This is a genomic window from Polynucleobacter sp. AP-Elch-400A-B2, assembly GCF_018688355.1.
GTDB lineage: Bacteria > Pseudomonadota > Gammaproteobacteria > Burkholderiales > Burkholderiaceae > Polynucleobacter.
The window spans coordinates 57,672-169,197 of sequence record NZ_CP061317.1 but is presented as its reverse complement, the minus strand read 5'-3'; the positions used below and the strand labels follow the sequence as shown (position 1 = coordinate 169,197).

The following is a 111,526-nucleotide window of genomic DNA, read 5'->3' as shown; positions in this document are numbered from 1 at the left end:
TAGAGTCACTCATGAAAATGATTAATTGGTATGCGAGCCGGCCCAGTGCTTAGCAAACTGCCAAGCTACACGACCAGAACGTGAGCCACGCTCTAGAGCCCAAACCAACGCTTCAGCTCTAGCACCCTCAATTTGCGCATCACTTAAACCAAAATGGCGTAACCAATGAGCCACAATTTCTAGATACTCGTCTTGTTTTGGTGGATAAAAAGAGAGCCACAAACCAAAACGCTCTGATAGAGAAATTTTTTCCTCCACAACTTCACCCGGGTGAATTTCTCCATCATCGCTATGAACATAACTCTCGTTGTCTTTCATATATTCAGGCAAGAGATGGCGTCGATTAGAAGTGGCATAGATCAAAATATTGTCTACCTGAGCTGACACAGAGCCATCTAAGGCAGACTTCATCGCCTTATAACCAGACTCACCATCTTCAAATGAGAGGTCATCACAAAAAATAATGAACCGCTCTGATCGATCAGCCAATAAATCGGTGATATCAGCCAAGTCAGCTAGATGCTCTTTTTCAACCTCAACTAAGCGCAAGCCCTGGCTAGCAAACTCATGCAAGCTAGCTTTAATAAGTGATGATTTTCCTGTACCACGTGCACCCGTTAACAAAATATTATTCGCAGGTTTCTTCTGAATAAAATTTTTCGTATTGTCACGAATCGCATCACGTTGACGATCGATATTTTTTAGATCTTCGAAAGAGATATCAGCGACATGTTTTACTGGTTGCAAAAATCCAATACTTCCAAAGATGCTATCGCGACGACGCCATCTAAAAGCAGTTGAAGATTTCCACTGCTCTTCGGTCAATGCTTTAGGCAGAAATGTCTCAAGATGACCTAAGAGTTGCTCTAATTTTTCATTCATTTCACGAATTCCTATGAGCGGTAATCAGCATTAATGGAAACGTAGTCATGTGATAAGTCACAGGTCCACATTGTTTCTTGCGCTGATCCGCGACCTAAATCAATTTTGATGGTAATTTCTGGAGCCTGCATTACCCTCTGACCATCGACCTCTTGGTAATCAGGATTGCGGCCACCATTCTTTGCAACCCACACATCTCCAAGCCACATTTGCACTTGGCTCACGTCAAGATCCGTAATGCCAGCATAGCCAATCGCAGCAAGGATACGGCCTAAGTTAGGATCGCTCGCAAAGAAGGCAGTCTTTACTAAAGGTGAGTGGGCAATTGCCTCTGCTACCAAGCGACACTCTTCTTTAGTCTTGCCACCTTGCACATCAATCGTAATAAATTTTGTTGCGCCCTCACCGTCTCTCACAATCATTTGAGCAAGCTTACGCGCAAGATCAATTAATGCAGTCCTAACTACGCCATAACTAACATCATCCCTTGATTTAATTTGCACGGCTGATTGACCAGTTGCCATGATGATGAATGAGTCATTGGTCGAAGTATCGCCATCAATCGTAATTGCGTTAAATGACTGATCCGCAATCTCTTGAGTCAAGGCAGTAAGTAGGCCCGGTGCAAAACCAACATCAGTTGCGATGAATCCCAGCATGGTCGCCATATTCGGATGAATCATTCCTGCACCCTTGCAGATACCAGTAATAGTCACCGGGCCAGCTTGAGTCTCTACTGTCATCGACGTCGCTTTAGGCTGCGTATCCGTTGTCATGATGGCTTCTGCCGCATCAAACCAATGGTCTTCGCCTAGATTGGCGACTGCTTTAGGTAAAGCAGAAATCAATTTATCAATTGGAAGTGGCTCTAGAATCACGCCGGTTGAAAACGGTAGAATTTGTTCTGGGTTGAGCTTAAGCTCTTTTGCTAACTCGGCACAAGTTCTTGCGGCATCCTGCATACCCCGTTCACCGGTTCCTGCATTGGCATTACCCGTGTTCACCACCAGCGCCCGAATCTCGCCCTTTGCACCATCCAAAGCCAAATGCTCTCGGCAAACCTGAACTGGCGCAGCGCAGAAACGATTTAAGGTAAAAACACCAGCTACTTGTGAACCAGGGGCCAAGGTCATTACTAATAAATCCTTGCGATTGGCTTTTTTAATTCCAGCTTCAGAGATGCCCATCTGAAAACCTTTAACAGGCTTTAGTAGGTCTTTTTGGGGGATTGGTAAGTTAACTGTCATGATTTGACAATTGTAGATGAGGCATTGTAGAGCTGCCGGGTCTGGCAACTCTTTTTAATCCCAATTGATTTAACTTAATGCGCCGCAGCAGTTCTTATACTTCTTACCACTTCCGCAGGTGCAAGGATCATTACGACCCACCTTAGGACCAGCGCGTAATGGCGCTGGAGCTATTGCAATAGCTGCACCACGATCGCCAGTCGACCCAGCTAACTCAAGATCCGCATCAGCATGTTGATACTGTACATCTGAGAGTTTGGCTAAATCCTCATTGATTGACTCTGCGGCCTCATCTAACTCACTGGCACTACGAATCTGTACTGTCATGATGCTCTTCACAACATCATTCTTGATGACATTGAGTAACTCACCATAGAGCTCAAATGCTTCGCGACGGTACTCCTGCTTTGGATCCTTTTGAGCGTAACCACGTAAATGGATGCCTTGGCGCAAATGGTCTAAAGCAGCTAAGTGTTCACGCCAATGGGTATCTAAACTGTAGAGTAAAACTGAGCGTTCAAACCCAGCGAAAGATGTGCGTCCAGAGAGCTCTACTTTTGCATCATAAGTTTCTAATGCGGCCGCCAGTACGCGATCAACAATTTGCTCATCGTCCATGGATGCAGCATTTTCAACCCAATTTTTCAGATCAACCGTTAAGCTCCAGTCGCTAGCCAATGCATTCTCAAGGCCAACTAAGTCCCACTGCTCTTCCATAGACTCCAAAGGAATGTATAGAGCACAAATGCCACGCAATACATCTTCGCGCAAGTTAGCAATCAGCTCACCAACATCGGCGCTTTCGAGGACTTCATTTCTGAGGCGATAAGTTTCTTTACGCTGATCATTAGCAACGTCGTCGTATTCTAGCAATTGCTTACGAATATCAAAGTTGCGACCTTCGACCTTGCGCTGAGCAGACTCAATGGAGCGAGTTACCATGCCTGCTTCAATCGGCTCGCCATCCGGCATCTTGAGGCGATCCATGACTGCACGTAGACGGTCTCCAGCAAAAATGCGCAAAAGCGAATCATCTAAAGAAAGATAAAAACGAGAAGATCCTGGGTCACCCTGACGACCAGCACGACCGCGAAGCTGATTATCGATACGACGACTCTCGTGGCGCTCTGTACCAATAATATGCAAACCGCCAGCAACTAATACTTGATCATGCAAGCTTTGCCATTCGTCCTGCAAAGTCTTAATCTTGGCTGCTTTTTCTACATCAGGTAGACCGGCATCCGCTTCGATCAAAGAAGATTGTTTACCAACGTTTCCACCTAAAACGATATCCGTTCCACGACCCGCCATATTCGTAGCAATAGTAATCATCTTAGGTCTACCAGCTTGCGCAATAATCTCGGCTTCGCGAGCATGCTGTTTCGCATTCAAAACTTGATGGGGTAGTTGACGTTGACCTAACAAGCCCGCAATGAGTTCTGAGTTCTCAATCGAAGTTGTACCCACTAAGACAGGTTGACCACGCTTATAGCAATCCTCAATATCCTTAATCACTGCGTCGTAACGCTCGCGCGATGTCTTATAGATCTGATCTTGGCGATCTTTCCTTTGGCTAATCCGATTTGGAGGAATGACTACAGTCTCAAGACTATAGATTTCCTTGAACTCATAAGCTTCAGTATCGGCAGTACCAGTCATACCGGCCAGCTTGCCGTACATACGGAAGTAGTTCTGGAAAGTGATCGTGGCTAGCGTCTGATTCTCATTCTGAATCTGCACACCTTCTTTTGCCTCTACAGCTTGATGTAAACCATCAGACCAACGACGACCCTGCATTAAGCGTCCCGTGAACTCATCAACAATGATGACTTCATTATTTTGAACAACATATTGCTGATCGCGGTTGTACAAAGTATGAGCACGCAATGCTGCGTAAACGTGATGCATCAAAGTAATATTTTGCGGGGAATATAAAGAGCCACCATCGTTCAAAGCGCCAATCTCAACCAAGACTGTTTCAGCCTTGTCATGGCCGCGCTCTGTTAAATAGACTTGATGGGACTTTTCATCAACCCAGTAGTCGCCTGGCTTTTCAACACCAGTACCATCTGCTTTCTCTTCACCAATTTGGCGCTCTAAATAGGCAGGCAGTGCATTGATCTTGATATACAAATCAGTGTGATCTTCGGCCTGACCCGAAATGATTAATGGGGTACGTGCCTCATCAATCAAAATAGAATCTACTTCGTCAACAATTGCATAAGCTAGGCCACGCTGAACACGCTGACCCAAGTCTTGCACCATATTGTCGCGAAGGTAGTCAAAACCAAATTCGTTGTTAGTTCCGTAAGTAATGTCAGCCGCATAAGCTTCTTGCTTGGTGGTGTGATCCATTTGAGATAGATTCACACCCACTTTCATGCCTAAGAAGTTATAAAGCGTTGACATCCACTCAGCATCACGCTGAGCCAAATAATCATTCACTGTAATGACGTGGACACCCTTGCCAGTGAGAGCATTCAGATATACGGGAAGCGTAGCTGTTAAGGTCTTACCTTCTCCAGTGCCCATTTCAGCAATCTTGCCTTGATGTAATGCGAGACCACCCATCATCTGCGCATCAAAATGGCGCATCTTCATCACGCGTGTACTTGCTTCACGAACTACAGCGAAAGCTTCTGGAGCAATATCATCCAATGATTCACCCGCAGCTAAACGTGACTTGAACTCAGCAGTTTTTGCTTGCAGTGCGGCATCATCCAAAGCTTGCATGCTAGGCTCGAAAGCACTAACTTTGGCAACTACTTTGCGATACTGTTTTAAGAGGCGGTCGTTACGACTGCCAACCAGGGTTTTAAGAAGACCGATTACCATGGGAAATTGAAGTAAATTAAGACCTTGAGTTTATCACCCGCACCCTCTTTTTATATGAACTTTGCTCCCAAACCTATCCGTACGAAAGCCGCCCATGAGTGGTTGGAGTATTTGCGCGAGTCAGAGGGCTTGGGCGGAATTTTGGCCAAAACCGAAGATCTGGCCAAACTCAAAATTGCCCTGAAAGCAGCCTTATTCGAATTAGATTTAGATAACTTAGCGCCGAAAATTGAGGCCGGATGGCGTTCTGGAGCTCAAAATGAGCTTTTTTTAATGGTAAACGGGGCGAGTATTGCAACCCGCCTTCAGCAAGTTTTACCTAGTTTAATCAATGAGTTAGCTAAAAAAGGTGTCGTCTGCGCTAGCATTAAGGTACGCCTTAAGCCAGCGCCACCCACCTGGGAAATCCAGCCCCGGGAGAGACTCCAAACCAATCAAAAACCCAGAGGCTTTAATGCAGTTGCAAGGGCTTCTTGGGAATCATTGTTGGATAGATTGGCACCGGATTCGGAGCTACGCAAGGCGGTTGAACGCCTACTCCAGAGCAAGCCTAAATAAACCTAGAAAAAGAGGGGTTGACTCTCTTTGGAATAGGCTGAGGGAGCCTTATTTTCTTGAAAACTGCTAATTTCATAAGCACTAGGATCTTCCAAAAGCTTACGCAAGAGCGCGTTATTTAAGGCGTGTCCTGATTTTTCAGCAACATAGGAACCCACAATCGGATGTCCAACTAAATACAGGTCGCCAATGGCGTCCAAAATTTTATGGCGCACAAACTCATCTTCATAACGTAACTCTTCATTATTCAGGATGCGATGCTCATCGAGCACAATCGCGTTATCTAAACTTCCGCCACGCGCCAATCCCATCTCTCGCAAGGCCTCAACCTCATGAGCAAAACCAAAAGTGCGAGCACGTCCAATCTCACTTCGATAGGCATGTTCTGCAAAGTCCACAACAAAGCGCTGACCAGTCTTATCTACTGCCGGATGTTTAAAGTCGATTGTGAAATCTAACTTAAAACCAAAGAAAGGCTCTAGGCGCGCAAGCTTATCGCCATCCTTCACTTCTACAGATTTTTTAATCACCACAAACTGTCTTGGTGCTTCTTGCTCTGCAATACCAGCTGACTCCATCAAAAACAGAAATGAAGCTGCACTACCATCCATGATGGGCACTTCTTCACCATCAAGCTCAATTAATAAATTATCAAGTCCTAAACCTGCACAAGCTGAAAGTAAATGCTCCACCGTGGAAATACGCACGCCATCTTTTTGTATTACCGAGGCCAGGCGGGTATCACAAACCGCCAGAGCAGTGGCCGGTACAACCGATTGCTCTGGGGTATCTACACGAACAAATGCAATTCCTGAATTTACCGGCGCAGGCTTAATAGATAAAGTCACCTTACGCCCAGAGTGCAAACCAATACCCACGGTTCTAATCGGGGTGGCGATTGTGCGTTGCTTCATCATGATTTATCTAAATTCAGGAATGATTGATTAAAGTTTTTTCAAGATTGAAGCGGCATCGCTCACTTCAAATTTGCCAGGCGCTTCACGATCCAAGGTTGTAACAACACCATCTTCAACAATCATGGCGTAGCGATCTGAACGAACACCCAAACCGCGAGCAATCAAATCTAGCTCTAGGCCAAGTTTCTTAGTAAATTCAGCGCTACCATCACCTAACATGCGAATCTTTTTACCAACTTTTTGATCTCGTCCCCAAGCACCCATTACAAATGGATCATTTACTGAAATACACCAAATTTCATCAACACCTTTTGCTTTGATTGCATCGAAGTGCTCAACATAGCTTGGAACATGCTTTGCTGAACAAGTTGGTGTGAATGCACCAGGCAAAGCAAAGATCACAATCTTTTTACCGGCAGTGAGTTTTTCAACTTCAAATGCGTTTGGTCCAATAGCGCAACCCTCACTAGCTTCATCTAAAAACTCATAAAGAGTAGCGTTTGGTAACTTTTGTCCGACTGCAATCATAAATTCTCCAATTAAATAGTTGTCATGAGTATGCCAACGCTAGCGCGGGATTCGTCGTCCGGAGGGGCGCCGCGCTGGCATTCTGCACAACCTATTGTATTGAGCAGTGGTTTAGTCTGCTTGCTTACGTAAAAAAGCCGGGATTTCGTAGTAATCAGCACCTTTATCAAGCATGGTTTTAGCCTGTGGCGAGCTATCAGCACCTAATGTAGGAGCTGGTGTAGCTTCCCGTGAACTGCGGAATACACGTGGCAAATCATATTGACTGTAATCAACACCGCTAGCTGTTGGTTGAGTAGCAATCGAAGGAGCGCTTCCCGCACCTGTCATTGCCAAGCCTGCGCTCGTGCTCAAAGCTGAGTCAAGATTGACTTTACTCATTGCTGCTGAAGCACTTGCTGGTGCAAAGCTATTTAAATCAGCCATGGTTGGCATCGCATCATGCGTACCAGTAGCTTGTCTCCAAACTACTTCCGGTTGATGATGCTGGCGTGCTTGTGGATTATTCAGACCAGTAGCGACAACAGTGACGCGCAATGCATCACCCAGGCTTTCGTCATACACAGTACCGAAGATTACAGTAGCGTCATCTGCAGCATAGCCACGAATTGCGGCCATAACTTCGCGAGTCTCAGACAATTTCAATGAACGGCTAGCAGTAATGTTGACCAGCACACCACGTGCACCAGACAAATCAACGCCCTCGAGTAGTGGTGAAGCAACTGCAGCCTCAGCAGCTAAGCGTGCACGATCCATGCCAGAAACTGTTGCAGTTCCCATCATTGCCTTGCCTTGTTCACCCATGACTGTTTTTACGTCCTCAAAGTCGACGTTGATCAAACCTTGCACGTTAATGATTTCTGCAATACCTGAAACAGCGTTATGCAATACATCATCAGCACAGGCGAATGCCTTATCAAACTCTGCATCTTCACCCATGACTTCAAAGAGCTTTTCATTGAGAACTACGATCAATGAATCAACATATGCTTCGAGCTCGATAGCACCATTCTCCGCAACCTTGAGACGCTTAACGCCTTCAAAGTCAAATGGCTTGCTAATTACACCAACAGTCAAAATACCCATCTCTTTAGCAACTTGAGCAACGATTGGCGCTGCACCAGTTCCCGTGCCACCCCCCATACCGGCGGTAATAAACACCATATGTGCGCCTTGCAATGTATCTGCAATACGTGCTCGCGCTTCTTCAGCTGAAGCTGCACCGATTTCAGGTTTTGCGCCAGCACCGAGTCCGCTAGAGCCTAGTTGCAAATTCACAGATGCCTCAGAACGCTGTAAAGCGCCAGCATCGGTGTTCATGCAAATAAACTCTACGCCGTTAACACCGCGACGAATCATGTGCTGAACTGCGTTACCACCTGCACCGCCAACTCCAACCACTTTAATAATGGTTTTGCCGGCTATTTCCTGATCTAACATTTCAAATTCCATATACCCTCCTAGGTAATAAGTACTACATTGACGACGACGAAAAACTTAAAAATTTCCTGCGAACCATTCCTTCATGCGCGCAATTACACTCTGCAACGCGCCTGATTGTGATACTCGACGGCCACGCAATAACTGCGCCTGGCCTTCCATTAATAAACCGATGCTGGTAGCAAAACGGGGGCTACGTAGAACCTCATGCAGGTGGCCACGGTACTCGGGGGTTCCGATACGCGCTGGACGCAAGAACACTTGCTCAGCAAGCTCAACCATTCCCGGCATTAAAGAGGTGCCACCAGTCAGCACGATTCCTGAAGACACCATATCTTCGTAACCAGAGTCACGCACAACGCCTCGAACTAAGGTAAATAACTCTTCTACTCGTGGCTCGATTACGGCAGCTAAAGCTTGCTTTGACATCGGGCGTGGATCACGATCTCCAACACCTGGGACATCAATCATGGTGGCTGGATCGGCCATATCTTGGCGAGCAATACCATATTGAATCTTGAGATCTTCCGCATCAATAGTCGGGGTACGCAATGCCATAGCAATGTCATTGGTAATTTGATCTCCTGCAATCGGGATCACTGCAGTATGTCGAATAGAACCCTGGCAATAAATCGCAATATCAGTTGTACCACCACCAATATCAACTAAAACAACACCTAACTCTTTTTCATCTTCAGTTAATACAGCTAAGCTAGAAGCTAGGGGCTGCAAAATAAGATCATTTACCTCCAAGCCACAACGACGCACACACTTCACAATATTTTGTGCGGCACTAACAGCACCAGTAACAATATGTACTTTTACTTCCAGACGTAAACCACTCATACCAATTGGCTCGCGTACATCTTCCTGTCCATCAATAATGAATTCTTGAACAAGAATATGAAGGATTTGTTGATCCGTTGGAATGTTGATTGCTTTGGCAGTTTCTAAAACACGCTCTACATCGCCAGCGCTAACTTCTTTATCGCGTATTGCCACCATACCGCTAGAGTTAAAGCTCACAATGTGATTTCCAGCAATACCCGTAAAGACCTGTACGATCTGGCGGTCGGCCATGACTTCAGCCTCTTCAAGCGCTTTCTGAATAGACTGAACAGTAGCTTCAATATTGACAACTACACCCTTCTTCAAACCTTTGGATGCAGTTTGGCCAACGCCAACCACATTAAATTGGCCATCTGGCGCTAATTCAGCAACCAAAGCAACCACCTTGGAGGTTCCAATATCTAATCCGACCAATAAATCGCGGTTGTCTTTACTCATTCTCATTCCTCATTGCTTCTGCTCACTTTTTTTGCCATCTGCTTCGTTTTTTTTCAAACTTGCCGAAGCAAGATGTACCGCAAAACCATTTGCATAGCGCAGATCGATTGCATCTACTCGGTTAGCCCACTTCTCCCGAACCTGCGGCCAATACTTGAATAGACGCGCTACCCGATCCTCAGTTAATGTTTTGTCTGAATTCTCTTCATCCCGACCAAACTCCACTTTCATGCCATTGGATAACTTCACGTGCCAGGCATAGCGCTCAGAAAGGGTTAAGCTTTTCACTTCTGTACTCCAAGGCATAAACCAAGCGTTCGCCCTCTCGTACAAACGCATCACTTCTTTGCTTGCATCGTCTGGCCCCGAGAAATCAACCAAAGAAATACCATCCCCCACATCAGAGACTCGCCCAGCAAAGAGTTCCCCATGGGTATTCATTAAAGTTTGACTATCAGCTCCGCCCCAGGTACCAAAAGGTTTTTGCTCCTCAATACTCACAATTAATCCGTTAGGCCAAACTCTGCGAACGTTGGCATGACGCACCCAAGGCATCGACTCAAAGCCACGCTTCACATCTTCTAATTTCACGCTAAAGAAATTACCCTGGACAGTCTCTAAGACCTGCTGTTTAACTACAGGCTTATTAATGTGTTTGAGCGTTTGGCCAGCCACCGGCTCTATTACGACTTGGCGCAATGCAAATACCGGGCGCTGACTCAACCACACCAAAATTCCAAGGAAAATCATGACTGCAAAACAGCGCATCAAGAAACGGCTCAACTTTTGCATCCGCTCTGCATGATTCCAAAGTGGAGATGCCAATGAAGTAAATACTTCACTGAAAGCGTTTATTAAGGAGCTCATCCAACTCATACTTGCGTAGCCCCTTTGCTTTTTAAGGTTTGGCCAATGACCCAGAGAACTAGTTCGGCATATTCAATACCAGCCGCTTTTGCCGCCATTGGAACCAAAGAATGCGATGTCATACCTGGAGAGGTATTCATCTCTAAGAGATAGGGTTTGCCAGTTTTTTGATCGAGCATCACATCAGCTCGACCCCAAGTTTTGCATCCAAGCGCACGATAAGAGGCTAAGGCTAATTCTTGAACTGCTTTATTTACTTCTGGCGAAAGTCCAGTTGGGCATAGGTATTTAGTTTCATCAGAGAAATACTTATTATGAAAATCGTAGTTAGCTTCTGGTGGAATGATTTTGATCACAGGTAATGCCTCGGCATCTACTCCAAATCCAACCAAGGGGCAAGTCAACTCATCACCAACAATACAAGTTTCGGCGATTACCTTCTTATCCATTCCGGCCGCTAACTTATAGGCAGCAGGTAATTCCTCAACAGATTTCACTTTAGTTAAGCCAAGTGAAGAGCCTTCATGTGCGGGCTTCACAATTAATGGCAAGCCTAAATGCTTTACGACAGCATTCCAGTTGCTATCTGCTTTAAGCTCTTCAAATTCTGGAGTTGAAAGACCGCTACTAAGCCAAACAAGCTTGGTCGCAATTTTGTCAATCGCCAATGCAGATGCTAGTACACCGCTACCGGTATAAGGCACACCTAGGAGATCTAGAAGCCCTTGAATCGTCCCGTCCTCACCATAACGTCCATGCAAAGAGATAAACACACGGTCAAATTTTTCTTGGGCTAGCTCAGTTGGACAACGTAATCCTGGATCAAATGGATATGCATCAACCCCTTTCGAGAGCAGGGCTTCCAATACGCCATTACCTGACATCAAAGAAATCTCTCGCTCACCAGAGCGACCGCCAAGCAATACTCCTACCCGTCCAAGAGATTGAACATCTAAGTTTGCGAGCTCTTGCTTGACTCGCTCACCCCAAGAAAGTGATGGTTGGCTTAGCTTAGACATGTTTTGCCTCTGCCAATACATGCGGCAATCCAGAGATCGAGCCAGCACCCATCGTGATTAAAACATCACCATCACGCAATACAACTTTAAGTTTTTCAGGCATCTCAGCAACGCTTGAAGCAAAGGCTACCGCAGCACTGTCTAAAGAACCCTTCAAAATCTTATCGACAGTAAGCGCTGCTTTCATTAGGCTTTGACCATCCGCACCTGGAATCTTTGCCTCACCAGCTGGATAAACTTCGGTTAATACGAGTGCATCAAAGTTTTTAAGAACTTGTACAAATTCACCAAAGCAATCACGTGTTCTTGTAAAGCGATGGGGTTGGAATGCCAATACCAATCGACGGCCTGGGTAAGCGCCACGGGCTGCAGATAAAGTAGCCGCCATTTCAACAGGATGGTGTCCGTAATCATCTATCAATGTGAAGCTTCCGCCAGAGGCCAAAGAAATTTCTCCATACCTTTGGAAGCGACGACCAACGCCACTAAATTCAGATAAAGCCTTCACAATAGCTTCATCGCTAACACCCAATTCCGTTGCAATACCAATTGCTGCCAATGCATTTTGAACATTGTGTATGCCGGGCAAATTTAATTGCACCTCAAGACGGCCAGGCTTATTGCCATGACGGCGCACAGTTTTACGATCAACCGTAAAGTGCATCCGAGTACCTTCAGCACGCACATGACTTGCACGAATATCTGCATCATCAGATAAGCCGTAGCGTAATACTGGCTGTGACACAAATGGAACAATGTCTCGAACGTTTGCATCATCAATACACAGAACAGCAACACCGTAAAAAGGCATGCGCTGAATAAACTGCACAAAAGCCTGCTTTAATCTGGCCATGTCATGCTGATAGGTATCCATATGATCAGCATCGATGTTGGTAACGACCTCCATCGCAGGAAATAATTGCAAGAAAGAGGCATCAGACTCATCTGCCTCCACCACAATAAAGTCACCCTGACCTAAGCGCGAATTAGCACCTGCAGAATTTAACTTACCCCCAATAACAAAGGTTGGATCTAAACCACCTTCAGCTAAGACTGAGGCAACTAAACTGGTCGTTGTTGTTTTGCCATGAGTACCTGCAATTGCAATACCCTGCTTTAAGCGCATAAGCTCGCCGAGCATGACAGCCCGCTGAATCACGGGCACTTTAGCTGCACGAGCAGCTAGCACCTCTGGATTGTTACCCGCAACTGCAGTAGAAATGACCACCGCCTCTGCAGTACCAATATTTTTAGATTCATGGCCAATATGAATAACTGCACCCAAATCTTTTAGGCGCTTCGTTACAGCACCTTCAGCTAAGTCAGATCCAGATACCTGATATCCCAGATTCAGCAAGACTTCGGCAATACCACTCATGCCTGCGCCGCCGATACCAACAAAATGTATTTGCTGCACGATATGTTTCATATACCTACTCCTGCACAGTCCGCACATACTTCAGCCACACGCTGAGTTGCATGGGGCTTAGCTAAAGCATGAGCACGCTTGGCCATCCCTTGTAAATCTTGGCGGCTGAAGTTTTGGATCATAGATGCCAGATCTTGCGGATTGAGATCTTGTTGTGGTAACAAAATTGCCGCATCGGCATCCGATAAAAATCGTGCATTTGCAGTCTGATGATCATCAATCGCATATGGAAATGGAATCAAACAGGATGCAACACCACAAGCTGCGATCTCTGAAACGGTCATTGCACCAGAGCGGCAGATCACCAGATCTGCTTGAGCATATGCGCTTGGCATATCATCAATAAAAGGACGAATGTCAGCAGCAACGCCTAAGTTGGCATAGCGTTGTTGTAGATCTACAAGATGTTTATCGCCCGCCTGGTGAATTACATGTGGACGTGCATCCTTATCCATTAATGCCAAGGCTGCTGGAATGACTTCATTTAAAGCTGCAGCGCCTAAGCTACCACCAACTACCAGAATCGATAAAGGTCCGATACGCACTTCGTAACGTTTTTCTGGCGCGCCTACAGCTTCAAATTCTTCACGGATTGGATTGCCAACCCACTCAGCCTGTGCCATCGTCTCTGGAAAGCCAGTCAAGGTACGCATAGCAATTTTGGATAAGGCGCGATTCGCACTTCCAGCTACGGAATTAGCCTCATGCAGAACCAATGGCGTCTTCAAGAATTTCGTCATCAAGCCACCAGGAAAAGTAATGTATCCACCCATACCTAAAACTACATTTGGCTTGATGCGGCGCATGATCTTCCAACTTTGCATACAGGCTCTAGCAAGATTAAATGGCAGCATCAATGTCGCTTTGATTCCTTTACCACGCAAACCCCCAAAGTTCACCGTCTCAAATGGGAAGTCGCAAGCTTTCACTAAGCGATACTCCATACCACCTTGATTGCCAAGCCAAGATACATTCCAACCACAAATTCGCAGATATTCAGCAACAGCTAAACCCGGGAAAATATGCCCGCCAGTGCCGCCGGCCATAATCAAGATAGATGGCTTGGTCATAGCTTGCCACCCCGCATTAAGATTCGGTTTTCGTAATCAATCCGAAGCAGCATTGCTATGGCAACGGCATTCATCAAGATTCCTGAGCCACCATAACTCACCAGTGGGAGTGTTAAGCCTTTTGTAGGAAGCAAACCTAAGTTCACACCCATATTGATAAATGCTTGCCAACCAATCCATATCGCCACACCCTTAGCAGCAAGACCAGCAAAACTGCGATCTAATTGCAATGCAGTGCGGCCAATGAGGAATGCGCGACGCACGATCCAGTAGAACAAGAAGATCATCACTACCACACCAATAAAACCAAGCTCTTCACCAATCACTGCCATGATGAAATCCGTATGCGCCTCAGGTAGGTAATGTAATTTTTCAACGCTACCACCTAGACCTAAGCCAAACCATTCACCACGACCAAATGCCATTAGGGAATGGGTTAACTGGTAGCCTTTATTTGCGGCGTTATCAACCTGCCAAGGATCAATAAAGGCCATAATTCGCTTTTGACGGAAAGGTGAGAAGGCAATAATTGTCACTGCACTTAAAATGCCGACCGCTAATAATCCACCAAATAATTTAGCGTTAATACCGCCTAAAAATAAAATTCCAAATGCAATAAGCGATATCACTACGAGCGCACCCATATCTGGCTCAGCCATCAGTAAGCCACCAACTAAGGCAACAGCAATACCCATTGGTAGCATGCCCTTAACAAATGAGTGGAGATATTCTTGACGTTGAACTGTATAGCTTGCAGCAAATATCACTGCAGCAAACTTCATTAATTCAGATGGCTGAAAGTTCATGAGACCCAATGGAATCCAGCGTTTCGCTCCATTCACCCCTTTTCCAATGCCAGGAATGAGGACGGCAATCAATAACAAGACAGTGAATCCAAAAATTACCGGAGAATAGCGATCCCATATATGAGTTGGAATCTTAAATACCCAAATAGCAACACCAATCGCGATTGCTAATGAAATGCAATGTCGAATTAAGAAAAAGTTACTACTGTAATTTGCGTACTTAGGGCCATCTGCCAAAGTAATGGAGGCTGAATACACCATGACCAAACCAATCAGAGCTAAAGATAGTACTGCCCAAACCAATAGCTGGTCATAGTCCATCATGCGTGAACGAGTTTGTTCAACGCCAGAAACCGCATCTCTCAAACCACTGCGGAAATTATCTATCCCGCCTCTGGAGAAATTCCAGAAACGGCCAAGGCCTAAACGATTCTCAGGAAAAAGTTTTTCCCTTAAATTCATGCATCAACCCCTTCGAATTGCATTCCCAATTCTTGAACTTCAGCAATAAACGCCTCAGCACGTGCCACGTAATCACTGAACTGATCAAAGCTAGCGCAAGCTGGTGATAACAAAACGATATCGCCTGACTGAGCTTGTTTTGCCGCTTGTGCTACTGCGTTTTGCAGAGTCTCACTCATGACGCATGACACTGAGTCACCCAAAGCTTCAGCAATGATTGGGGCATCTTTGCCAATCAGGAAAACACCCTTTACAAAACGTAATGTAGGGTCACGCAAAAGGCTAAAGTCTTGACCCTTACCCTCACCACCAGCAATCAACCAAATCCGCTTGCCAGACTCATTAGCGCTGAGACCATTCAAAGCAGCTACCGTTGCTCCAACATTAGTGCCTTTACTGTCATCCACATATTCAACATTCGACACAATCGAAACACTTTGAACGCGATGTGGCTCGCCACGGTAATCACGTAAACCATGTAAAAGTATATTCATTGGCAAACCAGCTGTTCGCGCCAAGGCTAATGCAGCTAAAGCATTTAAAGCATTGTGGCGACCACGAATCCGTAAAGCATCAGCCGGAATCAAACGCTTGAGCCTCAATGGCTCATCCTCTACAACAACTGCTTTACGGCGACGCTTCGGTTGTGGCTCAAGATCTTCATCTACTTCAGCCCAGACCAACCAATCAATTCCACCAGCACGCAGATCATGTTCGATTCCAAAGGCACCTTGCTCATCAGGACGGCCGGCACCAAAAGTAATGACTGATTTATTGGATTTCTGCTCCTCAGTAAGCAGATTCATGACCAGCGCATCATCGCGATTCAAGATGCAAATACTTTCTCGCCCAAAGATATTGGCTTTTGCATCAATATAAGCCTGCATATCACCATGCCAATCCAAGTGATCTTGCGTAATGTTTAAAACGGTCGCTGCTGTTGCATTGAAGGTTCTCGTATAAACCAGCTGGAAGCTAGACAGCTCGAGCACCCATATCTCAGGCATGTCGTCAACTTGATCAGACTCATCCAAACACGACATCAACTTATCTAAAGCTGCTGGGCTAATATTGCCAGCTACAGCAACTCTCTTGCCAGCTCGTTCACATAACTGCCCTGTCAACGCGGTTGTGGTTGTCTTTCCATTTGTTCCGGTGATAGCCAATACAGCAGGCTTGTATTGGGATTGCTTAACTTGAGCCATGCGATCTAATGCAGCGATGGCTCTGGCGAAGAATTCCAGCTCTCCCCAGGTATCAATACTCAATTCTTGGGCTTTAGTTAAGAAAGAAGCTACTGGCTCTTGAAATGGCGATAAACCAGGACTCATTCCAATAACTTCAACGCTCTTTAAATTCAGGTCATCTAAAGGGCCAAAGTAAGCTTCTTGAAGTCCCGCAAATTCAAGATCCGCTAACCAGGCTTTTTGTCGCTCATTCAGCTTTTCACGATCACGCGTATCGGCCAGACTGACCTTTGCAGCATTCCGCAAACACCATTTGGCCATAGCGTAGCCAGATTCACCCAACCCTAAGATCAAGAAATGTTTGGGTGCTTGATATTCCTCATCTGCGATGAGAGCTGGGTTAGCGAAGGCTTGGTCTAAGTTATGCATATTCTTTGGCTTACCTTAATTTCAGGCTGGAGAGGCCAATGAGAACTAATAAAATAGTGATGATCCAAAAGCGAACCACCACTTGCGTTTCGCGCCAGCCACCCAATTCGAAGTGATGATGCAGCGGAGCCATCCTAAAAATACGGCGACCCTCACCAAAACGCTTCTTAGTGAATTTGAACCAGAAGACTTGCAGCATCACTGACAGTGTTTCTGCGACGAAGATCCCACCCATGACAAAGAGCACGATTTCCTGACGAACAATTACGGCGATAGTTCCAAGTGCACCGCCCAATGCGAGCGCGCCAACGTCACCCATAAATACTTGTGCGGGATGCGTGTTGTACCAAAGAAAGGCCAATCCCGCACCCCCCATAGCGCCACAGAAAATCATGAGCTCACCTGCGCCAGGAATATAAGGAAACAATAAATACTTTGCGTAAATCGCATTACCCATTACATAAGCAAATGCACCTAGAGCAGCGCCAACTAAGATTACCGGCATGATCACTAGACCATCAAGTCCGTCCGTTAAATTAACGGCGTTACTACTTCCAACAATCACCAAGTAACTCAAAATGATGAAGCCCATAACACCCAATGGGTAGCTTACTTCTTTCATAAAAGGAATGAGTAAGTTTGATTTAGCTGGCAAGTCCAAAGCAAAGCCGCTCTTCAGCCAATCAAAGAACAACTGCAAAACTTTGAGGTTATTTACTTCAGACACAGAAAAAGCCAAATAAATAGCAGCAAATAAGCCGATCAAAGTTTGCCAAAAGAATTTTTCTCTTGAGGCCATTCCTTTAGGATCTTTCCGTGCTACTTTGCGGTAATCATCCACCCAACCAATCAAGCCAAATCCAAAAGTCACAATCATCACAATCCAGATAAAACGATTGCTCAGATCAGCCCACAACATGCAGGAGATAAAGATACCTAACAGAATCAATACGCCACCCATCGTAGGCGTGCCTGATTTCACTAAATGGGTTTCTGGGCCATCCGTTCGAACCGCTTGACCTATCTTCAATGCGGTCAACTTCCGAATAACCCACGGACCAGCTGCTAACCCAATCAACAAAGCAGTCACGGTTGCCATCACCGCTCTAAACGTGATGTAGCCAAAGACTCGGAAAAATCCGAAATCATCTTGTAACCATTGCGCCAACATTAAGAGCATGTTTTAGCCTCCTCTAATAAGGCCTGCACTACACGCTCCATACGCATAAAACGAGATCCTTTAACCAAAATATCTAAATGCATGTGCTTGCTTGACTCTTGATCTACTAGTGCTGCATTGAGCTCTTCAAGCAGCTGATCCAATGTCACGAAATGAGTAGCGCTACTGGTAAGCGAAAACTTTTCTGACTCATTAAACCCTTGCACCACAAATTTGCACTGCTCTCCGAGTGCAAATAACTTACTGACACCCTGCTCAGCAGCATAGGCGCCAACTTCCTCATGGAAGGCAGGTCCTTGATCGCCCACTTCACCCATATCGCCCAATACCAACCAAGAAGTATTTCCAGACTGTTTCAGTGCATCAATAGCAGCTCTTACAGAATCGGGATTGGCGTTATAACTGTCGTCAATCAAAGTACGGCGTGCATTTAAAGGCTTTGATTGCATGCGCCCATTTACTGGGACAAAAGATTCCAGGCCTGCTTGAATTTGCTCCAAACTTAAACCAGCAGCTAAAGCGACTGCGCTAGCTGCTAAAGCATTGCGCACATTGTGATTACCTAAGGTGTTGAGTTGGACCTCAATCTTGCCGAGTGCAGTTGCAATCTCAATTTTTCCGCTAGCCAATAACTTGCCCATAACAGAGGCCTTAGCTAAAGCATCGCTAGTAGATAAAGCAAAATCAATTACCTTGCGTCCTGCAGCAGCTTGATACCAAACATCAGAAAATTCAGAATCCGCCGGAAATACTGCAACACCATCCACGGGGAGTGAACTCAAGGCAGCTGCATGTTCTTTTGCAACCGCCTCCACTGTCGCCATAAATTCTTGATGCTCACGTTGAGCATTATTAATTAGGGCAATATTTGCCTGAGCAATGACCGCTAACTCAGCTGTTTCACCAGGATGATTCATCCCCAACTCAATCACTGCTAGACGATCTGTCGGTCGCATGCGCAGCAAAGTTAAAGGTAAGCCAATATCGTTATTAAGGTTGCCCTTGGTCACTAAGGTACATTCTTCACCGGCAGCTATCTTGAAGATAGCTGCAATCATCTCTTTGACCGTGGTCTTACCATTTGATCCAGTTACCAAAGCCACTGGAATAGAAAACTGCGCACGCCATGCCTTCGCTAATTCACCCAAACCTTGCTTTACATCCTTAACACATACTGCAGCTAAGTTTGTAGGGCACTTTTCTTTTTGACTAATGAGTGCTGCACTTGCGCCTGCTATAGCCACATCACCCAAGAAATCATGTGCATCGAAACGTTCGCCTGCCAAGGTGATGAATAATTCACCCGATTGAATCTGACGACTATCACTACCAATACGAGAAATAGCAATCGCTTGTGCAGACTTTTTGTCAGCGTGAATCAACTGGCTGCCTGGCAACATGGCATGAACTTGAGCAAGAGTAGTCATAGGCGTGCTCATACGCTACCCCCTGCTGCCAAACGAATGTGTTCTTGATCAGAAAAATCAAATTTCTTGCCATTAATTTCTTGAGTAGACTCATGGCCTTTGCCTGCTACCAAGACAATGTCCTTGACATCAGCATGTCGTACCGCAGCCATAATGGCAGCCGCTCTATCAGGCAGCATTTGAACATTCCCCAAATCACCTGACATGCCGGATTGAATCATGGCAATAATAGATGCTGGATCCTCAGATCTAGGGTTATCGCTTGTAATCACAATGTGATCAGCAAACTCTTGTGCCGCACGACCCATTTGGGCACGTTTACCTGAGTCTCGGTCACCGCCGCAACCAAAAACACACCAGACTTTTCCATCCCGTTGATCTGCAATGGGGCGTAATGCGTTTATTGCTTTAGTGAGGGCATCTGGTGTGTGCGCATAATCCACCACAATCAATGGACCTTCAGTTCTTTGTGTTTGATTCAAGTGAATCAGCTCCATACGCCCTGGAACAGCACTTAGCTTACTCAAACGCTTGGAGGCCTCAAGTGAGCTATAACCTTGCGCCAAAAGGATAGTCCACACAGCAAGGCAATTACTGAGATTAAATTCACCCAATACGGCAAGCTGAACAACGCTTGAACCTAGAGCATCGCAATTAAATTGGGATTCATAACTAGCATTTGTAAATACAGTGTTTTCTGTACAGCTACGCTTTAGACGTTCGCCAAATTTTTCAAATCCAGCAAATGCATTGCTACTTAAGGCGTAGCCCCATACTTGAGGACCATCGCTAGCAAGGAGTTTGATCGCCAACTCTCGCCCGAATGCATCATCAAAATTGATGATGGCATTTTCAAGCTGGGGAAACTTAAAGAGTTTTGCCTTAGCTTGTGCGTACTCTCCCATCGTGCCGTGATAATCCAAATGATCTTGCGTCAGATTGGTAAATACCGCACTACGTACATCCAAGCCAGCAACTCGATCTTGATCCAATGCATGAGAAGAAATCTCTATGGCCAGATTTTGAGCGCCTGCATCGAGCAATTCTTTTAATTGGGTTTGCAATTGCGGTGCATCTGGTGTGGTGTAACCAGTTTGAATGAGTGCGCCCGGAAACCCAGTGCCTAATGTTCCTAACACTGCAGTGTGATGATTAGGTTCATCCATAGCCTGAGCTAGCCACTGAGTAATACTGGTTTTTCCATTGGTACCTGTGACACCGATGACATTAAGATTTTTGCTTGGGTAGTCATACCACTCCGCGCAGAGCTCTCCAGCCAAGATTGCTAAATGCTCGACAGCAAAACATTCTGGGTGATCTAAGTATTCATTTGCAACACCATCAGCAGGATCGAATACTACTGCCGCTGCACCATTTGCCAAGGCGGCCGCAATGTAATCGCGGCCATCTCGTAGGGCATTACCATGACCAACAGCGTATGCAAAGAAGATATCGCCAGAATGAATTTGGCGACTGTCCGCAGTCACTTTTGCATTCGCTGAAGTGAGATCACGTAAATGCGAGATTAAGAGATGGGGTTCAATCTTGACCATTGCCATCATCTTTTTAAAACCGCTGCATTTGTTTTGACAGCAGCGATCTGAATCTCTGTAGGATTTTTATCCTGCAGCGTCATCTGCTTCATATTGCTATCCGGCAATACATTCAAGGTACGCAGAGTCTCACTCACGATAGTAGAGAAGACTGGTGCAGCAACATCACCACCATAATGACTACCACCAGTAGGCTCATCAATCATGACGGCGACCACAATGCGAGGGGCACTAATCGGCGCTAGACCTGCAAAGTAAGCGCGGTATTTATTACCATAACCCTTACCCACTAATTTATGGGCTGTACCTGTTTTTCCACCAACTCGATAACCTTCAGCCTGCGCTTTAATGGCAGTACCTCCAGGCTCCGTTACTGACTCCATCATGCTACGCATCTGAATAGCCGTCTTGGCAGAAATAACATGTGTACCAGGCTTAAAGTCTGGACTACGCTCAATTGTGAGAGGCACTAACTCGCCATCACGGGCAAAGATGGTGTATGCGCGAGCTACCTGAAAGAGTGAAGCTGAAATGCCATAACCAAATGCAATCCGCGCTTGATCTGTTGGCATCCATTTTTTATAAGGGTGGACTGTGCCTGCTACAGAGCCAGGGAAACCAATCTTTGGCGCCTGACCCAAGCCAACAGATGTATAGAAATTCCACATCTCTTCTGCAGTTAAATTATTCATTGCAATCTTGGCCGTACCAATATTGCTAGATTTTTGAATAATTTGAGAAACGGTTAAGTTATCGTAAGGGTGGGTATCTGTAATTGGTTTTGGACCTACCAAGTATTTAGCGCCAATCGCCATATTGGTATTGGGAGTGATGACACCCTTCTCCAAAGCAATTGCTACGGTTAACGGTTTTATTGTTGAGCCAGGCTCAAAGGTGTCGGTCAAAACACGATTACGTAACTGCTCACCCGTGAGCTTCTTACGATCGTTTGGGTTATAGCTTGGGTAGTTTGCTAAAGCCAGAATCTCGCCGGTCTGCGTATCCAATACGACAGCACCACCAGCGCTTGCATGGTGCTGCTCAACTGCATTTTTAACAGCGTTATAAGCCAGAAACTGAATCTTGCTATCGATAGAAAGTTGTAAATCCTTACCGTTTTGCGGTAACTGCAAAATGGCAACATCTTCAACAACGCGACCGAGGCGATCAACCACTACTCGACGAGCGCCTGGATGCCCAGCCAATTCTTTTTCTCTTGAGAGCTCCATTCCCTCTTGGCCACGATCTTCCACACTTGTAAAGCCAACAACGTGCGCCATCGCTTCACCCTCTGGGTAAAAGCGACGGTATTCGTTATTCAAGCCAATTCCCGGAATTTCTAATTCCTTAATCTGTTGCGCAACTACTGGATCCACTTGGCGCTTCAAAAAAATCTGTTTACGATCTTCCTTTAACTTTCTACGTAATTCAGCTTCACTTAGCTGCAATAGTTTCGCTAACTTCTGAACCTTATCTGCAGCTAAATCGTCGGGCACGGTATCGTTATAAGCGATCACTGACTTCGCCTCTAAGCTCGTAGCAATCACTTGGCCATTGCGATCCAATATTTTTCCACGGGAAGCGGGTAACTCCAATTCGCGCTGTGTACCGCGTACGCCCTTAGCTTCATAAAAAGCATTTCCTGGGCCTTGAATCCAAAAAGCGCGGATTAACAACAACATGAACACGAAGAACAACATGAACAGCATTAGGCGTGACCGCCACATTGGCAGACGCAACACTAAATTGGGTGTAGTTGAAAAACCTACAGTCCTCATCTAGCCTCCTTTAAGTACAAAGTACGCTCTGGAGATATAGGAGTCATGTGCAACTGATTACGCGCAACATCACGAATTCGTGCGGACTTCGATAGATTACGCTGCTCGTACTCCAAGCGTAACCAGTCCTGGTTGAGTTTGCGCTCCTCGATTTGTGCGCGATCTAAGGAAATAAATAATTTACGCGCACGCTGCTGCGCCGCTACCAAAGATAGTGCGCAAACTAATAACAAGGCCAGTAAGGTAAGCGTTGCGCGATTCAAGATGACGCTCCTGTACGCTTTTCAGCAATACGCATGATGGCGGAACGAGCGCGAGGGTTCTCTCGAACCTCTTCATCGCTTGGCTTAACACGTCCAATGATCTCTAAATCACTTTTTGGTAAATCCCGATCCCGGACAGGCAAGCCGCGAGGCACTTCAACTTTGGCATGCGACTGCAGGAACTGCTTCACAATCCGATCCTCGAGAGAATGAAAGCTAATTACCGCTAAGCGCGCGCCTGGCTTTAATAAATTGAGCGCTGCTTTTAATCCGAGCTCCAAATCTTCTAACTCACGATTAATAAAAATACGGAGTGCTTGGAAAGTACGAGTCGCAGGATCTTGACCAACTTCTCTGGTACGAACAACGCTAGCCACCAGACTTGCTAATTGCAAAGTTGTTTTTGGAGGTGAGCCTTCTTCTCGCTTTGCCACAATGGCTTTAGCAATCTGAAATGCAAAACGTTCCTCACCATAATTCTTAATCACGCGGGTGATGTCCTCTTGCGATGCTTGTTCCAACCATTCTGCTGCCGTCAAGCCTTGGTCCGTATTCATGCGCATATCGAGTGGACCATCTTTGCGAAAAGAAAACCCACGATGTGCTTCGTCTACTTGTGGAGAACTGATGCCGAGATCCAACAAAATTCCATCGACTGATTCTGAGTCCGCGTACTGATCCATCTGCGCAAAACTGTCGTGCACGATGCGTAAACGAGAGTCCTTGATTTTTTCCGCTACTGCGATCGCATCTAAATCCTTGTCGAAAGAAATCATTCGTGCATTTGCAGGTAGTTGCGCTAATAAGGCTTGAGTATGACCACCGCGCCCAAAGGTTCCATCGATCAAGAGTAGATTTTTTGAAGCTGCGAGTGAGGTGATGAGTGGTCCACTGACCAGCGCCGTCACCGCCTCGGCCAGTAATACTGGGCGATGAGTTATGTTCATGGCACCCTGTCATCAAAAATTAAATTGCTTCAGGGCTTCAGGCATACCTTGTGCAATGGCGGCCTGTTCTTTTGCAGCGTAAGTAGCGGCGTCCCACAGCTCTAGATGGCTACCCATACCGAGCAGCATCACTTCTTTTTCAATACCAGCGGCTGATCGCAGCTCCGGGCTCACCAAAATTCTTCCGGCGCTATCCAAGTCCACTTCACCAGCATTGCCAAGGAAAATGCGACGCCACCAATGGGCATCCATTGGCAATTGCGCAACTCGTGAGCGGAAGGTTTCCCACTCAGGTCGGGGGAATAGCAGTAGGCATCCGTCGGGGTGTTTTGTGAGCGTAATCCGGCCCTCACCTTGAACTAACAAGGCGTCACGATGCTTTGCCGGCACAGACATGCGGCCTTTTGCATCTAAATTGAGAGCTGACGCACCTTGAAACACTATTTACCCCACTTTTTCACACTTCCTCCCACTTTAGAGGATCGTATTAAGAGGGTCAAGTGTTTTTGGCTTATTTTTTAGGAAATTTCCTAGTGATTACAAACACTTAGCGTCATATGTTGATAAAATGGTGCTTATAAAAATGCTACTTGAAACAATGGCTTGGAAAATATACTTAAGAATAGATCTTAGCTATTTAGCCTAATAATAGGTAAATATACTGTATTAATGAACAGTACTATAAGGAAAATATCCGAGATAATTAATTGAGAACTAGATTTTGTAAGCAGTGCTTGTCATCACCTTGGACATTGCCTGCATGAGACTCTGAATAGGCTTCGGTAAGACCGCTCCACCAGCCAAAATTGCGGCTTGTCCATGCTCAATTTCATCGATGCGCATTTGCTTAACAATTGCGCGAGAACGCTCATCTTCTACAGGCAATGTTTCGAGATGACTCTCGAGGTGATTCTCTACCTGCTTTTCGGTTTCAGCAACAAATCCCAAGCTCCACTTATCACCCGATAAGCCAGCAGCCATACCGATTGCAAAGGATCCTGCATACCAAATTGGGTTGAGGTAACTGGTGTGTGAACCCAACTCTTGGAGGCGTGTTTCGCACCAAGCCAAATGATCCATTTCTTCTTGGCCAGAGTCATCTAACATCTGCCGAATTTCAGGGTTGCGAGCTACTAATTTTTGAGCTTGGTAAAGCGCTTGGGCGCAGACCTCGCCTACGTGGTTTACACGCATTAATCCAGCCGCATGCTCCCTCTCTTTGGCATCCAATAATCCGCTTGATGGGGTATTGGAACCCGGCATTGGACGATGGGCATGAGCACCCCCGACTACCGAGCGTAGGGCTGTATCAAACTCAATAATGAAGCGATCGATTAGTGCCATAAGCTGGTGAAAATTAGACTAAAACCTCTGTTTTGCTGCTCTGCTTAGTCTTCAGGCCTAACTCAGCCAATAGCTCACGGTCTTGTTCTGCCTCGGGATTACCGGTAGTGAGTAGTTGCTCACCATAGAAAATCGAATTGGCACCAGCCTGGAAACACATGGCCTGAACTGCCCTACCCAGCTCCTGACGTCCAGCTGAGAGGCGTACTCGTGCACGCGGCATAGTGATACGAGCTACCGCAATAGTTCTCACGAATTCCAATGGGTCTAAGGGCTTCTGATCTGCCAAAGGGGTTCCTGCTACAGGAACCAAATGGTTAATGGGAACTGACTCTGGATATGGACTTAAGTTAGCCAAACGCGCCAAGAAGGCTGCACGTTGTTCACGGGACTCACCCATACCCACAATACCGCCACAACACACCGACATGCCTGCAGCACGCACATTAGAAATCGTATCCAAGCGGTCTTGATAGCCCCGAGTAGAGATCACTGAGCGATAGAAGTCCTCGCTGGTATCTAGGTTGTGGTTGTAGAAGTCTAAGCCTGCCTCTTGGAGGGCTTGAGCCTGATTAGGCTCTAGCATCCCCAGGGTCGCACAGGTTTCAAGGCCCAAAGCCTTGACACCTTTAATCATGGCGGCAACTTTTTCAATATCACGGTCTTTGGGCTCCCGCCAAGCGGCGCCCATACAAAAGCGGTTCGATCCAGCAGCTTTGGCTGCTTTGGCGGCCTCAAGCACCTCATCTAAATCCATCAACTTGTTCGCTTTGACATCAGTGTCATAACGAGCCGCCTGAGGGCAATATCCACAATCCTCTGGGCAACCGCCAGTCTTGATTGACAACAGCGTAGCCAATTCCACATCACCATCAGGGAAGTAGGCACGATGCGTCTCTTGTGCCTTGAACATCAGATCGCTCAATGGCAGGGCAAATAGGGCCTCAACCTGGGCAACTGACCAAGCACCCAAAGCATCTACCTCCTTATGCAAATCCTTTTGAGACTTGACTTGGGTGAGGGGTTTTTCAATAGTTTGGGTGGCCTGCATGGTCGAATTCCAGAAAATAGATCAATTCAAGGCATAAACATAACAGATACAGGCTTAAATTAGGAAAAACTAGTGGTCAAATACCAAACATGAAGCTTATTTCTGATCCAAATCAAACCTCTCTGATTGATCGCAGCCTAGAAGCCGTTTGGCATCCCTGCACTCAGATGAAGCATCACGAGTCCTTGCCATTAATTGCCATTACTAAAGGTAAGGGTGCTTGGCTCTTTGACGACCAAGGCAATGCCCTCCTAGATTGCATCAGCTCTTGGTGGACTAATCTGTTTGGGCATTCCAATCCGCGTATCAACCAAGCCATTACAAGTCAGCTTGAAAAAATTGAGCATGTCATGCTCGCCGGATTTACCCACCCTCCTGTTGTGGAGCTATCCGAGAAACTATCTGCTTTAACTCAAGGTCATTTAGGTCACGTATTTTTTGCATCCGATGGTGCGTCTGCAGTAGAGATTGCTTTAAAAATGAGTCATCACTTCTGGCGACTGAATAATCAGCCCCAAAAGAAAAAATTTATCTGCCTAGAAAATGGTTACCACGGTGAAACTTTGGGCGCACTAGCAGTCACTGATGTTGCGATTTTTCGAGAAGCATACGGATCACTATTACAAGATGTTTTTACCGTGCCTTCACCCGATGCACGCAAAGCACAGCCTGGTGAAAGTGCTGACGATGCCGCCATGCGGGCAGCAGAGAAATTGGAAGAGTTACTGAAGGCAGAGCATCACAATATCGCCGCGATCATTGTTGAACCACTCGTTCAATGCGCTGGGCATATGGCAATGTACTCGCCTGAATATTTGCGCTTAGCACGATCGCTCTGTGATCGTTACAACATTCACTTGATCGCTGATGAGATCGCAGTAGGCTGCGGTCGATCAGGAAAATTTTTTGCTTGTGAGCATGCAGGAATTTGGCCAGACTTTCTGACGCTCTCTAAAGGTATTAGTGGAGGATATCTTCCCTTGTCACTCTCCATGACGACTGACAAAATTTATCGTGCTTTTTATGGCGATCAACTGCAACAAGGTTTCTTGCACTCGCATTCCTACACAGGCAACCCATTAGCATGCGCTGCTGCTCTCGCCTGCTTAGAAATCTTCGAAACTGAAGCTGTTCTTGAAAAAAATATCGAACGCAGCCAAGATCTTGCTAGTGCATTTGCTTGGGCAAAAGTAGACCCTCGCATCGAACATTGGCGTCAGCAGGGCATGATCCTGGCATTTGATGTCAAACCTGAATCACTCCAGCGTAAAAATACTTTTTCACGAGAGATGTTTTCAGCAGGGATGGCGGAAGGTATTCTTATTAGACCCATTGCTAATACGATTTACGTTATGCCGCCGTATATTCTCTCTTCAGAAGAGACGATGCAAATGGGTATCTCTATACAGCGCGCTCTCAATCAGGTGATGGCATGAGTACAAACTTTAAAGCTCGAGATATGGCAGAACACCAGATTGCCAATCTAGATGCGCAGTTACTCAGACGTAAATTACGCACCACTGCGTCACCCTGTGATACCAAGGCCCAGGTTGATCAACGAGAACTTAAGGCGTTTTGTAGTAACGACTACTTAGGCCTAGCCAATCACCCTGAGTTAGTTGCTGCGCTTGCGGAAGGTGCAAAGCGATATGGGGTTGGAAGCGGTGCATCACACTTAATCAGCGGCCATAGCGTTGCACATGACTTACTTGAACAAAAATTAGCCGCTTGTGAGAGTAAATATATTCCCAATGTAAGAGCATTGTTCTTTAGTACTGGCTATCTTGCAAATATCACCGCTATTACGGGTCTCAGTAGACTTACCAATCCAGGTGAAGTCAGTATTTATTCGGCCAAACTTAATCATGCCTCTTTAATTGATGGTGTACGTCTAGCAAGTTCACAAACTAAAGCCCAAGTGACTTTGTTTGATCACCAAAATCTCGACTTTCTAGAAGAAGCATTACAGCAAGATACGCACTCGCTCAAATTGATTGTGGTCGATGGTGTCTTCAGCATGGATGGGGATATCGCGCCCGTAAAAAATCTACTTCAACTTGCCGAACAATATGATGCGCTACTGATGGTAGATGATGCGCATGGCTTTGGCATACTTGGCGAACTTGGCCATGGGATTCTAGAGCAATCGGGAGTACATTCAGAAAGAATTATTTACATTGGCACGCTTGGCAAAGCAGCTGGCGTCAGCGGCGCATTTATTTGTGCAGCCGCATCCTTTATTGAATGGCTCATCCAAAAAGGGCGCCCCTATATTTACAGTACTGCTACGCCGCCAGCGATTGCACACACTCTACTTACCAGCCTGGAACTCATCGAGGGCAAGGAAGGTATTGCACGTCGCAAGCAATTAAATCAACTGATTCAGATTTGGCGTGATGAAATGACTTTCCAAGACTGGGAAAAAACACCTTCATCCACCCCAATACAGCCAGTAATCTTAGGAAGCAATGCCAGCGCATTAGCAGCCGCCAAGCTTTTAGATGAGGCGGGTTATTGGATTCCAGCCATTCGACCACCTACCGTGCCCGTTGGCAGCTCTCGTCTACGCATTACTTTTTCTGCAAACCATAGTGCTGATGACTTACGCCAGCTGATCAAGACATTGCAGGCAATTGAGCAAGAAGTAAAAAGTAATTTATGACACTGAGTACATCTACCGGTTTTTTTGTTACGGGCACTGATACTGAAGTTGGTAAAACTTTAGTGAGCGGCGCACTCATTCTTAAACTGAGAGAAGCTGGTAATCGCGCAATAGGTTTCAAACCTGTGGTTGCGGGCACTTATGTTGATACTGGCGGCCGAAAACTCAATGAAGATTTAGAAACATTGCGCATTGCTTCAGGACTCAATCCTGGCGAGCAAAGTCTTTGTCCATTTGTTCTGGATGTTGCGGCAGCCCCTCATCTCGTTGCCCAGCAAAATAATGTGCATTTAGATGCCACTCTGATCTTAGATGAATTCAATATATTGGATTCAGTATTTGATTCGGTAGTGGTTGAAGGTGCCGGTGGGTTTTTAGTCCCATTAAATGAGCAGGAAGATTTGGGGGATGTAGCGCAGGCGATGGATTTACCCGTCATTCTCGTTGTGGGCATGCGCTTGGGTTGCATTAATCATGCCCTACTCACTTGTGAAGCTATTGTGTCACGCCAGCTGACAATTGCGGGTTGGGTAGCCAACACACTTTCAGAGGAAATGCCTCTGTTAGCTGAAAATATTCAAACCCTTAAGGACCGAATTTTTGCGCCTTTTTTAGGTCTTGTTCCGACTCTTCCTCAGCAGCTTCAGAAATTAGAGAATGCCCCCTATGCCATTGAGGCCTTAGGGTTTGCTGCAGAACATATAAAACTGCCAGGGTAAATTCAGATAAGATGGAATTATGCGATTACTTCCAGAAATCATAGGCTCTGCATCAGCTATTCAAGAGATTCGCCGCAATATTCATGCGCATCCAGAATTGCGCTTTGAAGAAAATCGCACTTCCGATCTCGTAGCTGAAGCACTTTCGAGTTGGGGAATTACGGTTTATCGTGGCCTTGGAAAAACTGGAGTTGTCGGAAGACTGAATGGAGACTTAGGTCTAGGCAAGATGGTTGGATTGCGTGCCGACATGGATGCGCTGCCATTACAAGAACACAATAACTTTGAACATACTTCAAAGAACCCCGGCAAGATGCATGCCTGTGGCCATGATGGTCACACTGCCATGCTATTGGGTGCCGCTCAGTACTTATCCAATCATCGAGACTTTACCGGTTCGGTAATTTTCATTTTTCAGCCAGCAGAAGAAGGTGGTGCTGGCGCGCAAGAGATGATTAACGATGGACTCTTTAAACAATTTCCTTGCGATGCTGTCTTTGGTCTGCATAACTGGCCAGGACTTGCCGAAGGTCATTTTGGCGTGACGTCTGGTCCGATGATGGCTTCTAGTAATACTTTTGAAATTACCATCCGTGGTAAAGGCGGGCATGCCGCCTTGCCACACAATAGTGCTGATCCCGTACTTGCTGGTACTCAAGTTGTGCAAGCCCTGCAAAGCATCATTACACGCAATAAGCGCCCAGTAGATGCGGCAGTGTTATCGGTAACGCAGTTCCATGCGGGTGAGACAAGTAACGTCATTCCAGATAGTGCGTTTATTGGTGGAACCGTTCGCACATTTACTATCGAAGTCCTGGATTTAATTGAACAACGTTTGAGAGAGATCTCACACAATGTAGCTAGCGCATTTGACTGTCAGGCAGAAGTCGGCTTTACTCGCAATTATCCTCCGCTCATTAATCATGACAAGGAAGTACATTTTGCAAGCGAGGTCATGAGTGAGTTGGTTGGAGCGCAAAACGTTAATACCTCTATTGATCCAACCATGGGCGCAGAAGACTTTGCGTTCATGCTCCTAGAGAAACCGGGTTGCTATGTGTTTCTAGGTAACGGTGATGGCGATCACCGCTCGGTAGGTCATGGCATGGGTCCATGCCATCTTCATAATCCTTCGTATGACTTTAATGACGCCCTGATCCCAGTAGGCGTCAGCTACTGGGTCAAGCTAGCTCAACGCTACTTAGAAAAATAATTTACTCTGAGTGCTGAAATTTTTACGAGTTCGTAAATTTCGCTGGGCGCTTTTCCATAAAAGCTGCCATACCTTCTTTTTGATCATGAGTTGCAAAACATGAATGGAATAAACGACGCTCAAGGTGCATCCCTTCTGATAGCGTAGTTTCATATGCGGCATTGATTGCCTCTTTCACCATCATCGCAGTCAGCAGTGGCATCTCTGCAATCGTCGCAGCAATTGCCTTCACTTCTTTTAGCAAATCTGCTTGCGGGAAAATACGGGCAACAAGACCAGAGCGCTCGGCTTCAGCCGCATCCATCATCCGTCCGGTCAGCGCCAAATCCATTGCCTTGGCTTTTGAGACTGCGCGGGGCAAACGTTGCGTACCACCAGCGCCAGGAATGATTCCCAACTTCACCTCTGGTTGAGCAAACTTTGCATTATCAGCGGCCATGATGGTGTCGCACATCATCGCCAACTCACACCCACCACCAAGAGCATATCCAGACACTGCTGCAATTACTGGCTTACGTACTTTTTTGATCTCTTCCCAGTTACGAGAAATAAAGCCACTACGATAAACATCGGCAAAACCATACTTGGCCATCGTTGCAATATCCGCGCCCGCGGCAAAAGCTTTTTCACTACCGGTGACGATGATGCATCCAATATTGTTGTCAGCATCAAAACCCAACAGCGCCTTACCCAACTCATTCATTAACTCATCATTAAGAGCATTTAATACCTGAGGACGATTGAGAGTAATGACGGCAACTTTGCCATCTACTTCAGTCAATATGGTGTTGTAGGTCATCGATCTCTTTCAAAAATAATTTGTTCAGCGTGGCAACAATAACCACATCTTGCCATCTTGCTTCATGCGTCCCGCTAACTCACCTGCAGAATCTCCTGATCCCCAATAGTAATCTGCTCGCACCCCGCCCACAATGGCTTTACCTGTATCTTGGGCCATCACCAACTTTTGCAAGGTCTGACTACTCAAGGGTTTGGTAGTACTCAAGAAGACTGGGGCACCTAAGGGCATCGCCTTCAGATCAATGGCAATACTACGTTCGGCTGTTAAAGGCACTCCTAGGGCACCATTAGGACCTAGATCAGGACTGACATTACTCGGCAACTCTTTAAAGAATACAAATCGAGGATTGGCATTGAGCATCTCCTCTACTCGGCCAGGGTTGCGCTTGGCCCATGCAGAAATGCCCTGCATCGTTGCCTCACCGCGCGTGATTTCCTTGCGATCGAGCAACCACTGGGCAAAAGACTTAAACGGCTGATCATTAGTTCCGGCATAACCAAGTCGTAATACACGCCCATCTTCTAAACGAATTTTTCCAGAGCCCTGAATTTGCATAAAGGCAGCAGCTACGGGATCTTGCACCCAGGCGATTTCTGAACCTCGCAGCACTCCAGTACTCATCAGTTCTGCACGTGCTGGCGCAGGGCTTGGCTTTGAGCCTTTCCAGGCATTTGGCAGGCCATACAAAGGGACAGGGTAAGTGGCTGTGCGGGTCTGAGAGCCATCCATGACGGGCTCGTAATAACCGGTGATTAGCCCTGATTCGTTGCCTGTAGCGCTGTTACGTACTTCGTATGCCTGAAAATTTCCCTCAAAGTATTGACGAATTGCACGTTCATCACGGCCTGAAACGTTACCGACTTGAGCGCATACCTGGCGCCAATTCATTTCACTATTACGTTTACGCAGGGCATCACAACTCTTGAGCCAAGCTGGCCAAGCTTGGGTTAAATCATCCTCTTGCCAGCCAGGTAAGTCCTGCCAGGAAATAGATCGGAAGCTGGCGATTGAGGAGCTGTAGCTAGTTGGAGCAGCGCCACTAGATCGATAACCAGATCCACGGGTGGAAGGGGTAGAGCAAGCAGCCAATAAGCTCGCAATACTGATAACGAATACACTGCAGACAAAGACTTGCGAAGTATTTTTGCGACTTATCAATTTGGATATAGAAATCATGATTGCCAATGTACTCGATGAATACCCCATGATCTTGTTTGTCTTGGAGGGTGGCCTAGCATTAGCCCTCCTGCTTTTTATCGTCCTTTGGACAGGTAAGGGCAAAAAATAGGGTTTTTAAGAACCTAGTGCAAGGTTCTGGGCATCACCAAGGCAAATTCAGGGATGGGGGCCTGGAAAAACTGAGCTTCTTCAGTGACACAGAAATACTCCCCACGCATGGTTCCCGCCGGCGTTGGTAAGGTGGCCCAACTGGTGTACTCAAACTGTTCCCCTGACCGCAAAAGGGGTTGTTGGCCTACCACCCCCAGCCCACGGACCTCTTGGACATCGTTATCCCCATCGGTGATGAACCAATGGCGAGCAATGAGCTGAATGCTGGCCGTACCGGTATTTTTAATAGCGACCGTGTAGGCAAAGGCAAACTGACGATTATCGGGGTCAGACTGGTCGGCCAAATATTGGGTTTTAACCGTAATGCTGATTTCATGAGGATTCATGCTCGAATTCTGCTCCATCCTAAGCTCAACTGCAAGCTAGAATCTAGGGATGGATAGCCAGAAATCACTCTCAAATAGCCAGTTTGTCATTGCCCCCTCCATTTTGTCGGCTGACTTTGCCTGCCTGGGCAAGGAAGTTCAGGATGTTCTCATGGCGGGTGCAGACTGGATTCACTTTGATGTGATGGACAACCACTACGTCCCGAACCTGACTATTGGCCCCTTAGTTTGTAAGGCAATTCGCCCTCATGCAATAAAAGATGGCAAGCCAGCGATGATTGATGTGCACCTCATGGTGGAACCAGTAGATCGCCTCATTCCAGATTTTGCAAAAGCAGGTGCAAACCTGATTAGCTTTCATCCTGAGGCAAGCCCTCATGTGAACCGTACTATTAATTTAATTCGCGATCAAGGTTGTCAAGCTGGTTTGGTTTTAAATCCTGCCACACCGCTTCATCACTTAGATCACACACTTGATTTACTTGATCTGGTTTTATTGATGTCCGTAAATCCTGGGTTTGGTGGTCAGTCATTTATTCCGAGCACGCTCGATAAGATTACTCAAGTGCGTGCACGCCTAGATCGTTATCAACAAGAAACCGGTCGCCATATTCGTCTTGAAGTGGATGGCGGAATTAAAGTCGACAATATTGCAGAAGTAGCCAAAGCTGGTGCAGATACTTTTGTTGCTGGTTCCGCAATCTTTGGCAAAGAAAATTATGCCGACGTGATTAAAGCGATGCGCGCAGAACTAGCGACGTCAGGAAAAGCGTAATGCAGCACGAAGAATTTCTTGCCCTCGCAAAACAGGGTTTCAATCGCATTCCATTGGTGAAAGAAGTTTTAGCAGACTTAGAGACGCCGCTCTCGCTATACGTCAAGCTCACACAAGCTTTTGGGCAAAAGAATACCTATCTACTTGAATCTGTCTTAGGTGGTGAGCGCTTTGGGCGATTCTCTTTTATTGGCCTACCTGCAAAAACTGTTTTGAGAACAGTGGGTACGCCTGATGCCCCACTCACTGAAGTGCTCTTCAATGACAAGGTGATTGAAAGTAATCATGACAACCCATTGGATTTTGTAGACGCGTATTTCAAGCGCTTTAAAGTGGCGTTGCAACCCGGTCTCCCGCGATTCTGTGGTGGGCTTGCTGGCTACTTTGGTTATGACACGGTTCGTTATATTGAATCGCGTTTAGCAAAACACCATCTGCCAGATGAATTGGGTGTGCCGGATATTCAATTGATGCTCACCGAAGAGTTAGCAGTAGTTGATAACGTTGCAGGTCGTATTTATTTAATTGTCTATGCAGACCCCAGCGTGATAGATAGCTTTGAAAAGGGCCAAGCTCGATTAAAAGAATTACTTGCTTGCTTAAGTAAGCCTGTGAGTATGCCAGCTTCATTACCAAGCACTAAAACAGAATTGATTCGCAAATTTAAGGCAGTCGATTTTGAAAACGCTGTTCTCAAAACCAAAGAATATATTTTGGCTGGGGATTGCATGCAGGTAGTGATTGGCCAGCGTATCAGCAAACCATTTACAGATTCACCGCTTGCTCTCTATCGTGCATTACGCTCTTTGAATCCATCACCTTATATGTACTTCTATGACTTTGGTGATCTGCAGGTAGTAGGCTCATCACCAGAGATCTTGGTACGCCAAGAGCAACGTGAGAGTCAAAAGATTGTGACGATTCGTCCGCTAGCCGGCACACGCCCTCGTGGCGCGACACCCGAGGAAGATGAGCGCCTTGCTACAGAATTACTTGCCGATCCAAAAGAAATTGCTGAGCATGTGATGTTGATTGACTTGGCACGTAACGATGTAGGTCGTATTGCAAAGACTGGAACTGTCAAAGTGACAGACTCTATGTCAATTGAAAAATACTCTCACGTACAGCACATTGTGAGCTCCGTTGAAGGCGAGCTATTAGACAATATGAGCAATATGGATGTTCTGCGCGCAACCTTCCCTGCCGGCACTTTATCGGGCGCCCCAAAAATTCGGGCAATGGAAATTATTGATGAGATGGAAATTGTGAAACGCGGAGTTTATGGTGGCGCAGTAGGCTATCTCTCCTTCTCTGGGGATATGGATGTAGCGATCGCCATTCGCACCGGTGTAATTCGTGATGGCGTATTGCATTCTCAAGCAGGTGCTGGTGTAGTTGCAGACTCTGACCCCACTGCCGAGTGGAAAGAAACTGAAGTGAAAGCTCGAGCAGTATTAATGGCAGCTGACTTAGTACAAGGAGGACTCGATGCTCCTCATGATTGATAACTACGATTCATTTACCTACAACCTGGTTCAGTATTTTGCAGAGCTTGGTGAAGAGGTAAAGGTCTTCCGTAATAATGAAATTTCTGTTGAAGAGATTGCCAAGATCAACCCTGCTCGTATTTGCATTTCACCAGGACCCTGCAGTCCAGCTGAAGCGGGAATTTCAGTGGCTACGATTCAACGCTATGCCGGACAGATTCCAATCCTAGGCGTATGCCTTGGGCACCAAGCGATTGGTGAAGCATTTGGCGGCAAGATTATTCGCGCCCAGAAAGTCATGCATGGCAAGACCGATGATATTCACCATACTGGCGCTGGCGTTTTTAAAGATTTACCTAACCCATTCAAAGTAACGCGCTATCACTCACTTGCAATTGAAAAGAGCTCATTGCCAGTAGTTCTTGAGATAACAGCTACCTCTTCTGATGGTGAGATTATGGGTGTACGCCATAAAGAACTCGCGGTGGAAGGTGTGCAATTCCATCCAGAATCGATTCTTTCTGAGCATGGTCATGCACTTCTGAAGAACTTCTTGCAAGCCAAATAACTCACAGGTATTCAGTCGACTCCTATGCCCATTACTCCACAGCAAGCATTACAACGTTGCATTGAACATCGCGAACTCTTTCATGATGAGATGACTGCCATGATGCGTCTGATCATGAGTGGTGAAATGCCACCCACTTTAGTTGCTGGCCTACTCGTTGCCCTGCGCACCAAAAAAGAAACTGTTGGCGAGATCGCCGCAGCTGCGCAAGTCATGCGTGAATTTGCGACGCCAGTACATGTAGAAGATAGAAAGAATTTAGTGGATGTAGTGGGCACAGGCGGAGATGGTGCTCACACGTTCAATATTTCTACAGCTGCTATGTTTGTCGCTGCGGCGGCTGGCGCAAAGATTGCTAAGCATGGCAATCGTAGCGTAAGTAGTAAATCAGGTAGCGCAGATATTCTGGAATCCTTAGGCGTTAAGCTCTCGCTCTCACCTGAGCAGGTTGCAAAGTGTATTTCTGATGTAGGGGCAGGCTTTATGTTTGCACCAAACCATCACCCTGCGATGAAAAATGTGGTGCCGATTCGTAAAGATTTGGGTGTACGCACGATTTTTAATATCCTAGGGCCCCTTACAAACCCAGCAGATGCCAAGCGCATCCTCATGGGTGTATTTCATGCTGACTTAGTGGGTATCCAGGCACGTGTATTGCAAGCCATGGGAATGGATCATGCATTAGTGGTTTATGGCCGTGATGGCTTAGATGAGATTTCTCTTGAGGGCCCTACTCTCGTTGGTGAACTAAAAGATGGCCAGGTTCGTGAATATGAGATTCATCCAAAAGACTTTGGTTTAAGTACAGCGCTTACTAGCAGTTTTAAGGTGGCCGATCCGGAAGAATCTAAAGCAATTGTTTTAGATGTGCTCAATAAAAAATCCGGCCCAGCCAGTGACATTGTTTGTCTCAATGCTGGCGCAGTTCTGTATGTAGCCGATGTAGCACCCAGTATTGCTAGTGGTATTCAGATGGCACAAGCAGCCATTGCTTCTGGTGCCGCCCGTCAAAAGCTAGACCAATTTATAGCAGCAACCCAACACTAATTAAGATCCTCATGAGCGATATCCTCGATAAAATTGTTGCCACCAAAAAAATTGAGGTAGCCGCTGATTCAAAAAAAATCTCTTTAGCGAATCAACGTGATCAGGCTGAGGAAAATAATCGTGATGCGCCATTAAAACCACGGGGCTTTATTCAATCTATCGAACGAAAGATTGCAGCTGGCAAGGCCGGTGTGATTACTGAGATTAAGAAAGCAAGCCCTAGCAAAGGAATCTTGCGAGAAAATTTTCAGCCAGCTGAGATTGCCCAATCCTACGAAAAAAATGGGGCAGCTTGTTTATCTGTACTCACAGATAAAGATTATTTTCAGGGGGCTAATGCTTACCTTCAGGCCGCAAGAGCCGCATGCAATATTCCAGTCTTACGCAAAGACTTTACTATCGACCCTTATCAAGTATATGAAGCAAGGGCAATCGGTGCCGATGCTATTTTGCTCATTGTGGCCTGCTTAGAACTCAATCAAATGAAGGAGTTAGAAGCCTGCGCTCATGAACTCGGTCTCGATGTGCTCGTTGAGGTTCATAACGCCCCTGAATTAGAGCAAGCACTTGAATTAAAAACGCCATTGCTTGGAATTAATAATCGTAACCTGAAGACTTTTGAAGTGACCCTTCAAACAACGCTGTCCTTGCTATCAATGGTTCCTGCTGGAAAAACTCTGGTTACCGAATCTGGAATCATGAATCGTGCAGACGTGCAATTGATGCGTGATCATCAGATCAATGCATTCTTGGTGGGTGAAGCCTTTATGAGGGCGGATGACCCAGGGACTGCATTAAGCAAGCTGTTTAATTAATTAGACCTAGAGAGTCTCATTAGATCTAAACCATATTTAACAAGGCCGATCAGCATTACCGTCCCGAGCACGTCGCCAGTCATCATGACTAAGAAATGATTTAGAGTTCCTGCCTCATCAAGTCCTCGGATTGCGAACCACCATTGGTGTAAGCCTGAACTTAGGGCAGCGTAAATCAAGATACAAATTGCCAGTTTCTGTAAGCTTAAATTACTTAAATCGGATGAGATGCTGATATTGCTCACAACAAAGAGTCTTGCTAGATAAGGTGCAAAGCCAGATATTAAGCCGATACCAATATAGTTGGTGAGCTCGAGTGGAAATGGTCCAAAAAAACAAATCGCAAATGAAGCAATAGCAATGCCAATGGCGCCAGATAAGCCAAAGATGAGCGTCAAAAATAAACGTAAGCCGGCTGGAAGATAAATCCAATTAACCCCAACACCATAGCTAAGGTGCGTTGTAAGCCAAGCGTTAATGCAAAAAAGGCTTGAGTAAGCAAGCACGCTCACGATAAATCCAACCATCCATTCTTGACTTATCTTATTCATTACTACGAGTATGGTTGATTCTATAAACACATACAAGTTGCGAACAAGATTAATAGGCCTACAATGGTATTAACCCTAGGGCTAACTACTCATACTCAACACACCAAACAATGTCCACCATTAAATCTTCTTGCTACATTCGTTTTTTAAATCTGATTGATGCATTAGACCGCATCAATCCTGGGAAAAAACTCGACTCCATTGAGGAAAGTTTGTTGGACAAAATTATTCTGAGCTTTCATGCGAAGCAATCTCTATTGGTTGGAGATTTAATTTCGATGTCTGAGTTTGGCTCTCAAGCCACACTGCACGGTCGCCTAAAGAATCTCAGCGCCATGGGTTACATCAAGATGGCTGCGAATGAAGATGGGCGTAAAAAAGAAGTGGCGCCCACTAAGGTCGCTATCAAGCGCTATGAAGAAATTTCTAAGTGTCTAGAAAAGGCTGTCAAAGCGGGTTGATTTATTCCCCCAAGAAAGTAAAAAAGCCCTTAGTTATAAGGGCTTTTTCTTTAAAGGTGGTGCATTAGACGTTAAAGAGGAAGTTGAGGACATCGCCGTCCTTAATAACATACTCCTTACCTTCGGCACGCATCTTGCCAGCTTCTTTGGCACCAGGCTCACCCTTAAATTGAACAAAGTCTTCAAATGCAATAGTTTGTGCACGGATAAAGCCACGCTCAAAGTCCGTATGAATAACCCCTGCAGCCTGGGGAGCAGTATCACCTTGATGAATGGTCCAGGCGCGAACCTCTTTAACTCCAGCGGTAAAGTAAGTCTGTAGCCCAAGTAACTTATAGCCTGCACGAATCACGCGATCCAATCCAGACTCCTCCATACCTAGGTCGGCAAGGAACTCTACTTTATCGGCATCATCTAGGTCAGCAATCTCAGCCTCAATTGCGGCGCATACTGCCACTACTGGGGCGCCCTCTTTGGCCGCATGCTGAATAACCTCCTCTAAATGAGGATTGTTTTTAAAACCGTCTTCTTTGACGTTAGCGATATACATTGCCGGCTTTGCTGTGATTAAGCAGAGCGGCTTTAAGAGCAAGTTTTCTTCTTCTGTCAGCTTCATGCTGCGTACCGGCTGAGCCTGATCTAAGTGAGCCTGCACTTTAGTTAGCACAGCCACTAAGGCTGCGGCTTCTTTGTCATTACCTGATTTAGCCGCCTTGCTTGAGCGCTGTAGCGTTTTTTCAACCGTAGTTAAATCTGACAAGGCTAATTCGGTATCAATCACCCCAATATCGGAGATCGGATCAATCTTGCCGGCTACGTGGATTACATTAGCATCCTCGAAACAGCGCACCACATGGGTAATAGCGTCAGTTTCACGAATATTCGCTAAAAATTGATTCCCTAAACCTTCACCTTTAGAAGCGCCAGCCACCAATCCCGCAATATCGACAAATTCGACAGCGGCAGGCAGGATGCGCTCAGGCTTGACGATCTCGGCCAAAGCGGCAAGACGGGGGTCAGGAACCTCGACCACGCCTACATTGGGCTCGATCGTGCAGAAAGGATAATTTTCCGCCGCGATTCCAGCTTTGGTAAGCGCGTTAAAGAGGGTAGATTTGCCGACGTTAGGCAGGCCGACGATGCCACATTTCAAAGACATGGTCGTATTGTAAAGGGCTAGTTTCGATATCATCGAGATATGTCAGAAGTTCACTCAAATAGCTCGGTTAAATTGCCTAAAAATACCTCTCAGATACGGACTGTAGATATCGCTATAGTCGGCGGAGGTATAGTGGGTAAGGCTTGCGCCTTAGGTCTAGCTCAACTTGGGTTGCAAACGGTTCAGATTGCCCCCGACTTAGGGCAAGTGCTTGCCGCCCCCGAGGGCAGTCAGTGGGGTCAGCGTATTTATGCTTTTTCTCCCGGCACTCAAAAATTACTAGCTCATTTGCAAGTATGGGATGCGGTTGATCACAACCGCTTGCAAGCGGTTCGAGATATGCGCATTTTTGGCGATCGCGGTGAAAAACAGGATCAGCTACATCTATCTGCTTTTGAAGCTGGTACACCCCAGCTTGCATGGATTGGTGAATCCAATGTGATCGAACACACCTTAGATCAAGCCTCACGCTTTCAAAGTAAATTGGAGCGCATGAATGGCGCAGTAGAAAACATTGAAGTTATTGCTGATGGGGTTCTACTTCACTTGAAAGATGGTTCAAGCTTGAGAGCCCAACTCCTGATTGCTGCTGATGGTGCTAATTCACCTATACGCTCAGAGTTGGGGATTTATGCAAAAGAGGAAAGCTACGCACAAAATGCCGTAGTAGCCAATTGGATTTGTAGTGGCGCCCATCTAGAAACTGCTTATCAATGGTTTTTGCCAGGCGGGGATATTGTGGCGATGTTGCCACTACCAAATAAACAAGTGTCGATGGTGTGGTCAACCTCACCAGAAAATGCCGAGGATCTTTTAAAGTTGGATTTTGCAGGCTGGACTGAAAAGTTTGCCTCGATTGCTAATGGCGCAATAGCTTCTCAACTTGGAGAACTCACGCTCAATTCAATGCCAGCGACTTTTCCCCTCAGAAAAATTCAGGCGAGTCGGTTTATTGGCCCAGCAGAAAATCCCAAAGTTGTTCTGATTGGAGATGCGGCTCATGTCATTCATCCACTAGCTGGGCAAGGCTTAAATTTAGGCCTCAGGGATGTTGCATCGCTTCTTCATGTGCTCAGTAAACGAGAATCTTTTCGACTACCAAATGACATAGTGCTACTGCGTCGCTACGAGCGCCAACGTCAAGGTGATACCAGCGCATTACTCTGGGTAACAGATAAACTCAAAAAGCTTTTTTCAGCGAGTAGTAGCACTGAAAGGCAATTACGTAATTGGGGGCTGGGTATGGTCAATCGCAGTCACTTCATTAAACGGCGTCTTATTGAACGCGCTCTCGGGGATGCTGATTTTGAATAAATTATTTTCTACTGTTTCTATAGCTTGCTTTCTCACTATTTCAGTAGGAGTAGTGCATGCTCAATCAGATCAACAAGTCCGATCTGAACTACAAAAGAAGATTGGCCAAAATACGAAAATCAAAAGCGTTTCTCAATCTCCCATTCCCGGCATCTACGAAGTGTTGGTTGGAAATGAGGTTTTTTATACCGATGCCAATAGCAAATATTTAATCCAAGGCGAAATTATTGAGATCGCTACCGGGAAAAATATAACCGAGCAAAAACAGGCAGACCTCAATCGCATCAAATGGTCTGAACTCAATCCATCAAATGCTTTAAAAGCAGTACGCGGTAATGGTAGTCGACAGTTAGCTATTTTCTCTGACCCGAATTGCGGTTACTGCAAGCGTTTAGAAAAATCCTTACAGCAACTAGATAATGTGACGATCTATATCTACCTTATCCCGATTCTGTCAGCCGACTCTGCGCAAAAGTCGAAACAAATTTGGTGCTCTGCCGATCCCCAGAAAACCTACATCGATTGGATGATTAATGGCATTGCGCCTAGTGGTAAAAGCGACTGCACTACGCCTTTAGATAAAAACATGGCCTTTGCCAAAACCTATGGCATTACAGGTACACCTACTATTTTCTTTACTGATGGCAGCCGCTTTCCCGGCGCTGTTCAGATCACCGATATTGAAAAGAAATTTAGTAGTCTGAAGTAAAAGGCAATACTGATGAACAAATTAAATACCTCTGATCTACCAGCAATCCATTACACCATTTGGTCGGCGGATTTACACGGTCACCGCTTTCATGTGAAGTTACACATTCAGAATCCTTCGCCGAATGGACAGATTCTGCAAATGCCTGCCTGGATTCCGGGAAGCTATTTGATACGCGATTTCAGCAAGCAAATTGAAACGATCGAAGCGTTTTCGCTTGATCAGCCGAATGAAGCGCTGGTCTTAGAGCGAATCGATAATGATCAGTGGCGCTTGCCTAAGCTCACTGGTGCAGTAGAAATCCTCACAACAGTATATGCATTTGATTCTTCCGTACGGGCCGCCTATCTAGATACTGAGCGTGCTTTTATCAATCCAAGCAGTCTATGTTTAGCAGTCAAGGGGCAGGAGTCTTTACCGTGCGCTGTAGTGTTGATTCCACCTAAAGATAGCCATGCAAATACCTGGACTGTTCAGACAGGCCTACAGCCAGCCAAAGTAGATGACCAAGGTTACGGCTTTTACCTCGCTAAAAATTATGATGATCTCTTAGATCATCCGGTTGCGATGGGTGAGTTTCAGATTGCGTATTGGCAATCCAATGGCGTGTCACACGCTATGGCTATTCAAGGCTGTATTCATGAAGTGGATCTGGAGCGCCTAGCAAAAGATCTTCAGGCAATCTGTACCTGCACAATTAACCTCTTTGAACCAAAGACTAAGAAAGCACCTTTCCAGAATTACTTATTTTTGGTGAATGCAGTCCTCTCTGGATATGGCGGACTCGAGCATCGCAATAGCACAGCTCTTCTATGTCGTCGTGATCAAATTCCTCAATTGAATACCCCATTAGATGATGCATCTTATCGTGAGTTTCTAGGTCTCTGTAGCCATGAATACTTCCATGCCTGGTTAGTCAAACGCATTCAGCCAAAAGCATTTCAACCCTATCAACTCGATCGCAGAAACCATACTCGTTTACTGTGGTTATTTGAAGGCTTTACTAGTTACTACGATGACTTGCAATTGTTCCGCAGCAAACGTATCGATCTCAAAACCTACCTCAAGTTAGTTGCTAACAATTGGAATGGTATTTTGCGTGGGCCAGGCAGACTCAAGCAAAGCCTTGCAGATAGCTCTTTTGATGCATGGACTAAGTATTACCAAGCCGACGAGAACACACCTAACGCAGTCGTTAGCTATTACGGCAAGGGTGCCTTGCTCGCTTTAGGTTTAGATCTCAAGATTCGGGCTTTTACAAGTAATCGCCAATCCCTAGATGATTTGATGCGTCTCATCTGGCAAAGACATGGAGTCACGCTTGATGGGATTGCCGAAGATGGCTTAGATGACTTAATGCGAATACTGCTGGGTGCAGGTTTTAATACAACTTGGAATGAATTTAAGTCTCGATACATTTTTGGCGCTGAAGACATTCCCATTCAGAAATGGATTGATTCCAAATTCATTACGGTTAAACAAAAAGAGCATTCCAAACTAGAGCAAATAAAACTTCAGTTCGGAATGCGCTATGCTGAAGTAGGTGGTTGGCTCAAGGTGACTCACGTTCTCGATGGCGGAGCTGCACAATTAGCCGGTCTAGCCGCTGGAGATCTTTTAGCTAGCATCAATGGTGAGCGTATTACTTCTGCTCGCTGGGATAACGTTTTATCTAGCTTGATCACAGGGCAAATCATTCAGATTTGCTTTTACCGAGATGACTTAGAACATGAGTGCATGACTGTTCTTGAGGATGATCAAATTCCAAGCCAATACACGCTCACGCCAGCTGAGTGATGCATTCATTTTCTGCGGCTGATATTCCGGAAGATTGGCGAGCCCTATTCGGAGATTATTTTGAATCTCCTGAGTGGCAAACTCTGCAGACTAATCTGAGAGTCAAGCTCAATAAAGAGGTCGAGAAGATTTGTCCGGAGCCGCAGAATTTCTTCAAAGTACTCACTCTGACTCCGCTGAATCAAGTGAAGGTGGTCATCTTGGGGCAGGATCCGTATCACTCCCCCGGTCTTGCTCAGGGCCTGGCCTTTTCTATTCCGAGCCATATTCCAACAAATTCTCGCCAGTTTCCGAGTTCTTTGCGCAATATCAGTAAAGCGCTGGCGCTAGAGGGTTTTGGCGCTCTTCCCAATGGCGATCTTCATAGTTGGGCTGAGCAAGGCGTCCTGCTTCTCAATACCGCTCTCAGCGTTAAATTAGGTGAAGCAGGCAGTCATGCCAACCTAGGCTGGAAATCCCTTATCGATAGACTTATTAGTGGCTTGGCGCAGCAAAAGCCCAATCTGGTTTGGATGCTGTGGGGTGGCCATGCCCAATCCAAGCTACCCCTGATTGAGGCTGCCCAAGATCAATTGATTCTTCAATCCTCCCACCCCTCTGGGCTGGGGGTCTATAAAACAGATCGACCCTTTCTAGAGCCAGGTGCAAAGACAAGTTGTAGGCACTTTACTAAAGCCAATGAGTGGCTAATTGCAAAACAGCAGTCACCGATTCAGTGGGTTGATAGCCATGCAAGTTATACGGATAAAGACTTATTTTCGCTACGCAGTTAATCTGAAATATTAAAATTCATGGTTAAACGTGCTCAAAAATGCCATTAAACACCCCAAAACCCATCACCAATTGCGCCGTAACCTCAGTAGAGCTGATTGAGGAATATCGACGCCAATCTGCGCTAGCGTCATCCGCAGATCGGGCCGATATTGATTTGATGATTTTTCTAGATCAAATCCTTCTAGATACGGAAGAGACCCCCGATTGATCGCTTACTTAGCGAGGCCAGCGTAAAGAGCGCCAGCCAGACAAGAACTGGCTATGGCGCTTAGCCACTCGAGCATCTGACCCGCCTGAAATAAGCCTGCAAATTGCCCTATATAAGAGCTAGCTAGGGCAGCAATAGTGCCGAGCAATACCGCCATGAGGAATTTCCTGGGCCTGGGCCTAGATTGACGTTTTCCTGGGTAAAAAACCAAGGCAAATACGCCAGTTAAGCCACCGATCACCAGAAAAGCTAAAAACCCCATTGCCACCCCCTTGTTGCTGACATCAAATCTATAATCACCATTATGAAGTTGTTGACACTCGGCATCAATCATCACACAGCGCCGGTCGCCATTCGGGAAAAGGTCGCCTTTGACCCTGAATTTCTTCAAGAAGCGTTGCACGATCTTCGCCAACATCTCGTTGGTGCGAATCAGGCCGGCCTGCCTGAAGCCACCATTCTGTCTACCTGCAATCGAACTGAACTCTACTGCGCCGCTAACGATGCAGATGCAGCGAGCCTTTTGCACGAAGCCACTTTTGATTGGTTAGCTAAAACCCAAAAACTGGCTCCAAGCAGTTTAGAGCCACACATTTACTCACTACCGCAGTCTGATGCGGTACGCCATGCTTTTAGAGTGGCTTGCGGATTAGATTCTATGGTGATCGGCGAAACCCAAATCTTGGGTCAGATGAAAGATGCGGTGCGCACTGCAAATGATGCAGGCGTCCTTGGCACTTATCTAAATCAACTCTTTCAGAAAACCTTTGCTGTTGCAAAGGAAGTTCGCGGCTCGACAGAAATTGGTGCTCACTCAATCTCGATGGCAGCCGCATCAGTTCGATTAGCTGAACGCATTTTTGAAAGTATTGCTGATCAACGCGTTCTATTTATCGGCGCTGGCGACATGATCACTTTATGCGCCACCCATTTCGTAGCACGCAAGCCTAAGGCAGTAGCTATTGCCAATCGCAGCATTGAACGCGGACAAGAATTAGCAGACTCGATTTCTCTTCAAGATGTTGAAGCAGAATCATTCAAGCTCTCAGAGCTGCCAAGTCGATTACATGAATTTGACATCATCATTTCAAGTACAGCATCATCACTGCCGATTATTGGCTTAGGAATGGTGGAGAGTGCACTAAAGCAACGTCGTCGCAAACCGATAGTCATGATTGATTTAGCAGTACCCCGTGACATTGAGCCCGAAATTAGCCGCTTAAGTGACATCTACTTGTATACAGTCGATGATTTAGGCGTGATGATTCAAACGGGCGCCTCTTTACGCCAAGCGGCAGTGAGTCAAGCTGAAGTCATTATTGAAGATCGTGTTGGTAATTTCATGCACTGGATGCAAGGTCGCAAGACGATCCCGCTGATTCAGGATATTCAACAGCAAGGCGAACACCTCAGACAACTTGAACTAGATCGCGCCATGAAAAGATTGATGCGTGGTGAGGATCCCCAAGAGGTACTTAACGCTATGGCACAAGGTCTAACTAATAAGTTCCTACATGGCTCATTACATGCTCTACAACATTCCAATGGCGCTGAGCGTGACGCCCTGATTAAGTTGCTTCCTAAATTATTCGCCTCGCACTCCAAGCCAGAAGACCATTAGATGAAGCCCAGCATGCGGGCTAAGCTAGACCACCTAGACACGCGCTTAGCCGAACTCAATTCCTTACTGACTACTGAAGAGTCCACTAAAGATATGGACAACTATCGAAAGCTCACGCGTGAGCATTCTGATATCGCAACCGTGGTGGAGCAATTCGGCTTATATAAGCAAGCTGAGGCAGATGCTCAAGCCGCAGAAGAGATGCGCAAAGATCCTGAGATGAAGGACTTTGCCGATGATGAACAAAAACAAGCTCAAGCAGCTATGGAAGAGCTTGAAGCCATCCTACAAAAACTATTGCTGCCAAAAGACGTTAACGACGAGCGCAATGTCTTCTTAGAAATTCGAGCAGGTACTGGCGGTGACGAGAGTGCGCTCTTTGCTAGCGACCTACTCCGAATGTATACGCGCTTTGCAGAACGTCAGGGTTGGAAAGTAGAAGTGGTGAATGCGGCTGAATCCGATCTGGGTGGCTACAAAGAAGTGGTTTTGCGTCTTGTTGGGCAATCGGTCTACTCGCGTCTCAAATTTGAGTCTGGTGGCCATCGCGTGCAACGTGTTCCCCAAACAGAAACGCAGGGACGTATTCATACTTCGGCTTGTACGGTAGCGGTGATGCCCGAGGCTGATGAATTAGAAGCGGTCAAAATTAATCCAGCTGAATTACGCATTGATACTTTTAGAGCTTCAGGTGCTGGTGGTCAGCATATTAATAAAACAGACTCTGCGGTACGTATTACCCATTTACCAACTGGCACTGTAGTTGAGTGCCAAGATGATCGTAGTCAGCACCGCAATCGTGAGCAAGCGATGAAGGTTCTTGTCTCTCGCATCATGGATGCGCGTGAACGAGAAAAACATCAGCTAGAAGCTCAGACCAGAAAGTCTTTAGTTGGCACTGGTGATCGTAGCGATCGCATTCGGACTTATAACTTTCCGCAAGGTCGTATTACCGATCACCGCATCAATCTCACGCTTTATAAGATCGATGCCATGATGGATGGTGATATAGACGATCTATGCAATGCCCTTGCGTCTGAGCATCAGGCAGAGCTTCTTGCAGCACTTGGCGATAGTTAATACAAGCAGGATGAGTGTCGGCCAGTCTTTAAAAGCATTAGTTAGCAACTGCGCATTGCCTGCCAATGAAGCGCGGATATTGCTGGCCTACATCCTAGAAAAGTACTACCAACTCCCACGCTCTGCCCTTCTGTCTCGTGACGATATGAGTTTGAGTGAGCAAGCTTTTGGGGAATGGGAAAACCTAGTCTCCAGGAGAGCTCTGGGGGAACCCATTGCGTATATCTTGGGTAGGAAGGGCTTTCATAATATTGAGTTAGAAGTGGGCCCTGGGGTACTTATCCCCCGTCCAGAAACTGAGCTCCTCGTAGAGATTGCCCTGACTGAAATTACTAAACTCAGCAAACACACAAGAGTGTTGGATCTGGGCACCGGCTCTGGTGCTATTGCACTTTCTATCGCAAGTGCCGTGCCACTGGCATCGATGATTGCAACTGATCAATCGACTGAGGCTCTGGCTATTGCAAAGCAAAATGCACAATCTCTGAACCTATTAGATCAAGTCCAGTTTTTTCAAGGTAGTTGGTATGCGGCGTTGACCGAACTAAGCCAATTTGATGTGATTGTGAGTAATCCGCCCTATATAGCCCATGAGGACCCCCACCTTACTCAAGGGGATCTGCGCTTTGAGCCTCAATCTGCTCTGACCGATTACGCTAGTGGGCTGAGCTGCTTAGAGATCATTATTGCGGGGGCTGATCAATACCTCAAACCTGGCGGCTTGCTTGCCGTCGAGCATGGCTTTGATCAATCTGAGGCTGTGATGGGGTTGATGAAAGCAGCAGGCTTAATAGATGTGCAGGCGCACCTCGATTTAGCAGGCCACCACCGGGCAGTTTCTGGACGCAAAAAGCTCTAAAACCGACCAAGGGAATTAACCCTTTTCTTCAGATAGCCTTAAAATTAAGCCATTATTAGTAGTAAATCATCATCTTTAAATAGCTTCAATTCAGGAAAAAATATGGATACCCAAGCAAAAATTCAAGAAATCGTTACTAGCCACCCTGTTGTATTGTTCATGAAGGGCAATGCCCAGTTTCCACAATGCGGCTTTTCCGGAAACGCGATCAATATTTTGCGCGCAAGTGGTGTGGAAACTCTTCATACTGTTAACGTTCTGGAAGATGAAGCAATTCGTCAGGGCATTAAGGAATTTGCTAACTGGCCAACGATTCCTCAGCTCTACATCAATGGTGAATTCATTGGTGGTTCAGACATCATGACTGAAATGTTCGAAAGCGGTGAGTTGAAAAAGCTTGTACAAGGCTAATTACACAAAATCTGCATAGCGTCTATTTGTGACTTTTGACTTAAGCTCTCTTTTACTATTTGGCCTGCCATTCGGTTTATGTGCAGGCCTTTTGGTCTATGCACTCAATTTACGCTCGGCTCTCACTAGAGTTGAACAACAAAATCAACTTGATGCTGCGCTTGCCACCAACCTAAAAGTAGAACGTGATCAGGCATTACAAAACGCCATTCGACTTGAGGCAGCATTAGATTCTGAGCGTAAACAGGGCTTAGGAAGAATTGAATCCCTTAATGAGGCTAAAGAGGCACTCACTAGCCAATTCAAAAATCTGGCCAATGAAATTTTGGAAGATAAGTCCAAGCGCTTTACAGAGCAAAACGTTGCTAGCTTAGATGCTCTTCTGAAGCCGCTACAAACGAAGTTAACAGAATTTAAAGAGCAAGTGAATACTTCGTATGGCAATGAAGCGCGCGAGCGCTTTGCCCTTAGGAGTGAGATCGAGCGTCTAGCTAATCTGAATTTACGTATGTCAGATGAGACACGCTCACTAACTCAGGCACTCAAGGGCGACTCTAAAGTTCAAGGAAATTGGGGTGAGTTGGTTTTAGAGTCCATTCTCGAATCTTCAGGCCTACGAAAGGGTGAAGAATATCTAGTTCAGGATAGCCACACTCAGACCGATGGCTCACGTCTCCAACCCGACGTGGTAGTTAAGCTACCAGAGGGTAGAAGTTTAGTGGTTGATAGTAAGGTTTCCATTACAGCCTACTCACGTCATGCAGAAGCCTCAGACCCAGTCATTGCTGAACAAGAGTTGGCAGCTCATATTCAATCTCTCCGCCAGCATATCCAAGGACTCTCCAGCAAAAACTATAGCTCTCTTTATGGTGTTGGCTCAGTAGACTTTGTATTGATGTTTGTGCCAATTGAACCTGCGTTCCTCTTAGCCTTGAAAACTGCGCCTAACCTTTACCAAGAAGCATTGGCGAAGAATATTGTGCTGGTATGCCCTAGCACCTTAATGGCAACGCTACGTACCGTTGCCCACCTGTGGCGTCAAGATCATCAAAACCGTAACGCTCTAGAAATTGCAAAACAGTGTGGCACGCTCTATGACAAATTTGTCGGCTTTGTTGATGACCTTGAAAAATTAGGTCAACGCCTAGATCAAGCCCAAACAAGTTATCACGATGCCTTTAGCAAACTCAAATCCGGCAAAGGCAATCTGATTCGTACTGCGGAAAAAGTACGTGAGCTTGGTGTGAAGCCTAGCAAAAATTTAGCCACACCCTTAATTGAATCGTCAAGTGACTCAGAATAAAAATTGACTGCTATTCCCGCATTAGAAATCAAAGCTGGATCGCATTCCTATAAAAAAGTAGCTATTGCTGCCTGCTTTGGAACCTTTCTCGAGTGGTATGACTTTCTGACCTTCGCAACTCTTGCAGTAGTTTTTGGTCCTCTTTTCTTTCCCTCTAGCGATCCCAATAACGCCTTATTAGCCAGCTTGGCGACCTTTGGTGTGGGTATGGTGGTTAGGCCCATTGGGGCAGCGATATTTGGCAGCATCGGCGACCGTATTGGGCGACGACCTGTTTTCATGATCACTATCGTATTGATGGGTTTTGCTACCGTTTGTGTTGGATTTTTACCAACCTATACCCAAGTCGGCATCTGGGCACCTGTTCTGCTGGTGAGCCTTAGACTACTTCAAGGCCTCTCAGCAGGGGGTGAAATTGGCGGCAGTGCCGTCTTCCTCACTGAGCATGCCGGTGACTCTCATCGCGGATTTAAAACCAGCTTCTTACAGCTGATGGGGCCATTAGGCATCTTAGTTTCTACACTCCAAATTGCCTTGCTACAAACCTATCTTACTCAAGAAAAATTTCTATCTTGGGGCTGGCGTGTGCCATTTTGGGTATCGCTAGTTCTGCTCTTGATTGCATTTAAAGCCCGCATAGCTTTAGAAGAAACGCCAATCTATTTGCAACTCAGCAAAACAGAGACCCAGTCTAAAAGCCCCTTGCGTGACAACCTGAAGGATCCAGAAACCAGAAAGAGAATGTTTCTCCTTTTTTTCTGTATCTCTGCTGGTGGCGCAGTCTTATTTTTCTGCGTGCAGGTTTATACCTCAGTCTTCCTAAAGACTACCGTAAGGCTTGCCCCTCAATTAGTTGATCAACTCAGTGTGTACGCAACAGTTGCATTATTGCCTTTCACGGTATTTGCAGGATGGCTCTCAGACAAGATCGGTAGGAAGCCTGTCGTTGTCAGCGGCCTCCTCTTGGGCTCAACACTAATACTGCCAGCGTTTTATTTACTACAAAGTAATAACCTATCTATCTCATTGATATCGGGAATCTTAATTGGCTTATCAGCAATCCTTGCTCTTGTTGTGGGCCCACAAACAGCCCTACTTGCAGAACTATTTCCTGCCAAAACCAGAAACAGTGCAGCTACCCTTCCACATAATTTAGCCGCTGGGTGGATTGGTGGACTTCTCCCTTTGATTGTTACCTGGCTGAATCAACGCTGGGAAAGTAATCTTGCGGGACTCTGGTATCCGACCATTTTCTTGGCTAGTGGGGCAATCGTGGCAATACTGTATTTGCCAGAAACTAGAAGAGCGAACCTACTCAGTTAAGTGGCCCGCAACGCACCTGAATACTGGCACCATAATTGAAAAAACCTAAGCTCGTGAGAACTTAGGTTTTGAATTTTGGTGCCCCTTGTCCGACTCGAACAGACCACCTACTGATTACAAATCAGTTGCTCTACCAGATGAGCTAAAGGGGCAACGGATAATATTCTAACCTATTTCACAATCGTCAAGGAAGGTCTGCCAGCTTTTGGCTTTTCAGCATTCTCGGGGCTGACATCTTTCAGTTTGCCGCTCTGACTAGCATCAAAGGGAAAAGACATTCCTTGGCCATTTTCACGTGCATAGATTGCTAAAACATGACTTACAGGGACCATAATTTTTCTTGGAACTCCGCCAAATCTCGCCTGAAAACTGATCCAATCATTATCCAAATTCAGTTGATGGCAGGCCTCAAGAGAGAGATTTAAAACAATTTCATCCTTCTTCACAAACTCCATAGGCACTTCAACACTGGAGTCCACAAAGACTGCCATGAAGGGCGTAAAACCAAAATCCGTGCACCACTGATGTAGGGCACGGATTAGGTAGGGTTTATTGCTTGGGATATCAGACATGCTTATTCTGCCAGCCTGAGTAATGAGCCGCTTAGCGACGCATTACCTTTTCTGATGGTGTCAAAGCCTCAATGTAAGCAGGTCTACTGAAAATACGCTCAGCGTACTTTAAGAGAGGGGCAGCATTGCGTGAAAGATCGATACCGTAATGCTCCAAACGCCACAATAAAGGAGCGATTGCTACATCCAGCATGGAGAACTCTTCACCCAGCATGTACTTGTTTTTCACAAAAATGGGTGCAAGCTGAGTTAGGCGATCACGAATGGCTAAACGCGCTTTTTCATGGGACTTTTCTGCAGCCTTCCCTTTTTCATTTTCCAAAGCAGCTACGTGCACAAACAATTCTTTCTCAAAATTGAAGAGGAAGAGGCGAGCACGTGCACGTGCAACCGGATCAGGCGGCATTAATTGTGGGTGTGGAAAGCGCTCGTCAATGTATTCATTAATGATGTTTGACTCATACAAAATTAAATCACGTTCCACCAGGATCGGAACTTGGCCATAAGGGTTCATCACCGAGATGTCTTCTGGCTTGTTAAACAAGTCCACATCACGAATTTCAAAGTCCATGCCTTTTTCAAAAAGCACTAGACGGCAGCGTTGCGAGAATGGGCAGTTTGTGCCTGAGTACAACACCATCATAAATTTATTTCCTTAAATATCTACTTCCGTACAACAAACGCACAACAGCGTTAAATCGGTTCACTAATGAGCCCTAACATCAGGGCTCATCAAATTGAATTAGTGAATGTCTTTCCAATAAGCCTTGTTCAAACGCCAAGCCAATAGAGTAAAAATTGCCAAGAAGATCAGTACGATAACTCCAAGACGCTTACGCTCTAGCTGAACTGGCTCAGCCATCCAGGATAAGAATGCTACTAAGTCAGCAATGTTGTCATCGTATTCCTGTGACTTCATTATTCCGGGAGTTAATTGCTCAAATCCAACGAACTTTTTCTCAACACGACTTGCATCGTGTGGATCTGGGCGATCCTCAAACTTTGCAGCACGTTCGCCTTGTAGTTGCCATAAAACATGTGGCATCCCTACGTTTGGATACACCAAGTTATTCCAACCAGTTTGTGTGGCGTCATCTTTGTAAAAAGTACGGAAGTAGGTGTAGAGCCAGTCAGTACCGCGCGCACGAGCCTCAACAGATAAATCTGGTGGAGTCTTACCAAAGTAAGCTTTACCTTCTTTAGGTGTCATAGAGATCGTCATCAGATCGCCAACTTTCGCATCCGTCAAGATCAAATTGTCTTTGATCTGTTGGTCGCTCAAGCCGATATCACGTAAACGGTTGTAACGCATGCTTACTGCCGCATGACAATTCAAGCAATAGTTCACAAATATCTTGGCACCATTTTGCAAGGAGGCATTGTTACTTACGCGGCTGGGCGCAGTATCCAGGGGATAGCCACCCTCGTTCGCATTTGCATTTAAGCCAAAACCAAGTGCCGCAACTAAAGCAGTTGCCTGGCAGATGCCCATCAAATTTTGCAGAATTCGTTTCATACTATTTCCTAATATCTCAGCGTGAATTAATGGGACTCAAAAGTAACGCGTGTTGGAACTGGCTTGAATGTACCAAGCTTGCTCCAGAACGGCATTGCCAAGAAAAAGCCCAGATAATAAATAGTGCAAATCTGAGAAATCTTTTCGTACACGGGTGATGGTGCCTCAATACCCAGGTAACCCAAAATCGCAAAAGTCACAACAAAGATGCCGTAAATATATTTATGGAACTGTGGGCGATAGCGAATGGATTTCACTGGGGAGTGATCTAACCATGGCAAGAAGAACAGGATCACTACTGAACCACCCATGATCACAACACCCCAAAACTTCGCATCAAGCGCATAAAAGCCAGCAGCCAAAACCACAGCGATAGCTACGCAAACGCCTTTGATATTAATGTCTTTTGACTTAAGGGCAAACATCCCAAGAATCACTGCCAAGAAAATCCACAAAGGTAGGAGGAAGTTGGTTGTAGTGGCACGCAACATTGAATAGAACGGCGTGAAATACCAAACTGGTGCGATATGCGATGGAGTTACAAATGGGTTTGCTGGAATAAAGTTATTCGCTTCTAAGAAATAGCCGCCCATCTCTGGCGCAAAGAACACAATCGAAGCAAAAATAATCAAGAAACCACCCAAATACATCACATCATGAACACTGTAAAAAGGATGGAATGGGATGCCATCAACAGGATGGCCATTAGCATCCAGCGTATTTTTAATTTCTACGCCATCAGGATTATTCGAGCCCACTTCATGCAAAGCCAGAATATGTGCGGCAACCAAACCGATCAATACCAATGGAATGGCGATGACGTGAAATGCAAAGAAGCGATTCAAAGTTGCATCGCCAACTACATAGTCACCACGCAACCATAAGGAGAGGTCTGGACCAATCAATGGGATAGCGGAGAACAAGTTCACAATAACCTGAGCACCCCAGTAAGACATTTGACCCCATGGGAGCAAGTATCCGAAGAACGCCTCACCCATCAAGCACAAGAAAATAGCGCAACCAAAAATCCAAATCAGTTCACGCGGTTTGCGATAGGAGCCGTAAATCAAACCACGGAACATGTGCATGTAGACCACCACAAAGAACATTGAGGCGCCAGTGGAATGCATATAACGAATCAACCACCCAAACGGCACTTCGCGCATGATGTATTCAACAGACTCAAATGCCTTCGCAGCATCTGGCTTGTAGTTCATCACCAAGAAAATCCCGGTAATGATCTGAATAGCCAAAACAACGATGGCGAGAGCGCCAAAAATGTAGAAGAAATTGAGGTTTTTAGGGGCGTAGTACTCGCTCATGTGACGCTTGAAAGCCTCGGTCACAGGTAGCCTTGAGTCAACCCAAGCCATCACCTTCTGAGCAGCGGATGCATCCGCTGGAACTACTTTTTCTTGAAATGCCATTTATCTCTCCTTAGGCCTTCTTATCTTCGCCAACCAGAATCTTGGTATCGCTCAAATACATATGTGGCGGCACTTCAAGGTTATCTGGAGCTGGTTTGTTTTTGTATACACGGCCGGCCATATCAAATGTAGAGCCATGACATGGACATAAATAGCCTCCTGGCCAGCTACTTGGCAAGGATGGTTGCGCACCAGCTTCAAACTTAGCAGATGGTGAACAGCCCAAATGAGTACAAATACCCACTACAACAAAGTACTCAGGCTTAATTGAGCGCCATTGGTTTTGTGCGTATTCGGGTGTGTATTGCGCTGGATTACGCAGAGAATCTGGATCGGCTAATTCACCATCAATTTTAGATAATTCAGCAAGCTGCTCTGGTGTGCGACGCACAACCCATACCGGCTTACCGCGCCATTCTGCCATTCTCATCTCATCTGGCTTCATGCCAGAAATATCAATCTCAACAGCAGCTCCAGCGGCCTTAGCGCGCTCAGAAGGCTCAAAACTATCCACAAAAGGGTAAAGGGCTGCAGCTGCACCAACACCGCCGACCGCTGACGTAGCGATCAACCATTTACGACGATCCTTATCCATACTGGGCTTGTCACTCATTTACAAAATTCCTTGATAGGGCATTAATAGGTGGAAATTGCTTAAAGGTAAGATTTTAAAGTAAAAATGAGGTATGCATCAAAGTTATGGGCTTAATTCTGGGTTAATCTCAGTCTGAGAGAAAAGGAAGCTATTTATGAGCGTTTTAAAGGAATTTCGGGACTTTGCCGTCAAGGGAAATGTCATCGACCTAGCAGTGGGTGTCATCATTGGCGGCGCCTTCGGGAAAATCGTCGACTCCCTGGTAAATGACATTGTTATGCCGGTGATTTCTACCCTTTTGGGGGGTCATATTGACTTTACTAACCTTTTTGTCATTCTGGGACACGTTCCAGAGGGTGTACCTAGAACATTTGATGCCTTAAAAAAGGCTGGGGTACCGATTTTTGCCTATGGCAACTTCATCACCATCTCAATAAATTTCATCCTCCTGGCCTTTGTGATTTTCCAGATGGTAAAAATCATCAATAAAGTGCGGATCATGGATGCGCCGCCAGCGCCAGCAACGCCTGAAGACATTGCCCTACTTAGAGAAATTAGGGATAGTCTGAAGAAATAAAGGCGCCTGAAAAGAGATTAAGTCACTTTTGCAGACTTGAGGATGCATTTCCCAAGCTCTGCAAAGTAGCTCTTTGCTTTAGGTGTTAGTTCAAGGTACTTTTTACGGCCATCAATATCATCACCATAACGAAGCAGCTCATGTTTTTTCAATACAGCAATCCGACGATGCAAGGTTGCTGGAGACCCGATATCACTTGAATAAATTGTCTCACTGACAAGTGGACCACGGCCAACACTTTCGTGCATCGCAATAAATTCAAGCAACCTTCTCTCGACAGAATCTAAACACGGGAATGTCGGCGTTGCCTCTAAGATCGTTAAGAGCCGCAAAAATCGGAAATATACATCTCCAAGGAGGTCCTGCTTCACTGCTGACTCAATAATGTTGTACTAGTAGTAGCTTTAGGCATCCAACCATACTATCAAACATTGGTAATCAGTAGTGGCTTTCTTCATAAAGATTCCCACCAACCTTAATAGCAAATTGTGATTTCAAAGTCTTTAAGTCTTCATTCCTTAGTTTATGGAGATTTAAAGAATGAAAAAATCGCTATTAGCAGTTGCAGCAATCGGCGCATTTGCGTCAGCAGCTCAAGCTCAGTCCTCAGTAACCGTATACGGTATCTTGGACGTTGGTTTTGTTGGTTCACATTACAACGGTACTTCTGCTGGTACAGTTAACGCCGCTAACGTTGGTACAGGTATAGCTGGATCCCCATCAGTAAACGCTAGCTCAGCTGGTTTTGGTCAGTCTGCCGAATCCACAAGCCGTATTGGCTTTAAAGGCTCTGAAGATTTAGGTGGCGGTTTAGCTGCAATCTTTACTGTTGAGACAGCACTTAGCCCAAATCAAGCGGCTTCTGCTTTCGCATTTAACCGTCAAACATTTGCTGGTTTAAGCAAGTCTGGTTTGGGTAAGGCAACACTAGGTACTCAGTACACACCAATTTTTGATGTAATGGCTACTACAGATGCTGCTGGCATGAACAACTTGACAGGTAACGCTGTTTACACAGGTAACTTGCAATCTTCTACCGGCACTTACAACGATGGCGTTACTGCTTACACAAGTTCAGGTTCTGCTCCAACAAGTTTCAACGCACCAAGCGGCGCATATGTAACACGCGCTTCAAATGCATTGAAGCTCCAGTCTGATCGTATGGCTGGTGTGCAAGTTCAAGCGTTCTATGCACAAGCTAACCAAAGCCAAACTAATGCAGCTTACAACGGCGGCAACAATAACAATACAGCTTTTGGTGTTAATGCTGATTACGTTTGGAACAAGTTAAACGTTGTGGCTGCTTACCAGTCTTTTAGAGCAATCAACGGTACTGCTGCAATTCCTACTTCTGGCTTCAAAGCACCTGGCGGTACTGCGGCGGACTTTGGTACTAACGGTAGCAACAACTCAACCTATGCTGCTGCAACATATGACTTTGGCATCGTTAAGGGTTACGCTCAGTACATTACAAACAAAGCGTTCGCAGCTGTCGACAACAACTTCGGAACTTCACGTACTGCATATCAGTTAGGTGCTAAGAGCTTCATCACACCAACTATCTCTCTATATGCAACATACGGTTTGGGTAAATCAAGCTATGCGCAAGCTGGTTCAGCTTACGCTAACTTCCGTACAATGCAGGTTGGTTCTGATTACTACTTGAGCAAGCGTACAAATTTGTACGTAGCATACGGTGCATTTAACCAGTCAAGCCCTAACTCAGCAGCTGTTTCAACAGTTTCTAGCTTGTCAGGTATGAACTACGCTACTGGTATCCGTCACACTTTCTAATTCGATGCTAGCGTAAGCTAGTTGATGATTAGTCTGGCATTAAATTAACCCACTGTGGCAACACAGTGGGTTTTTTCTTGGTCACTTTAGTGAACGTGTTGTTCTCTTGGATTGGAGCATTTCTATATTCATCTCAGCTGTTAAGTTGGATGAATAAAATCTTTCAATCATTTCTACTGATGTTCGGGCATTTCTTGCAAGCGTAAGCAAATCAATGCCCCTACCATAAAGCAGTCTAAAAGTAATGGCGGTGTGTCTCAGGCTGTACAAGGTTCGATTCTGACCCTCTTGCCCTAATGTTGCATTAGCACTTTTAAGTATTTTTCTGAAATGGGTTGTAATCAGCTGAATAGCGCCCTGCCGATCCTTAGCCTCCGGCAAAAATAAGAAGTCCTCGGAATTGCCATATCCCCTAGAGACCTGGTAACACTTCAAACGGTCATAGACATATTTTGCAGAACTCAAGGTAACAATCTGCCCTGAGTGCCCCTTTGTTTTTGGCAAGTTCAGCCGCAAATAAGTATTAATTCCCGAGACCGATTCCACATGTTTATGTTTAATTAGCTTTATATCCACAGGTCTAATAAATGAGTTCACCATGAACTGTATTAACCATGTCATCTCTACAGGAACTGTATCGCGTACTTTATATGCACCGCCTGCAGTTACTCTGTGATTTTTTGAGACAAGGGTATTGGGGTCACATAAGCCTCTACTAGCTCTCAGTATTTGCCTATATTCGTTGCATGTAAAACTTCCCCTTGGAATGCTTTTTGCCTTCATTTTAGGAAACAGTGGGATTTTATAAATTAACTCCTGTTCTAAGGCTAGGGTTAAGATTCGCTTGAGTAAGCCCAAATACTGCTTAATGGTTACAGGCCTAATCTTGGCCTGATGCAGGTAATTTACAAATTCAGCTATCTGCTCATACCCAATTTTATTAATTAAGCACCCACGAAAGTAAGGAAGCAACTTAGCTCTAAGTCGACTCTTAAACATACCTAGGGTTTGTAGGGTGATCTCTCCTTGGACATGCTTAGAGATTTCTCTCTGAAGCGCCTTATCTGCAACTTCATCAAATAACACCAGCTGAGGGGGTTTATTTAACGGCGGTGAGGCCCATTCAAATCCTACTTTAGGCCACTGAGTAACCTGACTAGATTGAATGGGCGAGAGATTAAGGCTGTGCTTAGAGCCACACATAAATTCATCATTTGCAGCTAGATGATCATTTGGGGGGGGGTTATAAATACATTTCATTTTTGATGCTCAATTTGATGTATTTGTACAATCTAGTTACAAAAATTTATATCAGTATTTAGGATAATTTTCACCAATAGAAATAAGATTGAAAATAAAAAATTTTCATAAAAAAACCACCCCGAAGGGTGGTTTTAATATTTCCAACTTTAACTAGCTTGCGCTAGCGTTAAATTAGAAAGTGTGACGGATACCAGTAGCGTAGTTCATACCTGACAAGCTTGAAATGGTAGGAACAGCTGCTGAGTTAGGGCTTGACTGATTAAATGAACCATAAGCTACGTACAAGTTTGTACGCTTGCTGAGGTAGTAATCAGTACCAACTTGCATTGTGCGGAAGTTGGCATAAGCTGTGCCTGCTTGCGCATAGCTTGATTTACCCAAACCGTATGTTGCATATACAGAGATAGTTGGTGTGATGAAGCTCTTAGCACCTAGCTGATAAGCAGCACGTTGAGTTTGGAAGTTGCTATCAGCAGTTGAGAAAACTTTACGTGTGATGTACTGAGCATAAGTTTTGACGATACCAAAGTCATATGTTGCAGCAGCATATGTCTGTGCATCACTAGCGTTATTGCCAAAAAGACCTGCTGTTCCGTTAGCTAAAATTAAGCCGCTAGTGTTTGAAGAACCAGCAGCATTTGCTAATGTACCTTGTTGCGCTCTGAAAGATTGGTAAGCAGCTACAACGTTTAACTTATTCCATACGTAGTCAGCATTAAAGCCAAACATAGTGTTGTTGTTTGCACCAGAAATACCACCAGTGGTACCTGATTGGCTATTGTTTGACTGTGCATAGAAAGCCTGACCTTGCAGACCGCCAATACGCTCAGATTGCACCTTCAACGCATTTGATACACGTGTTACATATGCACCGCTGTTTGCATTAATGCTGATAGGACCGCCTGTAGATGCAGTAGCTGTAGTAGACGCAAATCCACCTAAACCAGTGTTATATGTACCAGTAGATGATTGAACGTTTGTAGCATATACAGCATTACCTGCCAAGTTGTTCATACCAGCAGCATCAGTTGTTGCCATTACATCAAAAATTGGTGTGTACTGTGTACCAATTGTTGTTGAACCTAAACCATTTTTGCTTAAGCCAGCAAATGTTTGACGGTTAAATTGGAATGCGTTTGCCTTGCCATCTGGATCAATTGCTGTCTCAACAGTAAAGATTGCATTCAAGCCACCGCCCAAATCTTCTTTACCTTTGAAACCTAAACGGCTTGTAGATTCAGCAGACTGGCCAAAACCAGCTGAACTAGCATTTACGTTAGGAGCGCCGCCAGGGACAGCTGCGTTAGTGTTACCGGTAGTTGCAGTGTTAGGTCCTGCAGCAGTACCGTTGTAATGCGTACCAACAAAACCAACGTCCAAGATACCGTATACGGTTACTGAGGACTGAGCTTGAGCTGCTGACGCAAATGCGCCGATTGCTGCAACTGCTAATAGCGATTTTTTCATTCTTTAAATCTCCATAAATTGAAAGTATTGCCCAAATAAATCTGGGACTCATGAATTTTGCTTGTATTGATCCCCCAGACTGGGGGTAAGGGCAATTAGGAGTTGTTTTTGCTTGTCAAAAGGCAGTTTTTTGGCTTTCTTCGTTGTATCAGGGCAACAAGGGCTTTGATTTCTGTCTTTTGAGGGGCTTAGATGCCAAAATTGTCATATGGCAAGCCGTGAATTCTTAAAAATCCTCCAATCTGCGCGATTGGGTGATGTATCCGCACAACAAAATTTAGCGTCTGCCTATTTGACTGGGGCATTTAAAACCCCGATTCAACCAGCTAATGCATTAATTTGGTTAGAGAAATCCTATTTATCCATTCAAAATCAATTAGTTAGCCAATTGAGCTCTGCCAATACAGAAACGCCTGAGCTGGCTTACGCTTCTCCGGAAATACTGGGGATTTTGAGGCAAATCTCTGTAGTACCTTTGCAAGACACCTTGCATTCACCAGCCTTTTCTTTTGGGTGGCAATCATTCTGGAGAATCGCTAAAGCAAATATGGGTGCAAGTGATGCTGCGCAATGGCAACTAGCAGACCTACTTCTTGACCCAAGCAAAAGAGAGCTGCAATCAGAACTAGCGATTTGGATCTCAAAGCAAGATAGTGGTGACAGTGACGATGTCGTTAGCGTTGGAGGTAACGGCGTTCATCGTGTTCGTGATCTTTCGGCGTTACAAAAACTCGCTAAAGAATTTCTACTGAATTTAGCGGATTCAGAAACACCGTTCACCACATCCGCAAAAGAACTGCTCATTAAATTACAACCTAAGGATGAGACCCTCTCTTCTCTCTGGGATTCTTGGCTCTCCGAACAGAATGAAGCGGCGCTAATACAAGCTGCGGAGCTTGGACTCACCATTGCTAAGCTCACACTGGGTTTACGGTTGGCGCAATTAAATACAGCGCAGTCGCTTGAAAATAATCCTGGCGAGCCTGCTACCAAATCTAATGCTTCTCTTAAGAAAGCAGCCTACTGGCTAGAGTTAGCAGCTAAAGATGGGGATCGTAATGCTTGGTTTGCATTAGGCGAGATCTACCGACGCCCCCAGTTCTCTGGATACAGCGCCGCTGAAAGCGATCGCTGCTTTGATCGTGCGGCAGATTTAGGCCATGCCCAAGCCCAGTTCAGACGAGGCGCCAGTCTCTGGCGTAAGCGTGAGAAGGTCGCAGAGAAAGTTCGTGGACTACAGGCCTCCTATTGGATATGGCAGGCACAACAACAAGGTGTAGCAGAAGCGAAAGAGTTGTTGAGCAAGGTTTTAGAGAGTGCGCCCAACCCGAAGCAAAATGGTTGGTATGAGCTAGCGACTTATGCTGAGAAAGCCTTAAACCATCATGCAGAACATCAGCTAGATGCTGAGTGGATTCTGCTCTGTCATAGGCTCGTGATTGCTAATCAATTTGATTTGAGTAAAGCCGAGTTTTTATTGTGTGATGTCAGTCAACTGCAGCATGATCACTGTGTTGTTGTGGATATTCGGTATGAATTACCCAAAATTTTGCCACGACTGATTCAGATTGATACCACCCAGCAACGTCGCTCTTTGCTTGCTGCTGGAAAAGCATTTGCTAATAGCGAAACAGATCTTGAAGGGAACTTGCGGCAGAGACGCTATCGCTTTGACCGAGTGATGGAATGGCTTAATGCCACCTTCGCACAGGATCAAGCACTAGCTTGAGTATCCGCTCCTGAAGCTGTATCAGCGTCATCATCCGTGGGTTTTGGCACATAGAAGCGAGCAACTAATAAACCCAGCTCATAGAGCAGACTCATCGGAACCGCAAGCAGAAGCTGTGACAGTACATCCGGCGGCGTTACAACAGCGGAAATTACAAAAGCACCAACTATTACATAAGGGCGAATCTCTTTAAGCTTAGCTAGGGGAACCAAGCCCATACGTACTAGCACCACAACTACCACCGGTACCTCGAAAGTAATGCCGAATGCCAAAAAGGTTGTCATCGCAAAACTCAAGTAATTGTCGATATCCGTAGACATCTCCGCGCCCAAGGGAGCGTTGTAACTTGCCATAAAACCAAATACCGTTGGAAATACCAAGAAGTAGGCGAAAGCCATGCCAAAAATAAATAGGCTGTAGCTACTAACCACCAAAGGCACAATCAACTTACGCTCGTGTTGATACAGACCCGGGGCAATGAATGCCCATAACTGATACATCACCACCGGCAGTGCAATCAGAAAAGCAACCAGCATAGTGACTTTCATGGGCACAAAAAATGAGCCTGTCACGTCAGTAACAATCATCTTACCGCCAGCAGGTAATGCTGAAAGCAATGGTTGTGCAAACAAATGAAAAATATCAGGCGCCCAGTACACTAGGCAGACAAACACCGCAATGATGGCTAAGGCCGATTTAATAATACGATCACGCAACTCATACAAATGAGAAAGGAAAGATTCTTGTAAGCCCGAATCTTCTGTGGAATTATTTTCAGTCATGCGTGGGTATTTATATTCTGGTAGTTTTTATTCTTTTATTACTTACTTATTAGCGCTATGGTGAAAGCGCTTCATACGAGCGGCACCAGATTGAACTCGTGTGCGCATACCAGTAGAGCGCTTGAACCAAACTGGTCTAGCCGCACGTCTGACACCCCAACTTTGACGCCCCTGGCGCATCGATTTACTCAATACTTCTTTTGCATCCAGCGGGGCTCTGGTGAAATTATTTTCAAAGATATCAGCTTGATCGCTGAGATTGGCATTTGCTTCGTTGACAGTGGACTGAAGACTGCTTTCTACCTCTTTTAAAACTGAAGTACTTTCTTCACGCAACTTTTTGAACTCTTCCACTTCCATCTGGCGGCTGACTTCTGACTTCACATCCGCCATATAGCGCTGCGCACGACTAAATAAATTTCCCGCCATGCGGGCAACCTTTGGCAGACGCTCGGGCCCAACCACCACCAATGCAACTACTGCAATGAGTGCAAGCTTTGAAACTCCAAGATCAATCATTGCAGGTGCACATTATTTCCATCAACAATTACTTATTGATGTCTTTAGCATGAACATCCACAGTTTTTTCTGCAGATGCCGATGCGCTCTGAATTTGTTCCTTGGCTTTATCTTGCGACTCTTCAGTGCTTTCAGGGGTTTTCATGCCGTCTTTAAAACCTTTAACAGCGCCACCTAAGTCTGTACCGATATTGCGTAATTTTTTGGTACCAAATACCAACATCACGATTACCAACACAATTAACCAATGCCAAATGCTAAATGAACCCATTTCTAATCTCCTCGGATTATTTTTTCCAGGGGCGCGGTCCGCCCATCACATGCACATGTAAGTGATAAACCTCTTGCCCACCATCTGCACCATTGTTCACCACCAACCTAAAGCCGCCATCTTTTCCGGGACGGCAACCCTGCTCTTTGGCGAGACGCGGTGCTAATTCCATCATTCTACCTAGCAATGGCGCATCGATCACTTCAGCAGACTCCAACATGGGTAGATGTTTTTTAGGAATAATCAAAAAATGGATGGGGGCAGCTGGGTTGATATCTTTAAAAGCGTAGATTTCTTCATCCTCATAGACCTTCTGGGATGGGATTAATCCCTGGGAAATCTTACAAAATAGGCAATTTGGGTCATGCGACATCAATTACTCCTTATTAGCCGCTTTTCTGGCGGCCTTTTCTTCGATGCCTGAGGTGCCCAGACGATGCTGTAACTCAGCAATCACATCTTCTGGACGCAAGCCAAATTGAGACAAAGCAATTAAACAATGGAACCAAAGATCTGCCATCTCGCCCACTAAAAGCTTTTGCTGCTCGGGGGCTAAATTAGCATTGCGGGCATCCTTAGCCGCCATCACTGCCTCAGTGGCCTCTTCACCAATCTTTTTCAATATCCCATCATCACCCTTAGAAAAGAGCAAAGCAGTATAGGAGGTCTTAGGATCAGCCTTTCCAGCCTCAAAGGCATCACGTCGCTGATCCACCACATCGGCTAAATGAGCCAGAGCGGAATCCAAATTAGTAGGGTTTTGTTCTGGACTAGTCATAAAGCGATTTTATGTCTTTTATTACCGGAAAGACTAAGAGGGTCTTATTTGTGACCCTTAGACTCGTCTACCCAGGCAGATTTACCAGAATCCCAGCGCAGAAAGAAGCAGCTGTGCTCACCTGTATGGCAAGCAATACCGTCTTTTTGATCAACCAATAAGACAATCGTATCGCCATCGCAATCGAGGCGAATTTCCTTCACCTTTTGGGTGTGGCCAGATTCTTCACCCTTGTGCCAGAGTTTCTGTCTAGAGCGAGTCCAGTACACGGCCTCGCCTAAACGCAAAGTAGCCAGCAAAGCATCGCGATTCATCCAGGCCATCATCAAGATATCTTTACTGCCGACCTCTTGAGCAATCACTGGAACCAAGCCTTGATCATTCCAAGTGACCGCCTCTAATAGGGCTACATCTTCTGGATTTGTGTTTGGTGTTTTATCTGACATTTGTTTTATTTTGACAGAAATAATGGTCTTATTGCCTATATATCGAGGCTGGTAAATCTTTGTTGTCCTTGAATTATGAAATTAAGCCACCAATCGCGACACGCCCACTTTTTTCATTGCACCAATGAGATCCTTGTCTAGGGTTGCCAATGGTATTGAATATCGCATTGCTAACTACTGAATATGGTCCGCAATAAGGTTGCGTGCCCTGTAATAATAAAATTTAGATGTCTCTACCGGCATTAATGAGGAACTTGATGTCAATCTCAGCCTGAACTGATACACCCTTCATTAAAAACAGCATTTTTTGTGCGGCAACTGTGGGTAAATCCATGTCATTAGATAACATTGGCATTAAATCTGCAACCGGCTTGCCGTGTTGCGTGATCCGAACTACCCGATCGGCACCCACCTTTCTGAATAGTTCCTCGAGATGAGATTTTGTTTCGAAAGCATCAACGATGATAGGGATTAGTTTCATATTCTTCATTTGAATTAGAGAAGCCTATTAAAAGAAATTTTTATGATTCTTCGGGCTCGCCTTAAAGGTCATCAAGCAAGTTAAATGCGGACAGGAATTCCTTGGCTCGCCATATATTCTTTTGCCTGGCCAACAGTGTATTCACCGTAGTGAAAAATACTTGCTGCGAGAACGGCATCAGCATGGCCTTTAGTAATGCCATCGACTAAGTGCTGTAAATTTCCTACACCACCAGAAGCAATTACCGGAACACTTACAGAATCACTTACTGCTGCAGTGAGCTCGAGATCAAAACCATCTTTACTGCCGTCACGGTTCATGCTGGTGAGCAGTATTTCTCCAGCACCACGTTTAGCAACTTCAGAAGCCCATGCAACTACATCCATTCCTGTAGCGGTTCTACCGCCATGGGTAAACACCTCCCAATTACCTGCTTCAGTTTTTTTAGCGTCAATAGCAACCACGATGCACTGCGATCCGTAGTAAGCCGCAGCATCCGAAACTAAATCTGGATTCGCTACTGCAGAAGAATTCATGCTGACCTTATCAGCACCCGCATTGAGCAAGCGTCGTACATCTGCTACTGCACGTACACCACCACCAACAGTCAAGGGAATGAATACTTGGGAGGCAACATCTTCAATAATGTGCAAGATGAGATCGCGCCCATCAGAAGTTGCAGTAATGTCCAAGAATGTTAGCTCATCAGCACCTTGGGTGTTATAGCGCTTAGCAATCTCTACAGGATCACCCGCATCGCGCAGACCCACAAAGTTCACACCCTTCACAACACGCCCTGCCGTGACATCAAGACAGGGAATGATTCTCTTAGTTAGCACTGATCAGCACTCTAGAGAATTTTCTTAGCGAACTTGAGCGTTAACTCATCAGCATATTTTTGCGCCGCAGTTAAGTCCAAATCACCAGCGTAAATTGAGCGCCCAGCAATGACGCCCATAATGCCTTCGGCTTCAGCTTCACACAAGGCTTCCAGATCTTGGTTATTAGATAAACCACCGCTAGCAATCACCGGAATCCGAATCGCTTGCGCTAATTTAATAGTTGCATCCATATTGATGCCCTTCATCATGCCATCACGACCAATGTCGGTATAGATGATGGCTTCAACGCCGTAATCTTCAAATTTCTTAGCAAGGTCGATCACTTCATGGCCCGTAATCTTGCTCCAGCCATCGGTTGCCACTTTGCCATCACGCGCATCTAGCCCCACCATGATCTGGCCAGGGAAAGCAGTACATGCATCTTGCACAAAGCCGGGACTCTTCACGGCCGCAGTGCCAATGATCACCGTACTAATACCATCATCTAATAAACGTTCAATAGTTTCTAGATCACGAATACCGCCACCCAACTGAACTGGAATCTCATCGCCCACTGCTTTCAAAATAGATTTGATGGCAGATTCATTTTTGAGTTTTCCGGCAAATGCGCCATTTAAATCCACGAGGTGTAAACGACGCGCACCCTTGCTAATCCAATGCGCTGCCATCGCCCCTGGGTCTTCAGAAAACACAGTGGCTTTATCCATATCACCCTGTTCGAGTCGAACACAGTGGCCATCTTTTAAGTCAATCGCGGGAATCAGCAGCATAGCGGTAAGTTAGAAAAGTATTAAGGTTGCCAAGAAACAAAATTTTTGTAGAGCTTTAATCCGTATTCTGCACTTTTTTCTGGATGAAATTGCGTTGCAAAAATATTATCCCTTGCAACGGCAGAAGTAAACCAATCACCATATTCAGTTGAGCCTGCAATATCTTCTTTGCGCTGCGGCACAACATAGTAACTATGCACAAAATAGAAGCTCGTCAAATCTGGGATGCCATTCCACAGTGGATGCTGGCGATCCTGACGAACCTGATTCCAGCCCATATGGGGAACCTTGTAAGCAGAACCATCTGGCTGTAATTTTCCAGTCAACTCAAAACGTCGCACTTCGCCCGGAATCAATCCCAAGCAAGGAGTCCAGGCTGAACTGGGATTCGCCCGTACTTCAGCGCTTTGATCAAAGAGCATCTGCTCTCCTACACAAACACCTAATAAAGGCTTATTTTTTGCGGCATCAAGCAACGTCTCCAATAAACCCGACTCTTCTAGGTGCCTCATGCAATCAGGCATAGCGCCCTGCCCTGGAAGCACTACCCGCTCTGCGGAGATAATTTCTTCGGGGGTATGCGCGATCACAACATTGGCATCTGGTGCCACATGATGAAAGGCCTGATAGACGGAACGCAGGTTGCCCATTCCGTAATCAACGATCGCAATGGTTTGCGCCACTTATTAGCCTATGTTCTGTGGTTTTTTGACAGTCTGCTACTCAATGCTAGAAATTTTCTAGATTAGAGGCTGCCCTTAGTCGAAGGAACAACACCAGAGGCACGTGGATCCAACTCTAAAGCCATGCGCAAGGCACGACCAAAGGCCTTGAAAACAGTCTCAATCTGGTGATGGGCATTAATGCCACGTAAGTTATCGATGTGCAGAGTCACTCCGGCATGGTTTACAAAACCACGGAAGAACTCGATGCTGAGATCCACGTCAAAGTCACCCACGCGTGCGCGGGTAAATGGCACATTGAACTCCAGCCCTGGACGACCAGAAAAGTCGATCACTACGCGAGAAAGGGTTTCATCCAAAGGAACGTAGGAATGGCCGTAACGGGTAATACCTGCTTTATCGCCAACCGCCTTGGCAAAGGCTTGGCCCAAGGTAATACCTACATCTTCAACGGTATGGTGATCATCAATATGGGTATCTCCATTTGCCACTACTTTCAGGTCGATCATGCCGTGACGGGCAATTTGATCCAACATGTGGTCTAGGAAGGGTACGCCAGAGGCTAGCTCAGCTTTACCTGTGCCATCTAAATTGATGGCAATTTGAATTTTGGTTTCCGAAGTGTTTCGGGTAACGTCGGCTTGCCGCATGCTTCAGTGCGCCGCGAGGCGAAGTGTTGATTGAAGCCTCATAATATCATTCCTAATACAGATATAAATGCTGATTTTGATTGCTAGCGTTTATTCACTTTTGCTGATTTTTAACTAGAGTCCCTCATGAGCCGCTTTTGGAGCCCCGTTGTTCAGACCCTGACCCCCTATACCCCTGGGGAGCAACCGCAAATGGAGCGGCTGGTAAAACTCAATACGAATGAGAGTCCTTATGGCCCATCGCCTAAGGCTCTAGCCGCTATAAATGAGCAAAATACCGATGATTTAAGGCTTTACCCAGACCCTGAAGGAGTGGCACTAAAAAAGGCCATCTCCGATCTGCATGGCTTAGACCCAAAACAGGTGTTTTTAGGCAATGGCTCGGATGAGGTTCTAGCCCACGTATTTTTAGGTCTCCTTAAACAAGCTAAGCCAATCCAGTTTCCGGACATCACCTATAGCTTTTACCCAGTCTATTGCAAATTATTTGGGATTGACTATCAAACGGTGCCCCTGGGCTCTGATTTTGAGATTCAAACTCAGGACCTCAAAACTCCTAATGGCGGAATTATTTTCCCTAATCCGAATGCCCCAACTGGGCGAGCTATTCCTAGATCTGAGATTGAGGCCCTTCTGCGTAGAAACACAGATTCAGTAGTGGTGATCGATGAGGCCTATGTAGATTACGGCACTGAGTCTTGCATTCCACTTCTACGCGGAAGTGCTTGCCCAGAAAACCTTTTAGTCGTTCACACGCTATCTAAGTCTCGCGCCCTAGCAGGATTGCGTGTTGGATTTGCACTGGGACATCCGGCCCTTATCGAAGGTCTTGAGCGTGTAAAAAATAGTTTTAACTCCTACCCACTGGGCCGCTTGGCTCAAGCGGGAGCAATTGCTGCAATAGAAGATCAAGCCCATTTGGAATCGACGAGTAAAAAAGTAATTCAAACGCGCGAACGTTTAGTTTCTGAATTAGCTTCACTGGGCTTCGATACCCTGCCATCAACAGCCAACTTTATTTTTACCCGCCATCCGAATCATGCTGGCGCAAAGCTGTATCAATCCTTACGCGATCGTGGAATTATTGTGCGTCACTTCAAGTCGCCAAGGATTGAAGAATTTCTGCGCATCACTATCGGTACCGATGATCAAACAAATGAGTTGATTGCTGCTTTGAAAGAAATTCTGGGCTAGCGCTTAAATCTATTTCTTGAGACGCATTTCAGCAGCGCGGGCATGAGCTGTTAAGCCTTCGCCATGCGCGAGAGTACTAGCTACAGCACCTAAGGTTTGAGCTCCTGCTTCACTTACTTCAATCATGCTCGAGCGCTTAATGAAGTCATACACACCCAATGGTGAAGAGAAGCGTGCAGTACGTGCTGTTGGTAAAACGTGATTGGGGCCTGCGCAATAATCACCCAAAGATTCGCTGGTGTAATTGCCCATAAAGATAGCGCCAGCATGTCGAATTAACTCAGCCCACTTGCGTGGCTCAGCAGCGCAAATCTCTAAATGCTCAGCGGCAATGGCATTGGCAATCTCACAAGCCTCACCCATATCTTTCACCTGAATCAATAAAGCGCGATTGGTAAGCGATATCTCAATCACGTTCTTTCTGGGCATCTCTGGCAATAACTTATTAATACTTGCTTGCACTTGCTCAATAAATTGGTCATCTGGACAAAGCAAAATAGATTGCGCTAACTCATCGTGTTCGGCTTGAGAAAATAAATCCATTGCAATCCAATCGGGGTTACTAGAGCCATCGCAGAGCACTAAAATTTCTGATGGGCCGGCAATCATGTCGATGCCAACAGTGCCAAATACCCTGCGCTTAGCGGCTGCTACATACGCATTGCCAGGACCAACAATTTTGTCGACCGCAGGAATGGTCTGTGTGCCATAAGCTAAGGCGCCAACTGCTTGTGCGCCACCAATCGTAAAGACGCGATCAACCTTGGATAAATAAGCAGCAGCCAAGACTAAAGGGTTGCGAGCACCATCTGGAGTAGGTACCACCATGATGACTTCTTTGACACCAGCAACTTTTGCGGGAATCGCGTTCATTAGAACTGAAGATGGATAGGCAGCTTTACCACCAGGCACATAAATTCCGACGCGATCTAAGGCGGTGACTTTTTGACCTAAGCGCGTGCCGTCCGCCTCTTCATACTCCCAAGAGTGACAACCCACTTCAATCTTTTGCTTCTCGTGATACGCGCGCACTCTTTGCGCAGCAATATCCAGAGCATTTTTTTGCTCAGCTAATAAACCTTGATAAGCCTTCTTTAACTCATCTTTAGAAACCTCTAACTCGGTAACACTAGCAACATTTAAGCGATCGAACTGTTTGGTAAAAGAGAGTACGGCGGCATCACCCTCATTTTTGACTTGCGCCAGAATTTTTATTACTGCAGCATCAATAGCCTCATCATCCGCCATCGGCAAAGAAAGGCTGGATAGTAGAGTTTCTTTGAACCCAGCATCTTTGCTATTAAGGCGTTTTACTTTGATTTCTGCTGACATGGGATTGATTCTTTACTTCAGCAACTCAAAGAATGGCTGGAGCTGAGTACGCTTACGTTTATAAGACGCTTGATTAACTACTAAGCGTGCACTGATATCGGCGATGGGCTCAACCTCAACTAAGCCGTTAGCGCGCAAGGTATTACCGGTGGATACCAAATCCACAATCGCATCTGCCAGACCAACCAATGGAGCTAGCTCCATCGAGCCATAGAGGTGAATCGTATCGATGTGAACACCTTTGTTCGCAAAGTGCTCGCGTGCGCAGTTCACATACTTTGTTGCGACTTTCAGACGGGAGCCTTGCTTTACCGCAGCGGCGTAATCAAAGCCTTCTTTGACGGCAACTGACATACGACATTTAGCGATATTTAGATCAAAAGGAACATATAGGCCATCGGTGCCGTTTTCCATTAAGACATCAAGACCAGCAACTCCAAAATCGGCTCCGCCAAACTGAACGTAGGTCGGCACATCTGAAGCGCGCACAATAATCAGGCGGACATCAGGATTGGAGGTCTCAATAATGAGTTTGCGTGACTTTTCTGGATCCTCAAGCGGACGAATACCGATCTTAGATAAGATCTCAGCGGTTTCTTCGAAGATGCGCCCCTTCGAGAGGGCTAAAGTTAACTTCATGGACTAATTATCCATCAGGCTTACTTGATCCGCTGAATGTTGGCACCTAAGAGGGTCAACTTTTGCTCCATGCGGTCATATCCACGATCTAGGTGATAAATCCGGTCAACCTGAGTTTCGCCTTGGGCAGCCAACCCAGCAATCACTAGACTGGCGGAAGCACGCAAATCGGTAGCCATCACGATAGCCCCAGAAAGCTTCTCAACACCCTGGGCAATTGCCGTATTACCCTCAATTGCAATATCTGCACCGAGGCGGTTCATCTCTTGAACGTGCATGAAGCGGTTTTCAAAGATGGTCTCAGTAATAGTGGCGTTACCCTCTGCAATCGCATTGACTGCCATGAGTTGGGCCTGCATATCGGTCGGGAAGGCTGGATATTCAGAGGTACGGAAGCTGACTGCCTTAGGGCGACCCGTCATCGAGGCCTTGATCCAGTCAGGACCGACTTCCATTTCTAAACCAGCTTCTTTGAGTTTGACGATCACCGCATCTAATGTGTCTGGACGGCAGCGCTTCACCAGCACCTCACCACCAGCAGCAGCCACTGCGCACAAGAATGTGCCCGCCTCAATCCGGTCAGCAATCACCGCATGTTCGGCACTGTGGAGCTTTTCAACACCTTCGATGACTAAGCGATCACTACCGATACCGGTAATCTTCGCGCCCATTTTGACGAGCAACTCCGCCAAGTCCCCTACTTCAGGCTCGCGTGCTGCATTCTCCAATATTGTTGTGCCTGAGGCCAAAGTAGCGGCCATCAATAAATTCTCTGTACCGGTTACGGTGATCATGTCGGTCAAGATGGAAGCGCCTTGTAGACGACCCGTAGCAGATTTAGTTTCCGCCTGAATATAACCACTCTTAATCTTGATAGTGGCGCCCATAGCTTTCAAGCCCTTGATGTGCTGATCCACTGGACGTGCGCCAATAGCGCAACCGCCTGGCAAAGAAACCTTAGCACTATGCATTCTGGCAAGCAATGGGCCCAGAACCAAAATCGAGGCACGCATCGTTTTGACCATCTCATAAGTTGCTTCAGAGCTCTTAATATTGGCCGCAGTGAGTACTACGCAATTGCGATCATTCGCATCCGGGAAAGTTACGGTTACTCCAATTTCTTGCAAGAGCTTGAGCATGGTCCGTACATCCTGCAAGTCCGGAACATTACGTAAAGTAATGGGTTGATCCGTTAGCAAGCACGCACACAAAATTGGTAACGCAGCATTCTTGGCACCAGCAATCAGCACCTCACCCTTCAATGGGGTGCCGCCAACCATTCGTAATTTATCCATGAATCTATTCCAGTAAAAAGCTAATGTCGTATTTTAAGTTGGGGTGTTTTGTGCGAACTCTTCAGGAGTAAATGCTTTAATTGATAAAGCATGCACCTCCGCCTTCATACGGTCACCCATAGCGCCATAGACCAATTGATGACGCTGAATCAAGCGCTTGCCTTCAAAGTCTGGACTCACAATCGTGGCAAAAAAATGCTGGCCATCACCCTCAACCTTAACGTGGGTGCATGAGAGGCCTTGCTGAATATAGCCTTCAATTTGTTCTGGGGTTGGGAACATCACAATCTCCTGATTTCTAATTTCTGAATTTCTTAAATATTAATTTTGAAGCAGGCTTTACGCACTTAGCTTCTCAGCTTGTAACCTTTTTGCAGTAAACGCAAAGCAATTGCTGATACTGCGATAAAGAAGCAGGTAACAATTGCCAAACTATTCCACGGGGATATGTCTGACACTCCAAAGAAGCCGTAACGGAAACCGTCGATCATGTAGAAGAATGGATTGAAGTGCGACACCACTTGCCACGCTGCTGGCAAAGAATGAATCGAATAAAACACGCCTGACAGCATCGTCGCTGGCATGATGATGAAATTCTGAAAAGCTGCTAATTGATCGTACTTATCAGCCCAGATACCCGCAATTAAACCCATGCTTCCTAAAATTGCGGCTCCCAACAAAGCGAATACCATGATCCATAGGGGATATTCAAAAGATGGCATGGCAAACCAAGCGGTAATCAGCAATACGCCGGCGCCAACAACAATTCCACGAAACACAGCAGCCAAGACATAGGCAGCATAAAACTCCAAATGACTAAAGGGAGCTAGCAAAACAAAGACAAGGTTACCAGTCACCTTTGACTGAATGAGTGATGAAGAAGTGTTTGCAAAAGCGTTCTGCAATACGCTCATCATGACTAAACCTGGAATCAGGAAGGCCGTGTAATTCAAGCGACCGTATACCTCTTTACCTTCGAGCACATGTCCGAAGATCATTAAATACAGAACAGCAGTAAGGACTGGCGCGGCAACTGTCTGGAACGCCACCTTATAAAAACGTTTGATTTCTTTTCGGAGCAAGGTTGGGAAACCGCTGCCATAGGAAATTGGCAGTTTATTTAAAATAGGCTTCATCGAGCACCTCCCGACATGATGTTGACAAACACATCTTCGAGATCTGTTTTGCCCTCACCGTCTTTTTTAACTGAGCCGTATTGACTCAATAAATTCGAGGTTGTATCCAAAGCAACAATCTTGCCTTGCTTGAGCATGGCAATGCGCTGACACAATGCCTCAGCCTCTTCAAGGTAATGGGTAGTTAAAACAATGGTGTGACCATCTTGATTTAGACGACTAATAAATTGCCAAAGGGATTGGCGCAACTCCACGTCAACTCCAGCAGTAGGCTCATCCAAGATAATGACTGGCGGCCTATGAACTAAGGCCTGCGCCACCAATACTCGGCGCTTCATGCCGCCAGATAAGGAGCGCATATTGCTATCCGCTTTACCAGTGAGATCTAAGTTGGCCATGATCTCATCAATCCACGCATCGTTATTGCGGATACCAAAATAACCAGACTGAAATTGCAGCGTTTCTCTAACAGTAAAGAATGGGTCGAATACCAACTCCTGCGGCACGACACCCAGCATCCGGCGAGCATCACGGAATTGACTTTGAACATCCGCCCCCATGATTGCAGCGTGACCGCCATCTGCAGTAACTAAACCCGCCAATATCGATATGAGTGTTGTCTTGCCTGCACCATTGGGGCCCAACAGGCCAAAGAACTCACCTGGTTCGATGGATAAAGAAACATCATCTAGCGCCTGTAGTGCGCCATAATTTTTGGATACGTTTTTAATTGATATTGCGGCGTGCATACTATGACAAACCTAGCAACTGGGCAACACCATATACGCCGGCTAATACGATTAATTTTTCAGGTGCATTTTGCACAACAATCTGCTGACCATCGGCTTGCAATTTCTTCTGCCATGCTAATAAGACTGTTAGCACGGTAGAGTCAAAATCCTTAAGATTGCTGCAGTCAATATTTCTTAATGTTGCAAGATTTAAGAGGCCATCTTTCTCTAACTGCAATACATTGTCTTGTGTTACTGAAGCTGGCAATAAAAATGGCATCTTGTTATTTATCTTCGCTTGATCTGATCTTTAGTTTGCCGGCTTGGCAGCAGCAAGCTGTTTATTGCGATCCTGCAAGAACTTCACCAGCCCCTCAACACCATTCTGACTGATTTGATTGGCAAACTGATTGCGATAAGCCTCAACCAGCCAAACACCCATGATGTTCATGTCGTAAACCCTCCAGCCATTGGCTGTTTTTTCAAGGCGGTAGTCAAGCGGCACTGGATCTCCGCGACCGATGACTACAGTCTTCACAACCACCTCCTTGTCGTCTGGAGCTGCACGCAAAGGCTTAAATTGAATTGTTTGATCACGCAGTTGGCTTAGGGCACCGGAGTATGTGCGAATCAGTAAATTCTTAAACTCAGAAACTAATTGAGCCTGTTGTTCTGGAGTCGCTTTTTTCCAGTTTGGACCCATCGCCATTTCAGTAGTTCGGCGCATGTCGGTGTAAGGAACAATTTTCTTTTCTACTAAATCTACGATGCGTGGAATATTCCCTTTTTGAATTTCTGGATCAGACTTAACGGAAGCCATCACATCAGAAACCACGGTCTTAATCAGACCATCTGGCGTGGACTGATCAACCGCTTGAGCAAAAACACCGCCTGCAAACAAAAACAAGCCTGATAGCAATGCTGCGCAATATTTTTGAATAGTTTGATGGCTTTTCATGTGTCCTCGATTATGGCTGGTCATTAGAACTCATTTTAGCCCCTTAAGGAAACTAAACTAGGCTTGAGCGCCTTTATTCATAGGGATTCTGATAAGGGGGCATTAATGTCTCCTCGTCCTCACGCCCTTCATTGATCTGATACTCACGTCGCTGAATATAGGCATCTCGCATGAAACTGTACTTGTCGATTGCAGCCCCATCTAATAAGTCACCTGCTTCATAGTAGGTATTACGTGCGTTAACCACCCGCAAGCCAGTAATACTGTTTCGCAGACCAATATCTTTGACAAAGCTAAATAGGTAGTCAGACTCCAAATCCGCCGCCGTACCAAAAGTATCGCGCACGCTACTCGGACCAAAGAACGGCAAAACGACATAAGGGCCCGAAGGAATACCCCAAACACCGAAGGTTTGACCCCAATCTTCCTTATGCTTTGGCAGCCCCCCTGGAGTTGCCATATCAATTAAGCCACCTAAACCAAAGGTGGTGTTGACTACCACCCTCATCAGATCACTAAATGCATAGTCTGGCTTACCCTGCAAAAGATTCTGCAATGCAGTGTAGATATCGCTGTAATTACTAAAAAAGTTATAAATACCGTCACGCACAAACTCTGGCAAGACAAAACGATAGCCAGCCACTACTGGCTTGAGCAAATAGGCATCTAAGCCTTCATTGAATTCAAAAACAGAACGATTAAACGGCTCCCAAGGATCCTGCGGAGAAGGTGCTACTCCGGCAGGGATGGAGGCACAACCCACCATGGCCCCAACTAAGCCCAGTAACACTATGCGCTTGAGCTTTACTAGTAAGAACATTATTTTGCTGCGCCCTTATCTTGGCCACTATCGGCAGCCTTGTTATACAAGAACTGGCTAATGAGATTCTCTAGCACTACTGCGGACTGAGTCTGAGTGATCTTATCTCCAGCAGCCAACATATCATCGGAGCCGCCGGCCTCAAGACCGATGTATTGCTCACCCAATAAACCTGAAGTCAAAATCTTTGCAGACGAATCTTTAGGAAACTTATATGCATCCTCAATGGTCATGGTGACAGTTGCTTGGTATGTTTTGTCATCAAAAGAGATATTCGCAATACGTCCAACGACTACACCCGCACTTTTGACTGGCGCACGTGGCTTCAGTCCGCCGATATTGTCAAAGCGCGCAGAAATTTTATAGGTGGGTGCAAATGAAACAGCATTCATATTGCCAACCTTTAATGCAAGAAACAATGCAGCCAGCAAACCAATGGCTACAAAGATTCCGACCCAAATATCAATTACACTTTTTCTCATAAGAGTCCCAGTTTATTCTTTCTAATTCGAGAACATCATCGCGGTGAGCAAAAAATCTAATGCTAAAACCGATAATGAAGAGATCACTACAGTTCTAGTAGTTGCCTGCGATACCCCCTCAGGCGTAGGCTTTGCCTCATAACCCTGATACAGAGCAATAAAAGTCACTGCTACACCAAATACCAGGCTTTTAATTAAGCCATTGCCAATATCAGAGAAAAGATCCACTCCGCCTTGCATCTGCGACCAAAAGGCTCCGGAGTCCACCCCAATTAAGGGAACCCCAACAAAGTAGCCACCCATCACGCCGACAGCAGTAAAGATCGTCGCCAAAATCGGCATCGCAATAATCCCAGCCCATAGTCGTGGGGCGATCACGCGGCTTAATGGATCTACCGCCATCATTTCCATAGCACTGAGCTGTTCACCGGCCTTCATTAAGCCGATCTCAGCGGTAAGTGATGTACCAGCACGGCCAGCGAATAAGAGCGCAGTTATCACTGGACCCAGCTCCCGGGTAAGTGATAACGCAACCAATAAACCGAGAGCCTGTTCGGAGCCATAACGGTTTAGTGTGTAGTAACCCTGCAAACCCAAAACAAAACCAACAAACAAACCAGATACCGCAATAATTACAAACGAGTAATTACCCAAAAATAAAATTTGGTCGGAAACTAAACGAGGTCTCTTTAATAAAAAACCAGAGCGCCAAATCACTGCGGCAAACATGCGTGCAGCAAGCCCAAGACTGGTTAAGTTTCGACGCATGAAAAATCCAAGATCACCGAAGAGATCCATAGTTTTACGCAGCATACTCATTTAAGGCTCACCCCAAAATCTTCTTCAAGACTTTGTCCTGGATAGTGAAACGGTACCGGGCCATCTGGCGAAGCATCTAAGAACTGACGCACAAAAGGATCTGTTGAGCGACTTAACTCTTCCGGCGTTCCCTCAGCACCAATGCGGCCATTGGCAATGAAATACACGTAATCAGCAATTTCAAAAGTTTCTTCTACATCATGTGTAACCAATAAACTGGTTGCACCCAGAGCTTGATTCAAATCCCGAATCAAGCGTGCAGTAATCCCCAATGAAATCGGATCCAAGCCAGCAAAGGGCTCGTCATACATGATCAAGGGCGGATCAAGCGCAATCGCTCTTGCTAAAGCAACACGGCGTGCCATACCACCAGAAATTTGCGCCGGCATCAAATCGCGTGCACCACGCAGACCAACTGCATTGAGTTTCATGAGTACTAAAGAACGTAATAACTCTTCACTTAAATTAGTGTGCTCACGCAAAGGAAAGGCGACGTTTTCAAAAACACTAAGGTCTGTAAAGAGTGCGCCGAACTGAAAAAGCATGCCCATGCGACGACGAGCGGCCATTAATTCAGCGCCATTCATTTTGCCAATGTCATGGCCTTCGAATACAACTTGACCAGACTGCGCGGTGAACTGACCGCCAATGAGTCTCAAAATAGTAGTCTTGCCACAACCAGAGCCGCCCATGACGGCAACTACTTGGCCGCGACGGAACTCCATATTGAGTCCCGATAAAATTTGCCGCTCTCCAGGGGCATAAGAAAAGTTGACGTCCTTAATAGAAACGACAACTTCGCCATGGCCACCGCTAGAGGTTTTTTGCTTCACATCCACCGAGTTGGCGTGGCCACTGTTCATATCCTCGATATTATCGGGGAAGAACGGATGACCCCATTAAATACTCGTCTACTGCATGGGCAGCTTGACGGCCTTCACGAATCGCCCAAACCACCAAAGACTGTCCGCGACGCATGTCACCAGCGGCAAATACCTTAGGAACGTTAGTTTGATAAGCATTTTGGCCTTCAACCGTGGCTTTTGCATTGCCACGAGCGTCTTTTTCAACACCAAAGGCATTCAGAACCTGAGCTGCAGGAGACACAAAGCCCATGGCCAAGAACACTAAATCTGCCTTAATTTCAAACTCAGAGTTTGGCATTTCTGTCATCTTGCCGTCTTTCCACTCCAGGCGCACACAGATTAATTTCTCTAATTTTCCGTCTTTACCTTCAAAACGCTTAGTCGCAACAGACCAGTCACGCTCACAACCCTCTTCATGCGAAGAGGATGTACGCAACTTAGTTGGCCAATATGGCCACACCAAAGGCTTGTTCTCTACTTCTGGTGGCTGTGACATTAATTCAAACTGAGTCACCTTAGTGGCACCATGACGATTGGAAGTTCCAACACAGTCAGATCCAGTATCACCACCACCAATTACTACTACATTCTTGCCCGTTGCAGAAATTTCATTTTTGAAATCACCTGCGTTTTCTTTGTTTTGGGGGATCAAGAATTCCAAGGCATAGTGAACGCCCCTCAACTCACGACCAGGAACTGGCAGGTCACGCGGCTGCTCTGATCCACCACTAATCACAACAGCGTCAAAATCTTTCATCAACTGATCAGGTGACAATGTTTTTGTGGAGTAGTTTTTTACTTCAGCACCAATCGCCTCTTTACCTACAAATACGCCAGTCTCAAACTTGACACCTTCAGCTTGCATTTGCTCTACACGACGATCAATCAGCCATTTTTCCATTTTGAAATCAGGAATGCCGTAGCGTAACAACCCGCCAACACGATCATTCTTTTCAAATACGGTGACGTCATGGCCGACGCGCGCTAATTGCTGCGCAGTCGCCATACCAGCAGGCCCACCACCAACAACAGCAACTTTTTTACCCGTTTTAGTCTTAGGTAGCTGTGGCTTAACCCAGCCATTTTCCCAGCCCTTATCAATAATGGCGTGTTCAATTGACTTAATACCAACTGCATCACTATTGATACCTAAGGTACACGCAGCCTCACAAGGTGCTGGACAAATACGGCCAGTGAACTCAGGGAAGTTATTGGTGGATTGCAAAACATCTAATGCATTCTTCCAGTCATCATGAAATACCAAATCATTGAAGTCCGGAATGATGTTATTAACTGGGCAGCCGTTATTGCAAAATGGAATACCGCAGTCCATGCAACGTGCACCTTGCACTTTAGCTTCCTCATCTGTCAGTGCTGCAACAAACTCTTTGTAATGATGCAGGCGCTTAACGGGAGCTTCGTAGGTTTCATCTACGCGCTCAAACTCCATAAATCCAGTAACTTTACCCATATCGAATCCTTAGTATCTTTTCTTAATGTCTTTATTAATTAAGTAGCTTATTGGTAACTTAGACAGTTACAGTTTTGTTTTGTGCTTTTTCCCACAGCTCACCTAAAGCACGTTTGTACTCAGTAGGAAGTACCTTCACAAAGCGACTACGGGCCTTATCCCAATCAGCTAAGAGTGCTTTAGCGCGCTCAGAACCAGTGTGACGGAAATGACGCTCGATCAAGCCCTTCAGAATTTGCTCATCAGTCATGCGCTCGCCACCATCTTTAACATCAATAGGGGCATGCCACTGTGACTGAGGCATCTGGGCAATCTGCTCAGCAGAAGGCAATACTTTTTCTAAAGTTGCCATGCTGGTATTGCAACGCTTTTCAAAAAGGCTATCTTCGTCGTAGACATAAGCAATACCGCCACTCATACCTGCTGCAAAGTTACGGCCAGTCGCGCCCAAGACCACTACAGTGCCGCCAGTCATGTATTCACAACCGTGATCGCCAGTACCTTCAACAACCGTTGTGGCACCAGAGTTACGAACTGCAAAACGCTCACCAGCCACACCGTTAAAGAATGCTTCACCACCGATTGCACCGTAAAGAACGGTATTACCAACAATAATATTCTTTGCTGTATCGCCACGGAACTCATGTGGCGCGCGCACAATTACACGTCCACCAGATAAACCTTTACCAACATAGTCATTACCGTCACCAACTAAATCTAAGGTGATGCCGCGTGCCAAGAAGGCAGCGAAACTTTGACCAGCAGTGCCATTCAATTGAATATGAATAGTGTCATCCGGTAAACCAGCATGACCATAACGCTGAGCAATCTCCCCGGAGAGCATTGCACCAACAGTACGATTTACGTTCTTGACGGGAACAATGAAGGAGACTTTCTCGCCACCTTGTAATGCCGGCTCACTCTTCTCAATCAGAATATTATCCAAAGCACTACCTAAGCCATGCTCTTGAGTCAGGATCTGGTAGCGGGGAGTATCTTTAGGAACATTAGGTTCAGCAAAAATCTTACTGAAATCCAAGCCATGAACTTTCCAGTTCTCAATACCCTTACGCGTATCCAAAAGATCAACACGACCAATCAAATCATCAAACTTACGAATACCGATTTGAGCCATGATCTCGCGCACTTCTTCAGCAATAAAGAAGAAGAAGTTCACAACGTGCTCTGGCTTACCAGAGAACTTTTTGCGCAATTCAGGATCTTGTGTAGCAACACCAACTGGGCAGGTATTCAAATGACACTTACGCATCATGATGCAACCTTCAACAACCAATGGTGCTGTTGCAAAACCAAACTCATCTGCGCCCAATAAAGCACCGATCACGACATCACGACCGGTTTTCATTTGGCCATCAGCTTGCACACGAATACGGCTACGCAAACCATTAAGCACCAATGTTTGTTGAGTTTCAGCCAAACCTAATTCCCATGGGGAACCGGCGTGCTTAATAGAGGATAGTGGTGATGCACCGGTACCGCCATCATGTCCAGCGATCACGACGTGATCGGCTTTCGCTTTGGCAACACCGGCTGCAATCGTGCCAACACCCACTTCAGAAACCAACTTCACAGATACATCAGCCTCAGGGTTCACGTTCTTCAGATCATGAATCAACTGAGCGATATCCTCAATGGAGTAAATATCGTGATGTGGGGGAGGAGAAATCAAACCAACGCCTGGTACGGAGAAGCGCAGCTTACCGATGTAATCGGAAACCTTACCGCCCGGCAATTGACCGCCTTCACCAGGCTTAGCGCCTTGGGCCATCTTGATCTGAATCTGATCGGCAGAGCGCAGATATTCAGTAGTAACTCCAAAACGACCGGAAGCAACCTGCTTAATTCTGGAGCGTAATGAATCGCCATCAAGCAAAGGAATGTTTGCTTCAACAACGTCATTACCCAAAATGCTCGCTAAGGTTTCACCCTTCTTAATTGGAATACCTTTAAGTTCATTCACATAACGGTTTGGATCTTCACCGCCCTCACCCGTATTAGATTTGCCGCCAATTCGGTTCATGGCAATCGCTAAAGTAGCGTGCGCTTCAGTAGAAATAGAGCCTAAGGACATCGCGCCCGTTGCAAAACGCTTGACGATTTCCTTTGCGGACTCAACTTCATCCAATGGAATTGCTTTAACTGGATCGATCTTGAACTCAAACAAACCACGCAAGGTCATCTGACGCTTGGTTTGGTCATTGATCAGATTGGCATACTCTTTATAAGTTTGATAGCCCTTATCGATACCAGCACGGGTAGAGTGCTGTAACTTCGCAATCGTATCTGGAGTCCACATATGGTCCTCACCGCGGATACGGAAAGCATACTCACCGCCAGCCTCAAGCATATTAGTCAAAACAGGATCATTACCAAATGCGGACTGATGCATACGCAAAGCTTCTTCAGCTACTTCAAATACACCGATGCCGCCCACGTTGGATGGGGTGCCTTTGAAGTAATGATCAATCACATCCTTATTCAAGCCAATTGCTTCAAAAATCTGGGAGCCGGTGTAAGACATGTAAGTAGAGATACCCATTTTGGACATCACTTTTTGCAAGCCCTTACCAACCGCTTTCACAAAATTCTTGACTGCTTTTTCTGCTGACAAATCGCCAGATAAACCTTTAGCCATCTCAGCCAAAGTTTCCATTGCCAAATAGGGATGAACTGCTTCAGCTCCATAGCCAGCCAAGAGTGCGAAGTGATGTGTCTCACGTGCGCTACCGGTTTCAACTACGAGGCCAACGCTAGTACGCAAACCTTTTTCAACCAAATGTTGATGAATCGCTGAAGTTGCCAACAATGCCGGAATAGCCACATGCTGCTCATCAACCTGGCGATCGCTCACGATCAAGATGTTGTAACCAGAGCGTACGGCATCGGCAGCTTCCGCACACAGGGATGCTAAGCGAGCCTCAATGCCATCCTTGCCCCAGGATGCTGGATAACAAATATCCAACTCATATGAACGGAACTTACCGTTGGTGTAGTGACCGATATGACGAATCTTGGTCATATCGTTGAAATCTAAAATCGGCTGATTCACTTCCAAACGCATTGGTGGGTTGATATTGTTTGTATCCAACAAATTCGGCTTAGGTCCAATGAAAGACACCAAAGACATCACCATGTTTTCACGGATAGAGTCAATCGGCGGATTGGTGACCTGTGCAAACAATTGCTTGAAGTAGTTATAGAGTGGCTTGTTTTTATTGGAGAGAACGGCTAGTGGGCTATCGTTACCCATCGATCCAATTGCCTCTTCACCATTCATTGCCATTGGGGCCATGAGGTACTTGATGTCCTCTTGGGTATATCCAAAAGCTTGTTGACGATCTAATAATTTTGCAGCAGGTCGAATAGTATTTTTCTCATCTACTAAGTCTGCCTTGCTAGCATCGACTTCATCTAGCTTCACACGTACGGCATCGATCCAACTCTTATATGGCTTAGCTTTAGAGACGGCATCTTTCAATTCGACGTCATCAATAATGCGGCCCTGCTCCATATCAATCATGAACATCTTGCCCGGTTGTAAGCGCCATTTTTGAACAATTTTGCTCTCTGGAATTGGCAGAACACCAGCCTCAGAGCCCATGATGACTAAGTCATCATCTGTTACGTAATAACGCGCTGGACGTAAACCATTGCGGTCTAAGGTAGCGCCAATTTGACGACCATCTGTAAAGGCCATGGCTGCTGGGCCATCCCATGGCTCCATCATTGCGGCGTGATACTCATAGAATGCGCGACGGTTTTCATCCATCAAAGCGTGCTGTTCCCATGCTTCTGGAATCATCATCATCATGGCTTGCGCCAATGGATAACCTGACATGACCAATAACTCTAAACAGTTGTCAAAACAGGCTGTGTCAGATTGACCTGGATAAATGAGTGGCCATAATTTTTTAAGATCATCGCCAAGCACTGGAGAGCTGATTGCTCCCTCTCTTGCATTTACCCAGTTAACGTTGCCTTTAACTGTATTGATCTCACCGTTATGCGCAATCATGCGATACGGGTGAGCCAATTCCCAGGCTGGGAAAGTATTGGTAGAGAAACGCTGATGCACTAAAGCCAATGCAGAAACTGTACGTGAATCTTGTAAATCTTTGTAGTAAGCACCCACCTGGTTAGCCAACAGCAAACCCTTATAAACAATGGTCCGTGCAGACATCGATGCCACAAAGTATTCTTTACCGTGCTTCAGATGTAAATCTTGAATTGCATGGCTTGCAGTTTTACGAATCACATACAACTTACGCTCAAGTGCGTCGGTTGTCATGATGTCGCGGCCGCGGCCAATAAAAATTTGGCGGATAAATGGCTCTGTCATTTGCACTGTTGGAGACATCGGTAACTTCACATCAACCGGGACATCCCTCCAGCCCAAAACAACTTGGCCCTCTAGGCGAACTGTGCGCTCCAACTCTTGTTCGCAAGCTAAACGTGATGCCTGTTCTTTTGGCAGGAAAATCATGCCAACGCCGTATTCACCAAATGGCGGTAACTCGATGCACTGCTTTGCCATCTCTTCACGATACAAGGTATCCGGCACTTGGATCAAAATTCCTGCGCCATCGCCCATCAGCGGATCAGCACCAACAGCGCCCCGGTGATCTAAGTTCTCAAGAATTTGTAATCCTTGAGCAACGATCTCATGTGACTTCTTGCCCTTGATGTGGGCAACGAATCCGACGCCGCAAGCGTCATGCTCATTTTGTGGATCGTAAAGACCCTGCGCGATTGGACGAAGGTCTGTATTCATATGTGTAGTCATGGTATTTCCGCTTGCCCTAAGGGCCTGATTACTTTTGGAGGATCTAATATAGGGGAATACCCATATCGATGCAATAGAAATAAAATAACTCTGTCACATTTAAATTAGGGCGAGTAAAGATGAATCCCTATAAAAGGGACATAGTCAGAGTTTGATGATGGTAAGGCTAGGAGTAAAACACCTTTAATACACTCTAAGCTATTGAATTAGCTGAAATTAATTTTTTAGGTCGCCCACGGCGCCGTATTAATACCTGCTCAGGATTGTCTTTAAACAGCTTTTTTGCGTAACTATCGCTGATCCAAGGCTTAGATCTCACTAGAGCCTCGGTAATTTGCTGATCTTCCCAGTGAGGCGCACCCTCTTTCACGAATGCCGCCCATCTCATTTGCCTTTCAAAAGGAGTATTACCCAGGCTCCAAAAGTGCTGGTGATCAACTAACCAAGGCTCTGCATTGCCTCCAATATGGGAAGTAAAACTAGTCCAAGTGGAAGCCTGCGTGCTTGACTCAAAACCAGATCTCACGGGATTGAGCTCAATGAAGCGTTGGCAGCGTAAAAAATAATCAGGATCTATTAAAGAGGAGCGGTAGCGTCCCTCCCAGATTGTTCCCGACCGTTGCTGCTGTTGATTGAAATACTGAGCATAACGCCTACCTAGCGATTGCATTGTCTTTGCAAGCGAGTCTATGTTCTGGGGAGTCATTAAGAGATGTACATGGTTTGGCATCAAGGCGAATGCATGTACCGCACTACCAAATTGCTTGGCAGCCTCTCGTAACCAATCTAAATAGATGCGGCGATCTGCATCACCAAAAAAAAGTGTTTCTCGATTATTGCCGCGGACCATCACATGCATTGCTTGACCGGGAATAATGGTGCGCGCTTGCCTTGCCATTACAAAAACGAACTACTGCAGTTCGCGCACACCGCCATTATTAGAAAACTCAGGGATAAACCAATCGCCATCCACCTGGGTAACGCCTGCAGGCACTTCGCGTGCTTGCTGTGGCTCATCCCTCAAGGCGGTACCCATATACGAAATCCACATTGGTAAAGCAAGGCCTCCACCAGTTTCACGATCACCTAAACTTGCAGGCTTATCAAAGCCAATCCAAGCAATTGCCACTACCTTCGGGTTATATCCCGCAAACCAAGCATCGTGCGAATCGTTGGTAGTACCTGTTTTACCAGCGATATCATTCCGACCCAATTTCGCTCTTGCACTAGCTGCAGTGCCGGTTTTCGTAACTTCTTGCAACATACTGTCCATCACAAAAGAAGTTCTTGCATCTAGCACCCGGGGCGCATCTTCGCGCGCATGAGTAGGCTTGGCCTCAAACAGCACCGCACCTTTTGAGTCCGTCATCTTATTAATTAAATAGGGATCTACACGATAGCCCCCATTAGCAAAAACACTGTAAGCGGATGCCATTTGCAAAGGTGTAACAGAGCCTGCGCCCAAAGCCATTGTTAAATAAGGTGGGTGCTTTTCTGCTTCAAACCCAAATCGCTGAATATATTCTTGAGCATATGAAGGTCCAATGGCACGAATCAATCGCACTGAAACCAAGTTTTTTGATTTAGCTAAAGCAGTACGCAAACGCATCATGCCTTCATACTTCCCGTCATAGTTCTTTGGCTCCCAAGCTTGGCTACCTGTTTCCAAGCCACCAATAGATAGCGGGGCATCATTGACCATCGTGCTTGGAGAAAAACCTTTCTCAATCGCAGCGGCATAAATAAATGGCTTGAAAGAAGAGCCCGGTTGGCGTTGGGCCTGAGTGACGTGATTAAATTTATTTCGACGGAAATCAAAGCCACCCACTAAAGAGAGGATCGCACCCGTCTCGGCATTCATTGAAACAAAGGCAGCTTCAACTTGAGGTAACTGTGCCAACTTCCAAACCCCTCCGTCCGAGAGCAACCTAACGATCGCACCAGGACGCAAACGTTTTTTTGGTTGAGTACTGTCAGTTAATGCAGCGGCGGCAAGCTTCATGCTCTCGCCTTTGATGGTGATCGTATCTCCAGTAGCAATCATGACCTGCATTTCTTTTGGCTTGATATCGAGCACAACGCCGGACTGTAAATCATCCAATTGCGGATAAGCCAATAAAGCTTCGTCAATTACACGTTGACGCTTCACCGTATCCTCCGGCAAATCAATGAACCCCTCGGGACCACGATACGCATGACGTAAGTCGTACTCAAAAATACCACGACGTACTGCTTTATATGCGGCGTCTTGGTCTGCTTTCAAGATCGTGGTGTATACATCTATTCCCTGCGAATAGATTGCCTCGCCGTATTGCGTAATCAGGAGCTGGCGAACCATCTCAGCAGGAAAGTCTGCACGAGTACTAAATTCATTACCAAGGCCACGGATATGTAACTCTTCAGCCATGGCGATTTGATATTGTTCGGGAGTAATGTACGATAAATCACGCATGCGCTGCAAAATATATTCCTGTCGAATTTTTGCGCGCCGGAAGTTGCTCACAGGGTTATAAGCCGATGGAGCTTTTGGTAAACCGGCCAACATCGCTGATTCAGCGATCGTAATGTCTTTGAGCTCTTTACCAAAGTAGATTTGAGCTGCACTAGAAAATCCATACGCTCTTTGCCCCAAAAAGATCTGATTCATATAAATCTCAAGAATCTTGTCTTTGCTCAATTGAGACTCAATTTCCCAAGCTAAGAGAACCTCATAAATCTTCCGACTGAACGTTTTCTCATTACTGAGGAAGAAGTTTCGCGCCACCTGCATTGTGATGGTTGAGGCACCTTGGGAAAGATTGCCGCGTAAATTGGTGAGGGTTGCCCTCAGGATACCCACATAATCCACTCCACCATGAGAGTAGAAGCGATCATCTTCGATAGCTAGCACTGCATTTCGCATACTCATTGGGATTTCGTTTAAAGGAATTACCTTACGGCGCTCTTCCCCAAACTCACCAATCAGAACTTTATCTGCCGTATAAATGCGCAATGGTGTTTTGGGGTTGTAATCAACCAATGCCGAGATCTTCGGCAAATTCGGCTTTGCTATTAAAAAAGCGTAGCCTAGCATCAGTGTAAATATCACTGCAAAGAACACGCCGATAACTAGCATCGCCTTAATTAAGGGATTGCTTCCCGATTTATTGGGCGAGAAACGCTCCGCTCTTTGCTGACCGGGACGTCTATCAGGCTGTCGGTTAAACCTCCGGTTTAAAGGTGGCTTGTCTTTTGGGGGTAGTGCCATATTCAAATTATAGGGTGCTTACGTAATTTGCCCTCCAGAGCCGAACCTCTCCCTTCAATGCCCACCTAGTGCTTTTCTGACGCTCAATTCTGCTTTCCCTGATGGCCTTTCTCCTCCCCGAGACGAACAATATGGCATGCCTCCACGCCACATTTCCCCCCAGTCTTTTGACGACATACTGAGTGAGTTGGGAGATGACCCCGCCATTCCAGATCCCCACGGAATTCGTAAAACTAGCCCTCCACCCAGGATGGATACACCACCCCAAGCCAAGACCCCAAAGTCCCCTTTTTCGAATAAATCGTTTGAGCTGAGAGGAATCAATTTAAGCCCGATTTGGATAACCGCAGGAATGCTGTTGATCAGTGCCGGCGGCTTCTTTTTTTACTTTGAATCCAATAAGCATGGCGCTGAACAAGAAATAATTACACTTCAAAGCCAACTATTAGCCCTCAAAGAAGAGTTGGAATCCTCTCAAAACGAATGGCGCTCTGAGAGAGAAGATCTATATGAAGTAATAGATGAAATAGAAGTGAGTATTCACTCAATTGAGATAAAACCACCCATACCGGCCACTCAAAGCAAGCCTGCCGCCATCCCGCATGAAGGAGAGCTTCGTCGTTGGAGGTATTTGGGCATCACTCGTATGGGGGCTGCGGAGCAGGCTTTTTTTCATACCGGCAAGTCTACAAAGATGGTGGGCAAGGGGGATCTAGCTTTAGGGGAATGGCGCCTGACTCAAGCTGAAAAAGAGCTGGCCATCTTGACTCATTCCAAAGGTAAATCCATCACCTTTAAATCCACCAACTCAGAGTGACTCTATTGAAGAACTTACAGAAATCCCGCGCCACCTTGCTCCCCTTGATACTGGTTTTTTTGCTCAATTCAGCGCAAGGTAATCTTCCTGAAACGAGTCCCCCAAGCACTCTTAAAGAGAGTCGCATTAGCCTTCAATTTAGCCAAATTGAAATGACTGAACTTTTGCAGGTTTTGGCCAAAATGGGGAATACCAACTTCCTCCTCAGTGAATCTATTCAGGGCAAAATCTCGGTCGACCTCAAGGACACCCCCTGGCAAACTGCCCTCCATTCCATACTGGCTAGCCGAGGATTGCGCCTTGTCCGCAATGACGATATTTACTGGATTGGTCCTCATGCAGAAATTCAAAGTTTTCAAAAATTTCGTCGGGAGGATGCTGCGCTCCCTTTTGGGGGTGATCATATTAATAGTCCTCGCCAGATCCTCATTGAGGCTCGAATCGTCGAAGCTGATCAGCGTTTCGCCCGTGAACTCGGCGTGAAGTTGGGATATCAAGCCAATGGCATTGGCAATCATCCAGACCAAAGCGCAAGTGCAAACCTGGACCTTGCAGGAACCGGCTTAGCCGGCTTTAATCCAGCCACTTTGGCTGCCACCTTAGTTTCTAAGAATGCGGCTCGTCTATTACAAATCGAGCTCTCGGCCCTAGAATCCGATGGGCAGGGCAAGATTCTCTCGAACCCCCGCATCATGACTGGCGATCAGGTTAAGGCCACGATTGAGCAGGGAACTGAACTACCCTACCAAGTCAGCTCTCAGAGCGGGAGCAAATTGCAGTTTCGTAAAGCCAATTTACGCCTCGAGGTCTTACCCAAGATTCATCCTGATGGAAAGATCTCCATGTTGGTGGGGATCAATAAAGACACCATTGGCATGAAAACTGAACAGGGCTATGCGATTGATACCAAAAATCTCAGCTCTGAGGTCACCGTTGAAAATGGGGGAACGGCCATTATTGGGGGCATCTTTCAAACCACTGAACGTGATGACGAGATCAAAGTGCCACTACTAGGCGATATTCCATTGATCGGGCATTTATTTCGCCATAAATCCAAATTGGCAGATAAAACTGAACTATTAGTCTTCTTAACCCCCACCGTGCTAGACAAACACTAATAAAATCACAGGGTGAACTCTTCATCCAACAATATCTTTCTCATTGGCCTCATGGGCGCTGGGAAGTCGACCGTCGGTAAATTGCTAGCTAAGAAATTGGGGCGCCGCTTTTTAGATGCTGATCATGTGATTGAAGATCGTTGTGGAGTCAAGATTCCCGTCATATTCGAAATGGAAGGTGAAGATGGCTTTCGCAAGCGTGAGGCTCAGGCCATCAAAGATATCACCGCCGAACATGATGTCATTTTGGCAACTGGTGGCGGCGCTGTACTCCTGCCTGAGAATCGTCAGCTCCTCAGCGAAAGAGGAACAGTAATTTATCTCCACGCCAATCCCATAGAGCTTTGGCATCGCACTAAAGGTGGTGAAGGTAGGCCACTACTTAGGAATGGTGATGCAAAGAAGATTCTAGAAAACCTCTACTCTATTCGTGATCCCTTGTATCGCGAAATCTCTGACTACGTTATTGAGACTGGAAAACCCAGCGTCAATCAGCTAGTCAATACTTTAATCATGCAACTCGAACTCTCCGTATAAATTTATCCATGAAAACATTAGAAGTTGATCTAGGCAATCGTAGCTACCCCATTCATATTGGTACGGATTTAATAGATCAAGCAGAATTATTTAGCGCCTGTGAAAAATCAACATCGATTTATATTGTGACTAATACGACTGTTGCCCCTTTATATGCAGAGCGTCTCACCAAGACTTTAGAGAAACTAGGCAAGCCTGTCAGAACGATTGTCTTGCCTGACGGAGAGTCTTATAAAGACTGGAAAAATCTTCAGTTAATTTTTGATGACCTCCTCAAGTTTGGCGCTGATCGTCAAACTATGTTGGTGGCTTTAGGTGGTGGCGTCATTGGAGATATGACTGGCTTTGCTGCTGCCAGCTTTATGCGCGGCATTCGCTTTATTCAAGTCCCAACAACTTTGCTAGCCCAGGTGGACTCCTCTGTTGGCGGCAAGACGGGCATTAACCATCCGCTCGGAAAAAATATGATCGGGGCCTTTCATCAGCCGGTAGCAGTGATTGCTGATCTCAATACCTTGAAGACATTACCTGCACGCGAACTATCTGCAGGCCTAGCTGAAGTGGTTAAGCATGGTGCTATAGCAGATGCTGAGTTCTTGGGCTGGATTGAAGTAAATGCACAAGCTTTGCTAGCCTGCGACACCTCTGCAATGGCGCATGCGGTCTTACGCTCTTGCGAAATTAAATCAGCTGTAGTGTCAGCCGATGAAAGAGAAGGTGGTATTCGTGCCACATTGAATTTTGGGCATACCTTTGGTCATGCAATCGAAGCGGGCATGGGATATGGTGAGTGGTTGCATGGTGAAGCTGTTGGCTGTGGCATGGTCATGGGAGCAGACCTCTCAAGACGCCTGAATTTCATCACTCAAGATGAGGCCAACCGCCTCACTCAAATCATTCTTTCCATGAATCTGCCGATTACACCACCCAAGTTTGGCGCACAGCGTTATATGGAATTAATGCAAGTAGATAAAAAGACTGAGGGCGGACAAATCCGCTACGTCGTTTTAGAAAAGATTGGTAAAGCTCAAATTAAAAGCGTTCCCGATGCTCAGGTTATCGAAACCCTAACAGCGACCGGGGCAGCTTAATTCCTGGTTTGCTTATTTCTGAAGCAGGGCAATAGTGATCGTTTGGCCTGCTTGAGCACTAGCAAATTCTGATAAATCGCCTAGTATCTCGCGCCCAGTTTTGGTATCCAGCCACAGTGGGGAGGCTAAAGTACCCGACCAACGGTAGTGATAACCGCCAGATTTAGCCGCTACCCAAATCTCGTGAAGAGGGGGCTGGGTATTGACTACTATTACGCTACGATCCCTGAACCGGATATTGATTACGTTTCCACCCTGGCGCTCTACATCCAGATCGAGGTCTAGCGCATCGTCTGAAGCTTCTAGGGCTACTTCTATCGACTCCAATAAATTACTACCCAACTGATGAAATTGCTTATCGTCAATCGTTTCTACAGTTAAATTGCTTGGCTTCATATTAGAGTCCTGCATGCTATATTCAATCATTCGTTTTAGAGACATTCATGATAGCGATTCTTAAAAGAACACTTGGCATTAGCCTTCTAATATCCCTTGTTGGATGTGGGGTTAGAGGGCCCTTATATTTACCAAATGTGCCGCCAGCACCTAGCCCTCCTGCTGAGCCAGAACCTAAGGGCAAGCTCTATCCACCCCAAAGCCCTGTTACAACTAATCCATCACCGGCCAAGCAATGACAAGTAAAGCGATTCCACTCCCCGACTTAGCTGGATTTACAGAGCGAAATGGTGCTTGGTATGCAGAGGAGATCCCTTTGTTAGATTTGGCAAAAGAATTTGGTACTCCACTTTATGTGTACAGCAAAAAAGCATTAACTGAGGCTTATCAGGCCTACGACAAAGCTTGCGTAGACTCCTCTGGAAAAAGACGGGCTCGCGTTCACTATGCGATGAAGGCGAATAGCAACTTAGCGGTAATTGATTGCTTTAAAAAATTAGGCTCTGGCTTTGACTTAGTCAGCGGCGGTGAATTAGCGCGCGCCCTTGCTGTTGGCGCAGATCCAAAAAGTTTAGTGTTTGCAGGTGTTGGTAAATCTGCTCATGAAATTGCGCAAGCCTTGAAAGCTGGCGTTAAGTGTATCAACGTAGAGTCGATTGCAGAGCTCCACCAAATTAATCGGGTTGCCACTAAGCTTAATTGCCGCGCCCCAGTTTCTTTGCGCGTGAATCCCGATGTAGATGCGCAAACGCATCCTTATATTTCTACTGGATTAAAAGGCAATAAATTTGGTATCGCTTATCACGAGGTTTTAAAAACATATCGTGAAGCTGCATTACTGTCACAAATTGATGTGGTTGGAATTGATTGCCATATTGGCTCACAAATTACCAACACGGCACCCTATCTTGATGCGCTTGATAAAGTGCTCGAGCTAGTGACTCAATTGAAAAAAGAAGGTATTGAGATCCACCATCTTGATTTAGGCGGAGGTCTTGGTATTTCTTATGGCGATGACAACCCGCCTGATATTACTGAGTTCACTAACACCCTACTCAATCGTGTTGCTGAACGTGGTTTTGGGCATCTCGATATAGTCTTAGAGCCTGGCAGATCCTTAGTGGGTAATGCTGGTGTGCTCTTGACCCAAGTGGAATACCTCAAGCCTGGAGCTGAGAAGAACTTTTGTATTGTGGACGCAGCAATGACGGAGCTGATGCGCCCAGCGCTCTACGAGGCTTATCACGGGATCGTTCCAGTACAAACTAAGCAAGTTACAAGTTCGACTTATGACGTCGTCGGCCCCGTATGTGAATCTGGTGACTGGCTTGGAAGAGATCGTCAGCTTGCGGTTGAAGAGGGTGATCTGCTTGCTATCCTATCTGCTGGTGCCTATGGCTTTGTGATGGCATCTAATTACAACACCAGACCAAAACCCGCAGAGATCATGGTTGACGGTAAGAATGCTTATGTCATTCGTAAACGAGAAAACATTGCCAATCTCTTTGCTAGTGAAACCACCTTGCCAAATTAATACTGCTATTGAATTTACTTCTCTTGGTATATTCTAGGTAATAAAAAACCCCGCTACATCAGCGGGGTTTTTGTTTTGTACTGAAGCAAGGATTAATGCAAACCTGCCATGTAATCAGCAACGGCTTTCATCTCTTGATCGGAAAGTTTCGTAGCAATTGATGTCATCTGAGTGCTATTTTTACGAGTGCCTTCACGGAAATTGACTAACTGATTGTAGGAATATTCAGCCCACTGCCCACCTTGGCGCGGATATTGCGCAGGGATACCTGCACCATTAGGGCTATGGCAGCCAGCGCAGGCTGGAACACCTTTCGATGCAATACCGCCACCATAAATACTCTTACCTAATGTAAGAGTATCTTTGCTTTGGGCAACACCCTGAGATGGAGCCTGCTGAGAAAGGAAAGTGCCAATATTAATCATATCTTGCTCATTTAAAGGCATAGACATGCCCATCATGATGGCATTGGCTCTAGTGCCTTCTTTAAAGTTCTTCAACTGTTTTGCTGTGTATGCAGCATGTTGGGCAGATAACTTGGGCCAAGTAGCTACAGCACTCTGGCCTTTAGGACCATGGCATGTAATACAGGCAACAACTCCGCGAGTTGCATCGCCAGCGTTATAGAGTGCTTCACCAGCAGCGACATCCACTTTTGGCTTGGCTGGAGCAACAGCCTTTGCCTCTGTAGCTGGAGCCATGGGTGCTGGATCAGCGGCAATAGCTAGTGGCGCAAGACCGCTTAGAGCGAAAATAGACAGAACTGCAAAGCCAGCACGTAAGCTAGTTAATTTGGAGATTTGGGGGGTTTGACGCATTATGTTTACCTTGGCAAAAATTCTTAAAAATGTTTGGGCCCTTCTTTTTACAACTTTCACCCAACATTATGAGATATTTATTGATTTTGCGTGATTTTACAATAGCTTCTGGACATGTCTAAACTCTTTCAAGCCCGCTTTGCGACCACAGTCAATGACACCCATTGCCTGCCTGCCACTCCGCTCCGAGAAGTCGCTTTTGCTGGGCGCTCCAATGCGGGTAAATCTAGCGCAATTAATGTACTTTGCAACCAAAAACGCCTTGCTTTTGCTAGTAAAACGCCTGGGCGCACCCAGCACATTAACTATTTTGGCCTTTTTGCAAAAGACGATCTCTTAGCCTATTTGGTGGATTTGCCTGGCTATGGCTATGCCGCCGTCAATCATGAGACCAAGTACCACTGGAATGCCCTTCTCAGCGATTACCTGCAAGAGCGGGAGCAACTGGTAGGTATGGTGCTGATTGTGGACTCTAGGCGCGGCATTACCGAACTAGACGAGCAAATGATTCAGTGGTTCGTCCCAACCGGCAAACCCATTCATATTTTGCTCAGTAAGTGCGACAAGCTCAATAAAAGCGAGTGTAAGCATGCCTTAGAAGCGGTACGCAAACAATTACAACAATACGATCCAGCGCTACCTGATGGTCATGGTGATTCCAAGAAACTTACGGCACAATTATTCTCAAGCACCAAGCGTATTGGTCTTGAAGAGGCCGACAATATTGTTATTCAATGGTTATTTGCAGCGGAGACTCAAGAAGATGAAATCACAAGCTAACTCTACATTGAGCTTTCCGGCTCATCGCCCTCGTCGTATGCGGCGCGATGATTGGTCACGTCGCTTGATGCAAGAAAATAAACTCAGTGCAAGCGACCTAATTTATCCAGTATTTTTACTCGAGGGTACAAATCAATCTCAAGCCGTTGCTTCTATGCCTGGGGTTAATCGCGTATCACTCGATTTACTTTTTAGCGTTGCTGAGGAATGTGTCTCCTTAGGTATTCCCGTGTTGGCAATCTTTCCGGTGATTGATGCATCTCTCAAAACACCTGACGGCAAAGAATCGTTTAATCCAAATGGCTTAGTTCCAAACGCAGTGCGCGAGCTCAAGAAACGCTTTCCTAATTTAGGCATCATGACCGATGTAGCACTTGACCCGTACACAAGCCATGGTCAAGATGGCGTCTTGGATGATCAGGGTCGAATTCTGAATGATGAGACTACGGCAATTTTAGTGCAACAAGCTGTTGCTCAAGCACAAGCTGGTGTTGATATTGTTGCGCCATCAGACATGATGGATGGTCGTATCGGAAAAATTCGTGAAGCCTTAGAGCAAAAGAATCTGATTCATACTCGTATCATGGCTTACTCCGCTAAATATGCCTCGGCTTTTTATGGTCCATTTCGTGATGCAGTGGGCTCAGCAAAAAACTTAGGTAAAGCCGATAAGAAAACCTACCAAATGGATTGTGCCAATACAAACGAGGCTTTGCGGGAGGTTGCGCTCGATATTAGTGAAGGTGCTGATATGGTGATGGTCAAGCCTGGCATGCCTTACCTAGACATTGTTCGCAGGGTACGCGATGAATTTAACTACCCCACTTATGCCTATCAAGTGAGTGGTGAGTACGCCATGCTCAAAGCTGCCGCACAAAATGGCTGGCTTGATCACGATGCGGTGATGATGGAATCCTTGCTCGCATTTAAGCGTGCTGGTGCCGATGGCATCTTGACTTACTTTGCACTCGAAGCCGCGCGCTTAATCAAAGCAGGCAAATAATCTGCACTGATTCAGTTTTAGGTGATTTAATTTCCTAGTACTTTTTTCAAGCGCTCAACAAAACGTTGTGGTGGCATGTATCCAATTACCCTTTGATCTTTTAACTCTTCTGAGTTGAGATCAAAGATCAAAATTCCAGGTGGCCCGAATAATCCAAAGCGTTTCAATAAAGCCTGATGCTCAGAATTGTTTTTTGTCACATCAGCTTGTATCAAAATAAATTTCTGCAACTCTTGATTTACTTCGGGATTTGCAAACGTGCTGACCTCCATCTCCTTGCAAGAAATACACCAGTCTGCATAAAAATCCAAAAGTACTAGTTTCTTTTGTTCTTTTGCTTGGGATAAAAATTGGTCTAACTGTGCACTATAGTCAATTACGACAAAACTAGCTTTTCCGATCTGATGTTGGCGCTGACCATTGACCATTGTCTTGCCCGCCTCACCACTACTACTTTGCAATAAGGGGGAAGCGATCCAGGCAGCAGTTGCGACCAATAAAACACCTAATGTTCTTTGTAACCAAACCATCCAAATTCCAGTTGATGGAATCAAGATGCGAGCCTCAATGGCAATAAACAGAAGTGGCAATCCCATGCCTAAAGCCATAACAAAAAGAAGTCCTGCCCCCAGGCTCATTGAGCCTGTTTGAGCAATAAATGCAAGGACTCCAGCCAACGGGGCTGTAATGCAAGGGCTAGCAACTAATGTGGAGATTCCGCCCAAAGCAAAGGCACCTGCAAAGCTGCCCCCCTTGTGACGTCCTGCTAATTGATCTATTTTTTGCTGCCATGATTGGGGCATTCTGATCTCGTATAGGCCGAATAGACTCCCTGATAAGGCCAGCAGCAGTAATGCAAACGCGATGAGCGCTATAGGGCTTTGTAAGGCTCTCTGAACACTGCCGCCTAAGGCAGCCATCAAGACCCCCGCTAATGCATAGACACAAGCCATTCCAAGTACATAGGCGGTCGCTAATAGGCTTGCACGACCCTTAGTAATGGATTGCTTGCCCTGCGCTCCAAACACGATGCTCGACAAAATTGGCAACATGGGAAGAACGCAAGGCGTAAAAGCTAATGCCAGGCCCAAAATGAAGAATGCCAAGAATAGATATGCTGTGGGCGTGCTCTCTAAAAAACGACTAATGACATTAACATCATCACGCTCACGCCAAACGTCCATCAAGCTCAATGCTGTTTTTGAATCCTTGCTTGCCTTATCTCCATCCGATACTTCGGGTATCGGCCGAGCCTTTACTCCGGGGCCTGAAAGTAAAAATTTCAGGATCATTGGCGGATAACAAATCCCAGCTTCAGCGCATCCTTGTAATTCTAACTCCAGGTAGAGAGGCTTTCCTATTTCAGCTTTTTTATCCAAGGTAATAAGAAATGCTTGTTTGTAAACTTGCATTTTCTTTTGAAAAGTCTCATCAAACTTTTCAATCCCAGTGGGGAGCGATGTCTTTACAAGTCCTAATTTATTGGGCTCTGAACCCATCTTGAGATGGAGGGATTCCTGATAGATGTAGTAACCCTTGGCTGGGAAAATCTCTATCTCGACATCATTTGTATTGGCTACCCATGTCGCTTCAGCCTGAAATGCTTTTTCAGGAGGGAGGAATTCCGGTGCTGCAAATACATTACTAATAACTACAAGCAATGCAGCAACTAGAGGAATAAATTTACCCAGGAATCTCATAGAACTACTTTACCTCGGACTCCACCCATTTGCCATAATGCGCCTCGTATTTTTCAGGAGCATACGCAATCACTTCAGGCAAATCATAAGGGTGATGACTTTTTATGAAACTAGAAATATCCGTCCATTTATCTGCAGTTGTTTTTGCTGACAGTAAAACTTCCTTTCCCTCGCAAATCTTGCCATCCCACCGATAGATGGAATGTATACCCTCTTGAATTTGTACGCATGCAGCCAATCGATCCGCAATCAGTTGATTCGCCATTTTCTTTGCATCCTCTAGTGATGCAAAAGTAGTGATAACAATCAGTAACTCAGTAGATTTATCGGGGGTCATGATGTATTTATAACCGTATAAATGGAAAAAGCCAGACCGAAGCCTGGCTTTTACTCTTGCTAAAGGACTTAAGCCTCTTCAGCTACTGCTGTTTCTTCAACTTCTGGACGATCTACCAATTCAACCAAAGCCATTGGTGCATTATCACCATGACGGAAGCCGAACTTCAAAATACGAAGGTAGCCACCTGGACGAGTTGCGTAACGTGGGCCGAGCTCTGTGAAGAGTTTGGTCACGATATCACGGTCGCGTGTGCGATTAAATGCTAAGCGACGGTTTGCTAAGTTATCTTTTTTACCCAAGGTAATCAAAGGCTCAACAACCATGCGCAATTCTTTAGCTTTTGGCAAAGTGGTTTTAATCACTTCGTGCTCCAAAAGAGAATTGGACATGTTGCGCAGCATCGCCAAGCGATGTGATGATGTTCTGTTTAGTTTGCGTAAGCCGTTTCCGTGACGCATGATGCTTCCTTTCTAATTATTTCTCGAGGTTAGCTGGAGGCCAGCTTTCGAGTTTCATGCCAAGACTTAAGCCACGAGCCGCCAATACATCTTTGATTTCGTTCAAAGACTTGCGACCCAAATTAGGCGTCTTCAACAATTCATTTTCAGTACGTTGAATTAAGTCACCGATGTAGTAAATGTTCTCAGCCTTCAAGCAGTTTGCAGAGCGCACTGTGAGTTCGAGATCATCAACCGGACGCATCAACATTGGATCAACCATTGAAGAGCGGCTTGGCGCGAGATCACCAGAAACTTCGCTGCTTTCGAGGGCCGCGAATACAACTAACTGATCAACCAAAATGGTAGCTGCTTGACGAATTGCCTCCTCAGGAGACAACACACCGTTTGTTTCGATAGTCATTACGAGACGATCGAGGTCGGTACGTTGCTCAACACGGGCAGATTCAACAGCATAGCTAACACGGCTTACTGGGCTAAATGAGGCATCCAACACGATACGACCAATGATCTTGGTAGTTTCGTCATGGTATTGACGCATATTGCCTGGCACATAGCCACGACCTTTTTCAACCTTGATCTGCATATCCAACTTGCCACCAGCTGACAAGTGGGCGATAACATGATCAGGATTAATGATTTCTACATCATGTGGTAGGTCGATATCTTTTGCTGTAACTACGCCTGGGCCTTCTTTACGCAAATTGATAGTGACTTCATCACGTGACTGCAACTTAAATACGATACCTTTGAGGTTCAACAAAAGGTTAACTACATCCTCTTGAACGCCATCTAATGTGGAGTATTCATGAACAACACCAGCAATTGCCACTTCAGTTGGCGCATAACCAACCATCGATGACAACAAAACACGACGTAAAGCATTACCGAGTGTGTGGCCATAACCACGCTCGAACGGCTCCATGACAACCTTAGCTTGGTTGGCTGTAAGCGCTTCAACAGAAATAATTTTTGGCTTGAGCAAATTTGTTTGCATATTTTTTCCTTGAGAGTGCCTAATTAGCGTGAATACAATTCGACGATCAAACTTTCATTAATTTCGCCGCTAATGTCTTCACGGTCAGGCACCTGCTTAAATGTTCCCTCCAGCTTTGCTGCATCGACTGATACCCAGCCAACTGCTGCCATCTGCTGAACCAAATTGAGTGATTCTGTAATACGTGTTTGCTTCTTCGCTTTTTCACGAATCGCAACTACATCACCAGGCTTGACCTGAATAGATGGAATATTTACTGGGCTACCATTGAGCAAAATTGCACAGTGGGAAACCAATTGACGCGCTTCAGCACGAGTAGAACCAAAGCCCATACGATAAACAACGTTATCAAGGCGTGATTCCAATAACTGAAGCAATGTTGAGCCAGTATTGCCCTTGCGACGCTCAGCTTCAGCGAAATAACGACGGAACTGACGCTCTAAAATTCCGTACATACGCTTAACCTTTTGCTTTTCACGCAATTGATTACCGTAATCAGATGTTCTTGAGCCAGATGTACGGCCATGTTGACCAGGCTTAGTATCTAACTTGCACTTGTCTGACAGGGCGCGACGTGCGCTCTTTAAAAATAAGTCGGTACCTTCCCGACGTGCTAATTTGGCCTTAGGCCCTAAGTAACGTGCCACGATGCTTTCCTTTCTTTGCCGCAGCCTTACGACTGACGGTGAGTTCACCCTTTAATTCAGATGAACAGTGGGCTTTAATAAAAAACTACTAAAACTGTTGTACTGCCAACATCCAAGCTTAGATACGACGACGCTTAGGAGGACGGCAACCATTGTGCGGAACTGGAGTTACGTCTTGAATTTCTGTGATCTTGATGCCCAAAGAATTCAATGCACGAACTGCTGATTCACGACCTGGGCCTGGACCCTTGATCTGAACTTCTAAGTTCTTGATTCCGCACTCAACGGCAGCTTTACCTGCTACTTCTGCCGCTACCTGAGCAGCAAAAGGTGTTGATTTACGTGAGCCCTTGAAGCCCTGGCCACCAGATGTTGCCCATGAAAGCGCATTACCTTGGCGATCAGTGATCGTAATAATAGTGTTGTTAAAAGAAGCGTGAACGTGTGCAATGCCGTCAGCAACGTTCTTTTTAACCTTCTTGCGTGCACGCTGTGAAGCTGCAGAAGCGGATTGTTGTTTTGCCATGTCAATAAACTTTCTTGATTATTTCTTGAGTTGCACGCCAGACTTACGTGGGCCCTTGCGGGTACGCGCGTTCGTCTTAGTACGTTGACCACGTACAGGCAAGCCCTTGCGATGACGTACGCCGCGGTAGCAGCCCAAGTCCATCAAACGCTTGATGTTCATCGTTACTTCACGACGAAGGTCACCTTCAGTAATAAATTTACCTACTTCATCACGCAACTTTTCCAAGTCACCATCAGTAAGATCTTTAACTTTTTTGTCGATAGCAACACCTGTGGTTTCACAAATTTTGCGAGCACGAGTTGTGCCAATGCCAAAAATTGCTGTTAAACCGATAACAGTATGTTGATGATTTGGGATGTTTACCCCAGCGATACGTGCCATGAGATTTCCTCTTAATTAACCAGATCAGCCTTGACGCTGCTTATGACGTGCGTCTGAAGAACAGATCACGCGAACAACGCGTTTGCGCTTAATGATCTTGCAATTTCTGCAAATACACTTAACGGATGCTAAAACTTTCATAACTCACCTCTAAAAAAATATGTACTACTTAATCTTTACTTCGCTCGGAAAATAATTCTTGCGCGCGTCAGGTCGTAAGGAGTCATCTCCACCGTCACCTTATCTCCTGGCAGGATGCGGATGTAATGCATCCTCATCTTTCCAGAAATGTGCCCTAGAACCACATGTCCGTTCTCTAGCTTCACGCGAAACATTGCGTTCGGCAAATTCTCAATAATTTCTCCCGCCATCTGAATTACATCGTCTTTAGACATTCAGTTAAGCGCCCATCTTAAAGTTAGCTTTTTTCATTAAAGAACCATACTGTTGTTGCATAACGAATGACTGAACTTGAGCCATGAAATCCATTGCAACAACGACAATAATCAACAATGAAGTACCGCCAAAATAAAATGGCACGTTGTACTTCAACACTAAGAATTCTGGTAACAAGCAAACCAAAACCATATAAATTGCACCAGCCAATGTCAAACGAACCAAGATCTTGTCAATGTAGCGACCGGTCTGATCACCAGGACGAATACCAGGAACAAAGGCACCGCTCTTCTTAAGATTATCTGCAGTGTCACGGCTGTTAAAAACCAATGCAGTGTAGAAAAAGCAGAAGAAAATAATCGCTGCAGCATACAAGATTGTGTAAACAGGTTGACCTGGGGCCAATGTTGCAGCCAAGTCCTTAATGACTTTGCTAAACATATTGGTTGGCTCGCCTGATGTAAACCAGCCAGCGATAGTCGCAGGGAACAAAATAATAGACGAAGCAAAAATTGGAGGAATAACGCCAGCCATATTTAACTTCAGCGGGAAATACGAAGATTGGCCACCATAAACCTTGTTGCCAACTTGACGTTTAGCGTAGTTCACCAAAATACGGCGCTGACCACGCTCTACAAACACCACAAAATAAGTCACTGCAATACAGATCACCACGATCAGCAATGCAGACAGGATATTCATTGAACCGGTGCGAACTAATTCAAGCAAGCTACCGATTGCAGTTGGCAGGCCAGAAACAATGCCGCCGAAAATAATGATGGAGATACCGTTACCAAGACCACGCTCAGTAATCTGCTCACCAAGCCACATGAGGAACATCGTGCCAGTAACTAAAGTCACTACTGTATTGAGTTCGAAGATCAGACCAGGATTAATAACCAAACCTGGTTGGGCTTGAAGCGCAACTGAAATACCTAAAGCCTGGAATGTTGCCAGCAACACAGTGCCGTAACGGGTGTATTGAGTAATCTTGCGCTGCCCCGCTTGACCTTCTTTTTTCAAAGACTCCAAAGTGGGAATAACAATCGTCATCAACTGCATGATGATTGACGCAGAGATATATGGCATGATTCCCAATGCAAAAACTGTAAAGCGGGATAGTGCACCACCTGAGAATAGGTTAAACATACCCAAAATACCGTCTTTTTGCCCTGCGAACAATTGTGCTAATTGGTCTGGATCAATACCTGGCACTGGAATGTGCGCACCCAAACGGAACACGAGCAATGCTAAAACCAGGAATACCAAGCGTTGACGTAATTCGCCAAACTTGTTTCCTGATTGAGCAATACCTGCTGCGTTGGAGGGTGCGAGTGCCATTATTTACTAAAAACTAATTAAACCAAGTCAACCAATTTGCCGCCAGCTGCTTCAATAGCTGCTTTTGCACCTGCAGTTGCTGTAATACCCTTGAGGGTTACTGCAATAGACAGTTCACCAGTCTTAATCACTTTTACTGAATTAATCTGCTCACCAGCAAAACCGTGGGCTCTCAAAACCAATAAGTCCACTTCTGGTAGATTGATTTTTGCTAAGTCGTTCAAAGTAATTTGACCAACATGACGACGTGTCAAAGACACGAAACCACGTTTTGGCAAACGACGATACATCGGCATCTGTCCGCCTTCGAATCCCACTTTATGGAATCCACCTGAGCGTGACTTCTGACCTTTATGACCACGACCAGCTGTTTTTCCAAGACCAGAACCGATGCCGCGACCAACGCGACGACGATTTTTATTGGAGCCCGCTGCGGGTTTGAGTGTATTGAGTTGCATATTCTTCGCCTATTTACTTGCTAGTTGTTAGCCAACGACTTTAACTAGATAAGAAACTTTATTAATCATTCCGCGAACAGCTGGAGTGTCTTCCAATTCTGAAACAGAATTGATGCGACGCAGGCCTAAGCCGCGAACGGTTGCACGGTGGCTTTCGCGTGTGCCGATCAAGCTGCGCACTAATTGCAGTTTGACTTTGGAGTTGGTTGTTGTCATTTATAGATTCCTAATATTTGGTCTTAGCCGAGAATCTCTTCTACTGATTTGCCACGCTTAGCAGCAATTTCAGAAGGAGTGCTCATCTTGCTCAAGCCATCAATCGTTGCACGAACCATGTTGTAAGGGTTGGTTGAGCCAAGTGACTTAGCAACAACGTTAGTTACACCCATTACATCGAAAATTGCGCGCATTGGGCCACCAGCGATAACGCCAGTACCGTCTTTAGCTGGAGAAATCATCACGCGTGATGCGCCATGCTTACCGATCACAGTATGTTGCAAAGTACCTTTACGTAAGGAAACTTTGATCATCTTGCGACGCGCTTCGTCCATTGCCTTTTGAACAGCCACTGGAACTTCTTTTGATTTGCCTTTGCCCATGCCGATACGACCATCGCCATCGCCAACTACAGTGAGTGCAGCGAAGCCGAGAATACGACCACCCTTAACCACTTTAGTTACACGATTAACAGCAATCATCTTCTCGCGAAGACCATCATCACGCTCTTCGTTTTGCATCTTGGTTTGCATTTTTGCCATGTTTTTTCCTAAACCCTATTAGAACTTCAGGCCGGCTTCACGCGCAGCTTCAGCTAAGGCCTTAATACGGCCGTGGTAACGATGACCGGAACGATCAAAAGCAACATCAACAATGCCTGCTTTAACGGCACGCTCAGCAACTAACTTGCCGATTTGTTTTGCAGCTTCAGCGTTGCCGCCGTTTTTGATCGCTTGGCGCAAATCTTTTTCCATTGTTGAAGCAGCTGCTACAACTTTGGTTCCACATGGGCTATATACCTGTGCAGAAATATGTGTGTTGCTACGGATAACTGTTAAGCGATTTGCCAATGCTTCGGCAATGCGAATACGAGTCTGCCTAGCACGTCTTTGTCTGGATTCGTCTTTATTCATTTTCTAATCTCGCTTACTTCTTCTTAGTTTCTTTCAGGTGTACAACCTCATCCACGTACCGAACGCCTTTGCCTTTGTATGGCTCTGGTGAACGGTATGCGCGAACTTCAGCAGCAACCTGGCCAACCTGCTGCTTGTTGGAACCTTTGATAATGATTTCAGTTTGAGTTGGGGTCTCAGCTTTTACACCCTTTGGCAGGTTGTAAATAATGTCGTGTGAGAAACCTAACTGCAATTTCAATGAATCGCCCTGGGCAGCAGCACGGTAACCAACGCCCACTAAGCTGAGCTTGCGCTCAAAGCCAGCAGTTACGCCAACAACCATGTTATTTACCAAAGCGCGGGCTGTACCTGACTGTGCACCAGCTTCTGGTGTGCTGTTATTTAAAACAACTGTCAATACGCCGTCTTCTTGTTTCAAACCAACAGAAGGATGCAAGTTATGTGTCAAAGTGCCCAATGGACCCTTAACAGTAATGTTTGCACCGTTGATGCTGATTTCAGCGCCCTTAGGGACTGGAATAGGTGATTTACCAACGCGGGACATATTTCTCTCCTTACGCGACGTAGCAAATAACTTCGCCACCAACGCCGTTTGCACGTGCTTTGCGGTCTGTCATTACGCCTTGTGGGGTTGAAATAATTGCAATGCCCAAGCCATTCATTACTTCAGGAATGTCATGACGGCCTTTGTAGATACGTAGACTTGGTGTAGAAACACGGTCAATACGCTCAATAACAGGACGGCCTGCGTAGTATTTGAGTTCAATATGTAGCACTGGCTTAGCTGCTTCACCTTTGATTTCAAAACTATCGATATAACCTTCATCCTGCAAGACTTTTGCAATAGCTACTTTAACTTTTGACGACGGCATCAAGACTACGGGTTTCTGCACTGCTTGCGCATTGCGGATCCTTGTCAACATGTCGGCGATTGGATCGCTGATACTCATGAGTTCTCCTAATTCTTTCGCCGCTTACCAGCTGGCCTTGGTTAAACCGGGGATTTCGCCACGGAAGGCGATTTCACGAATTTTGCTACGCGCTAAACCAAACTTACTGAATACACCGCGCGGACGACCGGTTAATGAACAACGATTTCTTTGACGAATCGGGCTTGCGTTACGTGGAAGTGCCTGTAGCTTCAAGCGAGCCTCATAGCGCTCTTCATCACTGCGTGATTGATCAGCGATGATTGCTTTGAGTTCTGCACGCTTTACAGCGTACTTCTCTACAGTTTTTGCGCGCTTATTCTCGCGCTCAATTAGGGATAGTTTTGCCACGTTAGCCTCTTAATTGCGGAAAGGGAATTTGAACGCTGCTAACAAAGCTTTTGCTTCTTCGTCAGTCTTAGCGGTCGTCGTAATACTAATATTGAGACCGCGGAGGGCATCAATTTTGTCGTATTCGATCTCAGGGAAAATGATTTGCTCTTTAACGCCGATGTTGTAATTACCGCGGCCGTCAAATGCCTTACCGGAAATTCCGCGGAAGTCACGTACGCGTGGCAAAGCAACAGTAACGAAACGATCTAAAAATTCATACATGCGCTGACCGCGCAATGTCACCATGGCACCAATTGGGTAGCCTTGACGAATTTTGAAACCAGCAATCGCTTTTTTAGCTTTTGTCACAACTGGCTTTTGCCCTGCTACTTTAGTCAAATCACCAACTGCATTTTCGATAATTTTCTTGTCGTTCACTGCATCGCCCAAGCCCATATTCAGGGTTACCTTAGTGATACGTGGAACTTCCATAATTGACTTGTAGCCAAACTTGGTCATTAGATCAGCAACAACTTTTGCTTGATAGTGTTCTTGAAAACGTGTGCTCATAATTTCTCCGTGCCCCTTATGCGCTTAAAGTTGCGCCAGTGGTTTTGAGGAAACGTTGCTTTTTACCGTCGACGAGTTTGATACCAACACGTGATGGTTTGCCGTTACCGTCAACCACAGCCACATTAGAAATGTGAACAGGCATCGTCTTGTCAATCATGCCGCCAGTAACACCGGCTGCTGGATTTGGCTTAACGCTCTTTTTGTAAATATTTACGCCTTCGATCACTAATTTGTTCTCGAGAACAGCTGTAACAGTTCCTTGCTTGCCCTTATCGCGGCCAGTCAATAAAACTACTGAATCACCTTTACGAATTTTTTTCATATCAGCCTCTTAAATAACTTCGGGGGCGAGAGAAACGATCTTCATGAACTTTTCAGTACGCAATTCGCGTGTGACTGGTCCAAAGATACGTGTGCCAATTGGCTCTAACTTAGCGTTGAGCAATACCGCAGCATTGCCATCGAACTTAATCAATGAGCCATCTGGACGGCGTACACCTTTAGCAGTTCTTACCACTACGGCGTTATAAATGTCACCTTTTTTTACACGGCCACGTGGTGCGGCGGACTTTACAGTCACCTTAATGACATCACCGATACTGGCGTAACGACGCTTAGAGCCGCCCAATACCTTGATGCACAAAACTTCACTGGCGCCCGTGTTATCGGCGACCTGTAATCTACTTTCGGTCTGAATCATTTTTTAATCCCCAACTTGTTAGCCAAAGGCAAACAGTCTTGGTTCCGTCTATGGGCTTTAACGAAAGCTAAAACCCGGAATTAATGAAAAAACACTGCTTCCCCAATAAAACCAGAGAAGCCGACTATCATACTACGTAAAACAGGGATTTGGCAATAGATTTCGCCAAAATCCCTAGTATTTCTTTAAATACCCTTTGATTCTTGAACTAAACGGGTCACTACCCAAGATTTAGTACGTGAAATTGGCCTAGATTCAGCAATTTCAACGGTATCACCCATCTTGTATTGACCAGCTTCGTCATGAGCGTGGTATTTTTTGGACTGTCCAACATATTTGCCATAAAGCGCATGTTTTACTTGGCGCTCAACTAGCACAGTCACAGTTTTTTGCATTTTATCGCTAACGACACGACCCACTAGGGTGCGGCGCAAGGGTTTAGATAATTCTGTCATATCCCTTTTTCCTTATTTCTGTGCAGTTTTTTGAGTAATAAACGTCTTTACGCGAGCAATTTCACGCTTAGTCTTACCCAATTGGCTGGTATTTGTGAGTTGCTGAGTACCTTTTTGCATACGGAGTTTGAAGCTTGTCTTCAAGAGCTCTGTCAATTCTGCGTTCAAGGCAACCAGGTCTTTGGATGCTAATTCTGTCTTTTTCATAATCTCTATCCCGATCAACCTAAGTGGCGAATCACGAAAGTGGTTTGTAATGGCAACTTAGCAGCAGCAAGCTTGAAAGCTTCGCGCGCCAATGTTTCATCTACTCCATCCATCTCGTACAAAATCTTGCCTGGTTGAATTTCTGCTACGTAGTACTCTGGATTACCTTTACCGTTACCCATACGCACTTCAGCTGGCTTTTGTGAAATTGGCTTATCTGGGAAAATGCGAATCCAAATACGACCACCACGCTTAATGTGACGGGTCATTGCGCGACGTGCAGATTCAATCTGACGTGCAGTCAAACGACCACGGCCAATAGCTTTCAATCCAAAGTCACCAAAGGCCACTGAACTACCACGTGTTGCCACGCCAGTGTTACGTCCCTTTTGTTCCTTGCGATACTTACGACGCTTTGGTTGTAGCATGCTTACTCTCCTGACTTCTGCGCTTCAGCACTTACGGCTTCAACGGCTTTCGGTACACGCTTTACTGTTGGCTTAGCAGCAACCAATGGCTTGCTGTCAGCTGCGGGTTTGCGTGCGGTTGTTTTGGCTGGTGCACGACGTGGCTTCTTTTCATCAGCCGCTGGCTCTGCTGTTACAGCTGGAGCATCAGCACCACGACCTAATGTATCGCCTTTATATACCCAAACTTTTACACCGATGATGCCGTATGTTGTTTCCGCTTCTGATGTAGCGTAATCAATATCAGCTTTCAATGTATGAAGAGGAACGCGGCCTTCACGGTACCATTCGCGACGTGCAATCTCAGCACCGTTCAAACGACCAGAAGACATGATCTTGATTCCTTGTGCGCCAAGACGCATTGCATTTTGCATTGCGCGCTTCATTGCACGTCGGAACATGATGCGCTTCTCTAACTGCTGAGTAATAGAATCAGCAATTAATTGAGCATCCACTTCAGGCTTACGAATTTCTTCGATATTCACGTGGACTGGAACGCCCATGCGCTTTTGAAGTTCACGACGGAGCACTTCAATATCTTCGCCTTTTTTACCGATCACAACACCTGGACGTGAGCTATAGATAGTAATACGTGCATTCTTTGCAGGACGCTCGATGATTACCTTGCTAACAGATGCATTCTTTAATTTCTTTTTCAAATAGATGCGGACATCTACGTCCTCTTTAAGCATCTTTGCAAAATCAGTATTGTTTGCATACCACTTCGATGTCCAGTTCTTCGTTACCGAGAGTCGGAATCCGGTTGGGTTTATCTTTTGTCCCATATCTTCCCTTAGTTACTCAAGGTCACGGTAATGTGACATGTTTGTTTTTCGATTTGATTGCCACGACCCTTAGCACGTGCTGTGAAGCGCTTCAAGGAAGTACCCTTATCAACAATAATTGTTGAAACCTTGAGCTCATCAATATCAGCACCCTTATTGTGTTCAGCGTTGGCCATTGCGGACTCAACAACTTTCTTCACAATGAAGGCAGCTTTTTTGGGGCTGAAATTCAAAATGTTCAATGCGCGTGCAATTGGCAAACCACGAATTTGATCAGCGACCAAACGTGTCTTTTGCGCAGAAATGCGGGCGCCTTTGTGAATAGCTTTTACTTCCATCATCATCCCCTTACTTCTTCGTTACTTTCTTGTCAGCAGCGTGACCTTTGAAAGTACGGGTCAAGGCAAATTCGCCTAACTTATGACCCACCATGTTTTCTGATACATATACCGGAACGTGTTGACGACCGTTATGTACAGCAATCGTCAGACCAATAAAGTCTGGGAGGATTGTTGAACGGCGTGACCAAGTTTTAATCGGCTTTTTGTCTTTGTTGGCTTGTGCGACTTCAACTTTATTTACTAAGCTGGCTTCGCAAAATGGGCCTTTTTTAGCTGAACGTGTCATATCTATTTATCCTTATCGCTTAACGTTTTTGACGACGTTGAACGATCATCGAAGTTGTACGCTTATTGCGACGTGTACGATAACCTTTGGTTGGTGTGCCCCATGGGGAGACAGGTACACGGCCTTCGCCAGTTCTACCTTCACCACCACCGTGTGGGTGATCTACTGGGTTCATTGCCACACCGCGAACGGTTGGGCGAATACCGCGCCAGCGATTTGCACCAGCTTTACCAATAACGCGCAAGCTGTGCTCTTCATTACCAACTTCACCAATAGTGGCACGACACTCGATTAAAATACGACGAACTTCACCAGAGCGCAAGCGCACCTGAGCGTATACGCCTTCACGAGCTAACAACACTGCAGAGCCGCCAGCGGAACGTGCGATTTGAGCACCTTTACCTGGCAACATTTCTACGCAGTGAATGGTGCTACCAACTGGAATGTTGCGAATTGGCAAATTGTTACCAGACTTGATTGGGGCTTCAGAGCCACTCATCAATGGCTGACCAACTGTCATGCCTTTTGCAGCCAGAATATAGCGACGCTCACCATCAGCAAACACGATCAATGCAATATTTGCACTGCGGTTTGGATCGTATTCCAAGCGTTCTACTTTTGCTGGAATGCCATCTTTGTCGTTGCGTTTGAAATCAACAACACGATAGTGATGCTTATGACCACCACCCTTATGACGGGTAGTGATATGACCATTATTATTACGACCTGCTTTTTGGAACTGTGGCTCTACCAACGCTGCAAAAGGTTTACCTTTATGCAGGTCAGGATTGACCACCTTGACCATTGAGCGACGACCCGGTGAGGTCGGTTTTGTCTTCATCAAAGGCATGATTAATTCGCCTCCGCTTCAAAGTTAATTTCTTGACCTGGCTTCAAGCTAACGTAGGCCTTCTTGGTATGGTCACGACGACCTTCAAAACGGCCATAGCGCTTTGGCTTACCTTTTTGATTTACGATTTGAACAGAGTCAACTTGCACCTTAAAGAGCAACTCAACTGCTTGTTTCACATCGCTCTTATTGGCGTCGCGTGTAACTTGAAATACCACTTGTTCGTTTTTCTCTGCAACCATGGTTGCTTTTTCAGAGATAACCGGCCCAAGCAGAACCTTCATCAAGCTGTGATCGTTTTTACGGACTTGGCTCATTTCAGCAACTCCT

General features: G+C 45.8%; 127 protein-coding genes, 1 tRNA gene and 2 pseudogenes (2 of these 130 only partly in view). 34 read left to right on the top strand and 96 right to left on the bottom strand.

What is annotated here, in order from left to right:
* From FD977_RS00945 to secA, 4 genes are all read right to left on the bottom strand, one after another.
* On the bottom strand, nucleotides 1-13 hold the 5' portion of the coding sequence (locus FD977_RS00945) for an NUDIX domain-containing protein (RefSeq protein WP_215305730.1). Its footprint begins 404 nt before the window's first position; the window shows 13 of its 417 coding nt (coding positions 1-13); it begins with the start codon at nucleotides 11-13; the stop codon falls past the left edge of the window.
* 8 nt (nucleotides 14-21) lie between these two features.
* Complete coding sequence (locus FD977_RS00940) at nucleotides 22-882, bottom strand: ATP-binding protein (RefSeq protein ID WP_215305729.1); 861 nt, start codon at nucleotides 880-882, stop codon at nucleotides 22-24.
* A gap of 11 nt (nucleotides 883-893) precedes the next feature.
* Nucleotides 894-2,129, bottom strand: a complete 1,236-nt coding sequence (argJ, locus tag FD977_RS00935) for a bifunctional glutamate N-acetyltransferase/amino-acid acetyltransferase ArgJ (protein WP_215305728.1) — start codon at nucleotides 2,127-2,129, stop codon at nucleotides 894-896.
* A 69-nt stretch (nucleotides 2,130-2,198) separates the two neighbouring features.
* Nucleotides 2,199-4,964, bottom strand: a complete 2,766-nt coding sequence (secA, locus tag FD977_RS00930) for a preprotein translocase subunit SecA (RefSeq protein ID WP_215305727.1) — start codon at nucleotides 4,962-4,964, stop codon at nucleotides 2,199-2,201.
* A gap of 24 nt (nucleotides 4,965-4,988) precedes the next feature.
* Here secA and FD977_RS00925 point away from each other — a divergent pair, with 24 nt between their 5' ends.
* Entirely contained in the window at nucleotides 4,989-5,522 is a 534-nt protein-coding gene (locus tag FD977_RS00925) for a hypothetical protein (RefSeq protein WP_251369504.1), read from the top strand.
* Between the two features lie 2 nt (nucleotides 5,523-5,524).
* Here the strand turns inward: FD977_RS00925 and lpxC are convergent, their stop codons facing one another.
* The 19 genes from lpxC to bioB form a co-directional block, all read right to left on the bottom strand.
* On the bottom strand, nucleotides 5,525-6,439 hold the full coding sequence (gene lpxC / locus FD977_RS00920) for a UDP-3-O-acyl-N-acetylglucosamine deacetylase (protein ID WP_215305726.1): 915 nt from the start codon (nucleotides 6,437-6,439) through the stop codon (nucleotides 5,525-5,527).
* A 27-nt stretch (nucleotides 6,440-6,466) separates the two neighbouring features.
* Complete coding sequence (locus tag FD977_RS00915) at nucleotides 6,467-6,967, bottom strand: peroxiredoxin (protein ID WP_215305725.1); 501 nt, start codon at nucleotides 6,965-6,967, stop codon at nucleotides 6,467-6,469.
* Nucleotides 6,968-7,078: 111 nt separating this feature from the next.
* Nucleotides 7,079-8,419, bottom strand: a complete 1,341-nt coding sequence (ftsZ, locus tag FD977_RS00910) for a cell division protein FtsZ (RefSeq protein ID WP_215305724.1) — start codon at nucleotides 8,417-8,419, stop codon at nucleotides 7,079-7,081.
* 45 nt (nucleotides 8,420-8,464) lie between these two features.
* Nucleotides 8,465-9,694 (bottom strand): cell division protein FtsA, encoded by a 1,230-nt coding sequence (ftsA, locus tag FD977_RS00905; RefSeq protein ID WP_215305723.1) that lies wholly within the window; start codon nucleotides 9,692-9,694, stop codon nucleotides 8,465-8,467.
* Nucleotides 9,695-9,703: 9 nt separating this feature from the next.
* Nucleotides 9,704-10,561 (bottom strand): cell division protein FtsQ/DivIB, encoded by an 858-nt coding sequence (locus FD977_RS00900; protein ID WP_215305722.1) that lies wholly within the window; start codon nucleotides 10,559-10,561, stop codon nucleotides 9,704-9,706.
* Between the two features lie 5 nt (nucleotides 10,562-10,566).
* The gene (locus FD977_RS00895; protein WP_215305721.1) at nucleotides 10,567-11,580 is read right to left on the bottom strand and encodes a D-alanine--D-alanine ligase; all 1,014 of its coding nucleotides are present in this window, start codon (nucleotides 11,578-11,580) and stop codon (nucleotides 10,567-10,569) included.
* Entirely contained in the window at nucleotides 11,573-13,009 is a 1,437-nt protein-coding gene (gene murC, locus FD977_RS00890) for a UDP-N-acetylmuramate--L-alanine ligase (RefSeq protein ID WP_215305720.1), read from the bottom strand. Before murC ends, FD977_RS00895 begins: the two co-directional genes overlap by 8 nt.
* Nucleotides 13,006-14,079, bottom strand: a complete 1,074-nt coding sequence (murG, locus tag FD977_RS00885; RefSeq protein ID WP_215305719.1) for an undecaprenyldiphospho-muramoylpentapeptide beta-N-acetylglucosaminyltransferase — start codon at nucleotides 14,077-14,079, stop codon at nucleotides 13,006-13,008. The genes murC and murG overlap by 4 nt, the downstream gene beginning before the upstream one ends.
* The gene (gene ftsW / locus FD977_RS00880; RefSeq protein ID WP_215305718.1) at nucleotides 14,076-15,347 is read right to left on the bottom strand and encodes a putative lipid II flippase FtsW; all 1,272 of its coding nucleotides are present in this window, start codon (nucleotides 15,345-15,347) and stop codon (nucleotides 14,076-14,078) included. The genes murG and ftsW overlap by 4 nt, the downstream gene beginning before the upstream one ends.
* Nucleotides 15,344-16,963, bottom strand: a complete 1,620-nt coding sequence (gene murD, locus FD977_RS00875) for a UDP-N-acetylmuramoyl-L-alanine--D-glutamate ligase (protein WP_215305717.1) — start codon at nucleotides 16,961-16,963, stop codon at nucleotides 15,344-15,346. Before murD ends, ftsW begins: the two co-directional genes overlap by 4 nt.
* A 10-nt stretch (nucleotides 16,964-16,973) precedes the next feature.
* On the bottom strand, nucleotides 16,974-18,143 hold the full coding sequence (gene mraY / locus FD977_RS00870) for a phospho-N-acetylmuramoyl-pentapeptide-transferase (protein WP_215305716.1): 1,170 nt from the start codon (nucleotides 18,141-18,143) through the stop codon (nucleotides 16,974-16,976).
* Nucleotides 18,134-19,543 (bottom strand): UDP-N-acetylmuramoyl-tripeptide--D-alanyl-D-alanine ligase, encoded by a 1,410-nt coding sequence (gene murF / locus FD977_RS00865; RefSeq protein ID WP_215306988.1) that lies wholly within the window; start codon nucleotides 19,541-19,543, stop codon nucleotides 18,134-18,136. Before murF ends, mraY begins: the two co-directional genes overlap by 10 nt.
* A gap of 35 nt (nucleotides 19,544-19,578) precedes the next feature.
* Nucleotides 19,579-21,123: a UDP-N-acetylmuramoyl-L-alanyl-D-glutamate--2,6-diaminopimelate ligase gene (locus FD977_RS00860; RefSeq protein ID WP_251369502.1), complete on the bottom strand. Its 1,545-nt coding sequence runs from the start codon at nucleotides 21,121-21,123 to the stop codon at nucleotides 19,579-19,581.
* Between the two features lie 5 nt (nucleotides 21,124-21,128).
* On the bottom strand, nucleotides 21,129-22,901 hold the full coding sequence (locus FD977_RS00855) for a penicillin-binding protein 2 (RefSeq protein ID WP_215305714.1): 1,773 nt from the start codon (nucleotides 22,899-22,901) through the stop codon (nucleotides 21,129-21,131).
* On the bottom strand, nucleotides 22,898-23,164 hold the full coding sequence (ftsL, locus tag FD977_RS00850; protein WP_215305713.1) for a cell division protein FtsL: 267 nt from the start codon (nucleotides 23,162-23,164) through the stop codon (nucleotides 22,898-22,900). The genes FD977_RS00855 and ftsL overlap by 4 nt, the downstream gene beginning before the upstream one ends.
* A complete protein-coding gene (gene rsmH / locus FD977_RS00845; protein ID WP_215305712.1) occupies nucleotides 23,161-24,111 on the bottom strand; it encodes a 16S rRNA (cytosine(1402)-N(4))-methyltransferase RsmH in 951 nt (316 codons plus the stop codon). The genes ftsL and rsmH overlap by 4 nt, the downstream gene beginning before the upstream one ends.
* 12 nt (nucleotides 24,112-24,123) lie before the next feature.
* Nucleotides 24,124-24,552, bottom strand: coding sequence for a division/cell wall cluster transcriptional repressor MraZ (gene mraZ, locus FD977_RS00840; RefSeq protein ID WP_215305711.1), 429 nt, complete (start codon nucleotides 24,550-24,552; stop codon nucleotides 24,124-24,126).
* Between the two features lie 273 nt (nucleotides 24,553-24,825).
* Nucleotides 24,826-25,455, bottom strand: a complete 630-nt coding sequence (coq7, locus tag FD977_RS00835; RefSeq protein WP_215305710.1) for a 2-polyprenyl-3-methyl-6-methoxy-1,4-benzoquinone monooxygenase — start codon at nucleotides 25,453-25,455, stop codon at nucleotides 24,826-24,828.
* Nucleotides 25,456-25,468: 13 nt separating this feature from the next.
* The gene (bioB, locus tag FD977_RS00830) at nucleotides 25,469-26,506 is read right to left on the bottom strand and encodes a biotin synthase BioB (protein ID WP_215305709.1); all 1,038 of its coding nucleotides are present in this window, start codon (nucleotides 26,504-26,506) and stop codon (nucleotides 25,469-25,471) included.
* An 89-nt stretch (nucleotides 26,507-26,595) separates the two neighbouring features.
* Here bioB and bioA point away from each other — a divergent pair, with 89 nt between their 5' ends.
* Genes bioA through FD977_RS00810 form a run of 4 tightly spaced genes read left to right on the top strand, consistent with a single transcriptional unit; the run spans nucleotide 26,596 to nucleotide 31,100 of the window.
* The gene (gene bioA, locus FD977_RS00825) at nucleotides 26,596-27,942 is read left to right on the top strand and encodes an adenosylmethionine--8-amino-7-oxononanoate transaminase (RefSeq protein ID WP_215305708.1); all 1,347 of its coding nucleotides are present in this window, start codon (nucleotides 26,596-26,598) and stop codon (nucleotides 27,940-27,942) included.
* Nucleotides 27,939-29,168, top strand: coding sequence for an 8-amino-7-oxononanoate synthase (locus FD977_RS00820; protein ID WP_215305707.1), 1,230 nt, complete (start codon nucleotides 27,939-27,941; stop codon nucleotides 29,166-29,168). Before bioA ends, FD977_RS00820 begins: the two co-directional genes overlap by 4 nt.
* Nucleotides 29,165-29,887, top strand: a complete 723-nt coding sequence (gene bioD, locus FD977_RS00815; protein WP_215305706.1) for a dethiobiotin synthase — start codon at nucleotides 29,165-29,167, stop codon at nucleotides 29,885-29,887. Before FD977_RS00820 ends, bioD begins: the two co-directional genes overlap by 4 nt.
* A 19-nt stretch (nucleotides 29,888-29,906) precedes the next feature.
* On the top strand, nucleotides 29,907-31,100 hold the full coding sequence (locus FD977_RS00810; protein WP_215305705.1) for a M20 aminoacylase family protein: 1,194 nt from the start codon (nucleotides 29,907-29,909) through the stop codon (nucleotides 31,098-31,100).
* 22 nt (nucleotides 31,101-31,122) lie between these two features.
* Here FD977_RS00810 and FD977_RS00805 read toward each other — a convergent pair whose 3' ends face one another.
* The 3 genes from FD977_RS00805 to apaG all read right to left on the bottom strand — a co-directional run bounded on the left by FD977_RS00805 (nucleotide 31,123) and on the right by apaG (nucleotide 33,578).
* Entirely contained in the window at nucleotides 31,123-31,899 is a 777-nt protein-coding gene (locus FD977_RS00805; RefSeq protein WP_215305704.1) for an enoyl-CoA hydratase, read from the bottom strand.
* A gap of 24 nt (nucleotides 31,900-31,923) precedes the next feature.
* Nucleotides 31,924-33,078, bottom strand: coding sequence for a murein transglycosylase A (locus FD977_RS00800; protein ID WP_215305703.1), 1,155 nt, complete (start codon nucleotides 33,076-33,078; stop codon nucleotides 31,924-31,926).
* A gap of 125 nt (nucleotides 33,079-33,203) precedes the next feature.
* Nucleotides 33,204-33,578: a Co2+/Mg2+ efflux protein ApaG gene (apaG, locus tag FD977_RS00795; RefSeq protein WP_215305702.1), complete on the bottom strand. Its 375-nt coding sequence runs from the start codon at nucleotides 33,576-33,578 to the stop codon at nucleotides 33,204-33,206.
* 49 nt (nucleotides 33,579-33,627) lie between these two features.
* Here apaG and rpe point away from each other — a divergent pair, with 49 nt between their 5' ends.
* From rpe to trpC, 5 genes are read left to right on the top strand one after another with little or no spacing between them, the layout of a single operon-like run.
* Nucleotides 33,628-34,353 (top strand): ribulose-phosphate 3-epimerase, encoded by a 726-nt coding sequence (gene rpe, locus FD977_RS00790; RefSeq protein ID WP_215305701.1) that lies wholly within the window; start codon nucleotides 33,628-33,630, stop codon nucleotides 34,351-34,353.
* The gene (trpE, locus tag FD977_RS00785) at nucleotides 34,353-35,858 is read left to right on the top strand and encodes an anthranilate synthase component I (RefSeq protein ID WP_215305700.1); all 1,506 of its coding nucleotides are present in this window, start codon (nucleotides 34,353-34,355) and stop codon (nucleotides 35,856-35,858) included. The genes rpe and trpE overlap by 1 nt, the downstream gene beginning before the upstream one ends.
* Nucleotides 35,842-36,408, top strand: a complete 567-nt coding sequence (locus tag FD977_RS00780) for an aminodeoxychorismate/anthranilate synthase component II (RefSeq protein WP_215305699.1) — start codon at nucleotides 35,842-35,844, stop codon at nucleotides 36,406-36,408. Before trpE ends, FD977_RS00780 begins: the two co-directional genes overlap by 17 nt.
* Nucleotides 36,409-36,432: 24 nt before the next feature.
* Nucleotides 36,433-37,455, top strand: coding sequence for an anthranilate phosphoribosyltransferase (gene trpD / locus FD977_RS00775; protein ID WP_215305698.1), 1,023 nt, complete (start codon nucleotides 36,433-36,435; stop codon nucleotides 37,453-37,455).
* A gap of 11 nt (nucleotides 37,456-37,466) precedes the next feature.
* Nucleotides 37,467-38,270: an indole-3-glycerol phosphate synthase TrpC gene (trpC, locus tag FD977_RS00770; protein WP_215305697.1), complete on the top strand. Its 804-nt coding sequence runs from the start codon at nucleotides 37,467-37,469 to the stop codon at nucleotides 38,268-38,270.
* On the opposite strand, the gene FD977_RS00765 is transcribed toward trpC, so the two are convergent.
* Nucleotides 38,267-38,821: a hypothetical protein gene (locus tag FD977_RS00765; protein ID WP_215305696.1), complete on the bottom strand. Its 555-nt coding sequence runs from the start codon at nucleotides 38,819-38,821 to the stop codon at nucleotides 38,267-38,269. The genes trpC and FD977_RS00765 overlap by 4 nt on opposite strands.
* Before the next feature lie 110 nt (nucleotides 38,822-38,931).
* Between FD977_RS00765 and FD977_RS00760 the strand changes: the two genes are divergently transcribed.
* Nucleotides 38,932-39,282, top strand: coding sequence for a hypothetical protein (locus FD977_RS00760; RefSeq protein ID WP_215305695.1), 351 nt, complete (start codon nucleotides 38,932-38,934; stop codon nucleotides 39,280-39,282).
* A gap of 64 nt (nucleotides 39,283-39,346) precedes the next feature.
* On the opposite strand, the gene ychF is transcribed toward FD977_RS00760, so the two are convergent.
* Nucleotides 39,347-40,441, bottom strand: a complete 1,095-nt coding sequence (gene ychF, locus FD977_RS00755) for a redox-regulated ATPase YchF (protein WP_215305694.1) — start codon at nucleotides 40,439-40,441, stop codon at nucleotides 39,347-39,349.
* A gap of 39 nt (nucleotides 40,442-40,480) precedes the next feature.
* Between ychF and FD977_RS00750 the strand changes: the two genes are divergently transcribed.
* The 5 genes from FD977_RS00750 to FD977_RS00730 are packed head-to-tail and all read left to right on the top strand — an operon-like array spanning nucleotide 40,481 to nucleotide 45,243.
* Entirely contained in the window at nucleotides 40,481-41,755 is a 1,275-nt protein-coding gene (locus tag FD977_RS00750; RefSeq protein ID WP_215305693.1) for an FAD-dependent monooxygenase, read from the top strand.
* Nucleotides 41,748-42,464: a DsbC family protein gene (locus tag FD977_RS00745; RefSeq protein ID WP_251369501.1), complete on the top strand. Its 717-nt coding sequence runs from the start codon at nucleotides 41,748-41,750 to the stop codon at nucleotides 42,462-42,464. Before FD977_RS00750 ends, FD977_RS00745 begins: the two co-directional genes overlap by 8 nt.
* A 12-nt stretch (nucleotides 42,465-42,476) precedes the next feature.
* On the top strand, nucleotides 42,477-44,261 hold the full coding sequence (locus FD977_RS00740) for a M61 family metallopeptidase (protein WP_215305692.1): 1,785 nt from the start codon (nucleotides 42,477-42,479) through the stop codon (nucleotides 44,259-44,261).
* Nucleotides 44,261-45,034 (top strand): uracil-DNA glycosylase, encoded by a 774-nt coding sequence (locus tag FD977_RS00735; RefSeq protein ID WP_215305691.1) that lies wholly within the window; start codon nucleotides 44,261-44,263, stop codon nucleotides 45,032-45,034. The genes FD977_RS00740 and FD977_RS00735 overlap by 1 nt, the downstream gene beginning before the upstream one ends.
* Before the next feature lie 38 nt (nucleotides 45,035-45,072).
* A complete protein-coding gene (locus FD977_RS00730) occupies nucleotides 45,073-45,243 on the top strand; it encodes a hypothetical protein (protein ID WP_215305690.1) in 171 nt (56 codons plus the stop codon).
* A gap of 4 nt (nucleotides 45,244-45,247) precedes the next feature.
* On the opposite strand, the gene FD977_RS00725 is transcribed toward FD977_RS00730, so the two are convergent.
* Nucleotides 45,248-45,505 carry a hypothetical protein gene (locus FD977_RS00725; protein ID WP_215305689.1) on the bottom strand — a complete coding sequence of 86 codons (258 nt, stop codon included), beginning with the start codon at nucleotides 45,503-45,505 and terminating at the stop codon, nucleotides 45,248-45,250.
* A gap of 42 nt (nucleotides 45,506-45,547) precedes the next feature.
* Between FD977_RS00725 and hemA the strand changes: the two genes are divergently transcribed.
* The 6 genes from hemA (at nucleotide 45,548) to FD977_RS00695 (ending at nucleotide 51,840) form a co-directional block, all read left to right on the top strand.
* Nucleotides 45,548-46,864 carry a glutamyl-tRNA reductase gene (gene hemA, locus FD977_RS00720; RefSeq protein WP_215305688.1) on the top strand — a complete coding sequence of 439 codons (1,317 nt, stop codon included), beginning with the start codon at nucleotides 45,548-45,550 and terminating at the stop codon, nucleotides 46,862-46,864.
* Nucleotides 46,865-47,944 carry a peptide chain release factor 1 gene (gene prfA, locus FD977_RS00715; protein WP_215305687.1) on the top strand — a complete coding sequence of 360 codons (1,080 nt, stop codon included), beginning with the start codon at nucleotides 46,865-46,867 and terminating at the stop codon, nucleotides 47,942-47,944.
* Nucleotides 47,945-47,954: 10 nt separating this feature from the next.
* Nucleotides 47,955-48,803, top strand: coding sequence for a peptide chain release factor N(5)-glutamine methyltransferase (gene prmC, locus FD977_RS00710; protein WP_215305686.1), 849 nt, complete (start codon nucleotides 47,955-47,957; stop codon nucleotides 48,801-48,803).
* Between the two features lie 102 nt (nucleotides 48,804-48,905).
* Nucleotides 48,906-49,214, top strand: coding sequence for a Grx4 family monothiol glutaredoxin (grxD, locus tag FD977_RS00705; RefSeq protein WP_046329433.1), 309 nt, complete (start codon nucleotides 48,906-48,908; stop codon nucleotides 49,212-49,214).
* A gap of 28 nt (nucleotides 49,215-49,242) precedes the next feature.
* The gene (gene rmuC / locus FD977_RS00700) at nucleotides 49,243-50,517 is read left to right on the top strand and encodes a DNA recombination protein RmuC (protein ID WP_215305685.1); all 1,275 of its coding nucleotides are present in this window, start codon (nucleotides 49,243-49,245) and stop codon (nucleotides 50,515-50,517) included.
* 3 nt (nucleotides 50,518-50,520) lie between these two features.
* Nucleotides 50,521-51,840 carry an MFS transporter gene (locus FD977_RS00695; RefSeq protein ID WP_215305684.1) on the top strand — a complete coding sequence of 440 codons (1,320 nt, stop codon included), beginning with the start codon at nucleotides 50,521-50,523 and terminating at the stop codon, nucleotides 51,838-51,840.
* A gap of 76 nt (nucleotides 51,841-51,916) precedes the next feature.
* Here the strand turns inward: FD977_RS00695 and FD977_RS00690 are convergent.
* The 6 genes and pseudogenes from FD977_RS00690 to petA all read right to left on the bottom strand — a co-directional run bounded on the left by FD977_RS00690 (nucleotide 51,917) and on the right by petA (nucleotide 55,968).
* Nucleotides 51,917-51,992: transfer RNA gene (locus tag FD977_RS00690), tRNA-Thr, on the bottom strand.
* 33 nt (nucleotides 51,993-52,025) lie between these two features.
* Nucleotides 52,026-52,412 (bottom strand): annotated as a pseudogene (locus FD977_RS00685) (ClpXP protease specificity-enhancing factor); the annotation flags it as partial.
* A 31-nt stretch (nucleotides 52,413-52,443) separates the two neighbouring features.
* A complete protein-coding gene (locus tag FD977_RS00680) occupies nucleotides 52,444-53,055 on the bottom strand; it encodes a glutathione S-transferase N-terminal domain-containing protein (protein WP_015420301.1) in 612 nt (203 codons plus the stop codon).
* A 99-nt stretch (nucleotides 53,056-53,154) separates the two neighbouring features.
* Complete coding sequence (locus FD977_RS00675) at nucleotides 53,155-53,928, bottom strand: cytochrome c1 (protein ID WP_215305682.1); 774 nt, start codon at nucleotides 53,926-53,928, stop codon at nucleotides 53,155-53,157.
* A 26-nt stretch (nucleotides 53,929-53,954) separates the two neighbouring features.
* A complete protein-coding gene (locus tag FD977_RS00670) occupies nucleotides 53,955-55,355 on the bottom strand; it encodes a cytochrome bc complex cytochrome b subunit (RefSeq protein ID WP_215305681.1) in 1,401 nt (466 codons plus the stop codon).
* A 10-nt stretch (nucleotides 55,356-55,365) separates the two neighbouring features.
* Nucleotides 55,366-55,968: a ubiquinol-cytochrome c reductase iron-sulfur subunit gene (gene petA / locus FD977_RS00665; protein ID WP_215305680.1), complete on the bottom strand. Its 603-nt coding sequence runs from the start codon at nucleotides 55,966-55,968 to the stop codon at nucleotides 55,366-55,368.
* A 136-nt stretch (nucleotides 55,969-56,104) separates the two neighbouring features.
* On the opposite strand from petA, the gene mscL reads away from it, so the two are divergent.
* Complete coding sequence (mscL, locus tag FD977_RS00660; RefSeq protein WP_215305679.1) at nucleotides 56,105-56,527, top strand: large conductance mechanosensitive channel protein MscL; 423 nt, start codon at nucleotides 56,105-56,107, stop codon at nucleotides 56,525-56,527.
* Nucleotides 56,528-56,544: 17 nt separating this feature from the next.
* Here the strand turns inward: mscL and FD977_RS00655 are convergent, their stop codons facing one another.
* Complete coding sequence (locus tag FD977_RS00655) at nucleotides 56,545-56,898, bottom strand: hypothetical protein (RefSeq protein WP_215305678.1); 354 nt, start codon at nucleotides 56,896-56,898, stop codon at nucleotides 56,545-56,547.
* A 169-nt stretch (nucleotides 56,899-57,067) separates the two neighbouring features.
* Here FD977_RS00655 and FD977_RS00650 point away from each other — a divergent pair, with 169 nt between their 5' ends.
* Nucleotides 57,068-58,321 carry a porin gene (locus FD977_RS00650; RefSeq protein ID WP_215305677.1) on the top strand — a complete coding sequence of 418 codons (1,254 nt, stop codon included), beginning with the start codon at nucleotides 57,068-57,070 and terminating at the stop codon, nucleotides 58,319-58,321.
* Between the two features lie 81 nt (nucleotides 58,322-58,402).
* Here the strand turns inward: FD977_RS00650 and FD977_RS00645 are convergent, their stop codons facing one another.
* Together FD977_RS00645 and FD977_RS00640 are read right to left on the bottom strand one after the other, a co-directional pair.
* On the bottom strand, nucleotides 58,403-59,581 hold the full coding sequence (locus FD977_RS00645) for a phage integrase SAM-like domain-containing protein (RefSeq protein ID WP_215305676.1): 1,179 nt from the start codon (nucleotides 59,579-59,581) through the stop codon (nucleotides 58,403-58,405).
* 174 nt (nucleotides 59,582-59,755) lie between these two features.
* Complete coding sequence (locus FD977_RS00640) at nucleotides 59,756-61,051, bottom strand: porin (protein WP_215305675.1); 1,296 nt, start codon at nucleotides 61,049-61,051, stop codon at nucleotides 59,756-59,758.
* Between the two features lie 208 nt (nucleotides 61,052-61,259).
* Between FD977_RS00640 and FD977_RS00635 the strand changes: the two genes are divergently transcribed.
* A complete protein-coding gene (locus FD977_RS00635) occupies nucleotides 61,260-62,780 on the top strand; it encodes a sel1 repeat family protein (protein ID WP_215305674.1) in 1,521 nt (506 codons plus the stop codon).
* Here the strand turns inward: FD977_RS00635 and tatC are convergent.
* The 11 genes from tatC to hisB all read right to left on the bottom strand — a co-directional run bounded on the left by tatC (nucleotide 62,765) and on the right by hisB (nucleotide 69,002).
* Nucleotides 62,765-63,562 (bottom strand): twin-arginine translocase subunit TatC, encoded by a 798-nt coding sequence (gene tatC / locus FD977_RS00630; RefSeq protein WP_215305673.1) that lies wholly within the window; start codon nucleotides 63,560-63,562, stop codon nucleotides 62,765-62,767. The two genes, FD977_RS00635 and tatC, sit on opposite strands and share 16 nt — an antisense overlap.
* 42 nt (nucleotides 63,563-63,604) lie before the next feature.
* Entirely contained in the window at nucleotides 63,605-64,081 is a 477-nt protein-coding gene (tatB, locus tag FD977_RS00625; protein WP_215305672.1) for a Sec-independent protein translocase protein TatB, read from the bottom strand.
* Between the two features lie 28 nt (nucleotides 64,082-64,109).
* Nucleotides 64,110-64,352: a Sec-independent protein translocase subunit TatA gene (gene tatA, locus FD977_RS00620; RefSeq protein WP_215305671.1), complete on the bottom strand. Its 243-nt coding sequence runs from the start codon at nucleotides 64,350-64,352 to the stop codon at nucleotides 64,110-64,112.
* A 16-nt stretch (nucleotides 64,353-64,368) separates the two neighbouring features.
* The gene (locus FD977_RS00615) at nucleotides 64,369-64,725 is read right to left on the bottom strand and encodes a histidine triad nucleotide-binding protein (RefSeq protein ID WP_215305670.1); all 357 of its coding nucleotides are present in this window, start codon (nucleotides 64,723-64,725) and stop codon (nucleotides 64,369-64,371) included.
* A gap of 3 nt (nucleotides 64,726-64,728) precedes the next feature.
* Entirely contained in the window at nucleotides 64,729-65,130 is a 402-nt protein-coding gene (locus tag FD977_RS00610; RefSeq protein WP_215305669.1) for a phosphoribosyl-ATP diphosphatase, read from the bottom strand.
* Between the two features lie 44 nt (nucleotides 65,131-65,174).
* Nucleotides 65,175-65,576, bottom strand: a complete 402-nt coding sequence (gene hisI, locus FD977_RS00605; RefSeq protein WP_215305668.1) for a phosphoribosyl-AMP cyclohydrolase — start codon at nucleotides 65,574-65,576, stop codon at nucleotides 65,175-65,177.
* Nucleotides 65,577-65,799: 223 nt separating this feature from the next.
* A complete protein-coding gene (locus FD977_RS00600; RefSeq protein ID WP_215305667.1) occupies nucleotides 65,800-66,057 on the bottom strand; it encodes a type II toxin-antitoxin system Phd/YefM family antitoxin in 258 nt (85 codons plus the stop codon).
* Between the two features lie 80 nt (nucleotides 66,058-66,137).
* Nucleotides 66,138-66,896 carry an imidazole glycerol phosphate synthase subunit HisF gene (hisF, locus tag FD977_RS00595; RefSeq protein ID WP_215305666.1) on the bottom strand — a complete coding sequence of 253 codons (759 nt, stop codon included), beginning with the start codon at nucleotides 66,894-66,896 and terminating at the stop codon, nucleotides 66,138-66,140.
* An 11-nt stretch (nucleotides 66,897-66,907) separates the two neighbouring features.
* On the bottom strand, nucleotides 66,908-67,669 hold the full coding sequence (gene hisA / locus FD977_RS00590; protein WP_215305665.1) for a 1-(5-phosphoribosyl)-5-[(5-phosphoribosylamino)methylideneamino]imidazole-4-carboxamide isomerase: 762 nt from the start codon (nucleotides 67,667-67,669) through the stop codon (nucleotides 66,908-66,910).
* Nucleotides 67,670-67,689: 20 nt separating this feature from the next.
* Entirely contained in the window at nucleotides 67,690-68,352 is a 663-nt protein-coding gene (gene hisH / locus FD977_RS00585; protein ID WP_215305664.1) for an imidazole glycerol phosphate synthase subunit HisH, read from the bottom strand.
* A 62-nt stretch (nucleotides 68,353-68,414) separates the two neighbouring features.
* Complete coding sequence (gene hisB, locus FD977_RS00580; RefSeq protein ID WP_173959420.1) at nucleotides 68,415-69,002, bottom strand: imidazoleglycerol-phosphate dehydratase HisB; 588 nt, start codon at nucleotides 69,000-69,002, stop codon at nucleotides 68,415-68,417.
* A 126-nt stretch (nucleotides 69,003-69,128) separates the two neighbouring features.
* Here hisB and hisC point away from each other — a divergent pair, with 126 nt between their 5' ends.
* Complete coding sequence (gene hisC, locus FD977_RS00575) at nucleotides 69,129-70,196, top strand: histidinol-phosphate transaminase (RefSeq protein ID WP_215305663.1); 1,068 nt, start codon at nucleotides 69,129-69,131, stop codon at nucleotides 70,194-70,196.
* Between the two features lie 9 nt (nucleotides 70,197-70,205).
* On the opposite strand, the gene hisD is transcribed toward hisC, so the two are convergent.
* From hisD to FD977_RS00495, 16 genes and pseudogenes are all read right to left on the bottom strand, one after another.
* A complete protein-coding gene (gene hisD, locus FD977_RS00570; protein WP_215305662.1) occupies nucleotides 70,206-71,528 on the bottom strand; it encodes a histidinol dehydrogenase in 1,323 nt (440 codons plus the stop codon).
* A gap of 12 nt (nucleotides 71,529-71,540) precedes the next feature.
* Nucleotides 71,541-72,167, bottom strand: a complete 627-nt coding sequence (gene hisG / locus FD977_RS00565; RefSeq protein WP_088526716.1) for an ATP phosphoribosyltransferase — start codon at nucleotides 72,165-72,167, stop codon at nucleotides 71,541-71,543.
* A gap of 20 nt (nucleotides 72,168-72,187) precedes the next feature.
* Entirely contained in the window at nucleotides 72,188-73,462 is a 1,275-nt protein-coding gene (gene murA, locus FD977_RS00560; protein WP_215305661.1) for a UDP-N-acetylglucosamine 1-carboxyvinyltransferase, read from the bottom strand.
* 33 nt (nucleotides 73,463-73,495) lie between these two features.
* Nucleotides 73,496-73,744 (bottom strand): BolA family protein, encoded by a 249-nt coding sequence (locus tag FD977_RS00555; protein WP_215305660.1) that lies wholly within the window; start codon nucleotides 73,742-73,744, stop codon nucleotides 73,496-73,498.
* Between the two features lie 65 nt (nucleotides 73,745-73,809).
* Nucleotides 73,810-74,598 carry an ABC transporter permease gene (locus FD977_RS00550; protein WP_215305659.1) on the bottom strand — a complete coding sequence of 263 codons (789 nt, stop codon included), beginning with the start codon at nucleotides 74,596-74,598 and terminating at the stop codon, nucleotides 73,810-73,812.
* A gap of 65 nt (nucleotides 74,599-74,663) precedes the next feature.
* Nucleotides 74,664-75,347 (bottom strand): annotated as a pseudogene (locus FD977_RS00545) (ABC transporter ATP-binding protein); the annotation flags it as partial.
* 1 nt (nucleotide 75,348) lies between these two features.
* A complete protein-coding gene (locus tag FD977_RS00540) occupies nucleotides 75,349-75,609 on the bottom strand; it encodes a lipid asymmetry maintenance protein MlaB (RefSeq protein WP_215305657.1) in 261 nt (86 codons plus the stop codon).
* A 30-nt stretch (nucleotides 75,610-75,639) separates the two neighbouring features.
* Nucleotides 75,640-76,287: a phospholipid-binding protein MlaC gene (locus tag FD977_RS00535; protein ID WP_215305656.1), complete on the bottom strand. Its 648-nt coding sequence runs from the start codon at nucleotides 76,285-76,287 to the stop codon at nucleotides 75,640-75,642.
* 73 nt (nucleotides 76,288-76,360) lie between these two features.
* The gene (locus FD977_RS00530) at nucleotides 76,361-77,107 is read right to left on the bottom strand and encodes a VacJ family lipoprotein (protein ID WP_215305655.1); all 747 of its coding nucleotides are present in this window, start codon (nucleotides 77,105-77,107) and stop codon (nucleotides 76,361-76,363) included.
* Nucleotides 77,107-77,589 (bottom strand): outer membrane lipid asymmetry maintenance protein MlaD, encoded by a 483-nt coding sequence (gene mlaD, locus FD977_RS00525; RefSeq protein WP_215305654.1) that lies wholly within the window; start codon nucleotides 77,587-77,589, stop codon nucleotides 77,107-77,109. The genes FD977_RS00530 and mlaD overlap by 1 nt, the downstream gene beginning before the upstream one ends.
* Nucleotides 77,590-77,610: 21 nt before the next feature.
* Nucleotides 77,611-78,387, bottom strand: a complete 777-nt coding sequence (gene mlaE / locus FD977_RS00520; RefSeq protein ID WP_215306986.1) for a lipid asymmetry maintenance ABC transporter permease subunit MlaE — start codon at nucleotides 78,385-78,387, stop codon at nucleotides 77,611-77,613.
* A 17-nt stretch (nucleotides 78,388-78,404) separates the two neighbouring features.
* On the bottom strand, nucleotides 78,405-79,271 hold the full coding sequence (locus tag FD977_RS00515; RefSeq protein WP_251369500.1) for an ABC transporter ATP-binding protein: 867 nt from the start codon (nucleotides 79,269-79,271) through the stop codon (nucleotides 78,405-78,407).
* Nucleotides 79,272-79,281: 10 nt separating this feature from the next.
* Nucleotides 79,282-80,745: a glutamate synthase subunit beta gene (locus FD977_RS00510; RefSeq protein WP_215305653.1), complete on the bottom strand. Its 1,464-nt coding sequence runs from the start codon at nucleotides 80,743-80,745 to the stop codon at nucleotides 79,282-79,284.
* A gap of 58 nt (nucleotides 80,746-80,803) precedes the next feature.
* On the bottom strand, nucleotides 80,804-85,549 hold the full coding sequence (locus FD977_RS00505) for a glutamate synthase-related protein (protein WP_215305652.1): 4,746 nt from the start codon (nucleotides 85,547-85,549) through the stop codon (nucleotides 80,804-80,806).
* A 193-nt stretch (nucleotides 85,550-85,742) separates the two neighbouring features.
* Nucleotides 85,743-86,447, bottom strand: coding sequence for a transposase (locus FD977_RS00500; RefSeq protein ID WP_215305651.1), 705 nt, complete (start codon nucleotides 86,445-86,447; stop codon nucleotides 85,743-85,745).
* Between the two features lie 12 nt (nucleotides 86,448-86,459).
* Entirely contained in the window at nucleotides 86,460-88,796 is a 2,337-nt protein-coding gene (locus FD977_RS00495; RefSeq protein WP_215305650.1) for a penicillin-binding protein 1A, read from the bottom strand.
* 136 nt (nucleotides 88,797-88,932) lie between these two features.
* On the opposite strand from FD977_RS00495, the gene FD977_RS00490 reads away from it, so the two are divergent.
* The 4 genes from FD977_RS00490 (at nucleotide 88,933) to aroB (ending at nucleotide 92,359) form a co-directional block, all read left to right on the top strand.
* Complete coding sequence (locus FD977_RS00490; protein ID WP_215305649.1) at nucleotides 88,933-89,613, top strand: hypothetical protein; 681 nt, start codon at nucleotides 88,933-88,935, stop codon at nucleotides 89,611-89,613.
* A 152-nt stretch (nucleotides 89,614-89,765) separates the two neighbouring features.
* Nucleotides 89,766-90,731 (top strand): secretin and TonB N-terminal domain-containing protein, encoded by a 966-nt coding sequence (locus FD977_RS00485; RefSeq protein ID WP_215305648.1) that lies wholly within the window; start codon nucleotides 89,766-89,768, stop codon nucleotides 90,729-90,731.
* A 12-nt stretch (nucleotides 90,732-90,743) separates the two neighbouring features.
* Nucleotides 90,744-91,268: a shikimate kinase gene (locus FD977_RS00480; RefSeq protein ID WP_215305647.1), complete on the top strand. Its 525-nt coding sequence runs from the start codon at nucleotides 90,744-90,746 to the stop codon at nucleotides 91,266-91,268.
* A gap of 8 nt (nucleotides 91,269-91,276) precedes the next feature.
* The gene (aroB, locus tag FD977_RS00475) at nucleotides 91,277-92,359 is read left to right on the top strand and encodes a 3-dehydroquinate synthase (RefSeq protein ID WP_215305646.1); all 1,083 of its coding nucleotides are present in this window, start codon (nucleotides 91,277-91,279) and stop codon (nucleotides 92,357-92,359) included.
* Nucleotides 92,360-92,371: 12 nt separating this feature from the next.
* Here the strand turns inward: aroB and cyaY are convergent, their stop codons facing one another.
* A complete protein-coding gene (gene cyaY, locus FD977_RS00470; RefSeq protein ID WP_215305645.1) occupies nucleotides 92,372-92,755 on the bottom strand; it encodes an iron donor protein CyaY in 384 nt (127 codons plus the stop codon).
* Nucleotides 92,756-92,802: 47 nt separating this feature from the next.
* Between cyaY and FD977_RS00465 the strand changes: the two genes are divergently transcribed.
* Together FD977_RS00465 and lysA are read left to right on the top strand one after the other, a co-directional pair.
* Nucleotides 92,803-92,994, top strand: coding sequence for a lipoprotein (locus FD977_RS00465; RefSeq protein ID WP_215305644.1), 192 nt, complete (start codon nucleotides 92,803-92,805; stop codon nucleotides 92,992-92,994).
* Complete coding sequence (gene lysA, locus FD977_RS00460; protein WP_215305643.1) at nucleotides 92,991-94,289, top strand: diaminopimelate decarboxylase; 1,299 nt, start codon at nucleotides 92,991-92,993, stop codon at nucleotides 94,287-94,289. The genes FD977_RS00465 and lysA overlap by 4 nt, the downstream gene beginning before the upstream one ends.
* Nucleotides 94,290-94,381: 92 nt before the next feature.
* Here lysA and FD977_RS00455 read toward each other — a convergent pair whose 3' ends face one another.
* Nucleotides 94,382-95,107: a cytochrome c gene (locus tag FD977_RS00455; RefSeq protein WP_215305642.1), complete on the bottom strand. Its 726-nt coding sequence runs from the start codon at nucleotides 95,105-95,107 to the stop codon at nucleotides 94,382-94,384.
* Between the two features lie 114 nt (nucleotides 95,108-95,221).
* Here FD977_RS00455 and yihA point away from each other — a divergent pair, with 114 nt between their 5' ends.
* Nucleotides 95,222-95,887, top strand: coding sequence for a ribosome biogenesis GTP-binding protein YihA/YsxC (yihA, locus tag FD977_RS00450; protein ID WP_215305641.1), 666 nt, complete (start codon nucleotides 95,222-95,224; stop codon nucleotides 95,885-95,887).
* Nucleotides 95,871-96,890 carry a porphobilinogen synthase gene (gene hemB, locus FD977_RS00445; protein WP_371743113.1) on the top strand — a complete coding sequence of 340 codons (1,020 nt, stop codon included), beginning with the start codon at nucleotides 95,871-95,873 and terminating at the stop codon, nucleotides 96,888-96,890. Before yihA ends, hemB begins: the two co-directional genes overlap by 17 nt.
* Nucleotides 96,891-96,916: 26 nt before the next feature.
* Here the strand turns inward: hemB and dsbD are convergent, their stop codons facing one another.
* From dsbD to rplD, 29 genes are all read right to left on the bottom strand, one after another.
* Nucleotides 96,917-98,590, bottom strand: coding sequence for a protein-disulfide reductase DsbD (gene dsbD / locus FD977_RS00440; RefSeq protein ID WP_215305640.1), 1,674 nt, complete (start codon nucleotides 98,588-98,590; stop codon nucleotides 96,917-96,919).
* A 4-nt stretch (nucleotides 98,591-98,594) separates the two neighbouring features.
* Nucleotides 98,595-98,927, bottom strand: a complete 333-nt coding sequence (cutA, locus tag FD977_RS00435; RefSeq protein WP_215305639.1) for a divalent-cation tolerance protein CutA — start codon at nucleotides 98,925-98,927, stop codon at nucleotides 98,595-98,597.
* Nucleotides 98,928-98,995: 68 nt separating this feature from the next.
* On the bottom strand, nucleotides 98,996-99,388 hold the full coding sequence (gene rplQ / locus FD977_RS00430; RefSeq protein ID WP_015420256.1) for a 50S ribosomal protein L17: 393 nt from the start codon (nucleotides 99,386-99,388) through the stop codon (nucleotides 98,996-98,998).
* Nucleotides 99,389-99,404: 16 nt separating this feature from the next.
* Complete coding sequence (gene rpoA / locus FD977_RS00425) at nucleotides 99,405-100,385, bottom strand: DNA-directed RNA polymerase subunit alpha (RefSeq protein ID WP_046329391.1); 981 nt, start codon at nucleotides 100,383-100,385, stop codon at nucleotides 99,405-99,407.
* Nucleotides 100,386-100,408: 23 nt separating this feature from the next.
* Entirely contained in the window at nucleotides 100,409-101,032 is a 624-nt protein-coding gene (rpsD, locus tag FD977_RS00420) for a 30S ribosomal protein S4 (RefSeq protein ID WP_173959392.1), read from the bottom strand.
* A 118-nt stretch (nucleotides 101,033-101,150) separates the two neighbouring features.
* On the bottom strand, nucleotides 101,151-101,558 hold the full coding sequence (rpsK, locus tag FD977_RS00415) for a 30S ribosomal protein S11 (protein WP_011901923.1): 408 nt from the start codon (nucleotides 101,556-101,558) through the stop codon (nucleotides 101,151-101,153).
* Between the two features lie 18 nt (nucleotides 101,559-101,576).
* Complete coding sequence (gene rpsM / locus FD977_RS00410; protein ID WP_215305638.1) at nucleotides 101,577-101,942, bottom strand: 30S ribosomal protein S13; 366 nt, start codon at nucleotides 101,940-101,942, stop codon at nucleotides 101,577-101,579.
* A 24-nt stretch (nucleotides 101,943-101,966) separates the two neighbouring features.
* Nucleotides 101,967-102,083 (bottom strand): 50S ribosomal protein L36, encoded by a 117-nt coding sequence (rpmJ, locus tag FD977_RS00405; RefSeq protein WP_012357167.1) that lies wholly within the window; start codon nucleotides 102,081-102,083, stop codon nucleotides 101,967-101,969.
* Nucleotides 102,084-102,118: 35 nt separating this feature from the next.
* On the bottom strand, nucleotides 102,119-102,337 hold the full coding sequence (gene infA / locus FD977_RS00400; RefSeq protein WP_015420252.1) for a translation initiation factor IF-1: 219 nt from the start codon (nucleotides 102,335-102,337) through the stop codon (nucleotides 102,119-102,121).
* 4 nt (nucleotides 102,338-102,341) lie between these two features.
* Entirely contained in the window at nucleotides 102,342-103,679 is a 1,338-nt protein-coding gene (secY, locus tag FD977_RS00395; protein WP_215305637.1) for a preprotein translocase subunit SecY, read from the bottom strand.
* A gap of 17 nt (nucleotides 103,680-103,696) precedes the next feature.
* On the bottom strand, nucleotides 103,697-104,137 hold the full coding sequence (rplO, locus tag FD977_RS00390; protein ID WP_046329388.1) for a 50S ribosomal protein L15: 441 nt from the start codon (nucleotides 104,135-104,137) through the stop codon (nucleotides 103,697-103,699).
* A 27-nt stretch (nucleotides 104,138-104,164) separates the two neighbouring features.
* Nucleotides 104,165-104,353, bottom strand: coding sequence for a 50S ribosomal protein L30 (rpmD, locus tag FD977_RS00385; RefSeq protein WP_046329387.1), 189 nt, complete (start codon nucleotides 104,351-104,353; stop codon nucleotides 104,165-104,167).
* Nucleotides 104,354-104,376: 23 nt separating this feature from the next.
* Complete coding sequence (rpsE, locus tag FD977_RS00380; RefSeq protein WP_015420248.1) at nucleotides 104,377-104,895, bottom strand: 30S ribosomal protein S5; 519 nt, start codon at nucleotides 104,893-104,895, stop codon at nucleotides 104,377-104,379.
* A gap of 18 nt (nucleotides 104,896-104,913) precedes the next feature.
* Nucleotides 104,914-105,267: a 50S ribosomal protein L18 gene (gene rplR, locus FD977_RS00375; RefSeq protein WP_046329386.1), complete on the bottom strand. Its 354-nt coding sequence runs from the start codon at nucleotides 105,265-105,267 to the stop codon at nucleotides 104,914-104,916.
* A 13-nt stretch (nucleotides 105,268-105,280) separates the two neighbouring features.
* A complete protein-coding gene (gene rplF / locus FD977_RS00370) occupies nucleotides 105,281-105,814 on the bottom strand; it encodes a 50S ribosomal protein L6 (RefSeq protein ID WP_215305636.1) in 534 nt (177 codons plus the stop codon).
* A gap of 10 nt (nucleotides 105,815-105,824) precedes the next feature.
* Nucleotides 105,825-106,220, bottom strand: coding sequence for a 30S ribosomal protein S8 (rpsH, locus tag FD977_RS00365; RefSeq protein ID WP_015420245.1), 396 nt, complete (start codon nucleotides 106,218-106,220; stop codon nucleotides 105,825-105,827).
* Nucleotides 106,221-106,244: 24 nt separating this feature from the next.
* Entirely contained in the window at nucleotides 106,245-106,550 is a 306-nt protein-coding gene (rpsN, locus tag FD977_RS00360) for a 30S ribosomal protein S14 (RefSeq protein WP_015420244.1), read from the bottom strand.
* Between the two features lie 9 nt (nucleotides 106,551-106,559).
* Nucleotides 106,560-107,102: a 50S ribosomal protein L5 gene (gene rplE, locus FD977_RS00355; protein WP_215305635.1), complete on the bottom strand. Its 543-nt coding sequence runs from the start codon at nucleotides 107,100-107,102 to the stop codon at nucleotides 106,560-106,562.
* 16 nt (nucleotides 107,103-107,118) lie between these two features.
* Nucleotides 107,119-107,427: a 50S ribosomal protein L24 gene (gene rplX, locus FD977_RS00350; protein WP_011901911.1), complete on the bottom strand. Its 309-nt coding sequence runs from the start codon at nucleotides 107,425-107,427 to the stop codon at nucleotides 107,119-107,121.
* A 9-nt stretch (nucleotides 107,428-107,436) separates the two neighbouring features.
* Nucleotides 107,437-107,805: a 50S ribosomal protein L14 gene (gene rplN, locus FD977_RS00345; protein ID WP_015420241.1), complete on the bottom strand. Its 369-nt coding sequence runs from the start codon at nucleotides 107,803-107,805 to the stop codon at nucleotides 107,437-107,439.
* Between the two features lie 185 nt (nucleotides 107,806-107,990).
* On the bottom strand, nucleotides 107,991-108,260 hold the full coding sequence (rpsQ, locus tag FD977_RS00340) for a 30S ribosomal protein S17 (RefSeq protein ID WP_046329381.1): 270 nt from the start codon (nucleotides 108,258-108,260) through the stop codon (nucleotides 107,991-107,993).
* Between the two features lie 12 nt (nucleotides 108,261-108,272).
* Nucleotides 108,273-108,467 (bottom strand): 50S ribosomal protein L29, encoded by a 195-nt coding sequence (rpmC, locus tag FD977_RS00335; protein ID WP_015420239.1) that lies wholly within the window; start codon nucleotides 108,465-108,467, stop codon nucleotides 108,273-108,275.
* A gap of 14 nt (nucleotides 108,468-108,481) precedes the next feature.
* Nucleotides 108,482-108,895 carry a 50S ribosomal protein L16 gene (gene rplP, locus FD977_RS00330; protein WP_088526677.1) on the bottom strand — a complete coding sequence of 138 codons (414 nt, stop codon included), beginning with the start codon at nucleotides 108,893-108,895 and terminating at the stop codon, nucleotides 108,482-108,484.
* A gap of 2 nt (nucleotides 108,896-108,897) precedes the next feature.
* Nucleotides 108,898-109,719 (bottom strand): 30S ribosomal protein S3, encoded by an 822-nt coding sequence (rpsC, locus tag FD977_RS00325; RefSeq protein WP_215305634.1) that lies wholly within the window; start codon nucleotides 109,717-109,719, stop codon nucleotides 108,898-108,900.
* A gap of 8 nt (nucleotides 109,720-109,727) precedes the next feature.
* Nucleotides 109,728-110,060 carry a 50S ribosomal protein L22 gene (gene rplV / locus FD977_RS00320; RefSeq protein ID WP_205621309.1) on the bottom strand — a complete coding sequence of 111 codons (333 nt, stop codon included), beginning with the start codon at nucleotides 110,058-110,060 and terminating at the stop codon, nucleotides 109,728-109,730.
* 7 nt (nucleotides 110,061-110,067) lie between these two features.
* A complete protein-coding gene (gene rpsS / locus FD977_RS00315; protein ID WP_046329379.1) occupies nucleotides 110,068-110,346 on the bottom strand; it encodes a 30S ribosomal protein S19 in 279 nt (92 codons plus the stop codon).
* Nucleotides 110,347-110,365: 19 nt separating this feature from the next.
* Entirely contained in the window at nucleotides 110,366-111,196 is an 831-nt protein-coding gene (rplB, locus tag FD977_RS00310) for a 50S ribosomal protein L2 (protein ID WP_215305633.1), read from the bottom strand.
* Nucleotides 111,197-111,198: 2 nt separating this feature from the next.
* Entirely contained in the window at nucleotides 111,199-111,513 is a 315-nt protein-coding gene (gene rplW, locus FD977_RS00305) for a 50S ribosomal protein L23 (RefSeq protein WP_076024545.1), read from the bottom strand.
* Nucleotides 111,510-111,526 carry the final stretch of a 50S ribosomal protein L4 gene (gene rplD, locus FD977_RS00300; protein ID WP_046329377.1) on the bottom strand. Its footprint extends 604 nt past the window's final position, so only the last 17 of its 621 coding nucleotides appear in the window; the start codon falls outside the window, past its right edge; the stop codon is at nucleotides 111,510-111,512. The genes rplW and rplD overlap by 4 nt, the downstream gene beginning before the upstream one ends.

What these genes read in the sequence shown, in the direction of transcription:
- FD977_RS00510 (WP_215305653.1), bottom strand. Translation starts at nt 80,745, where the DNA reads ATGGGTAAAGTTACTGGATTTATGGAGTTTGAGCGCGTAGATGAAACC.
- FD977_RS00800 (WP_215305703.1), bottom strand. Translation starts at nt 33,078, where the DNA reads ATGATTTCTATATCCAAATTGATAAGTCGCAAAAATACTTCGCAAGTC.
- murG (WP_215305719.1), bottom strand. Translation starts at nt 14,079, where the DNA reads ATGACCAAGCCATCTATCTTGATTATGGCCGGCGGCACTGGCGGGCAT.
- rpsE (WP_015420248.1), bottom strand. Translation starts at nt 104,895, where the DNA reads ATGGCAAAAATGCAAACCAAGATGCAAAACGAAGAGCGTGATGATGGT.
- rplQ (WP_015420256.1), bottom strand. Translation starts at nt 99,388, where the DNA reads ATGCGTCACGGAAACGGCTTACGCAAACTAAACAGAACATCATCACAT.
- rplE (WP_215305635.1), bottom strand. Translation starts at nt 107,102, where the DNA reads ATGAGCACACGTTTTCAAGAACACTATCAAGCAAAAGTTGTTGCTGAT.
- FD977_RS00805 (WP_215305704.1), bottom strand. Translation starts at nt 31,899, where the DNA reads ATGACCTACAACACCATATTGACTGAAGTAGATGGCAAAGTTGCCGTC.
- hisI (WP_215305668.1), bottom strand. Translation starts at nt 65,576, where the DNA reads ATGTCAGATAAAACACCAAACACAAATCCAGAAGATGTAGCCCTATTA.
- FD977_RS00455 (WP_215305642.1), bottom strand. Translation starts at nt 95,107, where the DNA reads ATGCGTCAAACCCCCCAAATCTCCAAATTAACTAGCTTACGTGCTGGC.
- mraY (WP_215305716.1), bottom strand. Translation starts at nt 18,143, where the DNA reads ATGCTCTTAATGTTGGCGCAATGGTTACAAGATGATTTCGGATTTTTC.
- ftsW (WP_215305718.1), bottom strand. Translation starts at nt 15,347, where the DNA reads ATGAATTTAAGGGAAAAACTTTTTCCTGAGAATCGTTTAGGCCTTGGC.
- FD977_RS00645 (WP_215305676.1), bottom strand. Translation starts at nt 59,581, where the DNA reads ATGAAATGTATTTATAACCCCCCCCCAAATGATCATCTAGCTGCAAAT.
- rpmC (WP_015420239.1), bottom strand. Translation starts at nt 108,467, where the DNA reads ATGAAAAAGACAGAATTAGCATCCAAAGACCTGGTTGCCTTGAACGCA.
- FD977_RS00555 (WP_215305660.1), bottom strand. Translation starts at nt 73,744, where the DNA reads ATGTTCCCAACCCCAGAACAAATTGAAGGCTATATTCAGCAAGGCCTC.
- petA (WP_215305680.1), bottom strand. Translation starts at nt 55,968, where the DNA reads ATGAGTGACAAGCCCAGTATGGATAAGGATCGTCGTAAATGGTTGATC.
- aroB (WP_215305646.1), top strand. Translation starts at nt 91,277, where the DNA reads ATGAAAACATTAGAAGTTGATCTAGGCAATCGTAGCTACCCCATTCAT.
- FD977_RS00725 (WP_215305689.1), bottom strand. Translation starts at nt 45,505, where the DNA reads ATGGGGTTTTTAGCTTTTCTGGTGATCGGTGGCTTAACTGGCGTATTT.
- prfA (WP_215305687.1), top strand. Translation starts at nt 46,865, where the DNA reads ATGAAGCCCAGCATGCGGGCTAAGCTAGACCACCTAGACACGCGCTTA.
- bioA (WP_215305708.1), top strand. Translation starts at nt 26,596, where the DNA reads ATGAAGCTTATTTCTGATCCAAATCAAACCTCTCTGATTGATCGCAGC.
- rpsK (WP_011901923.1), bottom strand. Translation starts at nt 101,558, where the DNA reads ATGGCAAAACAACAATCCGCTTCTGCAGCTTCACAGCGTGCACGCAAG.
- FD977_RS00740 (WP_215305692.1), top strand. Translation starts at nt 42,477, where the DNA reads ATGAACAAATTAAATACCTCTGATCTACCAGCAATCCATTACACCATT.
- murF (WP_215306988.1), bottom strand. Translation starts at nt 19,543, where the DNA reads ATGTTGCCAGGCAGCCAGTTGATTCACGCTGACAAAAAGTCTGCACAA.
- rplR (WP_046329386.1), bottom strand. Translation starts at nt 105,267, where the DNA reads ATGAATAAAGACGAATCCAGACAAAGACGTGCTAGGCAGACTCGTATT.
- lpxC (WP_215305726.1), bottom strand. Translation starts at nt 6,439, where the DNA reads ATGATGAAGCAACGCACAATCGCCACCCCGATTAGAACCGTGGGTATT.
- hisD (WP_215305662.1), bottom strand. Translation starts at nt 71,528, where the DNA reads ATGTCAGCAGAAATCAAAGTAAAACGCCTTAATAGCAAAGATGCTGGG.
- FD977_RS00860 (WP_251369502.1), bottom strand. Translation starts at nt 21,123, where the DNA reads ATGGTCAAGATTGAACCCCATCTCTTAATCTCGCATTTACGTGATCTC.
- FD977_RS00810 (WP_215305705.1), top strand. Translation starts at nt 29,907, where the DNA reads ATGCGATTACTTCCAGAAATCATAGGCTCTGCATCAGCTATTCAAGAG.
- rsmH (WP_215305712.1), bottom strand. Translation starts at nt 24,111, where the DNA reads ATGAACATAACTCATCGCCCAGTATTACTGGCCGAGGCGGTGACGGCG.
- rpmJ (WP_012357167.1), bottom strand. Translation starts at nt 102,083, where the DNA reads ATGAAAGTTTTAGCATCCGTTAAGTGTATTTGCAGAAATTGCAAGATC.
- FD977_RS00675 (WP_215305682.1), bottom strand. Translation starts at nt 53,928, where the DNA reads ATGAAACGAATTCTGCAAAATTTGATGGGCATCTGCCAGGCAACTGCT.
- FD977_RS00610 (WP_215305669.1), bottom strand. Translation starts at nt 65,130, where the DNA reads ATGACTAGTCCAGAACAAAACCCTACTAATTTGGATTCCGCTCTGGCT.
- FD977_RS00650 (WP_215305677.1), top strand. Translation starts at nt 57,068, where the DNA reads ATGAAAAAATCGCTATTAGCAGTTGCAGCAATCGGCGCATTTGCGTCA.
- FD977_RS00535 (WP_215305656.1), bottom strand. Translation starts at nt 76,287, where the DNA reads ATGAAAAGCCATCAAACTATTCAAAAATATTGCGCAGCATTGCTATCA.
- trpC (WP_215305697.1), top strand. Translation starts at nt 37,467, where the DNA reads ATGAGCGATATCCTCGATAAAATTGTTGCCACCAAAAAAATTGAGGTA.
- rplP (WP_088526677.1), bottom strand. Translation starts at nt 108,895, where the DNA reads ATGCTACAACCAAAGCGTCGTAAGTATCGCAAGGAACAAAAGGGACGT.
- FD977_RS00485 (WP_215305648.1), top strand. Translation starts at nt 89,766, where the DNA reads ATGACTGAACTTTTGCAGGTTTTGGCCAAAATGGGGAATACCAACTTC.
- ftsA (WP_215305723.1), bottom strand. Translation starts at nt 9,694, where the DNA reads ATGAGTAAAGACAACCGCGATTTATTGGTCGGATTAGATATTGGAACC.
- FD977_RS00465 (WP_215305644.1), top strand. Translation starts at nt 92,803, where the DNA reads ATGATAGCGATTCTTAAAAGAACACTTGGCATTAGCCTTCTAATATCC.
- argJ (WP_215305728.1), bottom strand. Translation starts at nt 2,129, where the DNA reads ATGACAGTTAACTTACCAATCCCCCAAAAAGACCTACTAAAGCCTGTT.
- hisA (WP_215305665.1), bottom strand. Translation starts at nt 67,669, where the DNA reads ATGCTGCTGATTCCCGCGATTGACTTAAAAGATGGCCACTGTGTTCGA.
- prmC (WP_215305686.1), top strand. Translation starts at nt 47,955, where the DNA reads ATGAGTGTCGGCCAGTCTTTAAAAGCATTAGTTAGCAACTGCGCATTG.
- rplO (WP_046329388.1), bottom strand. Translation starts at nt 104,137, where the DNA reads ATGCAACTCAATACACTCAAACCCGCAGCGGGCTCCAATAAAAATCGT.
- rpsQ (WP_046329381.1), bottom strand. Translation starts at nt 108,260, where the DNA reads ATGACAGAATTATCTAAACCCTTGCGCCGCACCCTAGTGGGTCGTGTC.
- bioB (WP_215305709.1), bottom strand. Translation starts at nt 26,506, where the DNA reads ATGCAGGCCACCCAAACTATTGAAAAACCCCTCACCCAAGTCAAGTCT.
- FD977_RS00780 (WP_215305699.1), top strand. Translation starts at nt 35,842, where the DNA reads ATGCTCCTCATGATTGATAACTACGATTCATTTACCTACAACCTGGTT.
- FD977_RS00735 (WP_215305691.1), top strand. Translation starts at nt 44,261, where the DNA reads ATGCATTCATTTTCTGCGGCTGATATTCCGGAAGATTGGCGAGCCCTA.
- rpsC (WP_215305634.1), bottom strand. Translation starts at nt 109,719, where the DNA reads ATGGGACAAAAGATAAACCCAACCGGATTCCGACTCTCGGTAACGAAG.
- FD977_RS00670 (WP_215305681.1), bottom strand. Translation starts at nt 55,355, where the DNA reads ATGGCATTTCAAGAAAAAGTAGTTCCAGCGGATGCATCCGCTGCTCAG.
- FD977_RS00490 (WP_215305649.1), top strand. Translation starts at nt 88,933, where the DNA reads ATGCCTCCACGCCACATTTCCCCCCAGTCTTTTGACGACATACTGAGT.
- FD977_RS00635 (WP_215305674.1), top strand. Translation starts at nt 61,260, where the DNA reads ATGGCAAGCCGTGAATTCTTAAAAATCCTCCAATCTGCGCGATTGGGT.
- FD977_RS00495 (WP_215305650.1), bottom strand. Translation starts at nt 88,796, where the DNA reads ATGGCACTACCCCCAAAAGACAAGCCACCTTTAAACCGGAGGTTTAAC.
- rplF (WP_215305636.1), bottom strand. Translation starts at nt 105,814, where the DNA reads ATGTCCCGCGTTGGTAAATCACCTATTCCAGTCCCTAAGGGCGCTGAA.
- murA (WP_215305661.1), bottom strand. Translation starts at nt 73,462, where the DNA reads ATGGATAAATTACGAATGGTTGGCGGCACCCCATTGAAGGGTGAGGTG.
- grxD (WP_046329433.1), top strand. Translation starts at nt 48,906, where the DNA reads ATGGATACCCAAGCAAAAATTCAAGAAATCGTTACTAGCCACCCTGTT.
- rpmD (WP_046329387.1), bottom strand. Translation starts at nt 104,353, where the DNA reads ATGACAACAACCAACTCCAAAGTCAAACTGCAATTAGTGCGCAGCTTG.
- rpe (WP_215305701.1), top strand. Translation starts at nt 33,628, where the DNA reads ATGGATAGCCAGAAATCACTCTCAAATAGCCAGTTTGTCATTGCCCCC.
- FD977_RS00855 (WP_215305714.1), bottom strand. Translation starts at nt 22,901, where the DNA reads ATGAGGACTGTAGGTTTTTCAACTACACCCAATTTAGTGTTGCGTCTG.
- FD977_RS00615 (WP_215305670.1), bottom strand. Translation starts at nt 64,725, where the DNA reads ATGTCGCATGACCCAAATTGCCTATTTTGTAAGATTTCCCAGGGATTA.
- lysA (WP_215305643.1), top strand. Translation starts at nt 92,991, where the DNA reads ATGACAAGTAAAGCGATTCCACTCCCCGACTTAGCTGGATTTACAGAG.
- trpD (WP_215305698.1), top strand. Translation starts at nt 36,433, where the DNA reads ATGCCCATTACTCCACAGCAAGCATTACAACGTTGCATTGAACATCGC.
- rplX (WP_011901911.1), bottom strand. Translation starts at nt 107,427, where the DNA reads ATGAAAAAAATTCGTAAAGGTGATTCAGTAGTTTTATTGACTGGCCGC.
- FD977_RS00760 (WP_215305695.1), top strand. Translation starts at nt 38,932, where the DNA reads ATGTCCACCATTAAATCTTCTTGCTACATTCGTTTTTTAAATCTGATT.
- rplN (WP_015420241.1), bottom strand. Translation starts at nt 107,805, where the DNA reads ATGATTCAGACCGAAAGTAGATTACAGGTCGCCGATAACACGGGCGCC.
- rpsM (WP_215305638.1), bottom strand. Translation starts at nt 101,942, where the DNA reads ATGGCACGTATCGCTGGGGTAAACATCCCAAATCATCAACATACTGTT.
- infA (WP_015420252.1), bottom strand. Translation starts at nt 102,337, where the DNA reads ATGTCTAAAGACGATGTAATTCAGATGGCGGGAGAAATTATTGAGAAT.
- ychF (WP_215305694.1), bottom strand. Translation starts at nt 40,441, where the DNA reads ATGTCTTTGAAATGTGGCATCGTCGGCCTGCCTAACGTCGGCAAATCT.
- FD977_RS00550 (WP_215305659.1), bottom strand. Translation starts at nt 74,598, where the DNA reads ATGAAGCCTATTTTAAATAAACTGCCAATTTCCTATGGCAGCGGTTTC.
- mlaD (WP_215305654.1), bottom strand. Translation starts at nt 77,589, where the DNA reads ATGAGAAAAAGTGTAATTGATATTTGGGTCGGAATCTTTGTAGCCATT.
- rplB (WP_215305633.1), bottom strand. Translation starts at nt 111,196, where the DNA reads ATGCCTTTGATGAAGACAAAACCGACCTCACCGGGTCGTCGCTCAATG.
- rpsS (WP_046329379.1), bottom strand. Translation starts at nt 110,346, where the DNA reads ATGACACGTTCAGCTAAAAAAGGCCCATTTTGCGAAGCCAGCTTAGTA.
- FD977_RS00750 (WP_215305693.1), top strand. Translation starts at nt 40,481, where the DNA reads ATGTCAGAAGTTCACTCAAATAGCTCGGTTAAATTGCCTAAAAATACC.
- murC (WP_215305720.1), bottom strand. Translation starts at nt 13,009, where the DNA reads ATGAAACATATCGTGCAGCAAATACATTTTGTTGGTATCGGCGGCGCA.
- rpsH (WP_015420245.1), bottom strand. Translation starts at nt 106,220, where the DNA reads ATGAGTATCAGCGATCCAATCGCCGACATGTTGACAAGGATCCGCAAT.
- yihA (WP_215305641.1), top strand. Translation starts at nt 95,222, where the DNA reads ATGTCTAAACTCTTTCAAGCCCGCTTTGCGACCACAGTCAATGACACC.
- FD977_RS00895 (WP_215305721.1), bottom strand. Translation starts at nt 11,580, where the DNA reads ATGTCTAAGCTAAGCCAACCATCACTTTCTTGGGGTGAGCGAGTCAAG.
- mscL (WP_215305679.1), top strand. Translation starts at nt 56,105, where the DNA reads ATGAGCGTTTTAAAGGAATTTCGGGACTTTGCCGTCAAGGGAAATGTC.
- FD977_RS00640 (WP_215305675.1), bottom strand. Translation starts at nt 61,051, where the DNA reads ATGAAAAAATCGCTATTAGCAGTTGCAGCAATCGGCGCATTTGCGTCA.
- FD977_RS00500 (WP_215305651.1), bottom strand. Translation starts at nt 86,447, where the DNA reads ATGGCAAGGCAAGCGCGCACCATTATTCCCGGTCAAGCAATGCATGTG.
- bioD (WP_215305706.1), top strand. Translation starts at nt 29,165, where the DNA reads ATGACACTGAGTACATCTACCGGTTTTTTTGTTACGGGCACTGATACT.
- FD977_RS00820 (WP_215305707.1), top strand. Translation starts at nt 27,939, where the DNA reads ATGAGTACAAACTTTAAAGCTCGAGATATGGCAGAACACCAGATTGCC.
- mlaE (WP_215306986.1), bottom strand. Translation starts at nt 78,387, where the DNA reads ATGGATCTCTTCGGTGATCTTGGATTTTTCATGCGTCGAAACTTAACC.
- FD977_RS00505 (WP_215305652.1), bottom strand. Translation starts at nt 85,549, where the DNA reads ATGACTACACATATGAATACAGACCTTCGTCCAATCGCGCAGGGTCTT.
- cutA (WP_215305639.1), bottom strand. Translation starts at nt 98,927, where the DNA reads ATGACCCCCGATAAATCTACTGAGTTACTGATTGTTATCACTACTTTT.
- secA (WP_215305727.1), bottom strand. Translation starts at nt 4,964, where the DNA reads ATGGTAATCGGTCTTCTTAAAACCCTGGTTGGCAGTCGTAACGACCGC.
- FD977_RS00900 (WP_215305722.1), bottom strand. Translation starts at nt 10,561, where the DNA reads ATGAGCTCCTTAATAAACGCTTTCAGTGAAGTATTTACTTCATTGGCA.
- trpE (WP_215305700.1), top strand. Translation starts at nt 34,353, where the DNA reads ATGCAGCACGAAGAATTTCTTGCCCTCGCAAAACAGGGTTTCAATCGC.
- FD977_RS00765 (WP_215305696.1), bottom strand. Translation starts at nt 38,821, where the DNA reads ATGAATAAGATAAGTCAAGAATGGATGGTTGGATTTATCGTGAGCGTG.
- FD977_RS00600 (WP_215305667.1), bottom strand. Translation starts at nt 66,057, where the DNA reads ATGAAACTAATCCCTATCATCGTTGATGCTTTCGAAACAAAATCTCAT.
- FD977_RS00940 (WP_215305729.1), bottom strand. Translation starts at nt 882, where the DNA reads ATGAATGAAAAATTAGAGCAACTCTTAGGTCATCTTGAGACATTTCTG.
- cyaY (WP_215305645.1), bottom strand. Translation starts at nt 92,755, where the DNA reads ATGAAGCCAAGCAATTTAACTGTAGAAACGATTGACGATAAGCAATTT.
- hisC (WP_215305663.1), top strand. Translation starts at nt 69,129, where the DNA reads ATGAGCCGCTTTTGGAGCCCCGTTGTTCAGACCCTGACCCCCTATACC.
- FD977_RS00730 (WP_215305690.1), top strand. Translation starts at nt 45,073, where the DNA reads ATGCCATTAAACACCCCAAAACCCATCACCAATTGCGCCGTAACCTCA.
- dsbD (WP_215305640.1), bottom strand. Translation starts at nt 98,590, where the DNA reads ATGAGATTCCTGGGTAAATTTATTCCTCTAGTTGCTGCATTGCTTGTA.
- rplV (WP_205621309.1), bottom strand. Translation starts at nt 110,060, where the DNA reads ATGATGGAAGTAAAAGCTATTCACAAAGGCGCCCGCATTTCTGCGCAA.
- ftsZ (WP_215305724.1), bottom strand. Translation starts at nt 8,419, where the DNA reads ATGGAATTTGAAATGTTAGATCAGGAAATAGCCGGCAAAACCATTATT.
- FD977_RS00540 (WP_215305657.1), bottom strand. Translation starts at nt 75,609, where the DNA reads ATGCCATTTTTATTGCCAGCTTCAGTAACACAAGACAATGTATTGCAG.
- hemA (WP_215305688.1), top strand. Translation starts at nt 45,548, where the DNA reads ATGAAGTTGTTGACACTCGGCATCAATCATCACACAGCGCCGGTCGCC.
- apaG (WP_215305702.1), bottom strand. Translation starts at nt 33,578, where the DNA reads ATGAATCCTCATGAAATCAGCATTACGGTTAAAACCCAATATTTGGCC.
- hisB (WP_173959420.1), bottom strand. Translation starts at nt 69,002, where the DNA reads ATGCGGCAAGCCGACGTTACCCGAAACACTTCGGAAACCAAAATTCAA.
- FD977_RS00515 (WP_251369500.1), bottom strand. Translation starts at nt 79,271, where the DNA reads ATGAACAGTGGCCACGCCAACTCGGTGGATGTGAAGCAAAAAACCTCT.
- FD977_RS00680 (WP_015420301.1), bottom strand. Translation starts at nt 53,055, where the DNA reads ATGATGGTGTTGTACTCAGGCACAAACTGCCCATTCTCGCAACGCTGC.
- hemB (WP_371743113.1), top strand. Translation starts at nt 95,871, where the DNA reads ATGAAATCACAAGCTAACTCTACATTGAGCTTTCCGGCTCATCGCCCT.
- tatA (WP_215305671.1), bottom strand. Translation starts at nt 64,352, where the DNA reads ATGGGTTCATTTAGCATTTGGCATTGGTTAATTGTGTTGGTAATCGTG.
- tatB (WP_215305672.1), bottom strand. Translation starts at nt 64,081, where the DNA reads ATGATTGATCTTGGAGTTTCAAAGCTTGCACTCATTGCAGTAGTTGCA.
- FD977_RS00915 (WP_215305725.1), bottom strand. Translation starts at nt 6,967, where the DNA reads ATGATTGCAGTCGGACAAAAGTTACCAAACGCTACTCTTTATGAGTTT.
- tatC (WP_215305673.1), bottom strand. Translation starts at nt 63,562, where the DNA reads ATGACTGAAAATAATTCCACAGAAGATTCGGGCTTACAAGAATCTTTC.
- murD (WP_215305717.1), bottom strand. Translation starts at nt 16,963, where the DNA reads ATGCATAACTTAGACCAAGCCTTCGCTAACCCAGCTCTCATCGCAGAT.
- rplW (WP_076024545.1), bottom strand. Translation starts at nt 111,513, where the DNA reads ATGAGCCAAGTCCGTAAAAACGATCACAGCTTGATGAAGGTTCTGCTT.
- FD977_RS00530 (WP_215305655.1), bottom strand. Translation starts at nt 77,107, where the DNA reads ATGTTCTTACTAGTAAAGCTCAAGCGCATAGTGTTACTGGGCTTAGTT.
- secY (WP_215305637.1), bottom strand. Translation starts at nt 103,679, where the DNA reads ATGGCACTCGCACCCTCCAACGCAGCAGGTATTGCTCAATCAGGAAAC.
- rpoA (WP_046329391.1), bottom strand. Translation starts at nt 100,385, where the DNA reads ATGCAAACAAATTTGCTCAAGCCAAAAATTATTTCTGTTGAAGCGCTT.
- hisG (WP_088526716.1), bottom strand. Translation starts at nt 72,167, where the DNA reads ATGAAGTTAACTTTAGCCCTCTCGAAGGGGCGCATCTTCGAAGAAACC.
- coq7 (WP_215305710.1), bottom strand. Translation starts at nt 25,455, where the DNA reads ATGGCACTAATCGATCGCTTCATTATTGAGTTTGATACAGCCCTACGC.